This window comes from Pseudomonas sp. R2-7-07, assembly GCF_003852355.1.
In the GTDB taxonomy this organism is placed as follows: Bacteria; Pseudomonadota; Gammaproteobacteria; order Pseudomonadales; family Pseudomonadaceae; genus Aquipseudomonas.
This window is the reverse complement of the sequence record NZ_CP027759.1, coordinates 4,919,868-5,034,335: the sequence shown is the minus strand read 5'-3', so window position 1 is coordinate 5,034,335 and position 114,468 is coordinate 4,919,868. Positions and strand designations below refer to the sequence as shown.

Annotated in this window: 101 protein-coding genes and 1 other RNA gene (2 of these 102 running past the window's edge); 46 read left to right on the top strand and 56 right to left on the bottom strand. The window is 59.4% G+C overall.

Annotated elements, in window-relative coordinates; genetic code table 11:
• Positions 1-603, bottom strand: partial view of a tRNA (N6-isopentenyl adenosine(37)-C2)-methylthiotransferase MiaB gene (miaB, locus tag C4J86_RS23045; protein WP_124371962.1) — the beginning only. 726 nt of this gene lie to the left of the window's left edge; the window shows 603 of its 1,329 coding nt (coding positions 1-603); the start codon lies at positions 601-603; its stop codon lies off the left edge, out of view.
• Between the two features lie 132 nt (positions 604-735).
• On the opposite strand from miaB, the gene C4J86_RS23040 reads away from it, so the two are divergent.
• On the top strand, positions 736-1,062 hold the full coding sequence (locus C4J86_RS23040; RefSeq protein ID WP_003194436.1) for a DUF1820 family protein: 327 nt from the start codon (positions 736-738) through the stop codon (positions 1,060-1,062).
• A gap of 12 nt (positions 1,063-1,074) precedes the next feature.
• On the opposite strand, the gene C4J86_RS23035 is transcribed toward C4J86_RS23040, so the two are convergent.
• From C4J86_RS23035 to C4J86_RS23020, 4 genes are all read right to left on the bottom strand, one after another.
• Complete coding sequence (locus C4J86_RS23035) at positions 1,075-1,629, bottom strand: tetratricopeptide repeat protein (RefSeq protein WP_065886862.1); 555 nt, start codon at positions 1,627-1,629, stop codon at positions 1,075-1,077.
• Between the two features lie 226 nt (positions 1,630-1,855).
• Positions 1,856-3,139 carry a glutamate-1-semialdehyde 2,1-aminomutase gene (hemL, locus tag C4J86_RS23030; RefSeq protein WP_124364539.1) on the bottom strand — a complete coding sequence of 428 codons (1,284 nt, stop codon included), beginning with the start codon at positions 3,137-3,139 and terminating at the stop codon, positions 1,856-1,858.
• Between the two features lie 11 nt (positions 3,140-3,150).
• Complete coding sequence (gene thiE, locus C4J86_RS23025) at positions 3,151-3,780, bottom strand: thiamine phosphate synthase (protein ID WP_124364538.1); 630 nt, start codon at positions 3,778-3,780, stop codon at positions 3,151-3,153.
• A gap of 49 nt (positions 3,781-3,829) precedes the next feature.
• Entirely contained in the window at positions 3,830-4,627 is a 798-nt protein-coding gene (locus tag C4J86_RS23020) for a hydroxymethylpyrimidine/phosphomethylpyrimidine kinase (protein ID WP_124368463.1), read from the bottom strand.
• A gap of 277 nt (positions 4,628-4,904) precedes the next feature.
• Here C4J86_RS23020 and C4J86_RS23015 point away from each other — a divergent pair, with 277 nt between their 5' ends.
• The 4 genes from C4J86_RS23015 to C4J86_RS23000 all read left to right on the top strand — a co-directional run bounded on the left by C4J86_RS23015 (position 4,905) and on the right by C4J86_RS23000 (position 11,390).
• On the top strand, positions 4,905-7,304 hold the full coding sequence (locus C4J86_RS23015) for a hybrid sensor histidine kinase/response regulator (RefSeq protein WP_124371961.1): 2,400 nt from the start codon (positions 4,905-4,907) through the stop codon (positions 7,302-7,304).
• Between the two features lie 68 nt (positions 7,305-7,372).
• The gene (locus tag C4J86_RS23010; RefSeq protein WP_124371960.1) at positions 7,373-9,025 is read left to right on the top strand and encodes an acyl-CoA dehydrogenase family protein; all 1,653 of its coding nucleotides are present in this window, start codon (positions 7,373-7,375) and stop codon (positions 9,023-9,025) included.
• Between the two features lie 185 nt (positions 9,026-9,210).
• Positions 9,211-10,683: an AMP nucleosidase gene (gene amn, locus C4J86_RS23005; protein WP_164484569.1), complete on the top strand. Its 1,473-nt coding sequence runs from the start codon at positions 9,211-9,213 to the stop codon at positions 10,681-10,683.
• Positions 10,684-10,823: 140 nt separating this feature from the next.
• Entirely contained in the window at positions 10,824-11,390 is a 567-nt protein-coding gene (locus C4J86_RS23000; protein WP_164485301.1) for a pseudouridine synthase, read from the top strand.
• On the opposite strand, the gene C4J86_RS22995 is transcribed toward C4J86_RS23000, so the two are convergent.
• Both C4J86_RS22995 and C4J86_RS22990 read right to left on the bottom strand, forming a co-directional pair.
• The gene (locus tag C4J86_RS22995) at positions 11,385-11,594 is read right to left on the bottom strand and encodes a DUF2788 domain-containing protein (protein WP_025999909.1); all 210 of its coding nucleotides are present in this window, start codon (positions 11,592-11,594) and stop codon (positions 11,385-11,387) included. The two genes, C4J86_RS23000 and C4J86_RS22995, sit on opposite strands and share 6 nt — an antisense overlap.
• 197 nt (positions 11,595-11,791) lie before the next feature.
• Complete coding sequence (locus C4J86_RS22990) at positions 11,792-12,271, bottom strand: Lrp/AsnC family transcriptional regulator (RefSeq protein WP_003194418.1); 480 nt, start codon at positions 12,269-12,271, stop codon at positions 11,792-11,794.
• 417 nt (positions 12,272-12,688) lie between these two features.
• On the opposite strand from C4J86_RS22990, the gene C4J86_RS22985 reads away from it, so the two are divergent.
• Positions 12,689-13,711 carry a DUF6515 family protein gene (locus tag C4J86_RS22985; RefSeq protein ID WP_124371958.1) on the top strand — a complete coding sequence of 341 codons (1,023 nt, stop codon included), beginning with the start codon at positions 12,689-12,691 and terminating at the stop codon, positions 13,709-13,711.
• Here the strand turns inward: C4J86_RS22985 and C4J86_RS22980 are convergent.
• Positions 13,708-14,601 (bottom strand): cation diffusion facilitator family transporter, encoded by an 894-nt coding sequence (locus C4J86_RS22980; RefSeq protein ID WP_124371957.1) that lies wholly within the window; start codon positions 14,599-14,601, stop codon positions 13,708-13,710. The genes C4J86_RS22985 and C4J86_RS22980 overlap by 4 nt on opposite strands.
• Positions 14,602-14,611: 10 nt before the next feature.
• A complete protein-coding gene (locus C4J86_RS22975) occupies positions 14,612-15,031 on the bottom strand; it encodes a polyribonucleotide nucleotidyltransferase (RefSeq protein ID WP_124368458.1) in 420 nt (139 codons plus the stop codon).
• A gap of 245 nt (positions 15,032-15,276) precedes the next feature.
• Here C4J86_RS22975 and hrpB point away from each other — a divergent pair, with 245 nt between their 5' ends.
• Positions 15,277-17,787 carry an ATP-dependent helicase HrpB gene (gene hrpB / locus C4J86_RS22965; protein WP_124371955.1) on the top strand — a complete coding sequence of 837 codons (2,511 nt, stop codon included), beginning with the start codon at positions 15,277-15,279 and terminating at the stop codon, positions 17,785-17,787.
• An 81-nt stretch (positions 17,788-17,868) separates the two neighbouring features.
• On the opposite strand, the gene C4J86_RS27145 is transcribed toward hrpB, so the two are convergent.
• From C4J86_RS27145 to C4J86_RS22955, 3 genes are all read right to left on the bottom strand, one after another.
• Positions 17,869-18,156, bottom strand: a complete 288-nt coding sequence (locus tag C4J86_RS27145; RefSeq protein ID WP_256660108.1) for a hypothetical protein — start codon at positions 18,154-18,156, stop codon at positions 17,869-17,871.
• Complete coding sequence (locus C4J86_RS27140) at positions 18,156-18,437, bottom strand: hypothetical protein (protein WP_256660107.1); 282 nt, start codon at positions 18,435-18,437, stop codon at positions 18,156-18,158. The genes C4J86_RS27145 and C4J86_RS27140 overlap by 1 nt, the downstream gene beginning before the upstream one ends.
• A 164-nt stretch (positions 18,438-18,601) precedes the next feature.
• A complete protein-coding gene (locus C4J86_RS22955; RefSeq protein ID WP_124371954.1) occupies positions 18,602-19,504 on the bottom strand; it encodes a GntR family transcriptional regulator in 903 nt (300 codons plus the stop codon).
• 189 nt (positions 19,505-19,693) lie between these two features.
• On the opposite strand from C4J86_RS22955, the gene C4J86_RS22950 reads away from it, so the two are divergent.
• Complete coding sequence (locus C4J86_RS22950; protein ID WP_124371953.1) at positions 19,694-20,446, top strand: hydroxypyruvate isomerase family protein; 753 nt, start codon at positions 19,694-19,696, stop codon at positions 20,444-20,446.
• A gap of 18 nt (positions 20,447-20,464) precedes the next feature.
• Here the strand turns inward: C4J86_RS22950 and C4J86_RS22945 are convergent, their stop codons facing one another.
• Both C4J86_RS22945 and C4J86_RS22940 read right to left on the bottom strand, forming a co-directional pair.
• Positions 20,465-21,553, bottom strand: a complete 1,089-nt coding sequence (locus C4J86_RS22945) for an endonuclease/exonuclease/phosphatase family protein (protein WP_124371952.1) — start codon at positions 21,551-21,553, stop codon at positions 20,465-20,467.
• Positions 21,554-21,594: 41 nt separating this feature from the next.
• On the bottom strand, positions 21,595-22,254 hold the full coding sequence (locus C4J86_RS22940) for a YciC family protein (protein ID WP_124371951.1): 660 nt from the start codon (positions 22,252-22,254) through the stop codon (positions 21,595-21,597).
• Between the two features lie 180 nt (positions 22,255-22,434).
• Here C4J86_RS22940 and C4J86_RS22935 point away from each other — a divergent pair, with 180 nt between their 5' ends.
• The 3 genes from C4J86_RS22935 to C4J86_RS22925 all read left to right on the top strand — a co-directional run bounded on the left by C4J86_RS22935 (position 22,435) and on the right by C4J86_RS22925 (position 24,415).
• Positions 22,435-23,166, top strand: a complete 732-nt coding sequence (locus tag C4J86_RS22935; protein WP_124368451.1) for a DUF2076 domain-containing protein — start codon at positions 22,435-22,437, stop codon at positions 23,164-23,166.
• 118 nt (positions 23,167-23,284) lie between these two features.
• Complete coding sequence (locus C4J86_RS22930; RefSeq protein WP_124364522.1) at positions 23,285-23,761, top strand: NYN domain-containing protein; 477 nt, start codon at positions 23,285-23,287, stop codon at positions 23,759-23,761.
• Between the two features lie 42 nt (positions 23,762-23,803).
• Positions 23,804-24,415 (top strand): PolC-type DNA polymerase III, encoded by a 612-nt coding sequence (locus tag C4J86_RS22925; protein ID WP_124371950.1) that lies wholly within the window; start codon positions 23,804-23,806, stop codon positions 24,413-24,415.
• Positions 24,416-24,538: 123 nt separating this feature from the next.
• Here the strand turns inward: C4J86_RS22925 and C4J86_RS22920 are convergent, their stop codons facing one another.
• A complete protein-coding gene (locus C4J86_RS22920; protein ID WP_124371949.1) occupies positions 24,539-24,847 on the bottom strand; it encodes a DUF3077 domain-containing protein in 309 nt (102 codons plus the stop codon).
• A gap of 505 nt (positions 24,848-25,352) precedes the next feature.
• Here C4J86_RS22920 and yedA point away from each other — a divergent pair.
• Both yedA and C4J86_RS22910 read left to right on the top strand, forming a co-directional pair.
• Positions 25,353-26,249 (top strand): drug/metabolite exporter YedA, encoded by an 897-nt coding sequence (gene yedA / locus C4J86_RS22915; protein ID WP_124371948.1) that lies wholly within the window; start codon positions 25,353-25,355, stop codon positions 26,247-26,249.
• A 48-nt stretch (positions 26,250-26,297) separates the two neighbouring features.
• The gene (locus C4J86_RS22910; RefSeq protein WP_124371947.1) at positions 26,298-27,632 is read left to right on the top strand and encodes a DEAD/DEAH box helicase; all 1,335 of its coding nucleotides are present in this window, start codon (positions 26,298-26,300) and stop codon (positions 27,630-27,632) included.
• Positions 27,633-27,753: 121 nt separating this feature from the next.
• Here the strand turns inward: C4J86_RS22910 and C4J86_RS22905 are convergent, their stop codons facing one another.
• Positions 27,754-28,980, bottom strand: coding sequence for a TIGR03862 family flavoprotein (locus C4J86_RS22905; protein WP_124371946.1), 1,227 nt, complete (start codon positions 28,978-28,980; stop codon positions 27,754-27,756).
• Positions 28,981-29,151: 171 nt separating this feature from the next.
• Positions 29,152-30,072 carry a histone deacetylase gene (locus C4J86_RS22900; protein WP_124371945.1) on the bottom strand — a complete coding sequence of 307 codons (921 nt, stop codon included), beginning with the start codon at positions 30,070-30,072 and terminating at the stop codon, positions 29,152-29,154.
• 75 nt (positions 30,073-30,147) lie between these two features.
• On the opposite strand from C4J86_RS22900, the gene C4J86_RS22895 reads away from it, so the two are divergent.
• From C4J86_RS22895 to C4J86_RS22885, 3 genes are read left to right on the top strand one after another with little or no spacing between them, the layout of a single operon-like run.
• On the top strand, positions 30,148-30,717 hold the full coding sequence (locus tag C4J86_RS22895; protein WP_124371944.1) for a GNAT family N-acetyltransferase: 570 nt from the start codon (positions 30,148-30,150) through the stop codon (positions 30,715-30,717).
• Between the two features lie 38 nt (positions 30,718-30,755).
• Entirely contained in the window at positions 30,756-31,625 is an 870-nt protein-coding gene (gene tesB, locus C4J86_RS22890; protein WP_124364513.1) for an acyl-CoA thioesterase II, read from the top strand.
• Entirely contained in the window at positions 31,622-32,221 is a 600-nt protein-coding gene (locus C4J86_RS22885) for an HAD family hydrolase (protein WP_124371943.1), read from the top strand. Before tesB ends, C4J86_RS22885 begins: the two co-directional genes overlap by 4 nt.
• Positions 32,222-32,338: 117 nt before the next feature.
• Here the strand turns inward: C4J86_RS22885 and C4J86_RS22880 are convergent, their stop codons facing one another.
• Genes C4J86_RS22880 through C4J86_RS22870 form a run of 3 tightly spaced genes read right to left on the bottom strand, consistent with a single transcriptional unit; the run spans position 32,339 to position 34,673 of the window.
• On the bottom strand, positions 32,339-33,313 hold the full coding sequence (locus tag C4J86_RS22880) for an alpha/beta hydrolase (protein ID WP_124371942.1): 975 nt from the start codon (positions 33,311-33,313) through the stop codon (positions 32,339-32,341).
• The gene (locus tag C4J86_RS22875; protein ID WP_124368442.1) at positions 33,314-34,204 is read right to left on the bottom strand and encodes a neutral zinc metallopeptidase; all 891 of its coding nucleotides are present in this window, start codon (positions 34,202-34,204) and stop codon (positions 33,314-33,316) included.
• A gap of 55 nt (positions 34,205-34,259) precedes the next feature.
• On the bottom strand, positions 34,260-34,673 hold the full coding sequence (locus C4J86_RS22870) for a lipoprotein (protein ID WP_124371941.1): 414 nt from the start codon (positions 34,671-34,673) through the stop codon (positions 34,260-34,262).
• Positions 34,674-34,859: 186 nt separating this feature from the next.
• Between C4J86_RS22870 and C4J86_RS22865 the strand changes: the two genes are divergently transcribed.
• On the top strand, positions 34,860-35,738 hold the full coding sequence (locus C4J86_RS22865) for a DMT family transporter (protein WP_065935812.1): 879 nt from the start codon (positions 34,860-34,862) through the stop codon (positions 35,736-35,738).
• Here the strand turns inward: C4J86_RS22865 and C4J86_RS22860 are convergent, their stop codons facing one another.
• A complete protein-coding gene (locus tag C4J86_RS22860) occupies positions 35,739-37,073 on the bottom strand; it encodes an MFS transporter (RefSeq protein WP_124371940.1) in 1,335 nt (444 codons plus the stop codon).
• Between the two features lie 210 nt (positions 37,074-37,283).
• Here C4J86_RS22860 and quiC point away from each other — a divergent pair, with 210 nt between their 5' ends.
• Positions 37,284-39,182 carry a 3-dehydroshikimate dehydratase QuiC gene (quiC, locus tag C4J86_RS22855; RefSeq protein WP_124371939.1) on the top strand — a complete coding sequence of 633 codons (1,899 nt, stop codon included), beginning with the start codon at positions 37,284-37,286 and terminating at the stop codon, positions 39,180-39,182.
• A 74-nt stretch (positions 39,183-39,256) separates the two neighbouring features.
• Positions 39,257-39,922: a TetR/AcrR family transcriptional regulator gene (locus tag C4J86_RS22850; RefSeq protein WP_124371938.1), complete on the top strand. Its 666-nt coding sequence runs from the start codon at positions 39,257-39,259 to the stop codon at positions 39,920-39,922.
• A gap of 125 nt (positions 39,923-40,047) precedes the next feature.
• Here C4J86_RS22850 and C4J86_RS22845 read toward each other — a convergent pair whose 3' ends face one another.
• From C4J86_RS22845 to C4J86_RS22830, 4 genes are all read right to left on the bottom strand, one after another.
• On the bottom strand, positions 40,048-40,905 hold the full coding sequence (locus tag C4J86_RS22845) for a shikimate dehydrogenase (protein ID WP_164487804.1): 858 nt from the start codon (positions 40,903-40,905) through the stop codon (positions 40,048-40,050).
• Entirely contained in the window at positions 40,902-41,348 is a 447-nt protein-coding gene (gene aroQ, locus C4J86_RS22840) for a type II 3-dehydroquinate dehydratase (RefSeq protein ID WP_124364504.1), read from the bottom strand. The genes C4J86_RS22845 and aroQ overlap by 4 nt, the downstream gene beginning before the upstream one ends.
• A gap of 174 nt (positions 41,349-41,522) precedes the next feature.
• The gene (trmA, locus tag C4J86_RS22835) at positions 41,523-42,602 is read right to left on the bottom strand and encodes a tRNA (uridine(54)-C5)-methyltransferase TrmA (protein ID WP_124371936.1); all 1,080 of its coding nucleotides are present in this window, start codon (positions 42,600-42,602) and stop codon (positions 41,523-41,525) included.
• Positions 42,599-43,894: an NCS2 family permease gene (locus C4J86_RS22830; protein ID WP_124364502.1), complete on the bottom strand. Its 1,296-nt coding sequence runs from the start codon at positions 43,892-43,894 to the stop codon at positions 42,599-42,601. Before C4J86_RS22830 ends, trmA begins: the two co-directional genes overlap by 4 nt.
• Positions 43,895-44,082: 188 nt before the next feature.
• Here C4J86_RS22830 and C4J86_RS22825 point away from each other — a divergent pair, with 188 nt between their 5' ends.
• The 4 genes from C4J86_RS22825 (at position 44,083) to C4J86_RS22810 (ending at position 48,316) form a co-directional block, all read left to right on the top strand.
• Positions 44,083-44,529: a DUF4879 domain-containing protein gene (locus tag C4J86_RS22825; protein ID WP_124371935.1), complete on the top strand. Its 447-nt coding sequence runs from the start codon at positions 44,083-44,085 to the stop codon at positions 44,527-44,529.
• A 96-nt stretch (positions 44,530-44,625) separates the two neighbouring features.
• Positions 44,626-45,150 carry a (2Fe-2S)-binding protein gene (locus C4J86_RS22820; RefSeq protein WP_124371934.1) on the top strand — a complete coding sequence of 175 codons (525 nt, stop codon included), beginning with the start codon at positions 44,626-44,628 and terminating at the stop codon, positions 45,148-45,150.
• A complete protein-coding gene (locus C4J86_RS22815; protein ID WP_124371933.1) occupies positions 45,147-46,136 on the top strand; it encodes a xanthine dehydrogenase family protein subunit M in 990 nt (329 codons plus the stop codon). Before C4J86_RS22820 ends, C4J86_RS22815 begins: the two co-directional genes overlap by 4 nt.
• Positions 46,133-48,316, top strand: a complete 2,184-nt coding sequence (locus tag C4J86_RS22810; RefSeq protein WP_124371932.1) for a xanthine dehydrogenase family protein molybdopterin-binding subunit — start codon at positions 46,133-46,135, stop codon at positions 48,314-48,316. The genes C4J86_RS22815 and C4J86_RS22810 overlap by 4 nt, the downstream gene beginning before the upstream one ends.
• Before the next feature lie 129 nt (positions 48,317-48,445).
• Here the strand turns inward: C4J86_RS22810 and C4J86_RS22805 are convergent, their stop codons facing one another.
• A complete protein-coding gene (locus C4J86_RS22805) occupies positions 48,446-49,696 on the bottom strand; it encodes an MFS transporter (protein WP_124364497.1) in 1,251 nt (416 codons plus the stop codon).
• Positions 49,697-50,014: 318 nt separating this feature from the next.
• On the opposite strand from C4J86_RS22805, the gene C4J86_RS22800 reads away from it, so the two are divergent.
• From C4J86_RS22800 to C4J86_RS22790, 3 genes are read left to right on the top strand one after another with little or no spacing between them, the layout of a single operon-like run.
• Positions 50,015-51,457: a cytochrome ubiquinol oxidase subunit I gene (locus C4J86_RS22800; RefSeq protein ID WP_124368431.1), complete on the top strand. Its 1,443-nt coding sequence runs from the start codon at positions 50,015-50,017 to the stop codon at positions 51,455-51,457.
• Position 51,458: 1 nt separating this feature from the next.
• Positions 51,459-52,466, top strand: coding sequence for a cytochrome d ubiquinol oxidase subunit II (cydB, locus tag C4J86_RS22795; RefSeq protein WP_124364495.1), 1,008 nt, complete (start codon positions 51,459-51,461; stop codon positions 52,464-52,466).
• A 12-nt stretch (positions 52,467-52,478) separates the two neighbouring features.
• Positions 52,479-52,646: a DUF2474 domain-containing protein gene (locus C4J86_RS22790; RefSeq protein ID WP_065886906.1), complete on the top strand. Its 168-nt coding sequence runs from the start codon at positions 52,479-52,481 to the stop codon at positions 52,644-52,646.
• A 67-nt stretch (positions 52,647-52,713) separates the two neighbouring features.
• On the opposite strand, the gene C4J86_RS22785 is transcribed toward C4J86_RS22790, so the two are convergent.
• Positions 52,714-53,838, bottom strand: a complete 1,125-nt coding sequence (locus tag C4J86_RS22785; protein ID WP_124371931.1) for a class I SAM-dependent methyltransferase — start codon at positions 53,836-53,838, stop codon at positions 52,714-52,716.
• 142 nt (positions 53,839-53,980) lie between these two features.
• Positions 53,981-54,691 (bottom strand): LuxR family transcriptional regulator, encoded by a 711-nt coding sequence (locus C4J86_RS22780; RefSeq protein WP_124371930.1) that lies wholly within the window; start codon positions 54,689-54,691, stop codon positions 53,981-53,983.
• 428 nt (positions 54,692-55,119) lie between these two features.
• On the opposite strand from C4J86_RS22780, the gene C4J86_RS22775 reads away from it, so the two are divergent.
• On the top strand, positions 55,120-55,896 hold the full coding sequence (locus C4J86_RS22775) for a ferredoxin--NADP reductase (RefSeq protein ID WP_124371929.1): 777 nt from the start codon (positions 55,120-55,122) through the stop codon (positions 55,894-55,896).
• Between the two features lie 43 nt (positions 55,897-55,939).
• Here C4J86_RS22775 and mscL read toward each other — a convergent pair whose 3' ends face one another.
• Positions 55,940-56,356, bottom strand: a complete 417-nt coding sequence (gene mscL, locus C4J86_RS22770; protein WP_124368428.1) for a large-conductance mechanosensitive channel protein MscL — start codon at positions 56,354-56,356, stop codon at positions 55,940-55,942.
• A 287-nt stretch (positions 56,357-56,643) separates the two neighbouring features.
• Here mscL and katB point away from each other — a divergent pair, with 287 nt between their 5' ends.
• From katB to C4J86_RS22735, 7 genes are all read left to right on the top strand, one after another.
• A complete protein-coding gene (gene katB, locus C4J86_RS22765; protein ID WP_124371928.1) occupies positions 56,644-58,185 on the top strand; it encodes a catalase KatB in 1,542 nt (513 codons plus the stop codon).
• Positions 58,186-58,323: 138 nt separating this feature from the next.
• Positions 58,324-58,872, top strand: coding sequence for an ankyrin repeat domain-containing protein (locus C4J86_RS22760; RefSeq protein WP_124371927.1), 549 nt, complete (start codon positions 58,324-58,326; stop codon positions 58,870-58,872).
• 35 nt (positions 58,873-58,907) lie between these two features.
• Entirely contained in the window at positions 58,908-60,275 is a 1,368-nt protein-coding gene (gene radA, locus C4J86_RS22755) for a DNA repair protein RadA (RefSeq protein ID WP_124368425.1), read from the top strand.
• A 218-nt stretch (positions 60,276-60,493) separates the two neighbouring features.
• Positions 60,494-62,560, top strand: coding sequence for a carbon starvation CstA family protein (locus C4J86_RS22750; protein ID WP_124364489.1), 2,067 nt, complete (start codon positions 60,494-60,496; stop codon positions 62,558-62,560).
• Positions 62,561-62,575: 15 nt separating this feature from the next.
• A complete protein-coding gene (locus C4J86_RS22745; protein WP_003176208.1) occupies positions 62,576-62,773 on the top strand; it encodes a YbdD/YjiX family protein in 198 nt (65 codons plus the stop codon).
• Positions 62,774-62,911: 138 nt separating this feature from the next.
• Positions 62,912-63,871, top strand: coding sequence for a GTPase (gene yjiA, locus C4J86_RS22740; RefSeq protein ID WP_124371926.1), 960 nt, complete (start codon positions 62,912-62,914; stop codon positions 63,869-63,871).
• A 449-nt stretch (positions 63,872-64,320) separates the two neighbouring features.
• Positions 64,321-65,466 (top strand): colicin-like pore-forming protein, encoded by a 1,146-nt coding sequence (locus C4J86_RS22735; protein WP_124371925.1) that lies wholly within the window; start codon positions 64,321-64,323, stop codon positions 65,464-65,466.
• 817 nt (positions 65,467-66,283) lie between these two features.
• On the opposite strand, the gene glyA is transcribed toward C4J86_RS22735, so the two are convergent.
• The 3 genes from glyA to C4J86_RS22720 form a co-directional block, all read right to left on the bottom strand.
• On the bottom strand, positions 66,284-67,537 hold the full coding sequence (glyA, locus tag C4J86_RS22730) for a serine hydroxymethyltransferase (protein ID WP_124371924.1): 1,254 nt from the start codon (positions 67,535-67,537) through the stop codon (positions 66,284-66,286).
• 220 nt (positions 67,538-67,757) lie between these two features.
• Positions 67,758-71,609, bottom strand: coding sequence for a bifunctional diguanylate cyclase/phosphodiesterase (locus tag C4J86_RS22725; RefSeq protein WP_124371923.1), 3,852 nt, complete (start codon positions 71,607-71,609; stop codon positions 67,758-67,760).
• 115 nt (positions 71,610-71,724) lie between these two features.
• Positions 71,725-72,336, bottom strand: coding sequence for a LysE family translocator (locus C4J86_RS22720; protein WP_124371922.1), 612 nt, complete (start codon positions 72,334-72,336; stop codon positions 71,725-71,727).
• Between the two features lie 159 nt (positions 72,337-72,495).
• Between C4J86_RS22720 and ettA the strand changes: the two genes are divergently transcribed.
• Entirely contained in the window at positions 72,496-74,160 is a 1,665-nt protein-coding gene (gene ettA, locus C4J86_RS22715) for an energy-dependent translational throttle protein EttA (RefSeq protein WP_124368420.1), read from the top strand.
• 87 nt (positions 74,161-74,247) lie between these two features.
• Here ettA and C4J86_RS22710 read toward each other — a convergent pair whose 3' ends face one another.
• Complete coding sequence (locus C4J86_RS22710; RefSeq protein WP_124371921.1) at positions 74,248-75,168, bottom strand: LysR family transcriptional regulator; 921 nt, start codon at positions 75,166-75,168, stop codon at positions 74,248-74,250.
• A 94-nt stretch (positions 75,169-75,262) separates the two neighbouring features.
• Here C4J86_RS22710 and C4J86_RS22705 point away from each other — a divergent pair, with 94 nt between their 5' ends.
• From C4J86_RS22705 to gdhA, 4 genes are all read left to right on the top strand, one after another.
• Complete coding sequence (locus C4J86_RS22705) at positions 75,263-76,456, top strand: MFS transporter (protein ID WP_124371920.1); 1,194 nt, start codon at positions 75,263-75,265, stop codon at positions 76,454-76,456.
• 94 nt (positions 76,457-76,550) lie between these two features.
• Positions 76,551-77,780 carry an MFS transporter gene (locus tag C4J86_RS22700; protein ID WP_124371919.1) on the top strand — a complete coding sequence of 410 codons (1,230 nt, stop codon included), beginning with the start codon at positions 76,551-76,553 and terminating at the stop codon, positions 77,778-77,780.
• Positions 77,781-77,819: 39 nt separating this feature from the next.
• Positions 77,820-78,416 (top strand): pyridoxal phosphate-dependent aminotransferase, encoded by a 597-nt coding sequence (locus C4J86_RS22695; RefSeq protein ID WP_256681711.1) that lies wholly within the window; start codon positions 77,820-77,822, stop codon positions 78,414-78,416.
• A 91-nt stretch (positions 78,417-78,507) separates the two neighbouring features.
• Positions 78,508-79,845 (top strand): NADP-specific glutamate dehydrogenase, encoded by a 1,338-nt coding sequence (gdhA, locus tag C4J86_RS22690; protein WP_124371918.1) that lies wholly within the window; start codon positions 78,508-78,510, stop codon positions 79,843-79,845.
• On the opposite strand, the gene C4J86_RS22685 is transcribed toward gdhA, so the two are convergent.
• The 4 genes from C4J86_RS22685 to C4J86_RS22670 all read right to left on the bottom strand — a co-directional run bounded on the left by C4J86_RS22685 (position 79,842) and on the right by C4J86_RS22670 (position 83,532).
• Positions 79,842-80,339: a GreA/GreB family elongation factor gene (locus C4J86_RS22685; RefSeq protein WP_124371917.1), complete on the bottom strand. Its 498-nt coding sequence runs from the start codon at positions 80,337-80,339 to the stop codon at positions 79,842-79,844. The genes gdhA and C4J86_RS22685 overlap by 4 nt on opposite strands.
• 81 nt (positions 80,340-80,420) lie before the next feature.
• On the bottom strand, positions 80,421-80,777 hold the full coding sequence (locus C4J86_RS22680) for a hypothetical protein (protein ID WP_124371916.1): 357 nt from the start codon (positions 80,775-80,777) through the stop codon (positions 80,421-80,423).
• 320 nt (positions 80,778-81,097) lie between these two features.
• Positions 81,098-82,951, bottom strand: a complete 1,854-nt coding sequence (locus C4J86_RS22675; protein WP_124371915.1) for a DUF4105 domain-containing protein — start codon at positions 82,949-82,951, stop codon at positions 81,098-81,100.
• A gap of 92 nt (positions 82,952-83,043) precedes the next feature.
• Entirely contained in the window at positions 83,044-83,532 is a 489-nt protein-coding gene (locus tag C4J86_RS22670) for a DUF3015 domain-containing protein (RefSeq protein WP_124364474.1), read from the bottom strand.
• A 266-nt stretch (positions 83,533-83,798) separates the two neighbouring features.
• Between C4J86_RS22670 and C4J86_RS22665 the strand changes: the two genes are divergently transcribed.
• Together C4J86_RS22665 and C4J86_RS22660 are read left to right on the top strand one after the other, a co-directional pair.
• The gene (locus C4J86_RS22665) at positions 83,799-86,237 is read left to right on the top strand and encodes a Lon protease family protein (RefSeq protein ID WP_124371914.1); all 2,439 of its coding nucleotides are present in this window, start codon (positions 83,799-83,801) and stop codon (positions 86,235-86,237) included.
• 446 nt (positions 86,238-86,683) lie between these two features.
• A complete protein-coding gene (locus tag C4J86_RS22660) occupies positions 86,684-87,001 on the top strand; it encodes a hypothetical protein (protein ID WP_124371913.1) in 318 nt (105 codons plus the stop codon).
• A 5-nt stretch (positions 87,002-87,006) separates the two neighbouring features.
• Here C4J86_RS22660 and C4J86_RS22655 read toward each other — a convergent pair whose 3' ends face one another.
• Complete coding sequence (locus tag C4J86_RS22655; RefSeq protein WP_124371912.1) at positions 87,007-88,830, bottom strand: hypothetical protein; 1,824 nt, start codon at positions 88,828-88,830, stop codon at positions 87,007-87,009.
• 163 nt (positions 88,831-88,993) lie between these two features.
• Between C4J86_RS22655 and C4J86_RS22650 the strand changes: the two genes are divergently transcribed.
• Positions 88,994-89,482, top strand: a complete 489-nt coding sequence (locus C4J86_RS22650; RefSeq protein ID WP_016976786.1) for a TIGR00645 family protein — start codon at positions 88,994-88,996, stop codon at positions 89,480-89,482.
• 15 nt (positions 89,483-89,497) lie between these two features.
• Here C4J86_RS22650 and C4J86_RS22645 read toward each other — a convergent pair whose 3' ends face one another.
• From C4J86_RS22645 to C4J86_RS22595, 11 genes are all read right to left on the bottom strand, one after another.
• A complete protein-coding gene (locus C4J86_RS22645) occupies positions 89,498-90,937 on the bottom strand; it encodes a glycosyltransferase family 39 protein (RefSeq protein ID WP_124371911.1) in 1,440 nt (479 codons plus the stop codon).
• A 119-nt stretch (positions 90,938-91,056) separates the two neighbouring features.
• Positions 91,057-91,464 carry a hypothetical protein gene (locus C4J86_RS22640; protein ID WP_124371910.1) on the bottom strand — a complete coding sequence of 136 codons (408 nt, stop codon included), beginning with the start codon at positions 91,462-91,464 and terminating at the stop codon, positions 91,057-91,059.
• Positions 91,461-92,150, bottom strand: a complete 690-nt coding sequence (locus tag C4J86_RS22635) for a helix-turn-helix domain-containing protein (RefSeq protein WP_124371909.1) — start codon at positions 92,148-92,150, stop codon at positions 91,461-91,463. The genes C4J86_RS22640 and C4J86_RS22635 overlap by 4 nt, the downstream gene beginning before the upstream one ends.
• A 204-nt stretch (positions 92,151-92,354) precedes the next feature.
• The gene (locus C4J86_RS22630; RefSeq protein WP_124364466.1) at positions 92,355-93,251 is read right to left on the bottom strand and encodes a LysR family transcriptional regulator; all 897 of its coding nucleotides are present in this window, start codon (positions 93,249-93,251) and stop codon (positions 92,355-92,357) included.
• Positions 93,252-93,383: 132 nt separating this feature from the next.
• Positions 93,384-94,283, bottom strand: coding sequence for a bestrophin family protein (locus C4J86_RS22625; RefSeq protein WP_124371908.1), 900 nt, complete (start codon positions 94,281-94,283; stop codon positions 93,384-93,386).
• Positions 94,284-94,320: 37 nt separating this feature from the next.
• Positions 94,321-95,301, bottom strand: a complete 981-nt coding sequence (moaA, locus tag C4J86_RS22620; RefSeq protein WP_372239271.1) for a GTP 3',8-cyclase MoaA — start codon at positions 95,299-95,301, stop codon at positions 94,321-94,323.
• A gap of 265 nt (positions 95,302-95,566) precedes the next feature.
• Positions 95,567-95,827, bottom strand: coding sequence for a DUF6124 family protein (locus C4J86_RS22615; protein WP_124371906.1), 261 nt, complete (start codon positions 95,825-95,827; stop codon positions 95,567-95,569).
• A 936-nt stretch (positions 95,828-96,763) separates the two neighbouring features.
• Positions 96,764-97,222, bottom strand: a complete 459-nt coding sequence (locus C4J86_RS22610; protein ID WP_124371905.1) for a hypothetical protein — start codon at positions 97,220-97,222, stop codon at positions 96,764-96,766.
• On the bottom strand, positions 97,212-98,456 hold the full coding sequence (locus C4J86_RS22605) for a hypothetical protein (protein ID WP_124371904.1): 1,245 nt from the start codon (positions 98,454-98,456) through the stop codon (positions 97,212-97,214). Before C4J86_RS22605 ends, C4J86_RS22610 begins: the two co-directional genes overlap by 11 nt.
• A 2-nt stretch (positions 98,457-98,458) precedes the next feature.
• Positions 98,459-98,944, bottom strand: coding sequence for a response regulator (locus C4J86_RS22600; RefSeq protein WP_124371903.1), 486 nt, complete (start codon positions 98,942-98,944; stop codon positions 98,459-98,461).
• Entirely contained in the window at positions 98,944-102,408 is a 3,465-nt protein-coding gene (locus C4J86_RS22595; protein WP_124371902.1) for a hypothetical protein, read from the bottom strand. The genes C4J86_RS22600 and C4J86_RS22595 overlap by 1 nt, the downstream gene beginning before the upstream one ends.
• Before the next feature lie 1,091 nt (positions 102,409-103,499).
• Here C4J86_RS22595 and C4J86_RS22590 point away from each other — a divergent pair.
• On the top strand, positions 103,500-104,537 hold the full coding sequence (locus C4J86_RS22590; protein ID WP_124371901.1) for a hypothetical protein: 1,038 nt from the start codon (positions 103,500-103,502) through the stop codon (positions 104,535-104,537).
• Positions 104,538-104,981: 444 nt separating this feature from the next.
• Here the strand turns inward: C4J86_RS22590 and C4J86_RS22580 are convergent, their stop codons facing one another.
• The 5 genes from C4J86_RS22580 to C4J86_RS22560 form a co-directional block, all read right to left on the bottom strand.
• Positions 104,982-105,965, bottom strand: a complete 984-nt coding sequence (locus C4J86_RS22580) for an integrase arm-type DNA-binding domain-containing protein (protein ID WP_256660104.1) — start codon at positions 105,963-105,965, stop codon at positions 104,982-104,984.
• Between the two features lie 174 nt (positions 105,966-106,139).
• Positions 106,140-106,536, bottom strand: a transfer-messenger RNA (tmRNA) gene (gene ssrA, locus C4J86_RS22575).
• A 93-nt stretch (positions 106,537-106,629) separates the two neighbouring features.
• Positions 106,630-106,908 carry a hypothetical protein gene (locus tag C4J86_RS22570; RefSeq protein ID WP_124371900.1) on the bottom strand — a complete coding sequence of 93 codons (279 nt, stop codon included), beginning with the start codon at positions 106,906-106,908 and terminating at the stop codon, positions 106,630-106,632.
• A gap of 134 nt (positions 106,909-107,042) precedes the next feature.
• On the bottom strand, positions 107,043-109,853 hold the full coding sequence (locus C4J86_RS22565; RefSeq protein ID WP_124371899.1) for an FAD-binding and (Fe-S)-binding domain-containing protein: 2,811 nt from the start codon (positions 109,851-109,853) through the stop codon (positions 107,043-107,045).
• Positions 109,854-109,923: 70 nt separating this feature from the next.
• Entirely contained in the window at positions 109,924-111,618 is a 1,695-nt protein-coding gene (locus C4J86_RS22560; protein WP_124371898.1) for a lactate permease LctP family transporter, read from the bottom strand.
• A 250-nt stretch (positions 111,619-111,868) separates the two neighbouring features.
• Here C4J86_RS22560 and C4J86_RS22555 point away from each other — a divergent pair, with 250 nt between their 5' ends.
• Complete coding sequence (locus C4J86_RS22555; protein WP_124364453.1) at positions 111,869-112,636, top strand: GntR family transcriptional regulator; 768 nt, start codon at positions 111,869-111,871, stop codon at positions 112,634-112,636.
• Positions 112,637-112,673: 37 nt separating this feature from the next.
• Here the strand turns inward: C4J86_RS22555 and smpB are convergent, their stop codons facing one another.
• The gene (gene smpB, locus C4J86_RS22550; protein ID WP_003176160.1) at positions 112,674-113,156 is read right to left on the bottom strand and encodes an SsrA-binding protein SmpB; all 483 of its coding nucleotides are present in this window, start codon (positions 113,154-113,156) and stop codon (positions 112,674-112,676) included.
• A gap of 169 nt (positions 113,157-113,325) precedes the next feature.
• Here smpB and C4J86_RS22545 point away from each other — a divergent pair, with 169 nt between their 5' ends.
• Together C4J86_RS22545 and C4J86_RS22540 are read left to right on the top strand one after the other, a co-directional pair.
• The gene (locus tag C4J86_RS22545) at positions 113,326-113,760 is read left to right on the top strand and encodes a type II toxin-antitoxin system RatA family toxin (protein WP_124368388.1); all 435 of its coding nucleotides are present in this window, start codon (positions 113,326-113,328) and stop codon (positions 113,758-113,760) included.
• The gene (locus tag C4J86_RS22540) at positions 113,753-114,055 is read left to right on the top strand and encodes an RnfH family protein (protein ID WP_124371897.1); all 303 of its coding nucleotides are present in this window, start codon (positions 113,753-113,755) and stop codon (positions 114,053-114,055) included. The genes C4J86_RS22545 and C4J86_RS22540 overlap by 8 nt, the downstream gene beginning before the upstream one ends.
• A 55-nt stretch (positions 114,056-114,110) precedes the next feature.
• Here the strand turns inward: C4J86_RS22540 and C4J86_RS22535 are convergent, their stop codons facing one another.
• Positions 114,111-114,468: the 3' portion of an outer membrane protein assembly factor BamE gene (locus C4J86_RS22535; protein WP_124371896.1), read on the bottom strand. Its footprint extends 170 nt past the window's final position; only the last 358 of its 528 coding nucleotides appear in the window; the start codon falls outside the window, past its right edge; the stop codon is at positions 114,111-114,113.

Below are 114,468 nucleotides of genomic sequence, written 5' to 3'. Positions count from 1 at the left end.
CTGGCCCAGCAGGGTCACTTCGCGCACGCCGTTTTCGGCCAGGTGGATGATTTCCGCCAGCACGTCGTCAAACGGCCGGCTGACTTCTTCGCCACGGGTGTAGGGCACTACACAGAAGGTGCAGTACTTGCTGCAGCCTTCCATCACCGATACATAGGCGCTTGGCCCGTCGATGCGCGGCTCGGGCAGATGGTCGAATTTTTCGATTTCGGGGAACGACACGTCCACTTGCGGCAGCTTGGTGGCGCGTGCGGCATCGATCATTTCCGGCAGGCGGTGCAGGGTCTGCGGGCCGAAGACCACATCGACATAGGGCGCGCGGTCACGAATGGCCGCACCTTCCTGGCTGGCCACGCAACCGCCGACGGCGATCACCATGTCCGGGTTGGCCAGTTTCAATTCGCGCCAGCGACCCAGCTGCGAGTAGACCCGGTCTTGGGCCCGTTCGCGGATCGAGCAGGTATTGAGCAGGATCACGTCGGCATCTTCGGCGCGAGCCGTGACTTCCAGGGCCTGATGCTCACCCAGCAGATCGACCATGCGCGAGCTGTCGTACTCGTTCATCTGGCAACCGTGGGTTTCAATGTAAAGCTTCTTGGCCATGGGAATCGTCAACTGGTGGTAAAGAACCGCGCATTATAGGGGGCATGTCCATTGGTTCCTAGCACTGTGCATCGGGTGCCATGCTATAGTTCGCGCCCTCATTTATATCCGCCGATGTGCTGCCCGCCCCCCATGACCAAACGTGAAGCTCCAATCTACAAGGTGATTTTCCTTAACCAGGGCCAGGTGTTCGAAATGTACGCCAAGCAGATCTATCAAAGTGATCTGTGGGGCTTCCTGGAAGTGGAAGAGTTCGTCTTTGGCGAGCGCACGCAGCTGGTCGTCGATCCAGGCGAGGAAAAGCTCAAGGCCCAGTTCGAAGGCGTGGTGCGCAGTTTTGTGCCGATGCATTCGATTGTGCGCATCGACGAAGTCGAGCGCCTGGGCACGCCGAAGATCAGCGAGGCGCGGGGCACCAGCAATGTGATGCCGTTTCCGATGCCAATGCCTGAGAAGTAAGGCAACGCTGAATCAGGGAAGGGGTGAAAAGGGCGAACGCCCATCGGCGCTCTGCAATTCCTGCAGGTAATTGCGGAAAATCTGCCCCAGCACCTGGGTCGCTACTTCCAGTTCATCACGCTGCATGTGCTCGGCCACTTCGTCGGCGGTGTCCAGCGCGTCTTCGGCGCCGTTGACCGCCGCCATTTTCAGCACGATGTAGGCCTGGACGTTATTGGCCGGTACACCTTCGCCACGGAAAAACATGTTGCCCAGCTGGAATTGCGCCTGGGCGTGGCCCTGTAGCGAAGCCTTCTCGAAATAGCTCAAGGCTTTGTTGAGGTCGACGGCCGGGTTCTTGCTGTCGTGGAAGTACTCGCCCAACTCGTATTGCGCTTGCGCATCCCCTTCATCAGCCTGTTTCTGGCACGCGCTCAGGGCTTCGGCCTGGGTGTCGGGCTGGGTATTGAGGGTGCAACGACCCATCGCTGGGATTAACAACGAGTTGCCGCCTGCTTGTGCATGTGCCAGCAGCGGCTGAAGGAGCAACAGGCAGCCCAGAACCAGGGTGCGGCCGGTGCGTTTCATGGGAATCGACTTACCTCTGACGGGGCGCGCGGACCCTCGCGGGGTCCAATAAGCGCGCATTATGAAATAAGCAGGCCTCTGCTTACAAAGTCTTTACTCGTTTTTCTGCTGCTTGGGCAAGTTATCTGCCGGATTGCAGGGCAATTCTCGAAAAAAGCGAGAAATGTCTGTAAGCAAGGTAGCAAATCTGACGTTGGCACGGGCAAACGTCAGAGGATGCCGTCACTTATTTCAGGGCCGCAAAGGCGCGCTCGGCAGCGTCCAGGGTCAGCTTCAACTCGGCATCGCCGTGGGCGATCGAGGTGAAGCCGGCTTCAAACGCACTGGGCGCCAGGTACACACCGCCTTCGAGCATCAGGTGGAAGAAGCGCTTGAACAAGTCGGCGTCGCTGCCCATCACGTCATCGAAGGTGACGATGTCGTCGGCGCCGCTGAAGTACAGGCCAAACATGCCGCCGGCCTGGGTGGTGACAAACGGGATGCCGGCAGCGTCGGCCCGCACTTGCAGGCCGTCCAGCAGGCGGGTGGTGTAGTCGGTCAGCTCGGCGTGGAAGCCAGGGCGGCTGATCAGGCGCAGGGTGGTCAGGCCGGCGGCCATCGCCAGCGGGTTACCGGACAGCGTGCCGGCCTGGTAGACCGGGCCCAGTGGGGCGATGTGCTGCATGATCTCGCGCTTGCCGCCGAAGCAGCCCACTGGCATGCCGCCACCGATGATCTTGCCGAAGGTGCTCAGGTCCGGTGTAACGCCGTAATGGGCCTGGGCGCCACCGAGGGCGACACGGAAGCCGGTCATCACTTCGTCAAAAATCAGCACCACGCCGTGTTTGTCGCACTGTTCGCGCAGGCCTTCGAGGAAGCCTGGGGCCGGTGGTACGCAGTTCATGTTGCCGGCGACCGGCTCGACGATGATGCACGCCACGTCCTGGCCGACTTCACCGAGCATCTGCTCGACCGCGGCGATGTCGTTGAATGGCAGGGTCAGGGTGTGTTTGGCGAACGCCGCCGGTACGCCGGCCGAACTCGGTACGCCCTGGGTCAGCGCGCCGGAACCGGCTTTTACCAGCAGGCTGTCGGAATGGCCGTGGTAGCAACCTTCGAATTTGATGATGCTGTCGCGACCGGTGAAACCACGGGCCAGGCGGATTGCGCTCATGGTGGCTTCGGTGCCGGAGCTGACCATGCGCACCATTTCCATCGACGGCACGATCGAGCAGACCAGGTCGGCCATCTCGGTTTCCATCGCGGTTGGAGCACCGTAGGACAAACCATGCTGCAACTGCTGGCGTACGGCGTCCAGCACGTCCGGGTGGCTGTGACCGAGGATCATCGGGCCCCAGGAGCCGACGTAATCGACGTAGCGCTTGTCATCTTCGTCGGTGACATAGGCGCCTTCGGCATGCTTGAAGAACAACGGCGTGCCGCCCACGCTCTTGAACGCCCGCACGGGGGAGTTCACACCGCCGGGGATGTGTTTCTGGGCATTGGCAAACAGGGTTTCGGAACGGGACATGATCGGGCTCTCTACACTGAAGATTTAAGAAGATCGTTGAACGCACGGGCGCGGCGCGTGACTTCCTGGGTGCTGTCGGCGCCGAACAGGCCGTGCACCACGGCGAGCAGGTCGGCGCCGTGGGCTACCAGTGGCTCGGCATTTTCCAGGGTGACGCCGCCGATCACGCAGATCGGCAGGTGCAGGCGTTGGCGCGCCTCGGCCAGCATTTCAAGGCTGGCGGCCGGTGCGCCGGGCTTGGTGGTGGAATTGAAGAAGCGGCCAAAGGCGACATAACTGGCGCCCTCCCGGGCGGCCTGTTCGGCCAGCTCAATCTGGCTGTGGCACGTTGCGCCAATGATCGCCTTGGAGCCGAGCAGCGCCCGCGCCGGGGTCAGCGGGCCGTCGGTCTGGCCCAGGTGCACGCCCACGCCCAGGCGCGCGGCCAGTTCGGCGTCATCGTTGATGATCAGGTGGGTCTTGTAGCGCGAGCACAGCTCCCGCAGTTTCTCGGCTTCACGCAGGCGGCGCGCTTCGTCGCTGCTTTTGTCGCGGTACTGCAGCAATGTCACGCCGCCGTCCAACGCCGCTTCGACGTAGGCGAGGAATTTGCCGGCCAACAGTTGGCTGTCGGTAATGGCGTAAAGGCCACGTAGTTTCATCGGGCAAGCCCCTTGCTGTGACGAGCGGTAAGTGGTGATGAAAGGTGAACTACGAGCAGAAATCCAGTGGCAACCGACGCGGTACGAACTGGCCCTGGCCGAGTCGTTCGGCATCGCGCAGGGTGCGCCAGGTGTAGTTGAGCGCCGACTGCACGGCGCTGACCAGGCCTTCGCCCTGGGCGAGCCGCCCCGTAAGCGCACTGGCCAGCGTGCACCCCGAGCCGTGATAACTGCCGGGTAAACGCTGGCACGTGTAGGTATGGCGGCTGCCATCGCGGCTGTACAGGCGATTGTGCACTTCGTGCTCGTCGCCGTGGCCGCCTGTGATCAGCAGATGCTTGATGTAGGGCAACAGCTTCTCGGCGCATTCGTCGGCGCTGCCGTCAGGCAATTCGGCCAGGATGCGGGCTTCGGGCAGGTTGGGTGTGGCGATCAGCGCCAGGGGCAGCAGCCGCTCGCGCATCGCATAACCGACTTCATCCTTGCCCAGGCTGCCACCGCCTCCGGCGCGCAGCACCGGGTCGCACACCACCGGCAGGTGCGGGTGCGCCTGCAGTAGTTCGACCACCGTGTCGACCATCGCGGTAGAACCGAGCATGCCCAGCTTGACCGCCGCGACTTCGGAATCGCTGAGCACCGCATTGGCCTGGGCCAGCACCCACTCGCGGTCGAGCACGCGAAAGTCACTGACGTTGACAGTGTTTTGCACGGTCAGCGCGGTGACGGCCGCAGCGGCGTGGCAGCCCTGGGCGAGCAGGGCTTCGATATCGGCCTGCAGGCCGGCGCCACCACTGGGATCATGGCCGGAGAGACAGAGAACAACGGGGCGAGAGCTGTAGATATTCATGGTGCGCGAGCTTACCACCAAACGCTTTTTGCGTGGCCGTCCGGCGATGAGGGAATGTTGCCCTGGGATGAGCCTTTTGTGGTGGCTGAACATCTTCTGCAAATACGCTGAAAGCCTCGTCCTAGGGCCATCTGAAAAATAGTTACCATGGTGTCCAATGGCCTTTACCGGCTATGCTAAAGTGGATCCAAACAACTTACTGTATCGCCGGTGTACGTCTTCTCAAAAGGAACGGGGGAGCTTTTTGCCATAACCGGACAGGCCACGCTGGGGCTCTATGCGCTATTTGCTGATTTTATTATTGTGCGGGCTGCCGCTGCTGGCCGGCGCCGCCGAGTTCAATCAGAGCACCCGAAGCCTGCCACTGGGCCGGGTCATGCAAGTGCTCGAAGACCCGACCGGCACCCTCACCATCGCCGACGTCAGTTCCCCTGCCTACGCCGCTCAATTCAAACCCCATGACACACCCACCCTCAATGCCGGTTATTCGCATTCGGTGTTCTGGTTGAAGGTCAACCTGCATTACACCGCTGTTGACCCCCGCTCCCCGCGGACCTGGTTTGTGGAGCTGGCTTACCCGCCACTCAATCGCCTCGAGCTGTACCAGAACGACGGCACCGGCACCTATCGACTCACCACTCGCACCGGCAGCGCGTTACCGTTTTCCAGCCGTGAAGTGCGCCAGGCCAACTACCTGTTCAAGCTCAATTTCCTGCCCGGCCAGCAGCAGACGATCTACCTGCGCCTGCAGAGCCAAGGCTCGATCCAGGCGCCGTTGACCCTCTGGGCAGGCACGGCCTATATGGAAGAACAGCCGCTGCGCTTGTATGTGCTGGGCGCCATCTACGGCGTGTTGCTGGGTATGCTGGTATACAACCTGTTCATTTATTTGAGCGTCCGCGACACCAGCTACCTCTATTACATCCTCTACATAGCCTCGTTCGGCCTGTACCAGCTGTCGGTCAATGGCGTGGCCGTGGAGTACTTCTGGCCGAACAACCCGTGGTGGGCGAACGCGGCGGTGCCGTTTCTGATCGGCTCGGCCGCCTTGTTCGGCAGCCTGTTCGCGCGCAGCTTCCTGCACACCGCGCAACACAGCCGCTGGCTCGACCGTATCCTGCTGGGGCTGGCGGCCTGTGGCGGGGTGGTCATGGCGCTGGCGCTGTTGACCAGCTACGCGGTGGCCCTACGCCTGGCCACCGGCCTGGCACTGGTGTTTACCGTGACCATCTTCGTGGCTGCGATCAAGGCCTGGTATTGCGGCCAGCGCATGGCGCGCTATTTCATCATTGCCTGGTCGGCGTTTTTACTCGGCGGGGTAGTCAATACGCTGATGGTGCTGGGCTACTTGCCCAACGTATTCCTCACGATGTATGCCAGCCAGATCGGCTCGGCCATTGAAGTCGCGCTGCTGTCCCTGGCCCTGGCCGACCGCATCAACGGCATGCGCGAGCAGCAGGCGCAGATCCTGTTCGACGCCAGCCAGAAACTCGAAGTGCTCAACCAGCAATTGGCCCGCAGCAATCGGCTCAAGGATGAATTCCTTGCCACCTTGACCCATGAATTACGCACGCCGATGAACGGCGTGATCGGCTCCTTGGAACTGATGCAAACCGTGTCCCTGGACGATGACCTGGCGCAGTACCAGCAAACCGCCGCCGGTTCGGCGCGGGACATGATGCGCATGGTCAACGGCATTCTCACCCTGACCGAGTTGCAGGCTGGCCGCCTGGCTGCCCGCCCGCAGGTGTTCGGCCTGCGCGGCGTGCTGGAAACCGTGCGTCAACAGTTCGCGGCCAGCGCCCAGGCCAAGGGCCTGGCGTTTTCCATTGACGTCGCCGATGCCGTGCCGGACCGCGTGATCGGTGACGCCGACAAACTGATCCAGTGCCTGGATTGCCTGCTGGACAACGCATTCAAATTCACCCACGACGGTGCGGTGCGCATACGCGTGGTGGGCGTCCCCCAGGCGGATGGCGGATTGCGCCTGAGCTTTATCGTGACCGATACCGGTATCGGCTTCGCCTTTCTCGACGAGGCCACGCTGTACCAGCGCTTCTTCCAGCTCGATGGTTCGATGACCCGCGAATACGGCGGCCTGGGTATTGGCCTGGCGATTTGCCGGCAGCTGATCGAGCTGATGGGCGGCCGCCTCACCCATCATTCAGAGCCGCGCAGGGGCAGTCGCTTCCAGCTGGAAATGGACGTCAAGCCGGTGCCGCCCGAGCCCAAGCCCACCGCACAGTTGCGGCCTGCACAACGAGCGCCGCAGGATTGCACGGTGTTGTTGGTGGACGACAACAGCGTGGCGCAATTGGCGGTGCGCGGCATGCTGCTCAAGCTGGGTTATCGGGTCAAGGCCGTGGATGGCGGCCCGGCGGCATTGGCGGCGTTGCAGGAGCACAGGTTCGACGCAGTAGTGCTGGATGTGCCTGAGGGCGGCTTCTCATTGTGCTGTCAGATCCGTGCCTTACCGGGATGCGGTGAGTTACCGGTGATCGGCCTGAGCAGCGCGCTCAATGTTGCGGACCGTGAGCGCTGCCATGGCATCGGCATGAGCGATCACTTGGCCAAGCCAGTACGTTTCGAGGCTTTGCAGGCGACGCTGGAGCGGCTCGTGCTGTGTCCACCAGAGGGCGAAAGCGCCGAACATTCGGCGCGTATGCCACTTTTTTAAGGCCTGGGACGGTGCTTAACTGAAATCAAGGCCTCGATGTCACGTGGCCTGTTTCCAAGAGGCCCGTCATGAACCTGCACCGGTTTGCCGAAACCCACGACGTCACCAACCAGCCACCGTCTTTGGACGGTACCAACCTGTACCGCATCGACCTGCCCCTGCAAGAGTGGGCGCGTCGCTTTGGCGCCGGCTGGGCCGAGTCGCGCATCGATGCCTATGGTGCCCTGGCCGGCGGGCCGTTGATGGAGGCCGGGTTCCTGGCCAACCAGCACAAGCCGGTGTTCAGCAGCCATGACCGTTATGGTCATCGAATTGACTTGGTGGAGTTTCACCCCGCCTACCACGAACTGATGCGCACCGCCGTCGAGCACGGCCTGCCGTCGCTGCCGTGGGCCCATCCGCAATCCGGCGCCCACGTCGCACGTGCGGCGATGACTTACCTGCACAGCCAGGCCGAAGCGGGCACCGGTTGCCCGCTGACCATGACCTTCGCCTGCGTCCCGGCCCTGCGCTTGCAACCGGAACTGGCGGACCTCTGGCTGCCGAAGATCCTCAGTACCCAATACGACCCGCGCAACGTCGGCATCGTCCACAAGGCCGGTGCGACAATCGGCATGGCCATGACCGAAAAACAGGGTGGCACCGACGTGCGCGCCAACACCACCCGCGCCTACGCGGTGGGCGCGGGTGGGCCGGGCCAGGCCTACGAACTGGTCGGGCACAAATGGTTCTGCTCCGCGCCGATGTGCGACGCCTTCCTCACCCTGGCCCAGACCGACAAGGGCCTGACCTGTTTCCTGCTGCCCCGGCATCGCCCGGATGACACGCGCAATGAGTTCTACATCCAGCGGTTGAAGAACAAACTCGGCAACTGCTCCAACGCCTCCAGCGAGGTGGAGTTCCGTGGCGCCCTGGCCTGGATGATCGGTGAAGAGGGGCGCGGCGTGCCGACCATCATTGAGATGGTCGCCATGACCCGCTTCGATTGCATGGTCGGTTCCAGCGCGCTGATGCGCCAGGCCTTGACCCAGGCAAGCCACCACTGCGCCCATCGCTCGGTCGGCGGTCGCGTGCTGAGCGAACAACCGCTGATGCAGAACGTGATCGCCGACCTGGCCCTGGAAAGCGAAGCGGCCTTGGCCTTGAGCCTGCGCATGGGCCGGGCGCTGGATCACCTGGGGGATGAACAGGAAGCCAAATTCGCCCGGCTGGTCACGGCGGTGGGCAAGTATTGGATCTGCAAACGGGCGCCGGCCATGATCAACGAAGCCGCCGAATGCATGGGCGGCGCCGGGTATGTCGAGGACAGCATCCTGCCGCGTCTGTACCGTGAGGCGCCGGTGAATTCAACGTGGGAAGGTTCCGGCAACGTGCAATGCCTGGACGTGCTGCGGGCATTGTCCAAGGAACCGGGTGTGCTGGAGGCGTTGTTTGTCGAACTGGGCGATGGGCATGGCGACCCCCGGCTGGCGCGGCATATCGAGGGGTTGAAGTCAGCGTTCATGGACACCCAGGATATCCAATACCGCGCCCGTCAACTGACCGAGGACATTGCCCTGGCGTTGCAGGCCAAGTTGTTGCTGGAGGCGGGGAATGCGGCGGTCAGCGATGGGTTTGTGGCCAGTCGGTTGGGTGAGTCGTCGGGGCGGACGTACGGCGCCTTGCCGCGCGGGGTGGATGTGCAGGCCCTTGTCGCCCGTTCAACCCCGCTATCTCCTTGAATAAATGCGGTCAAGTGTGGGAGGGGGCTTGCTCCCGATAGCGGTATGTCAGCCAAGAATCCAGTGACTGTCACACCGCTATCGGGAGCAAGCCCCCTCCCACATTTTAAAGGGCATTCCAACTCTGGTGTTTCAGTGAGGCAGGGATACAGGCAAGATAAAGGCCTGCAAGTCCAGAACACAGGATGCTTACCGTGACCGAAGCTTTTGTTGTCGTTCAAACCGCTGAAGAGGCCGTGGATCGGCTGGCGGCCCTGCATGAGCGTGCGACTGGCGCGCTCAACCAAGCCCTCAAGCAATACCTCAAGGACCGCGTCGAACCCGACGCCGCACAACGTGCGCTGTTTCGCTATCCGGAGCTGCGCCTGACTTACCACTGCCACGGCGAAGTCCCACAGACCACCCGGGCGTATGCCAAGGTGCAGCTGCCGGGAACCTACAGCGTCACCGTCACCCATCCGGCGGCCTTCCGTAAGTACCTGCTGGAGCAGCTGGTGCCACTGATGCACGACTTCACCGTGACGGTGGAAGTGGGCGTCAGCCAGCAGAACATTCCGTACCCGTACGTGGTGGAGCAGGGCGATGAGCTGGCCGGTTCCGGCGTGACCGCCGCGACCCTGGCCCGCGTGTTCCCCAGCACCGACTTGTCCGCCGCCACCGATGGCATCGCCGACGGCCTCTATGACTGGGAAAACACCGACCCGCTGCCCCTGGCCCTGTTCGACGCGGCCCGTGTGGACTTTTCCCTGCGCCGCCTGGTGCACTACACCGGCAGCGACTGGCGCCATGTGCAGCCGTGGATTCTGCTGACCAACTACCATCGCTACGTTGACCAGTTCATCGTGCATGGCCTGGAGCAACTGCGCAGCGACCCGCGTTTTATCCGTATGGTGCTGCCGGGCAACGTGGTGATCGACAAGAGCATGGACCACGGCGAAGCGTCGGCGATTGCCGCAGGCGTGGTGTGGCACCGCTACCAGATGCCGGCCTATCACCTGCAGGCCACTGACGGCCACGGCGTGACCCTGGTGAATATCGGCGTGGGCCCGTCCAACGCCAAGAACATCACCGACCACCTGGCCGTGCTGCGCCCGCATTGCTGGCTGATGATCGGGCACTGCGGCGGCCTGCGCCAATCCCAGACCATCGGCGACTATGTATTGGCCCACGCCTATATGCGTCGCGACGGGATTCTCGACCGTGTGGTCCCGCCGAACATCCCGATCCCGGCCCTGGCCGAGGTGCAGCTGGCGCTTCAGCAAGCGGCGGCCAACGTCACCGGCGAAAAAGGCGAAGAGCTGAAAAAACGCCTGCGCACCGGCACCGTGTTGACCTACGACGACCGCAACTGGGAGCTGCGCTGGGCCCAGGAGCGACCGCTGATCAACCTGTCTCGCGCGGTGGCGGTGGACATGGAAAGCGGCACCATTGCCGCCCAGGGTTACCGTTTGCGTGTGCCGTACGGCACGTTGTTGTGTGTGTCGGACAAACCGCTGCACAGTGAGATCAAATTGCCGGGTTCGGCCAACGCGTTCTATGAGCGGGCCGTAAGCCAGCACTTGAAGATCGGCATCGAAGCTGTCGACCTGCTGCGCACCGAACTCAATGCGCTGCACTCGCGCAAACTGCGCAGTTTCGACGAGCCGCCGTTCCGCTAAGCGGTGGGGATGGTCATTTAGCGGTCAGGCCACTAGCATTGTCGGTCCTGACCGTTAGATGTTCCTTCGCCATGTCCCGTCCTACCCGTCCCGATTCGCGCCGCCCTGGTGTGAAACCCCCGCATGCGGGCTCGCGCCGTATCGCCAAGGCGCCGCCGGCCGAGCCGAAGTTGATCCTGTTCAACAAGCCGTTCGATGTGCTGACCCAGTTCAGTGACGAAGGCGGGCGCGCGACCCTCAAGGACTTTATCGATATTCCCGGCATCTACCCGGCAGGCCGCCTGGACCGTGACAGCGAAGGCCTGTTGCTGCTGACCAACGACGGCCAGCTACAAGCGCGCATTGCCGACCCCCGGCACAAGCTGGCGAAAACCTACTGGGTGCAGGTCGAAGGCGAACCCACCGAAGCACAGCTGCAATGTCTGCGCGACGGCGTGGAGCTTAATGACGGCATGACCCTGCCCGCCGAGGCCCGCCGGTTGGAGGAGCCTGATCTATGGCCACGCAACCCGCCCGTGCGCTTTCGCAAAAGCGTACCCACCCATTGGCTGGAGCTGGTGATTCGTGAAGGGCGTAACCGCCAGGTACGGCGCATGACCGCCGCGGTGGGCTTGCCAACGTTGCGCCTGGTGCGTGTGCGCATTGGCGACTGGTCTATCGAAGGCCTCGATCAGGGCCAGTGGAAGGCGGTACCGCCACGTTTATAAGGCACCGGACTCGATCAGGCCGATCACTACGCTCTTGATGATGAACGCGGCCACGCCCAGGCCCAGCACGAAAAACAGAATGAACGAGCCAAAGCGCCCGGCCTTGGATTTTTTCGCCAGGTCCCAGACGATAAAGCCCATGAAGATAATCAGGATCGTGACCAGACCGGTCATCATCCATTCTTCGAACAGGGCGGGGTCGATGTTGTTCATGGGGCTTCCTACTAAGGCAGGCGGCAAGTATAAGGCAGCATCACAGGCACAACATTGACCTGGATCGAAGTGCAATCAAACTGTGGGAGGGGGCTTGCTCCCGATAGCAGAGTGTCAGTCAGTATATTTATCAACTGATCCACCGCTATCGGGAGCAAGCCCCCTCCCACATTTGGATCTCAGTGTTCTCAGGTGCGCAGGTGGGTCAGGGGCAGTTCGGTGCTATTCAAGACTTGGTTCAGCACAAAGCTGGAACGCACACTGGTCACGCCTTCAATCCGGGTCAGATGCCCCAGCAGCAGTTTCTGATAGTGATCCATATCCGGCACCACCACTTTCAGCTGATAGTCGGCGTCCATCCCGGTCACCAGGCTGCATTCCAGCACTTGGGGCAAGGTGCGGATGGCCGCTTCGAAATTTTCGAAACGTTCCGGGGTATGCCGGTCCATGCCGATCAACACGTAGGCGGTCAGGCTCAGGCCGAGCATCTTGCGATCGAGCAACGCGACCTGACGGGCGATGTAGCCGTCGTCTTCCAATTGCTTGACCCGGCGCGAGCAGGGCGAAGGCGACAGGCCGATGCGCTCGGCCAACTCCTGGTTGGAGATCCGTGCGTCACGCTGCAATTCCGCCAAAATACTCAGGTCGTATCGGTCAAGCTTGCTCATTGGGTTGGCCTTTGTCGTAACTATTGCGGTGAATTATCCATGAAGGGTTAAAAATTGCGCAAGCACTGTTTATTGACGCAATCTTCGCAATCATCCACCGGGCACGCGCCTGTATCTTTATCAACAGAATCACCGCCTGGACAACAGTCCACTCACAGCGAGCCCAATCAGGCCCGCTGCGGCCGCCACCCGAGCAGGGTTGAGCCGGCCTCCAGGCTGCACACTGTCCACAAGACGGCGTGAGGTGAGCCAACGTCAAAAGCGTTGAGCCAGGACGAAATTCTCAAGGGGTGGCCGACGGGTCACCCCTTTTCTTTGCGTTCAAGAAAATAGTTCTCGTGACTGATAACCTGTCTCAGAACCGGCCGAGGCTTTTCCAGTCTCATGATCGAGCCCTAATCCGCAGTGAGGAAAAGCATGAAGCGCATCTGGCGTATGGCAGGTGTTGGTTTGCTGGTGGCCAGCGTTGGCGCCCAGGCGGTGGCCGACGAACGCGATAACTCACCGGGCCAGGGGCAGCGCCCACAGGGCGGCGGCGGTCAGCATGAGCGCGGGCCGGAAGGCGGCGGGCGCCCGGAGAACAACCAGCCACGCCCGCAGAATCCGCATATTGATCGCGGCGGCCAGAATGGCGGCGGTCAATGGCAGGGGCGCCCGCAGGCGAATGAACAGGGGCGGCCGCAACCGCAGCCGCAGCCACAGCCGTCGAACAACCTGCCGATCCAGGGGCGGCCCGATACCGTGCGCCAGACCCAGGAGCCGCGCCAGGGCTATTACCGCGATATCCCACGGCGTAACGACGACAACCGACATTGGGAGGCGGGCGGTCCAGGTTCGCGGCCTGGAGACCATAGCCGTCCCGGCGACAACCGCTGGCCGGGACGTCCCGATGGGCACGGCAACGGTTGGGGGGCGGGCCCGCAATATCGTCCAGGCTATATCGTCGACCGGTTCCCCGACCGCAATTACCGCGTGCCGTACCGTGGCCAGGACTACTTCTACTCCGGCGGCTACTGGTATCGCCCGCAAGGCCCGCGCTATGTGGTGGTGAGGCCACCGTATGGCATCCGGGTGCAGTATCTGCCGGACTACGCGCGTGAAGTGTGGGTGGGCGGTTCGCTATTGTTCCTGGCGGCCGGTGCCTATTACACCTACGAAAGCAGCACTCAACAGTATGTGGTGGTGCAACCGCCGACGGCCGTGCCTGCACCGCAACCGGCGCCTCAGGGCAACGGTTACGACGTGGTGGCGTACCCCGCCAACGGCCAGTCACCGGCCCAGGTGCAACAGGACGGTTATGACTGCTATCGCTGGGCCGTGCAGCAGAGTGGTTTCGATCCCCGGACCGCCACCTACGCCCCTGACCCGGCGGTGGTGCAAACCTACCGCCAGGCCCAGGGCAACTGCCTGAGCAGTCGCGGCTATCAGGTCCAGTATTAAGCGCTGGCGCCGGTGACCACTTCCTGCGGGTCGGCGTGCACCAGCACCTCGGCCTTCGGGTAGGCCTGATGAATGGCATCGGCGGCTTGGTCGCTGATGCCGTGGGCCACCGACAGCGTCAGTTCTCCCGGCAATTCCAGATGCAACTGCACGAACCAGTGGTTGCCGGAAACCCGCGTGCGCAAGTCATGGGCGCCCAGCACGCCCGGTACGCTACGGGCCAGGTCGAGCATGTGCTGGCTGATATCCGCCGGCAGTTCTTCGTCCATCAATACGGCAAAGCTTTCCCGGGCGATCTGGATGGAGCTCCACAAGATGTAGGCGGCGATGCCCAGGCCGAACCAGGCGTCCACCTGATGGAAACCGAAACCCGGGAGCACCAGCGCCACCAGGATGCTGCCGTTGAGCATCAGGTCGGAGCGGTAATGCAGCGAATCGGCGCGCACCGCGTTGGAGCCGGTTTCGCGGATCACCCGGTGTTGCAGCATCAACAACGCCACGGTCAGCGCCAGTGAAAACACGATTACGCCTATGCTCAACCAGGGCGCGCCTACAGGCTCCGGGTGTTGCAAGCGTTGATAGGCCTGGAAGGCGATCAACGCTGCGCTGCCGCCGATAAACAGCGCCTGGGCCATGCCCGACAGCGACTCCGCCTTGCCGTGACCGTAACGGTGATCGTCATCGGCGGGGCGCAGGGCGTAGTGCACCGCCAGCAGATTGAGCAGCGAGGTCACGCCGTCGAGCAGCGAGTCGGTCAACCCGGCGAGCATGGCCACCGAGCCACTGAACCACCAGGCGATGGCCTTGGTGATGATCAACGCACTGGCCACGCCCACCGAGGCGCGGGTAGCCAGGCGCAGGAGCCTGGCGTGTTCGGGACTGCTGGTCATGGCGCTGTCCTTATGCAGCAGGCTGCAGGCCCAGGGACGCCAGTTGTTGCACGCTGCCCTTGAATTGGATCAGGCGTGGATCGTCCAGCGGCAGGGTGTGCCCGGTTTCCTTCTGGATGATGCCTTGCAGCTTGGCGTTGTCGACCGTGCCGTCGGCGCCGATGGCTTCGTGCAGTTTTTCCGGCGCGACCTGGGCGGTCTTGCCCGGTTCGAAGTAGATCGCCCCCGTGGCGAAGTCGACGCCGAACGCGATCAGGCCGGGGATCACATAGAACAGCAAGCCGACCGCATCGAGCACGGCAATCGCCGGGTCGATCTTGCCGTCGATCTGGCCACGGCGATCCGGGTAGAAAATCGAACCGCAGGCGGTGAGTTGGCTCAGCAGGGTGACGGCCAAGACGCCGCCAATGACACGGGAAGCGATACGCATAAAACTCTCCTGAACACTATTGATAAATGACTATATCGCACTGCCTGATCGTTCCCACGCTCTGCGTGGGAATGCATGCCGTGACGCTTTGCGTCAACTTGCGCAGGTATTGGAACGCGGAGCGTTCCGGGCGGTATTCCCACGCAGAGCGTGGGAACGATCTCAGTATGGGAGCGATGTTATTCAGACCCGCGCAAGCATCCGGCAGTTCGCCGTTATACTCGCCGCTCTGCTTTGGAGCCAGTATGAATTCGCTGCCGATTGATGATGTTTTACCCGCCCTGCGTGACGCCTTGGCGATTCGCCATGAAGCCGTGCTGGAAGCGCCCCCCGGCGCCGGTAAAACCACCCGCGTGCCCCTGGCCTTGTTGAATGAGCCGTGGCTCGCCGGGCAAACCATCCTGATGCTCGAACCCCGGCGCCTCGCCGCGCGGGCCGCTGCCGAGCGCCTGGCCAGCGAGTTGGGCGAGAAGGTCGGTGAAACGGTCGGCTACCGCATTCGCCTCGACAGCAAGGTCGGCCCCACTACCCGCATAGAAGTGGTCACCGAAGGCATCCTCACCCGGCGCCTGCAGGACGACCCGGCGCTGGACGGCGTGGGCCTGCTGATCTTTGACGAATTCCACGAGCGCAGCCTCGACGCCGACCTGGCGCTGGCCCTGAGCCTCAACGGCCGCGAGCTGTTTCGCGACGACCAACCGCTGAAAATCCTGCTGATGTCCGCCACCCTTGAAGGCGAGCGCCTGGCCGAGCTGCTGGATAATGCGCCGATCCTGCGCAGCGAAGGGCGCATGTTCCCGGTGCAGATGCGCTGGGGGCGGCCGTATCAGGCCGGGGAATTTATCGAGCCGCGCGTGGTGCAGACAATCCTTGAGGCCCTGCATGACGAGACCGGCAGCGTGCTGGTGTTTCTGCCGGGGCAGGCGGAGATTCGCCGGGTGCATCAACAACTGGCCGACGCCTTGGGGGATCACCCCACCGTTTTGCTGTGCCCGCTGCACGGCGAGCTCGACCTCAACGCCCAGCGCGCCGCCATCGACCCGGCGCCGGCCGATCAACGCAAAGTGGTACTGGCCACTAACATTGCCGAGACCAGCCTGACCATCAACGGCGTGCGCGTGGTCATCGACGCCGGGCTGGCGCGGGTGCCACGCTTCGACCCCGGCAGCGGCATGACGCGCCTCGACACCCAGCGCATCTCCCGCGCCAGCGCCACCCAGCGTGCCGGCCGGGCAGGGCGGTTGGAACCGGGGGTGTGTTATCGCCTGTGGTCCGAGGACCAGCATGAAGGGCTGGCCGCCTATGGCAGCGCGGAAATTCTCGCCGCCGACCTCGCCGGCCTGGCCTTGCAACTGGCGCGCTGGGGCGTCACGCCCGCGCAGTTAGTGTGGCTGGACCGGCCACCGACCGCCGCCTACGCCCAGGCCCAGGATTTACTCGTGCGCCTCGGCGCCTTGAATGACGAAACACTCACCGCCCATGGCCAGAAAATGGCCGAGTTGCCGGCCCATCCGCGTATCGCCCACTTGCTGCTGCGCGGACAGAACCTGGGCCTCGCCGCGATGGCCTGTGATGTCGCGGCGTTGTTGGGTGAGCGCGATATCCTGCGCGGCGCCGGTGCCGACTTGCACAGCCGCCTGGCGCTGTTGTCCGGCGAAGAGCGCGCCCGTGGTACCCAGGGTGGTGTGCAACGGGCCAAGCAGTTGGCCCGCCAATATCGCGGCTATTTAAGAGGCAAGGCCAACCAACCGGTGGCCGATCCTGATCATCCGCGTTGGCTTGGCGCCTTGCTGGCGTTGGCTTACCCGGACCGCGTCGCCCAACAGCGTCGCCCCGGTGGCGCCGAATACCGTTTGGCCAATGGGCGCGCCGCACTGTTTGCCGAAGCCGACAGTTTGATGAAACACGCCTGGCTGGTGATCGCCGACCTGGGCAGCCGCCAGGGCCAGCGTGAAGAACGCATCTACCTGGCGACGGCCTTCGACCCGGCGCTGTTCGACACGGTGCTGGCCGAGCAAGTGCGCAACGTCGACCAGCTCGACTGGGACGAGCGCGAAGGCGTATTGCGCGCCGAACGCCAGCGCAAGGTCGGTGAGCTGGTCCTCAGTCGTGAAGCGCTCACCGGCCTCGACGAGGCCACACGCAGCCAGGCCCTGGTTGATCTGGTCCGGCGCAAGGGCCTGGAGCTGTTGCCCTGGACACCGGAGCTGCGCCAATGGCAGGCACGCGTCCTGCTGCTGCGCCAGCTCGATGCCGGCAAAACCAGCGAATGGCCCGACGTCAGCGACAGCGCTTTGCTCGCGGGCCTGGAACACTGGCTGATGCCCTACCTGGGCAAAGTCTCGCGCTTGAGCCATTTCGCCCACCTGGATATTTCCAGCTACCTGCACAACCTGCTGCCCTGGCCACTGCCCCAGCGCCTCGACGAACTGGCGCCGCAGCATGTGAAAGTGCCCTCAGGCTCATCAGTACGCCTGGACTACAGCGAACACCCGCCGATCCTGGCGGTACGCCTGCAGGAGCTGTTCGGGCTGGCGGATACGCCACGGATTGCCGGCGGGCGCCAGGTGGTGAAATTGCACCTGTTGTCGCCTGCGCGGCGGCCGGTGCAGGTGACGCAGGACCTGGCGAACTTCTGGCGCAGTACCTATGCCGAGGTGAAGAAGGATTTGAAGGGGCGATACCCCAAGCATTACTGGCCGGATGATCCGTTGGTGGCCGAAGCGACGGCGCGGATCAAACCTAGAAAGCCTTGAGTGTAAGTAACTCCCCAGTCTTTTTGATGACTGGGGTGTTTACCTGAAAGTGTGGAATCACAGCAGGGGGGCTTGAAGGACTTAAAGCTCTTCAGGCGTGCTATCAAATTCCTTATGCGCGTTTAGCAACGACTTGCTCGATAGGGCGTGGATGCCGCAGGTGTACTCGATAAAAGAATGCTCGGCGGTTTCAGACTGAGCAATATTGTAGTTCTCAAAGGGCTGCATGGCCCTGCGCACTGGGGACTGATCCAGGATATTTTTGAATGTGGTGCTTGCGTCATCAGCGATCCACAGCCTTCTTGTTTTTCTCTGCTGGTTGCCATCGATGAATTTATGCCGGGCATGCAGGACCCGCAGGTTATCCATTACCAGAATGTCCCATCGGTATGCGGGAAAAAATCGCTCGACAGTTCGCCGTGATAATCATCCTTGAAACGTTGCCAGTCCTTGTTGATTGGCTCTCCACCGCCCACCACACCATGTTTATCGGACTTGGTATGAAACTGAATCAGCCCGAACTTGCCGGCGGTCTCCCTAAAGGCTTCCAGAGAGTGGTCTTGAGGCTTGATGACGCAATATCCATGCTCTTTCAGAAACGTACCATCCCTGTGCGATTCGATACGGATCCGTGTCCGAGCGGCGCGCATGATTGCCTATTGTTGTAATGAAATACAATATGCGGTGAAAAAATTAACTGTTTGGTGATTTTTTGTATTCTGTTTTGAGAGGAAACAATTGTGTTAGGCTGCTTGGCCCGTTATTGGACGAGGTAATGGCGAAGCTACGGCACTGATGGGCAGTCAATGATGCTCTAGATTTGGCTATCTTCTGGCATGACGCGCTGATCAGTCTTGAGTCGGCCGACTTGATCCAGGTGGCGCCAGAGAAACTGTGCGGCTTCTTCACGCCGGTCAGACTCGATGAGGTCGAGCAAATGGATGTGTTCCTGGCATTGCGCCTTCAGACGCGTGCGATCGATATTGGCTTTGTAGCCCATAAAGCGCCTGAGCTGATTCTGGTGGCGTATGGCGTCGATGAAAAACACATTGCCGGAACACTGCACGATCATTTCGTGAAACTGGGCGCCCACCTGGAACAATTGCGCGCGGGACAAAGTCTGGATCTCGCCGTCGATCAGGGCTTGTTGCTGTTGCCTGGCCTGGGCAAACGCGGCGTGATTGATCTGGTAACCGGGCTCAAGCAGCGCCGCCGGTTCGATGGCCATTCGGAAACGGTAGCTTTGAATGTGCGCCTGCGTGTTATGCACGAAGTCCTTGAGGCCCCACCCTTGGCCCGGCTTACGCTCCACCATGGCTTCGCTGGCCAGCCTGTTCAGCACCTTGAGCAACTGCCCCCGGGGCACCTCGTAACGCCGCAACAACTGCGCTTCGAAAAAGTGCGCAGGTATTTCCCCGCTCAGGATGTCGTCGACCACACGCAGGTAAAAGTCCTCGAAAGGATCGCTGGCGCAAGGGACTGCGGCTTCCTGAATCTGCCCGGCACCTTGTTTGAGGAAGTAGCCACGATTAGGCTCCTGAATGGCAAGGTCCCATTCGGCGAGCAAGGCAAACACCCGCCGGATAGGCGAGCGCGATACCCCGAGCGCTTGCGCAAATGTCTGCTCGCGCAAGGGCTCACCGGCTTTCATCGAACGGGCGCGAACCATGTCGATGACGCGTGGGGCCAATTGCAGGGCGAGGTCTTTCTTGATCACAGGTTTTATTCCGAATGGTTAGCTTCAGTCCGTTCCCGTCGGGGCAGATGCCCCCACCGCACTGGAGTGGGAAAATACCATACGAAGAGCATGAGTATTTGCACTGACCACTTTCGATAGCGTGGCGCTGGAGCCGCGAAGGAGGCTCCAGGCTGATGATTTGTTTATTCCCAGGATGGATATTTACCCATGCTCAAATTCAATGCTCACCTCGGTTTTCAATTTAACGAATTGCCTTTTCTGCAACGCATCGAAGCCGCTGCCGCTGCCGGTTTCAGTGCGGTGGAGTTCCCGTCACCCTATGAATTCGACGCAAGCCTGCTCGCCGACCACCTGGCCCAATACAACCTGCCGTTGATTCAGTTCGCGGCACCGGCTGGTGTTACCAAGGGCATCGCAGCCTTGCAGGGCAAGGAGCAGGAATTTCGCGATGGGCTGCGCGAGGCGGCCCGCTATGCGAAGGCGCTGAACTGCCCGGATGTGCACATCATGTCTGGCGTGACCACGCCCCAGGATGAGAGCGCGCCTGCCTATGCAAGTAACTTGGAATACGCGGTCAAGTACCTCGAAGATCAGGGTTTGCGAACGCTGATTGAAGTGATCAGCCCGCAGGCGATGCCAGGCTATTACATGTCCGACTTCAGCAAGGCCCAACAGGTGCTGGAAACCTTTACGAGTGTCGGACTGATTCTGGATCTTTACCATGCCCAGCTGTTGACCGGCGACGCAGCCGGGGTGCTGGCGCAGTTTTACGACAGGACCGTCCATGTACAAATCGCCGACAACCCGGGGCGTCATGAGCCGGGCACCGGGACCATGGACTTTGCCGCCTTGTTCGCGGCGCTGGAGCAGCGTGGCTACCCAGGGTGGATTGGCTGTGAATACCGTCCATCCGGCACCACGGTTACCAGCCTTGAGTGGCTTAAGCCGCTGCGTGCCTAAGTGTTGAAAGGCTAGGGGTCATTGCGCGGCAGGCAGCAGGAACCGGCCAATCACCGGCAAATGGTTGGAAATACGCAACGTGTCTTCCTGCCTTACCTTGGCCGCCACCCGCTTGATCCGCGAGCTGTAGAACAGGTAATCCAGCGTACGATCAGGCCCGTCGAGGCTTGGGTCATTGGGGAAGTGCGTCAGCCATTTCTCTCGGTCGATCCCGCTGGATTCACTGTTGCTCGGGATCATCGGGTATTTGTCCCACAGCAGGTGCAGCTCACTGTCCGGCGAATACTGGCCGCGTTTTTGCGCATCCAGGCGCAGGAATTGGCCCAGCGGCAGCGCATTGAAATCCCCGCCAATCACCCAGGGCGTGCCACGGCCTTCCAGTTTGTCCAGCAGCTTTACGGTCGCCTGTACTTGCTCCTGCACGGCACTGCGTCCAGGCATGCCGCCGTCCAGCCGCGTGTTGAGCACCGCCAGTTGGCCACCGTCGCTCAGGGGCAGGTAAGTCAACAGCAGGGCAGGCTTGGGCTGGAACTGGCGGCTGATGAACTTGGCCTGCGGGGTCGGCAATTGCAGGCGCTCGGCGTGTTCGATCTGGTAGCGGCTCAGGGTCGCCAATTTGCGGCCGACGCTGCCGAAGATATGCAGGTCGGGCACAAAGTCAGCTTTCCAGTCGAAGGCCTGGGCGCTGCAGGGGTAGAGGTCGACCAGGCGCTCCTGCAACAGGGCCAGCTGGTCTTGATAATGGGAGGGCTTGGCGCCTTCGTCGATTTCCTGCAACAGCAGGATGTCGGGCTGTTCGTCGCGGATCACCCGTGCCACTTCGTCAAGGCTGAAGGCCATGTCTTCAACCGTGGGGCGCTCGTCCGGGCCGCTGCCGTCGGCGGTGTCGTACCAGAACACGTAGTTCTTGCCGGCCAGGTATTGCACGTTCCAGGTCATCACCTTGAGTGCCTGCCCCGGCAGCAGGGTCGGCGCACGCGGCGCGACGCAGCTGACGGGCAGGGTTTCCTTGGCGACGGGGCGCCAGGTCAGGCTGTAGACCAGGGCCGTCAGCAGGCCCGCAATCAGCAGCAGGCTCAACAGGGTGATGCGCAATAAACGGGTCATCGGCTCGGCTTATGTGCGTTTCAGGATGGGCACGGAGCATATCACCGCACGTCGGCGTCGCCACCGATCAACATGAATAAACGGAACAGCACCACACTGGTGAACAGCTGCAGGAAACTGTGGGCGCTGTCCATCAACAGCCCCAGCAATGGCGCGGGTTCGGGATAGGCCGCCACGCTCGCGCCCTTGAGCAGCCACAGCGGGGTCATCACGCACAGCAGGCACACCAGGATGCGCCAGAAGTGCCCACGGGTCAGGCGCAGGCTTTCCTTCATCGCTTCAAGCGCCGACATGCCGCGCAAAACCAGCAGGTACTCGGCAAACGCCAGCACCACCATCAGCCACAGGCCCGGCAGTAAATACAGCGACAGCCCGAGCAGAATCAGCAGCGTGCTCATGGCGGTCAGCAGGGCGAAGCGCGGCCACATCGCCAATGCCATGGCCCATACGTCCTTGGTGCGTGGCGACTCGCCACGGGTGCGCGCGTCGAGAAACAGGATCAGCGCGCCGGTGTACAACGGGTACACCAGCAGCCCCACCACCACGCTGTAACCGCTGAAGGCATCCGGGCCCAGCGTGTGGTCGAGCACTTGTTGCAGCAGGGCTTCGAGGATTACCAGCGGCAGGCACAGCTGGACGATGGCGCCCAGGTTGCGTTGGGTGAAGCGGAAGGAGTCGCGCAGCACGTCTAGCGGATTCATCAGAGTCATCACAGGCCGAAAAAGCAGGGGCACACTTTAACCGATAGCGGGCCTGGGCAAGCAAACGTAAACCTTGCGTAAAGACCATTGAAACAATTGGTAACAGCCCCATAACTAGGGCGTACCTTGCCTGACGCCAGGCGGGACCCTGATTTTTACCGGCAATCTAACGAGGTCGCCATGAACAGCGAAGAACAAACCCTGATCGACGGACTGTTTTCACGGTTGCAGCAAGCCGAAACGGACTCAGCCCCCCGCGACGCCCAGGCCGAAGCGCGGATCAAGGAACACATGACTCGCCAACCGGCCGCCGGCTACTACATGACCCAGTCGCTGCTGGTGCAGGAACACGCGCTGCAGAGCCTCGATGCGCAAAACAAGCAGCAGGCCCAGCAGATCCAGCAATTGCAGGAAGAGCTGCAGCGCGCCAAGTCCGCGCCAGCGGCCCCGGCGAGCGGCGGCGGGTTTCTCTCGAGCATCTTTGGCGGCGGCGGCTCGCGCGATGCGCAGCCTGCGCCGAGCAACGCGGGCGGCGGTTGGCGTGAACCGGCGCGGCCAGCCTTCAACCAGCCGGCACCGCAACAGAATTATCAACAGCCGCAACCAGCGGCCGCCGCCGCGCCTGCGGGCAGCGGTTTCCTCGGTGGCGCGATGAAAACCGCCGCCGGCGTGGCCGGTGGTGTATTGCTCGCCGAAGGCATCAGCAGCCTGTTCCACCACAACCAGCAGCCGCAGGTGGTGGAAGAGATCATCGAGCAACCGGCGCCTGCCAGTGACCAGGGTGGCTGGGGCAATGATGACCAGAAGTTCGCGGGTAATGACAGCTGGGGCAGCAACAACGCGGACAGCTTCGCCGACAGCGATTATTCCGACGATTCCTCCTCCTTTGGCGATGACGATTCCTTCGTCTGACACACCCGGCCGGGGCGCTGCGGCGCTCCGGTCTGATTTTTTCCCGGAAACCTTCCCTTGGCTGGCATACTGGCAGCCTTTCCGGGCGCTGGCGCCTGGCTGTCATTGAGGAAGTGCGGTGAAGAAAATTGCAGTGTTCGCCGATGTGCAAAACCTCTATTACACCGTTCGCCAGGCCTATGGCTGCCACTTCAACTACGCGGCGCTGTGGGCGGATATCAGTGCCCATGGGCAGATCGTGGAGGCGTACGCCTACGCCATCGACCGTGGCGACAGCAAACAGCAGCAGTTCCAGCAGATCCTGCGCAACCTCGGCTTTACCGTGAAGCTCAAGCCTTATATCCAGCGCAGTGACGGCTCGGCCAAGGGCGACTGGGACGTCGGCATCACCATCGACATCATGGACGCCGCCGCGAACGTCGACGAAGTGGTGCTGGCCTCCGGCGATGGCGATTTCGACATGCTGCTCGACCGCATCATCCACAAGCATGGCGTGCAGGCCGTGGCCTACGGCGTGCCGGGGCTGACGGCCAACTCACTGATACGCGCCGCCAGCCGCTACGTGCCGATCGAAGGCGCGTTGCTGCTTAAATAAGCGCTGTGGCTCACTCAATTGTCAGACGGAGTTGGAACAGGTTTGGAACGTATAGCGGTCATCGACTTTGAAACCACCGGCATCACCCCGAGCAACCACTGCCGGGCCACGGAAATTGGCGTGGTCATCCTTGAGCGCGGGCAAATCGTCGACCGCTACCAGAGCCTGATGAATGCCGGCGTACGCGTGCCGGGCTTTATCGAACAACTCACCGGCATCAGCAACGCCATGCTGCGCAGCGCACCGCCGGCCGAGCGGGTGATGAACGAGGTCAACGAGTTCGTCGGCACCACGCCGTTGATGGCGCACAACGCCGCGTTCGACCAGAAGTTCTGGGACTTTGAGCTGAGCCTGATCCGCCGCACCCGCCTGCAGAAATTCGCCTGTTCTTTATTGCTGGCTCGTCGGTTGATGCCTTCGGCGCCGAATCACAAGCTCGGCACCCTCAACACCTACGCCCAACTGCCCCACACCGGCAAGGCTCACCGGGCGCTGGCGGATGCAGAAATGGCCGCCAACCTCACCGCGCACCTGGCCCAAGAACTGCGCCAGACCCATGGCCTGCGTGAGCTGTCACACGATTTGCTGTGCACCTTGCAGAAAGTCCCGGCGGCGAAGATCAATGAGCACCTGAAGAAACATCGCGGGTTCTAAAAACACTGCAGTTCCCAATGTGGGAGGGGGCTTGCCCCCGATAGCTAAGTGTCAGTCGCCAGATGTACTGGCTGACCCACTGCCATCGGGAGCAAGCCCCCTCCCACATTAGTTATGTGTTGTTCATCGAGGCTGTGTGCACGCTAACGCCTGGTCCACCACCCCCTTCGCCATCTCCACCAAATGCATCACCGCCCGCTGCGGCGCCTTCATCACCTCTCCCGAGGCATGTGCCGTCTCCACCGCGCAATGCAACAGATCCGCCGCATGGGCCAGGGCATCTTCGAAGCTCAGGTTGTCATTCAGGATAAAAGTGGGCGCATCCGGGGCGGACGCTTTGAGGTAGTAGTCGATGGCGCGACGGTGGAGCAGGGCGTCTTCGCTGAGGAAGTCGGCTTTGGACCTGGGTGGATCGGGGGTGACTTTGATCATGGTGAAACTTCTCCGTCAGGTAAGAAGCTGCACCCGTTCGCTTGCACACGAATTAGGGTGGCAGCAGTACGCAGGTGTGCAAGACCGAGACGGAGTCCGGTAGATCCGAAGATCTCCCGCGTACAGCTGCCATGACACTTAGCGCCTGAGATAAACCCAGGCGTAGAGAGTAAAGGCTATGCGTATTACCGTCGTCGGACTTGCACGTCCGGTCACCGAACATTCGATGACAGGGCGAGACTAGCTACCGAATCCGACGGAAACAAGGCCGTGGGATTCTCTCGGAAACGTCCCGCAAATGAAAGGGATGGGTCTTGCTGGCCACTGAAATACCGGTGTTTTCAGCTCGTTCCCACGCTCTGCGTGGGAATGCATCTTGCGACGCTCCGCGTTGCGATCAGCTCAACGACCAAGTGTACGGGCGGTTTAAACGGGTTTTGTAACTTATGTTTATCCCTCTGCCTTTCTAGAATAAGCCTCCCATCTCCTGCCATAGAGCCGCCCAATGCCTGGCCCACGTCGCTTTCCCTTACCGTTGATCGCCGCCTTTTTTGCGTTGTATGTGATCTGGGGTTCCACTTACCTGGTGATTCGCATCGGCGTTGAGTACTGGCCGCCGTTGTTGCTGGCGGGGATTCGGTTTTGCACGGCGGGCGCGTTGATGTATGGCTACCTCAGGTGGCGTGGCGCGCCCGCGCCGACGTGGGCGCAGTGGAAGGCTGCCGGGATGATCGGCATTTTGCTGCTCACCGTGGGCAATGGCGGCGTCAGCGTGGCCGAACATATGGGCGTGTCGTCCGGCGTGGCCGCGTTGGCGGTGGCGACGGTGCCGTTGTTTACCTTGTTGTTCGGTTTTTTCTGGGGCGCGCGTAATACGCGGCTGGAATGGGCCGGGGTGATTCTGGGGATTATCGGCATCGCCATGCTCAATATGGGCAGCACTCTGCAATCGAGCCCGATGGGCGCGGTGTTGCTGTTGATGGCGGCGGCTTCCTGGGCGTTCGGTTCGGTGTGGAGCCGCCACTTGCCGCTGCCCCAGGGCGCGATGGCGAGCGCTGCGGAGATGCTGGTGGCTGGCGTGGCGTTGCTGATTGTCAGCGCGGCGTCAGGTGAGCAGTTGCAGGCGATGCCGCCATTGGAGGGCTGGCTGGCCCTGGCCTATCTGACGGTGTTCGGCTCGATCATCGCCTTCAACGCCTACATGTACCTGCTCAAGCATGTGCGCCCGGCGGCGGCCACCAGCTATGCCTATGTGAACCCCGCCGTGGCGGTGTTGCTGGGGATTGTTTTCGTCGGCGAGTCCATCGGCCTGGAAGAAGCCTTGGCGATGTTGGTGATCATCAGCGCCGTATTGCTGATCAGCCTGCCGCAGTGGCGCAAGCCAAAGGCGGAAATAAGGTAAACTGCCGCGCATTACGCCCTTGCGCTGAATTTTTCCTACGGTAAACACATGACTTTCGCCTCCCTTGGCCTGATCGAACCCTTGCTGCGCGCCCTTGAGACGCTTGGCTACCAGACCCCGACGCCGGTGCAGGCGCAAGCCATTCCGGCGGTGCTGGCCGGTCGTGACCTGATGGCTGCGGCCCAGACCGGCACCGGCAAGACCGCCGGCTTTGCCTTGCCGCTGCTGCAGCTGCTGACAATGGAAGGGCCGAAAGTCGCCGCCAATTCGGCGCGTGCGCTGATCCTGTGTCCCACCCGCGAACTGGCCGAGCAGGTTCACGCCAGCGTTGCCGAGTACGCCCAACACCTGCCATTGACCACTTACGCGGTATATGGCGGCGTGAGCATCAACCCGCAGATGATGAAGCTGCGCAAGGGCGTGGACATCCTGGTTGCCACGCCCGGTCGCCTGATCGACCTGTTCCGCCAGAACGCGCTGAAACTCAATCAGCTGCAAACCCTGGTGCTGGACGAAGCCGACCGCATGCTCGACCTGGGCTTCTCCGAAGAGCTTGCCAACATTTATCGCATGCTGCCGAAAAAGCGCCAGACCCTGCTGTTCTCCGCGACCTTCTCCGATGACATCCGCCTGCTGGCCGGGCAGATGCTCAATGACCCGCTGAGCATCGAAGTCAGCCCGCGCAACGTCGCCGCCAACACCGTGAAACAGTGGGTGGTGCCGGTGGATAAAAAGCGCAAGGCGGAGTTGTTCGTGCACCTGATGCGCAAGGGCCGCTGGAAGCAGGTGCTGGTGTTTGCCAAAACCCGCAACGGCGTGGATGCGCTGGTGGATAAGTTGCAGGGGCTGGGCATCAACGCCGACGGCATCCATGGCGACAAACCCCAAGCCACCCGCCAGCGTGCGCTGGACCGCTTCAAGGCCAGCGACGTGCAGATCCTGGTCGCCACCGACGTGGCGGCCCGTGGCCTGGACATCGAAGACTTGCCGCTGGTGGTCAATTTCGACCTGCCAATCGTCGCGGAAGACTACATCCACCGCATCGGCCGCACCGGTCGCGCGGGCAACACCGGCGAGGCGATTTCGCTGGTATGTGCCGATGAAGTGAACATGCTCTCGGCGATCGAGATGCTGACCCGCCAGACCCTGACCCGCAACATGGAACCGGACTTCGAGCCGGAACACCGCGTGCCGGATACCGACGCCAGCGGGCAGGTGGTAAAGAAGCCGAAAAAGCCGAAGAAGCCCAAGACGTCGGGTGGCGGTGGTAAGCGCAATTTGGGCAAGTGGGTGGACAGCGGCGACGTGGCGCCGGCGGAGCCTTCGATCAAGCCGGTGCGCAAAGTGCCGGTTTTCAACACCGGGCCGCGTAAGAAGAAGTGATTTTGCGGTGTGGCTGATGGCCTCATCGGGGGCAAGCCCCCTCCCACACTTGACTGTATTCACAAATCAAAATGTGGGAGGGGGCTTGCCCCCGATGGCGGCTTTGATTCCACCACACAGCTCAGCTATTAAGCCATTCCAACAGCCCAAGCCCAGCCGCCCGGCCACTGGCAAAACACCCCGTCAGCAAATACCCCCCGGTCGGCGCCTCCCAGTCCAGCATCTCTCCGGCACAAAACACGCCCGGCATTTGCTTGAGCATCAGCCGCTCATCCAACGCTTCGAACGGCACACCGCCGGCCGTGCTGATGGCTTCATCCAGTGGCCGAGTCTTGACCAATGTCAGCGGCAACGCCTTGATATCCACCGCCAACTGCGTCGGGTCATTGAAGTGCTCAGCAGGAGCCAGCTCACGCAACAGCGCCGCCTTGACCCCATCCAGGCCCAGTTGACTGTGCAAATGCTTGCTCATCGACCGCGACCCGCGCGGCTTTGCCAGTGCCGCCTGCACCTTGTGCAACGGCTTGCTCGGCAGCAGATCGATATGCACGGTGGCGGCGCCGTCGCGGTTGATCGTTTCCCGAATCGGCGCCGACAGCGCATAGATCAGGCTGCCTTCGATACCGGTGGCGGTCACTACGCATTCGCCCAGGCGAGGTTTAGCATCCCCCAGCCCAATGGCGACGTTTTTCAACGGCGCCCCGGCGAATTTGCTGACCATCAAGTCGCTCCACGCCGACACCTCGAAACCGCAGTTGCTCGGCTGCAGGCGCACATAAGGCACGCCACGCTCTTCGAATAAATTGAGCCAGGCGCCATCGGAGCCCAGGCGCGACCAGCTGCCGCCGCCCAAGGCCAGGAGCACCGCAGCGCTGCGCACGGTTTTCTCGCCCTCCGGGCTGTGGATAAGTAAGTCACCTTCGGCATTCCACCCCAGCCAACGATGCCGGGTGTGGATAACCACACCTTGTTCACGCAGGCGCTTGAGCCAGGCACGCAGCAGCGGCGCGGCTTTCATGTCCGTAGGAAATACGCGGCCGGAGGTGCCGATAAAGGTTTCGATGCCCAGGCTGTGAATCCACTCGCACAATGCTTCGGCACCGAAGCTGCGCAGCAACGGCGCCATGTGCGGCGCGCGTTCGGCATAGCGCGAGAGGAACGCCGGGTAGGCTTCGGAATGGGTGATATTCATGCCGCCCACGCCGGCCAGCAGGAACTTGCGCCCCACTGAAGGCATGCCGTCGTACAGTTCCACGCGCACGCCCGCCCGGCTCAGGACTTCTGCAGCCATCAGCCCGGCAGGGCCGCCGCCGATGATGGAGACAGGGTGAGGAGAAGTCTGAGGCATGGGCAGGGCTACGGTGCGGTGAATAGGCCGAGCATTCTACCCGACGAAGGCGTAGCTGCCTGATCAAAAAACGTACACTTTCCTACAAGCCATACGGCTAACCGCTTTCAGACCGTTACGCTCAAGTTATCCACAGCTGGTTCCACAGGCATTGTGGGTAACGTCCACAGTTCAATGACAACCTGATGACGTCCACACGCGCTGCGCGCTGTGGTGCAGGATGCCGTGGCGGCGGGCCAGGGCAGGGCGGTCCTTGCTGTAGCCGCCACCGATCACGCCCATCAGCGGAATGTCGCGGCCTAGGCAGTGACGCATCACGCTTTCATCACGGGCGGCGACGCCGGCATCGGTCAGCTTGAGGTAACCGAGTGCGTCGTCCTTATGCACGTCCACGCCGGCGTCGTACAGCACCAGGTCCGGCTGATAGAGCGGCAGCAGGTAGTTGAGCGCGTCATCGACCACCTTGAGGTAGTCGGCATCGCCCATGCCCATCGGCAACGGAATGTCCCAGTCGCTCTGCGCCTTGCGCGCCGGAAAGTTTTTTTCGCAGTGCAGCGATACAGTGATGGCGTCCGGCGTGTCATGCAGGATGCGCGCGGTGCCGTCGCCCTGGTGTACGTCGCAGTCGAAGATCAGCACACGGTTGACCCGGCCGCTGGCCAGCAGGTAATGGCTGATCACGGCCAGGTCATTGAAGATGCAAAAGCCCGCCGGGTAATCGTAGTGGGCGTGATGGGTGCCCCCGGCGAGGTGACAGGCCAGGCCGTGTTCCAGCGCCTGTTCAGCCGCGAGGATCGAGCCGCCCACCGCACGCACGGTGCGTCGCGCCAGGGCTTCGCTCCACGGCAGGCCGAGGCGCCGTTGGTCCTCGCGAGACAACTCGCCGCTCATATAGCGTTCGATATACCCAGGTTCATGGGCCAGGCCCAGAATTTCTGCCGGGCACAGCTGCGGTCGCAGCAAACGGCTGTCCTCGGTCAGGCCGCTGTCCACCAGGTGATCGCGCAACAGGCGAAACTTGTCCATGGGGAAGCGGTGGTCCGCCGGGAACTCGGGGCTGTAGTCATCGTGGTAGATCAATGGCAAGGGCATGGGATTTTCTGACTGGAATCTGCGTCGGATCTTACCAGCGCTGTACACTCACGCACATGGCAAGGGAGGGGACCCATGGAGCCGATACTGGAATTGGAAAGCGCACGCCTGATCATGCGCCAATGGCGTGACAGCGACCTGCAGGCCTTTGCGCAGATGTGCGCCGACCCGCAGGTGATGCGTTATTTCCCGGCTAAATTGAGCCACCTGGAAAGCGCTGCACTGATTGGCCGGATCCGCGGCCACTTCGCCGAATATGGTTTTGGCTTTTGGGCTTTGCAGCGTAAGGACACCGGTGAATTCATCGGCCTCACCGGGCTGCAGAACGTCAGTTTTGAAGCGAATTTTACCCCGGCGGTGGAAATCGGCTGGCGTCTGGCCCGCGAGCACTGGGGCCTGGGTTACGCCAGCGAGGCGGCCTGGACCGCATTGCGTTGTGGTTTCGATCGCTTGAGCCTGGATGAGGTCGTCGCCTTCACCACCGAAGCCAATCTGCCATCACAAAAAGTCATGCAGGCCATCGGTATGCATTACGATCCGCAGGCAGATTTCGAACACCCCAAAGTCGCAGCCGATGACCCGCTGCGTCCGCATGTTTTATACCGCATCACCCGCGCCCAATGGTTGGACACGCTGCACGGATAAGCAGCCCGGAATGCCCTATCGAGTTTAGGAGTTGCTCTATGAGCCAAGTATTGGAAGATCTGGTGGACTTGCTGACCCTGGAGCCGATCGAGGAAAACCTCTTTCGCGGCCGCAGCCAGGACCTGGGTTTTCGCCAATTGTTCGGTGGCCAGGTGCTTGGCCAGTCACTGTCGGCGGCCAGCCAGACCGTCGAAGAGGCGCGCCACGTACATTCGCTGCACGGTTATTTCCTGCGTCCAGGGGACGCGGCATTGCCGGTGGTGTATTCGGTGGACCGCGTGCGCGACGGCGGCAGTTTCAGCACGCGCCGCGTCACGGCGATCCAGAAGGGCCACCCGATTTTCACCTGCACCACTTCGTTCCAGTACGACGAAGCAGGTTTCGAACACCAGACCACCATGCCCGTGGTGGTCGGCCCGGAGAACCTGCCGTCGGAGCTGGAACTGACTCAGCAGCGTGCGCACCTGATCCCGGAGCACATGCGCGACAAGCTGCTGTGCCCCAAGCCCATCGAAGTGCGGCCTGTTACCGAAAAAGACCCGTTCAACCCGCAGCCGTCCGACCCGGTCAAGTACGTGTGGTTTCGTGCCGACGGCGCCCTGGCCGATGCGCCGGCGTTGCATAAATACCTATTGGCCTACGCCTCGGACTTCGGCCTGTTGACCACCTCGCTGCTGCCCCATGGCAAGACCGTGTGGCACAAAGATATGCAGGTCGCCAGCCTCGACCACGCGCTGTGGTTCCACGCTGATCTGCGCGCCGATGATTGGTTGCTGTATGCCATGGACAGCCCATGGGCTGGCAATTCCAGGGGCTTTTCCCGGGGCAGCGTGTACAACCGCGCCGGGCAACTGGTGGCGTCGGTGACCCAGGAAGGCTTGATTCGCCATCGCAAGGACTGGGCATGAGCCTGGCCGACGTCCGGCATTGGGTGTTTGATATGGACGGCACCCTCACGGTGGCCGTGCATGATTTTGCGGCCATCCGGGTTGCGCTGGAGATTCCTGCTGAAGACGATATTCTCACGCACCTTGCCGCATTGCCGGCGGATATCGCGGCGGCCAAGCATGCCTGGTTGCTGGAACACGAGCGCGAACTGGCGCTGGGTTCGGTCGCCGCCGAGGGCGCGGTGGAACTGGTGCGCGAGCTGGCCGCACGCGGTTATCGCCTGGGCATTTTGACGCGCAATGCGCAGGAACTGGCGCATGTCACCCTGCAAGCGATTGGCCTGGCGGACTGTTTTGCCGCCGAGGACGTGCTGGGGCGGGAGGACGCACCGCCCAAGCCGGATCCGGGCGGCTTGTTGAAGCTGGCGGCGGCCTGGGATGTCACACCGAGCGAGATGGTGATGGTTGGCGATTACCGCTTCGACCTGGATTGCGGCCGGGCGGCCGGGACGCGGACGGTGCTGGTTAATTTGCCGCAGAACCCGTGGCCGGAGTTGGCGGATTGGCATGCCGAGGATTGTGCGGTATTGCGCCAGATGATCCAGTCCAGCCAATAGAGATCAAATGTGGGAGGGGGCTTGCCCCCGATGGCGGTCTGTCACTTAAAGGATTGCTGACAGTTACACCGCTATCGGGGGCAAGCCCCCTCCCACATTTTTATCCGGCTTCGTCAGTTATTGCGCGAACAGGGCTCTCTGGCCCTCGGGCGAGGTAAACATTTTATCCCCGTCATGCCCCACTCCCGGTACTTCTACCAGCCTGTGACCCAACTGCGGATGCCGCTGCTTGAGGGCGTCAAAATAGTTGTGCCCGCGAATCAGCCGATACGCACCCTGGGTTTCGGCTTCGCAGCTTTTGTCCAGCGCCGGGTGGTTGGGGTCGGTGTCTTGTTGGCCCAGCAGGTACGTGACATCGCGTGAAACATAAGCCTGCTCCAGTTGCTCGGCGCCCTGGCCCTTGGCGTAGTCCGGTACACCTTGCATGCCGTACTTCCAGTCGTTGAAATCAGGGCAACCGGCCGTTTCGAACTTCACCGGGCGTTGTGGGCTGAAGTAGGCGTAGGACGATGGGTTGGCCACCACATACCGCAGGCGGATGCCTTCGGTCTGCAGCATTGGGTGAGCGTGGCCGGTGACCGCGAAGCGCTGTACCACCTGGCCGCCACCGGAATGCCCGGCGACGACGATTTCTTTCAGATGCGGGAACAGTGCGCGGTTGCCCAGGTGTTGGATGATCTGGTCGAGGGCGCCAAAAGAGCTGACCGGGCCCGGACCGATGGACGGCGCGCCGGCCATCCAGTCATTGCCCTTCCAGCGCAGCACCTGGTCATCCAGGTGGTGACGTTCAACGTCCGACTGGTTGAGAAACTGCGGCGCAATCACCAGCACGGTACCGCCAGCCCCGGCATGGGCCGCGGCATCGATCCCGCTTTTCAGATAGGTCTGCGCATTGCGCAGGCGGCCGTGCACGATAATCAGCGCGCGGGTGACCTCCGGCAGCGGCTGGCGCCAATCCTGGCTCAAGCCCAGGCTGAGCTCGCCCGCATCCACATGAAAACGCTCAGGGCTGACCAGGTTGACGCCGTGTTCGGCAGCCAACGCTGAACAGGACATCAACCACGCCAGCAGCCAGCCCACGCGTTTATGCATTTAAAGACTCTTGGCCGTAAAGGTGTCGCATTGGGAGATTTGGCCCTGAGCGAAGCCGGTCTTGAACCAGCGCACGCGCTGAGCCGACGTGCCGTGGGTAAACGAGTCCGGCACCACGCGCCCTTGGCCCTGTTGCTGCAGGCGGTCGTCGCCAATGGCGTTGGCGGCATTCAGTGCTTCTTCGATATCGCCAGGTTCCAGCCAGTTCAGGCGTTTTTGCGCGCGGTTGGCCCAGACGCCGGCAAAGCAGTCGGCTTGCAACTCCTGGCGCACCAGCAGGCCACCGTCGCCTTGCATCGGCCGGCCCTGTTGGCGTGCGGCCTGGATCTTGGACGAGATGCCTAGCAGGGTTTGTACGTGGTGCCCGACTTCGTGGGCGATCACATACGCCTGGGCGAAATCGCCGGCGGCCTGGAAGCGTTGCGACATTTCACGGAAGAAATCCAGGTCCAGGTACACCTGCTGGTCAGCAGGGCAATAGAACGGGCCGCTGGCCGAGGTGGCGCCACCGCAGGCGGAGTTCACCCGGCCACGGAACAGGATCAGTTTCGGGTTCTTATAAGCCAGGCCGTTCTCCTGGAACACCTGGCCCCAGGTGTCTTCGGTATCGCCTAGCACCGCGCGCACGAAGTCGGCCTGCTCGTCGTTGGCCGGCGGAGCCTGACGCGATTGCGTGCTGACCGACGGCGCCTGCTCCATCTGGCCGGTCAATTGGCCGAGGATCTGCATCGGGTCCTGGCCGGTGAGCCAGCCGATGCCGACGATCAGCACGATAGCGGTCAGGCTCAGGCCCTTGCCGCCACCGAAGCGCATCCCGCCACCGCCGCCACCGCCGCTGTCATCGCGGGCATCCACCACGTTGTCGCTGCGTCGGCCTTTTTTCCATAGCATGGGGCAATCCTCTCGTTAACGGTCCGGCAAAAATATGGATGGAGTATGGTCGTAGTTAGCGGCAATAGCCTTCGCCGCTGGCGACAATCAGGCAGTCTTTTTTATCGGCCAGCCATTTCAAGCCAGTGGCTGCGCCATCCCCGGCGCGCAGCACCTGCGGGCCGTCCGGGCGGGTGAAGGCGATGCCATCATCGGTTGCCTGGCCCTTGAACGTGCCGGATGCATCGGCATCCAGGCCATATTGCATGGTCAGGATGTAATGACCGCGGCCGATGCTGTCGTCCTTGGCGATGCTCAGGTTCAAGCCTTCGACGCCGATCCACTTGCCCACCCATTTATCGGTGGGTGGCGTTTCGGGTACCAGGGTCGCCTGCACGGACGCGGGGGCGGGCTTGGGGGCTTCTTTCGGCGTTTTATCGCAGGCAGAGAGCAGGGCGAGGGCAGACAGGGCAAACAGGATTTTTTTCATAGCGGCAGGGCCTTGATTAAAAAGTGTGCAACGCCGGGGCGCGCGTGCTGGGTTGGACTCAAATCCACTGATTTAGTGCGCTGTTCGCCCGGTGTTTGGTTATGCTCTTGGGGCAGACGCATGCCCGGCTGCTAGATTACTTCGGTTGAGTGCCACCGTGTTCAGCTCGCCACACAAGAGAATTCAATGACTGTCAGTACCCCGCTTTCCGGCGTCAACCATCCCTTCAAAGGCATCCTGCTGATTGTGCTGGCGACGTTCCTGTTCTCCAGCCACGACGCCCTGTCCAAATACCTGGCCGGGTTCTACCCGATCGTGATGGTGGTGTGGGCGCGGTACATGGTGCACACGCTGCTGATGGCCGGGATCTTCCTGCCGCAATCGGGCCTGCGCGTGCTGCGCAGCAAACGGCCGGGGATGCAGGTGGTGCGGGCGTTGTGCTTGTTGGGCACCAGCCTGTTTTTCACCACGGCGCTGCATTACATCCCGTTGGCGGAAGCCACGGCGGTGAACTTCCTTGCGCCGATCCTGGTGACGGCGCTCTCGGTGCCCCTGCTCGGCGAGCACGTCACGCGTGGCCAATGGCTGGCGGTGATCTGCGGGTTTGTCGGCGTGGTGATCATTATCCATCCGGGCGGTGAGCTGTTCACCCCGGCGGTGCTGTTGCCACTGTGCTCGGCGCTGTTCTTCTGCTTCTACCAACTGCTCACGCGCATCCTCAGCCAATACGACAGCCCCACCACCAGCAACTTCTTCGCCGGCCTGTGCAACACCCTGGTGATGAGTGCGATGGTGCCGTTCTTCTGGCAGGTACCGACCCTGTGGCATGGGGTGATGATGCTGGCGCTGGGCACCTGCGGGATGACTGCGCACTTGATGCTCACCCAGGCGTTCCGCTTCGCGGCGCCGGCCTTGCTGGCGCCGTTCGGCTATTGCCAGATCGTGTTTGCGGGGTTGTTGGGTTGGCTGGTGTTCAGTCATACCCCCGACATGACCACGGTGGTCGGTATCGGGGTGATCTGCATGAGCGGCTTGGCCGCTGCCTGGCAGCAGCGGCGGCGTTGATTACACCTCTACCGTAGGAATCTTGCGCGGCGCCATGAAGTACATCCACACCAGTGCGATGAAATACATCGCCGGAATCAGGGTGAACAACAGCGTGTAGTTGTTGTTGGTCACGGTCAGGATATGGCCGACGATCTGGGTCATGAACATGCCGCCGATGGCCGCGCACATGCCGCCGAAGCCGAACACCGTGCTCATCATGTGCTTGGGCGTGTAGTCCATCACCAGGCTCCAGATGTTGGCGGTCCAGGCCTGGTGCGCGCCGATGGCCAGGGAGATGGCGAACACCGCGACCCACAATTGGCTGGAGCCGGCCGCCATGATCACGCCGACGATGCAGCAGGCGAACAAGAGCATCGACAGCAGCCGCGCCTTGATCGAGTTCATCCCGCGACCGATCAGGAACGAGGACAGAATGCCGCCGCCCACGCTGCCGAAGTCGGCGGTGAGGTAGATGATGATCAGCGGGATGCCCATCTGCGTCACGTTGATGCCCAGGTTGTATTGCTGGTTCAGGAATGGCGGCAGCCAGTACAGGTAGAACCAGAACACCGGGGCGGTCAGCGAGTACGCCAGGGCGAAGGCCCAGGTGCCGCGCATGCGCAGGATGCGGCTGAACGGTACGCGGGGTTGTTCCGGCTCGACTTCCTGTTGCACGTAGTCCAATTCGGATTGTTTAACGGTGGGATGCTCTTCCGGGTTGTAGTACTTCAAGCCCCACAACACCAGCCAGATACCACCTAGCGCCGACATGCACAGGAACGCCGCCTGCCAGCCCCACACGTGCAGGATCAACGGCAGCAGCATGGGCGTCATCATCGCGCCGACGTTGGTGCCGGCGTTGAAGATACCGGTCGCCACCGCGCGCTCGCCGGCCGGGAACCACAGGCGCGTGGTTTTCACGCACGCCGGGTAGTTGGCGGCCTCGGTCAGCCCGAGGATAAACCGGCAGACCATGAAGCCGACTGCCGAGGTAGCCAGGCCGTGGGCGCCGGTGGCCAGGCTCCACAGCAGCACCGCGCAGAAAAACACGCGCTTGACGCCTACCCGGTCGATCAAGCGGCCCTGCAGCACAAAGCCGATGGCGTAGCCGACCTGGAACCAGAAGTTGATGTTGGCGTAGTCCATCGCCGTCCAGCTCATCTCCTTGGCCAGAATCGGTTGCATCACGCCCAGGGCGGCGCGATCAATGTAGTTGAGGGTGGTGGCGAAGAACACCAGGGCCAGCATGCCCCAGCGGGTTTTACCCACGGCCAGGGCGCCGCGGATCTTGTCGCCGATGCCGGCGTGCGGGGTGCCGGGGCGCGCGGCCAGGGCGGAGTTTTGCAGAGGCATGAGGTCGTACCCGTTTTTGAAATTTTTATGGTGTGTTCTGGGTCTTGATGCAGGTTCGATGGTGCGCAGTGGTTAAAAAGTCGTCAATTCGCCAAAGGGGCATAGTGTTCGATAATCGCACCAAAAACTAACCGGTTCGTACATTTTAATTGCCGCGTGTAGGCTGTGGGCGAATAATTTGCCATAAACAACAATTGCCGGGAGTGACCCATGCAACGTTCCATCGCTACCGTGTCGTTGAGCGGCACCCTGCCGGAAAAGCTCGAAGCCATTGCCGCCGCCGGGTTTGATGGCGTTGAGATTTTTGAAAACGACCTGCTGTACTACGACGGCAGCCCCCGTGAAGTCAGGCAGATGTGCGCCGACTTGGGCATTGCCATCACCCTGTTCCAGCCATTTCGAGACTTCGAGGGCTGCCGCCGTGATCGTCTGGCGCGCAACCTTGAGCGCGCCGAGCGCAAATTCGATCTGATGCAGGAGCTGGGCACCGACTTGGTGCTGGTATGCAGTAATGCCTCGGCCGATTGCGTGGGCGATGAGCGCATCCTGCTGGACGACCTCAGCCTGCTGGCCGAACACGCGGGCCGTCGTGGCTTGCGAATTGGCTATGAAGCGCTGGCCTGGGGCAAGCATGTGAACACCTGGCAGCAGGTATGGAACCTGGTGCGCCAGGTGGATCATCCCAGCCTGGGTGTGCTGCTCGACAGCTTCCACACCTTGTCGCTCAAGGGCGACCCGAGCGCCATCGCCGAAATCCCCGGCGACAAAATCTTCTTCGTGCAAATGGCCGACGCGCCGATCCTGGCCATGGATGTGCTGGAGTGGAGCCGGCATTTTCGCTGCTTCCCCGGCCAGGGTGAGTTCGACCTGGCTGGGTTTCTCGCGCCGATCATCAAGAGTGGCTACACCGGGCCGTTGTCCCTGGAGATTTTCAACGACGGCTTTCGCGCCGCACCGACCCGGGCCAACGCGGCGGATGGTTTGCGCTCGTTGCTGTATCTGGAAGAGAAAACCCGCCAGCGCCTGGCGGCGGAACAACCCGCCGCGCCCGTGGATATCCTGTTCGAGACCCCGGCGGCCAGCGAGTACGACGGCATCGAATTCCTCGAATTTGCGGTGGATGAAAGCCTCGGCGCCAAGCTGACCCATTGGTTGGAACGCCTGGGCTTCGCCAAGGCCGGCCAGCATCGTTCCAAGAACGTGAGCCTGTTGCGCCAGGGCGATATCAACCTGATCCTCAATTGCGAACCTTATTCCTTTGCCCACAACTTTTTCGAGGCCCATGGCCCGTCGCTGTGCGCCACGGCGATGCGGGTCAAGGACAGCGCCAAGGCGTTGGAACGGGCAGTGGCCTACAAGGGCCAGCCCTATCGCGGCCTGGTCGGGCCCAACGAACTGGAGTTGGCGGCCGTACGGGCGCCGGATGGCAGCTTGATTTACCTGGTGGATCAAAGCGAAGGCGGGCTATACGACACCGATTTCAACCTGCAACCCGTCACCGCCAGCGGCGGCTTGCTGCGCATCGACCATATGGCCATGGCCCTGCCGGCCGACAGCCTCGACAGCTGGGTGCTGTTCTACAAAAGCTTGCTGGATTTTGAAGCCGATGACGAAGTGGTGCTGCCCGACCCTTACGGGCTGGTCAAAAGCCGCGCACTGCGCAGCCGCTGCAGTTCGATTCGCCTGCCGCTGAATATTTCCGAGAACCGCAATACGGCGATTTCCCACGCGCTTTCGAGCTATCGCGGCTCGGGCGTGCACCACATTGCCTTCGATTGCGCGGATATTTTCGCCGAGGTGCGCCGGGCCAAGGAGGCTGGGGTGCCGCTGTTGGATATCCCGCTCAACTACTACGATGACTTGGCTGCACGCTTTGATTTCGACGATGAGTTCCTCAGCGAACTGGCGTACTACAACGTGCTGTACGACCGTGACGCCCAGGGCGGTGAGCTGTTTCATGTCTACACCGAAGCCTTCGAGGGCCGGTTTTTCTTCGAGATCATCCAGCGCAAGAACGGCTATGCCGGTTATGGCGCGGCCAATGTGGCGGTGCGTTTGGCGGCAATGGCCAAGTCGCGCAGCGGTGCGGTGCGTCAGGCGCGTTTATAACGGTGGGGAGGTGCTTCCTTCGGGGAGCGCCTCGGCCCATAATCGGGCCTGCATAAAAACGCCGTGAGCGCACCATGACCCTGACTCCCGACCTCCCTGCCGTGTCAGACGCACCGCGCAAGAGTCGCAAGAACAATCCGGAAAAGACCCGCGAGAATATTCTCCAGGAAGCCATTGTCGAGTTCGTTCAGCAGGGCCTGTCCGGCGCCCGCGTGGACGCCATCGCCGAACGCATCCACACCTCCAAGCGCATGATCTATTACTACTTCGGCAGCAAGGAGCAGCTCTACGTCGAGGTGCTGGAGAAGCTCTACGGCGATATTCGCAACACCGAAACGCGCATGAACCTCACGGCCCTGGAACCGCGCGAAGCGATCCGCCGGCTGGTGGAGTTCACCTTCGACCACCATGACCAGAACGTGGATTTCGTGCGCATTGTCAGCATCGAAAATATCCACAACGCCGAGTACGTAAAGCGCACCAGTACGATCAAGGACATGAACAGCAAAATTCTCGAGGGGCTCGGTGAGACCCTGCGTCGCGGCGCTGAAATGGGGCTGTTTCGCGAAGGGTTGGAGCCGCTGGATGTGCATCTGTTGATCAACTCATTCAGTTTTTACCGTGTCTCCAACCGGCATACCTTCAGTGAGATCTTTCAGATTGAACTGTCGGATGAGGCGATCAAGCAGCGGCATCGGGAGATGATCTGCGAGTCGGTGTTGCGTTATCTGCAAGCTTGAGAACTGGCTGTACGCGGTCAATGTGGGAGGGGGCTTGCTCCCGATAGCGGTGTGTCAGCCACCCCATGTTGCGCTGACAGACCGCTATCGGGAGCAAGCCCCCTCCCACATTTTCGGCCCGGTTTCTACTGCTGGCTGTTCATGCTCTGAAAGTGCGCCAACATCCTGCCAGCATCCGCCGCCTCACCACTGAACAACTCAAACGCCTTCACCGCCTGAAACACCGCCATATTGCCGCCATCCAACGTGCGGCAACCCAAGGCGCGTGCGTCGCGCAGCAACTCGGTTTCCAATGGGAAATACACGATTTCCGCCACCCATAACCCTGCATGTAATAACGCGGCGGGCACCGGTGTGCCGGGCAGCTTGGCCATGCCCATTGGTGTGGTGTTGACCAGGCCGTCCGCCTGCGCCATGGCGTTGGTCAAGTCGCTGCCGACCTGGGCGCGACCGGTGCCAAAACGCCGGGCGAGGTTATCCACAAGCTCGCGGGCGCGGAGGCTGTCCAAGTCAAAAATGCTCAGCTGTTCAACGCCCTCGGCCAGCAGCGCGTGCGCCACCGCCGCGCCTGCACCGCCGGCGCCCATCTGCACCACGCGCTGGCGTGGCACATCATTCAAGTTGCGTCGGAAACCCTCGGCGAACCCCAGGCAATCGGTGTTATGGCCGATGCGCTTGCCGTCCTTGAATACCACGGTGTTGACCGCGCCAATGCCCTTTGCCTCGTCGGACAATTCATCGAGCAACGGCAGGATCGCTTGCTTGCACGGGTAGGTAATGTTCAAACCGGTGAAGTGCATCTGCTCGGCGGCACGCAGCAGTTCGGGAAGGGCGTGGCTGTTCAGGCGCAGCGCTTCCAGGTCGATCAGGCGATACAGGTAGCGCAGGCCCTGGGCGTCACCTTCCTGTTCATGCAGGGCGGGCGTGCGGGAAGCCTGGATGCCGGCGCCGATCAGGCCGGCGAGAACGCGGGGTTTCATCAGGCGCATCCTTTCAACGAGTGGCTGAAATGTTCCAGGGCCAAGTGGTAGCCATGGCTGCCAAACCCGGCCAGCACCGCCTTGGCGATGGGCGAGACAAAGGAGTGATGACGAAACGCCTCACGGGCGTGCACGTTGGACAAATGCACCTCGATCACCGGCACTTCGCTGGCCACCAGCGCATCACGAATCGCCACCGAGGTATGAGTCCAGGCCGCCGGGTTAATCACGATCCCGGCGCAACGGGCGCGGGCGGCGTGGATCCAGTCGAGCAGTTCGCCCTCGTGGTTGGTCTGGCGAAACTCGATGGTCAGCCCGAGTTTTTCCGCGCTGCGCCCGCACAGGGCGGCAATGTCGGCCAAGGTTTCGTGGCCATAGGTGGCAGGCTCGCGGGTACCGAGCAGGTTGAGATTGGGGCCATTGAGCACCAGCACGATGGGTGGCATAGAAGGTCTCCGCAGTTCTTCTTGGTTATGCGGATAAAATGTACTGGTTGGTTAATTTGGTCAATGAACGACGGCGGTTGTGTTCGATTATCGAACTTTTAATTCATTGCGCAGGGAGGATCGCGTGTGGGAGGCGGCGAGAGCCGCCCCACACCGGTAACAGCGCGCGGCAGATTATCGACGGGTCAGCAACACACCCGATTCCATATGGTGCGTCCACGGGAACTGGTCAAACATCGCGCATTGAGTAATGCGGTGCGTGTCGTGCAGCTGTGCGATGTTCGCCGCCAACGTCTCCGGGTTGCAGGAGATGTACAGGATGTTGTCGAAGCGCCGGGTCAGTTCGCAGGTGTCCGGGTCCATGCCGGCGCGGGGCGGGTCGACGAAGACGCTGCCGAATTCGTAGCTTTTCAGGTCGATGCCATGCAGACGGCGGAACGGGCGCACTTCATTCAGGGCCGCGGTGAGTTCTTCGGCGGAGAGGCGCACCAGGGTGACGTTATCCACGGCATTTTCATCGAGGTTGCTCAGGGCCGCATTCACCGAGGTCTTGCTGATTTCGGTGGCCAGCACGTTACGCACGCGGGTCGCCAGCGGCAGGGTGAAATTGCCGTTGCCGCAGTACAGCTCCAGCAAGTCGTCCGGGCGATCACCCAGGGCGTCGTAAGCCCAGTTGAGCATCTTCTGGTTCACCGTGCCGTTGGGCTGGGTGAAGGCGCCTTCGGGTTGGCGGTAGCTGAAGGTGCGGCCACCGACCTCGAGTTTTTCCACCACGTAGTCGCGGCCGATCACATCGCGCTTGCCCTTGGAGCGGCCAATGATGCTCACGTTCAGCTCAGCCGCCAGCTTGTTCGCTGCGGTGTGCCAGTGTTCATCCAGCGGGCGGTGATAGCACAGGGTGATCATCGCGTCGCCGGCCAGGGTGGTGAGGAATTCCACCTGGAACAGTTTGTGGCTCAGGGCGGCGCTGGCTTGCCAGGCGGCCTTGAGCTGCGGCATCAACTGGTTGATGCGCTGGCTGGCGATGGGAAACGCTTCGATCAGGATCGGCGTGCGCTTGTCGTCCTGGGCGAACATCGCGTAGTGGCGCTCGCCGCCTTCGCGCCACAGGCGAAACTCCGCGCGCAGGCGGAAGTGCTGCAGCGGCGAGTCGAAGACCTGCGGCTCGGGGGCGTCGAACGGTGCCAGCAGGTCACGCAGGCGCGTGACCTTGTCTTGCAGTTGAGCGGTGTAGTGTGCGGCGTCGAAAGTCATGCGTTGAACCAGCCCAGCTTGATCACGAACAGAATCGACAGAATCACCAGGGCCGGGTTCAGCTCACGGTAGCGGCCCGAAAGCAGCTTGATGGCGGTCCAGGCGATGAAACCGAAGGCGATGCCGTTGGCGATGGAGTAAGTGAAGGGCATCGCCAGGGCGGTGATTACCACCGGCGCGGCCACAGTAATGTCATCCCAGTCGATTTCGGCCAGGCCGGACGTCATCAAGACGGCCACGAACAGCAGCGCCGGCGCGGTGGCGAAGGCCGGTACGCTGGCCGCCAGCGGTGAGAAGAACAGCGCCAGCAGGAACAGGATCGCGACCACGATGGCGGTCAAGCCGGTACGGCCACCGGCGCTCACGCCAGCGGCAGATTCGATGTAGCTGGTGGTGGTCGAAGTACCCAGCAGCGAGCCGGCCATGGCCGCCGTACTGTCGGCGATCAGCGCACGGCCCATTTTCGGCATGTGGCCGTCCTTGCCCATCAGGCCGGCGCGCTTGGCGACGCCGATCAGGGTGCCGGAGTTGTCGAACAGGTCGACGAACAGGAACGCGAAGATCACGCTGACCAGGCCGATGTCCAGCGCGCCCTTGATATCCAGTTGCAGGAAGGTCGGGGCCAGGGACGGTGGCATCGAGGTCACGCCGCCGAACGGGGTGAAGCCCATCACAATGGACACGATGGTCACCGCCAGGATGCCGATCAGAACCGCACCACGCACGGCCAGGGCTTCCAGGGCCACGATCAGCACAAAACCGAGGGTGGCCAGGATCGGCGCCGGTTGTTTCAGGTCGCCCAGGCCCACCAGCGTGGCCGGATTGGCGACCACGATACCGGCGTTGTGCAAGGCGATCAGCGCCAGGAACAGGCCGATACCGGCGGCAATCGCCGAGCGCAGGGGCAGGGGAATGCTGTTGATGATCCACTCACGGATACGGAAGATCGACAGCAGGAAGAACAGCACCGCCGAAATGAACACCGCGCCCAATGCCACCTGCCAAGTGTGGCCCATGTGCAGGACCACGGTGTAGGTGAAGAAGGCATTGAGGCCCATGCCCGGCGCGAGGGCGATCGGGTAGTTGGCGATCAGGCCCATCACGGTCGAACCGATGGCCGCCGCCAGGCAGGTCGCGACAAACACCGCGCCCTTGTCCATGCCGGTTTCGCCGAGGATGCTCGGGTTCACGAACAGGATGTAGGCCATGGCCAGGAATGTCGTGATACCCGCGAGAATCTCGGTGCGCACGTTGGTGTTGTGGGCTTTGAGTTGAAACAGCTTTTCCAGCATGCCGGCTCCCTGTGACGCTATCTTGCGTCGTGATTTGTTGACCTCTAAGTCAAAGCACAAACTGCGCCAAGCGCTTGTGGCTTCAGAGAGGATCGGAAAAAGCGGCGCATCATACCAGCAGCCGAGGCTGTGTGGCGCATGGCCTTGAGGCATACTGCGCCGACGTTCAACAGCAGGTCATCGACAGCATGAAAAAAGCCAACGCGTGGAGTCTAGCTCTGATCCCTTGTCTGAGCCTGTGGCTCGGCGCGGCACCGGTGTGGGGCGCGGCTGCACCGGCCTTGAGCGAGGTGCGGGTGTTCAAGGTCGAATCGGCGAAGTGCAGCGAGACCATTCCGGACCGTGTGCAGACCACCCAGATGTGCGAGCACCGTGGGCCGACGAAGGTCTCGGTAATGGAAGTCGGCCTGGGCAACAGCCCGATGGGCCGCTTCAATGGCGCCGAGTTGAACGGGCAGCGCACGGCGGTGTGCCAGGTGGGCAACATCAGTGAGGCCTGTAACGGCGTGGGCACGCTGATGGGCTACATCTATGTGTTTGACCTCAACGTGCAAGCCCAGGGTTGGTTCGAATTCACCAACACCTCGATCAATCCTCCGCAAAACACCCTGAAAGCCCAGCTCAATATCCGCTGATCAATTGGCTTGAACGCTCAAAACCCTGGGAAGTCGTACCCCTGAGACGGCGATTTCCCTGAACGCCGCGGATGTACATCAACCCGTGAGGTGTTTATGAGCGCGACCCCCAATGGCGCGGCGGCCCAGCCGTTCGTCGCCCACCCGATACGCTTGACCTTGAATGGCCAGGATCGCCAATTGAGTGTGTTGCCCTGGACCACCTTGCTGGACCTGCTGCGCGAACAATTGGACCTGATCGGCAGCAAAAAAGGCTGCGACCACGGCCAGTGCGGCGCGTGCACCGTCTTGCGTGACGGCAAGCGCGTAAACGCCTGCCTGACCCTGGCCGTGATGTGCGACGGCGCCGAGCTGACCACTATCGAAGGCCTGGCCGACGGCGATCAGTTGCACCCGATGCAGCAAGCCTTCATCAAGCACGATGCCTTCCAATGCGGCTACTGCACCCCCGGCCAGATTTGCTCGGCGGTCGGCCTGGCCAACGAAGGCCGCGCCCACGACAGTGCCCAGGTGCAGGAATTGATGAGCGGCAATCTGTGCCGCTGCGGTGCCTACAGCAATATCCGCGCGGCCATCGAAGAGGCGCTGCCGGCGTGCGGCAACCGGGGAGGTGAGCAATGAACCCCTTCCATTACAGCAAACCGGCCGACGTGCACGAGGCGGTGCACCTGAGCAGCGCGGCATCGCGCTTCATTGCCGGGGGCACCAACCTGCTGGACCTGATGAAAGAGAACATCAGCCGCCCCGAACACTTGATCGATATCACCGGGCTGCCGCTCAATGCCATCGAAGAAACCGCCGACGGCGGCCTGCGCATCGGCGCGCTGGTCAGTAATGCCGATCTGGCCTGGCACCCGCTGATTGAGCAGCGTTACCCATTGCTGTCCCAAGCCATTCTTGCCGGGGCCTCGCCGCAACTGCGCAACATGGCCAGTACCGGTGGCAACCTGCTGCAGCGCACCCGTTGCTACTATTTCTATGACGCCACGGTGCCGTGCAACAAGCGTGAGCCCGGCAGCGGCTGCCCGGCGCGCACCGGCTTGAACCGCATCCATGCGATCCTCGGCGCCAGCGAGCAGTGCGTCGCCACCCACCCTTCGGACATGTGCGTGGCCCTGGCGGCGCTGGAGGCGCGGGTGCATGTCGAAGGGCGCGGCGGGGCGCGGGTCATCGAGTTCGCCGACTTCCACCGCCTGCCCGGCGATGCACCGCAACGCGACAACCAATTGGCCGACGATGAACTGATCACCGCCATTGAATTGCCTGCCGATAACCTGGCCCGCCACAGCCACTACCTGAAAATCCGCGACCGTGCGTCCTACGCGTTCGCGCTGGTGTCGGTTGCCGCCGCGTTGGAATTGAACGGCGACGAGATCATCGACGCCCGCCTGGCCCTTGGCGGTGTGGCGCACAAACCCTGGCGCGACCGCGCGGTAGAGGCGTCGCTGATAGGCCGCCGCGTCAGCCGCGAAACCTTCAGTAACGCTGCCGATGCCCTGCTGCAGGATGCCGAGCCGCTGCAACACAACGGCTTCAAGATCAAGCTGGCGCGCCGCGCAATCATTCGTGCACTGAGCGACGCTGCGGTCGCAGGAGAACAGCCATGAGCGCCATCGGCAAACCCCTGGACCGTGTCGACGGTCTGCTCAAGGTCACCGGCAAAGCGCGTTATGCCGGTGAATTTCCCGAGGACGGCCTGCTGCATGGCAGCGTGGTGTCGAGCACGATCGCCAAAGGCCGTGTCCTGCGCATCGATGCCTCAAGGGCCCTGGCACTGCCGGGTGTGGCGGAGGTCATCCATCACCTCAATCGCCCGAAAATTGCCAGCTACGACGATGCGTTCGCCGATGCAGATGCCGCCGATGGCTCGCCATTTCGCCCGCTGTATAACGACCGCGTGCTCTACAGCGGCCAGCCCCTGGCCCTGGTGATCGCCGATAACCTGGAGCTGGCGCGGCATGCCGGCTCGCTGGTCGACATCGAATACGCGGCGGAAGATTTCGAAACCGACCTGATCGCTCAGCAGCAATCGGCTCACCCTTCGCCCCAGACACCGCCCGGGCCGCGTGGCAACTTCCAGGCCGAATGGGCGGGTGCCGCCATCAGCCTCGATCTGCACTACAGCACGCCCATCGAACACCATAACCCCATGGAACCCCACGCCAGCACCGTGCTGTACCAGCCCGACGGCACCCTGCATATCCACGACAAAACCCAGGGCCCGCAGAACTGCCAGGCGTATGTGCAAAAAGTCTTTGGCCTGGATAAGAGCCAGGTACGCATCTTCGCCGCGTTCGTCGGTGGCGCCTTTGGTTCGGGCCTGCGCCCGCAGTACCAATTGCCGCTGGCGGTGATGGCATCGCTGGCGCTCAAGCGCTCGGTGCGCGTGACCCTGACCCGTCAACAGATGTTCACCTTCGGCTACCGCCCGCGCACCTTGCAGCGCTTGCAGATGGGCGCCGCCGCCAACGGGCGCTTGCTGGCCCTGGGGCATACCGCGATTGGGCAGACTTCGCGCTTCGAGGATTTCAGCGAACACGTGGTGGAATGGAGCGGCATGCTCTACCACTGCGATAACGTGCAATTGACCTACAAGCTGGTGCCGCTGGACGTCTTCACCCCACTGGACATGCGCGCTCCCGGTGCCGCCCTGGGCGTGATCGGCCTGGAATGCGCCATGGACGAACTGGCCTGCGCCCTGGCCATCGACCCGGTGCAACTGCGCCTGATCAACTACGCCGAACGTAACCAAAATGAAGACAAGCCCTGGTCGAGCAAGGCCCTGCGCGAGTGTTACAGCGAAGGTGCCGAGCGTTTTGGCTGGAGCCAGCGCAACCCCGAACCGCGCAGCATGCGCGACGGCCGCCAGTTGATCGGCTGGGGCATGGCCGGTGGTGTATGGGAAGCCATGCAGATGAAAGCCAGCGCCAAGGCGCGCCTCGATACGAGCGGCAAACTCACCGTCAGCAGCGCCACCACCGATATCGGCACGGGCACCTACACCGTGATGACCCAGATCGCGGCGCAGGCCAGCGGTGTGGCGGTGGAGGACGTGGTGTTTTTGCTCGGTGATTCCTCACTGCCTACCGCGCCGCTGCAAGGTGGTTCGTTTACCGTGTCGTCCGTCGGCACCGCCGTGCAGCAAGCCTGCGAGGCCTTGACCGCCAAACTGCTGGCCGTTGCCCGGCAGACTTACCCGGTGTTCCAGGATGCCGAGTCCGTGCGCTTTGAAGACGGCCAACTGCACACCGGCGACGTGAGTGTGTCGTTGGCCCAACTGGTCAAGGACAGCGGCGAGGACGCGCTTGAGGTGCAGGTCGACAGCGAGCCCGACAAGAAGCGCGAGGGCTATGCCACGGCCACCCATTCGGCGGTGTTCGTCGAAGTACGGGTAGATGAAGACTTGGGCACCATCAAGGTCAGCCGCGTAGTCAGCGCGATTGCGGCCGGGCGCGTGGTCAATCCGAAAATGGCGCGCAGCCAGATCCTCGGCGGGGTGGTGTGGGGCATCGGCATGGCGCTGCACGAAGAGACTCAGGTCGACCATCAGCTGGGTCGCTACATGAACCACAGCCTGGCCGAGTACCACATCCCGGTGAATGCCGATATCGGTGAGATTGACGTGGTGTTTGTCGAAGAGCACGACCAGATCGTCAATGCGCTCGGGTCCAAGGGCGTGGGCGAAATCGGCATTGTCGGGGTGGCGGCGGCGGTGGCGAATGCGATCTATCACGCCACTGGCAAGCGGGTCCGGGAGTTTCCGATCACCCTGGACAAAGTGCTCTAAAACACACCGCGTAACTCATGTGGGAGGGGGCTTGCTCCCGATGACGGAGTATCAGTCGAGGATGATGTGACTGATCTACCGCTATCGGGGGCAAGCCCCCTCCCACATTTATCTTGTTCAAGGCTCAGGTTATGCGGTGGGCTTCAGCCCGGGCTCTTCCACCGGCACATGCATCCGGTCCCGATTGGCCAGGGTCGGGAACAGCTTGATCCACACCCCGGTCACTACCAGCGTACCAATCCCGCCCATGACGACGGCGGGCACGGTGCCGAACCAATGGGCGGTGATCCCTGATTCGAACTCACCCAATTGATTGGATGCACCGATAAACAGGCCGTTGACTGCGCTCACCCGGCCGCGCATCTCATCCGGCGTTTCCAACTGCACGAACGAAGCCCGGATCACCATGCTGATCATATCCGCCGCGCCCAGCACCACCAGCACCCCCAGGGAAAACCAGAACGAGGTCGACAGCCCGAACGCGATGGTTGCCACGCCGAACACCCCGACTGCGGTGAACATCACGCGGCCGACCTTGCGGTCCACCGAGAAACGCGCCAGCCACAACGACATCAACAGCGCCCCCACCGCCGGTGCCGAGCGCAACAGGCCCAGGCCCCAGGGGCCTGTCAGCAGGATGTCCTTGGCGAACACCGGCAACAACGCGGTGGCGCCGCCCAGCAGCACGGCAAACAGGTCCAGGGAAATGGCGCCGAGGATGTCCGGGCGGCTGCGGATAAAGCGAATCCCGGCCAGCAGCGAATCCAGGGTGGCCTTGCCTTTGTTCAGCGGCGTCTGGCGCGCAGGCAGGTTCAGGGTCAAGCCGCAGGCGATCAGGTACAGCACCACCGTCGGGCCGTACACCCAAACGCTGCCGAACGCATAGAGCAAACCACCGAGGGCCGGGGCGACGATCGTCGCCAATTGCTGGGCCGATTGCGACGAGGCCACGGCCCGGGGGAACAGCGCGCTGGGCACGATACTCGGCAGCAGCGCCTGGGTGGTGGGCATTTCGAATGAACGCGCGGCGCCCAGCAGGAAAGCGAGGATGAAGATCATCTCGCGGGTCACGTTGCCGGTCAGGCCGCCGATGGCCAGGGACAGGGCAATCAGCGCCTGTACGGTCTGGCAGATGGCGGCGACTTTGCGTCGCTCATAGCGATCGGCCACATGCCCGGTGTGCAGCATGAACAGCACGCGCGGCACGAACTCCACCAGGCCGACCAGCCCCAGGTCCAGCACATTGCCAGTCAGTTGGTAGAGGTTCCAGCCGATCGCCACGGTCAGCATCTGGAAGCCGCTGGCGGTAAAGATCCGCGCCAGCCAGAACGCGATGAAGGGGCGGTGGTGACGTAACAGCAACGCAGGTTCACTAGGCATTGGGAGTACAGGTCGAGACCGAAAGGAATGGCGAGATTAGCATTGTGTTGTAACAAATAGTTGCAATAACCCTGGTGAGGCAAGCTGTCACGCGGCAAAAGACCACACAACCGGGCAGCGCAAATGGGACTACTCTTTCAACGATGCTTGATCCAGATCAACACCCGCACCGGGATTGTTCTGGCGGCCGAAAGGCCAGATTCCCTACGTGACGGGTAAAAAAAGAAACGAATTGAAATTCGTCACACTCCATATCCGTGGGGGCAGTGGGTGCAGGCTCCGAGCCCGCAGCCGGTATTACCTGACAGAGGAAGACTTATGTTCGGTTTGGAGGCGCTAGATCTCGCCCGAATTCAATTTGCGTTCACCATCTCGTTTCACATCCTGTTCCCGGCGATCACCATCGGCCTGGCCAGTTACCTTGCGGTGCTGGAGGGTTTGTGGCTCAAGACCCGTAACGACACCTACCGCGACCTCTACCATTTCTGGTCGAAGATCTTTGCCGTCAACTTCGGCATGGGCGTGGTCTCCGGCCTGGTCATGGCGTATCAGTTCGGCACCAACTGGAGCCGCTTCTCCGACTTCGCCGGCGCCGTCACCGGGCCGCTGCTGACGTACGAAGTGCTCACCGCCTTCTTCCTCGAGGCGGGTTTCCTCGGCGTGATGCTGTTCGGCTGGAACAAGGTGGGGCGCAACCTGCACTTCTTCTCCACCGTGATGGTGGCTATCGGTACGCTGATCTCGACCTTCTGGATCCTCTCATCCAACAGCTGGATGCAGACGCCCCAAGGCTTTGAAATCGTTGATGGCCGCGTGATCCCCACCGATTGGTTCGCCGTGGTCTTCAACCCATCGTTCCCCTATCGCCTGGCGCACATGGCTACTGCGGCCTTCGTGGCCACGGCGTTCTTCGTCGGCTCGTCGGCGGCCTGGCACCTGCTGCGCGGCAAGGACAACCCGGCGATCCGCAAGATGCTCTCGATGGCGATGTGGATGGCCCTGATCGTTGCGCCTATCCAGGCGGTGATCGGCGACTTCCACGGCCTCAACACCTTGAAGCACCAGCCGGCAAAAATTGCCGCAATTGAAGGCCACTGGGAAAACATCGGCAATGAACCCACGCCGCTGATCCTGTTCGGCTGGCCGGACATGAAGGCCGAAAAAACCAAATACGCGGTGGAAATTCCCTACCTGGGCAGCCTGATCCTGACCCACTCGTTGGATAAGCAGGTGCCGGCACTCAAGGAATTCCCGCCTGAAGACCGTCCTAATTCGACCGTGGTGTTTTGGTCGTTCCGGGTCATGGTCGGCCTGGGTTTCCTGATGATCTTCACCGGCTTGTTCAGCTTGTGGCTGCGCCGGGGCGACAAGATGTATACGTCCAAGCCGTTCCTGTACCTGGCCTTGTGGATGGGCCCGTCCGGCCTGATCGCGATTCTCGCCGGCTGGTTCACCACCGAAATCGGTCGCCAACCGTGGGTGGTCTACGGGCTGATGCGCACGGCGGATGCGTCCTCCGGGCATAGCCTGGCGCAGATGACCATCACCCTGGTGCTGTTCGTGGTGGTGTACTTCGCGCTGTTCGGCGCGGGCCTGGGTTACATGATGCGTCTGGTGCGCAAAGGGCCTGTGATTCAAGAAGAAGTCACCGAGCCGACCCATGGTGGTCCTGGCCAGAAACGTACACCGGCCCGTCCGCTGTCCGCTGCCGATGATGGCACCGACAACGACCACGACGACATCCAGCACAAGGGGAATTGAGATGGGCATTGATCTGCCGCTGATCTGGGCTGTGATCATCATTTTCGGGATCATGATGTACGTGGTCATGGACGGTTTCGACCTGGGGATCGGCATCCTGTTTCCGTTCGTACCGGGCAAGACCGACCGCGACGTCATGATGAACACCGTGGCACCGGTATGGGATGGCAATGAAACCTGGCTGGTATTGGGCGGCGCGGGACTGTTTGGTGCGTTCCCGCTGGCCTATTCGGTGGTGTTGTCGGCGTTGTACCTGCCGCTGATCCTGATGCTGATCGGGCTGATCTTTCGTGGCGTGGCCTTTGAGTTCCGCTTCAAGGCCAAGGACCACAAGCGTCACCTGTGGGACAAGGCGTTTATCGGCGGTTCGCTGACGGCCACGTTCTTCCAGGGCGTGGCGCTGGGGGCGTTTATCGATGGGATTCCGGTGGTCAACCGCCAGTTCGCCGGAGGCTCGCTGGACTGGCTCACGCCGTTCACGATGTTCTGTGGCGTGGCATTGATCGTGGCGTATGCGCTGCTCGGCTGCACCTGGCTGATCATGAAGACCGAAGGCAAGTTGCAGGAACAGATGCACAACCTGGCGCGGCCGCTGGCCTTCGTGGTGCTGGCCGTGATCGGTATCGTCAGTATCTGGACACCGCTGACCCACCCGGAAATCGCCTCGCGCTGGTTCACCCTGCCGAACCTGTTCTGGTTCCTGCCGGTACCGGTGCTGGTACTGGTGACCATGTACGGGCTGATCCGCGCCGTAGCACGCAATGCGCACTACACGCCGTTCCTGCTGACGCTGGTATTGATTTTCCTGGGTTATAGCGGCCTGGGGATCAGCCTGTGGCCGAACATCATCCCACCGTCGGTATCGATCTGGGACGCCGCCGCACCGCCGCAAAGCCAGGGCTTCATGCTGGTAGGCACCCTGTTCATTATCCCGTTCATCCTGGGCTACACCTTCTGGAGCTACTACGTGTTCCGGGGCAAGGTCACCCACGAAGACGGTTATCACTAGGAGGGTCGCGACATGGCGGGCAAACCCTCGTTGCACGACATCGAACAGGCCGAGAAACAGCCGCTGTGGCGGCGCCTTGGGTGGTTGGCGATGATCTGGACCGGCAGTGTGCTGGCCCTGTTCATCGTCGCCAGCCTGATGCGCATGTTTATGAATGCAGCGGGCCTTACCACGCACTGACATCCCGATCCGGGCCGTGCGGCCCGGCTCTTTCGGCCCTGTTCTTCTATAGAAGGCAGGGCTTTTTTTATTTGCGCGCCTTGAGAATGACGAACTTGGGCGTGGCCGCCACCTGTTCGACGCCGCGGAACAGGCGCGCCAGCTTGCTGTGATAACCCAGGTGACGGTTACCCACGATATACAACGCGCCGCCCACCACCAGGGCTTCCCGCGCCTGCTGGAACATGCGCCAGGCGAGGAAATCGCCCACCACCTGCTGCTGGTGGAACGGCGGGTTGCACAGCACCACGTCCAACGACTGCGCTTGCTGGCCGGCCAGGCCGTCGTCGGCACGCACGATCACGTTGCGTTCACCCAGGGCGGCCTGCCAATTTTCGGTGGCGGACTGCACCGCCATGAACGACTCATCCACCAAGGTGTAGTGCGCGTCGGGGTTGTGCAGCGCGCTGGCAATCGCCAATACGCCGTTGCCGCAGCCCAGGTCCGCCACGCGGGCGCTGCCCAGGTTGTTCGGCAGGTGCGGCAGAAAAGCGCGCGTGCCGATGTCCAGACCTTCGCGGCAGAACACGTTGGCGTGGTTGAGCAGTTCGATGGCCGGCGTATCCAGCGTGTAGCGGGTAGGGTAGGGCGATACTGCCGCAGGGCGATCGGCAACCGTGGCGATCAGCAGCCGTGCCTTTTTGACCGCAAGCGTGGCGTGCATCGGCCCGATATAACGTTCCAACAACTCACCGGCGGCGCGTGGCAGGTGTTTGAGCATAGCCCCGGCGATCACTTCGGCGCCCGGCGCCAACTGCCCCTGCAGCCGAATCAACTGTTCTTCCAGCAGCGCCAGGGTTTTTGGCACACGCAGCAGCACCCGATCAAAAGGCCCGACTGGTACCTGGCTGGACGGCACGAACGCCACTGCATCAAACGCTTTGCCGTTGCGCACCAGGTTTTTCTCAAGGCCCTGGGCGGCGAGAAACGAGTCCCCGCTGGAGGTCACCTGCACCCGGCCTTCAAGGCTGGCCGCAAGCGCGCCGAAGCTGTCATTGAGCACCAGCACACGGGTCGCCGCGTTGGGTTGCTGGCTGGCGAGGTGGCTGAGCAGGTACTCATCGGCGGCATCGAAGGCTTGCAGCGGGTCATTGGATTGCTCGGGCTGACGAATCAAATCGAGTTGAGCGAAGGGGCTGTCAAGCAGGGGCATGGCGGGGGAGGCTCTGGGTAATCGACGGAACCGTCTGAGTGAACAGCGAAGCAACCTCTGAAAGGGCAGCATCAACACTCAGAATTGGCCGTAAATGTTACTTTTTTTTGACCGCGATGACATGCGGTGTTTCTGGTCAGGGCTAAAACAGTCCTGCTTTAGAGGCGCTGAGCACGGCCTGGATCTTATTGTGAACCCCTAACTTCTTGAAAGTGCTGCTGATATGAAAGCCCACCGTGCGCTCGGACAGGCAGAGAATCGCGGCGATCTCGGAAGCGGTCTTGCCCATGGCGGACCACTTGAGCACTTCCGTTTCGCGTGCGGTTAACTTGCTGGGCGCGTTGACATGGGTTTCGTCGGCGTATTTTTTTGCCACGACCGCATGCATTGCATGGCAGAGCCACAACACCCGCCCGGCTTTTTCGTAAAGCTCTTCAGGGCTGACCTCGTCTTTGCCACGCGCCAGGGTCAGCATGCTGAACACGCCCTGAAAGTCATGGACCGCTTGGGTCCAGCCTAAGTGAACGCCAAACGACTGAGCCAATTCCCACAACTGAGGCGCCTGACTGAAGGTCTTTTCGTTCCAGACAAGGGGCAGCACACTATTTTTACAATGGGATACAACGGGATCGATATCGAAGAAGTGCGCTTGTTGGTAAAGACTCCTCCATTCATTTGGATGATTACTAAGATGAATGGGCTCTGTTTGATTGCTTTGGGCCTGGGTACTCATCGTAAATGAGCAATATTCAAATCCCAGTTCGTAGGTGTGATTGACGACCATTTCAAACACGCTGGTGATTTCGCTCTCGCCTTCCAGCTTGGGCAGCCGTGTATTGCGCCATCTGACCATCGGTAACTCTCCACAGGTTTCCATGTGCCTTGGGTACGTCCAGATCCCAGTGCTGCTCGAAACCAAGTGTAGGAGAGGTCCCACAAATGAGCCTTAAAATATTTTTATTTGTTGGCTTGTTTTAGGCCTTCAACGCTGAACACGGAGTCAGCTTTTGTAGGCTTCAGTGGGGGAGGGCTTGTTTTTTCAAGAGCTTGTAAATGCTATCAAAATGGCATCTCTTGCAGGCTCGGCTTCAACTTTTGGTGTACTGCAAGTGCGTTAATAGCAAAATGTTTAGTTCGTTGTAGGGCGCTGCAGATCTGCCACTTTTTCATAATGCTGAAACAGCGTCGCCGTTGGGATGGCGGTAATGCCAGTACAAATCAACGGTGTTTGCGCGGCCTGCTTTGAGGGACACTAAGGCCCTGTGCAAAACGGAGCCTCCCATGACGGCCAGTGCTGAGAAATTTACCCGCCAGACCTTGCTCGACGTGCAATCGCTGACCCCCAGCCTCTTCACCCTGCGTACCACGCGCGACGCCGGTTTTCGGTTTGCCGCCGGCCAGTTCGTGCGCCTGGGCGTCACCAAGGCGGATGGCAGTACCGTATGGCGCGCTTACTCCATCGTGTCTTCGCCGTTTGACGAACACCTCGATTTTTTTTCCATTGTCGTTCCGGGGGGCGAGTTCACCAGTGAGTTAAGCCGCCTTAAGGTGGGCGATACCTTGCTGGTGGAGCGCCAGGCCACCGGCTTCCTGACCTTGAACCGCTTTGTAGACGGGCGTGATCTGTGGCTGTTAGGCACCGGTACCGGTGTGGCGCCGTTCCTGTCGATCCTGCAGGATTTCGAGGTATGGGAGAAATTCGAGCGTATCGTCCTGGTGTACAGCGCTCGGGAGGCCAAGGAGCTGGCGTACCAATCGCTGATCACTGAACTGGGCGCGCGTGACTACCTGGCCGACTATGCCCACAAGCTCATCTACATCCCTATCGTCACCCGTGAACGGCATCCGGGCGCGTTGAATGGGCGCATCACCACGTTGATCGAGAACGGCGAACTGGAGCGCGCGGCCGGCGTCGCGCTGACCCCGGAACACTCCCGCGTGCTGATTTGCGGCAACCCGCAGATGGTCGATGACACTCGCCAGTTGCTCAAGCAGCGCGACATGCAACTGAGTCTGAGCCGACGCCCGGGCCAGGTGGCGGTGGAAAACTACTGGTAAAAAAAAGGCGCCTCACGAGGCGCCTTTTACGTTGAACCGCAGCTCAGAGCGGTTTGTCATGCTGTGCCTTGAGCAGATCGCGGATCTCGCCCAGCAGCACTTCTTCCTTGGTCGGCGTCGGCGGCAAGCTCGGGGCTACGGCCTCTTCGCGCTTGAGGCGGTTGATGGCCTTTACACCCATGAAGATGGCGAAGGCGACGATCAAAAAGTCGACCACGCTCTGGATGAATTTGCCGTACGCCAGCACCACGGCGGGTACATCGCCTTGCGCGGCTTTAAGCGTGATTGCCAGGTCGCCGAAGTCCACGCCACCGATCAACAGGCCGAGCGGCGGCATCACCACGTCCCCTACAAATGAGGAAACAATTTTGCCGAACGCGGCGCCGATGATGATACCGACGGCCATGTCGACCACATTACCTTTGACCGCAAAGGCCTTGAACTCACTGATCACGCCCATAAGTTATTCCTTGTTACAGATGAGAAGGGTGGAGGTCAGTGTAAGTCAGTCGTAGCGGGCTCGCGCGACACAACCGTTAACACTGTTGGTTTTTATCGACACATTAAATCGCAATTAGTTTGCAAAGTGCCACTAATCGCGCGCGAAATACGCCGTATTTCAGCGGGTTACCATATTTTTTTCTCAATCGGCCCTGTGGTGTTTTTCTATTTATCTTCTGACCCGCAGGTCACTAGCCTCTGGCAAGCACAACTGAATGTGCACTAAAAAAACCAGAGGAAACCTTGATGAACATTTCAATCAACCGCAGGCCCGTATCCGCGCGCCATGCGCTGGCGTTGGTGACCGCCAGCCTGCTGACCCTCTCCGTACAAGCCGCCAACCTGACCCGCGATAACGGCGCCAACGTTGGGGATAACCAGAATTCGCAGACCGCCGGCGCCAATGGCCCTGTGCTGCTGCAGGATGTCCAACTGATTCAGAAGCTGCAGCGCTTCGACCGCGAACGCATCCCCGAGCGCGTGGTTCACGCTCGTGGTACGGGCGCCCATGGCACGTTCACCGTCACCGACAACCTCAGCGACCTGACCAAGGCCAAGGTGTTCGCCGCCGGTGAAGCCACGCCGGTATTCGTGCGCTTCTCGGCCGTGGTCCACGGTAACCATTCCCCCGAAACCCTGCGCGACCCACGGGGCTTCGCGACCAAGTTCTACACGGCAGAAGGCAACTGGGACCTGGTCGGCAATAACTTCCCGACCTTCTTCATTCGCGATGCCATCAAGTTCCCGGACATGGTCCACGCATTCAAACCGGACCCGCGCACTAACCTGGACGACGACTCGCGTCGTTTCGACTTCTTCTCCCATGTTCCAGAATCCACTCGTACACTGACCGAGCTGTACTCGGACTCCGGCACACCGGCCAGTTATCGGGAAATGGACGGCAATGGCGTACATGCCTACAAGTTGATCAACGCCAAGGGCGAAGTGCACTACGTCAAGTTCCACTGGAAGAGCCTGCAAGGCATCAAGAATCTTGATCCCAAGCAAGTCACCGAAGTGCAAGGGCGTGACTACAGCCACATGACCAATGACCTGGTCACCCACATCAACAAGGGCGACTTCCCCAAGTGGGACTTGTATGTGCAGGTGTTGAAACCTGAAGACTTGGCCAAGTTCGATTTCGACCCGCTGGACGCCACCAAGATCTGGCCGAATGTGCCGGAGCGCAAAGTCGGGCAAATGGTGCTCAACCGCAACCCGGCCAATGTGTTCCAGGAGACCGAACAAGTGGCGATGGCCCCGGCCAACCTGGTGCCGGGTATCGAACCGTCGGAAGACCGCCTGTTGCAAGGGCGGGTGTTCTCCTACGCCGACACGCAAATGTACCGCCTGGGCGCCAACGCCCTGCAACTGCCGATCAACGCGCCACGAGTGACCGTCAACAACGGTAACCAGGACGGCGCGCTGAATTTCGGCAAGACCACCACCGGCGTGAACTACCAGCCAAGCCGCCTGCTGCCACGGGAAGAGCCGCAGACTGCGCGCTACAGCCAGTCGCCGCTGTCGGGCAGCACCCAGCAGGCGAAGATCCAGCGTGAGCAGAACTTCAAACAGGCCGGTGACTTGTATCGCTCCTACAGCAAGAAAGAGCGTCAGGACCTGATCGACAACTTCGGCGGCTCGCTGGCGACCACGGACGATGAGAGCAAGCACATCATTCTCTCGTTCCTCTACAAGGCCGATCCGGAATACGGCACCGGCGTGGCCAAGGTGGCCAAGGGCGACCTGGCTCGTGTGAAAGCACTGGCTGAAAAACTGAGCGACTAACCGCGCCCTCCTGTAGGAGCGAGCTTGCTCGCGAAGAACTCAAAGGCAACGCATTTATCCAAGATGCACGCGTTATCGTTGACGTTTTTCGCGAGCAAGCTCGCTCCTACAAGGGGATATTTCTCAAGGATCTTGATCATGCGTACGTTCATATGGGCACTGCTGGCCTGCTGTTCGTTCAGTGTGCTGGCCGAACAACCCCCATCCAATGACCCTGGTGCGCTCAAGGCGCAGCTTCAGGACTACTATTTCGACGCCGCCCGTCGTGGCGATCTCGACATGCTCAACACTTTCATTGAATCGGGCTACGCCCTGAATACTCAGGACGACAGGGGCTACACTGCCCTGATCCTGGCCGCCTATCACGGCGAAGGTGCCTACGTGGAGCGTTTGCTCGCCGCCGGCGCCGACGCGTGCGTGCAGGACAAACGCGGCAACACTGCGCTCATGGGAGCCATCTTCAAAGGCGAGCTGAGCATCGCCCAGCGCTTGCTGGCAACCGACTGTAACCCTGACCAACGCAATGGCGCGGGGCAGACCGCCGCCATGTACGCCGGGCTGTTCAAGCGGGTCGAATTGCTGGGCGAATTGAAGGCCAAAGGCGCCGATCTCAACGCCGAAGACCCCATCGGTAACACGGCTTCACGCTTGGCCAACGGCGAAATCCGGACCCCGGCGCCGCGCTGAGCTATCATCGCGGTTTTTCGGTTGGAGGTTCTCGAATGGCCAAGGCCAAGCGCATGTACGGCTGCACGGAGTGCGGCGCGACCTTTCCCAAATGGGCGGGCCAGTGCGGCGAGTGCGGTGCGTGGAACACCCTGACTGAAACCATGATTGAAAGCGGCGGCGCTGCGGCCCCTGCCGGGCGCACCGGCTGGACCGGGCAACAAGCGCAGATCAAGACCTTGGCCGAAGTCAGCGTCGAAGAGGTGCCGCGCTTCTCCACGGCCTCCGGTGAGCTGGACCGGGTATTGGGCGGTGGCCTGGTGGACGGCTCCGTCGTGTTGATCGGCGGCGACCCGGGCATCGGTAAATCCACAATCCTGCTGCAAACGCTGTGCAGCATCGCCAGCCGCATGCCGGCGCTGTACGTCACCGGCGAGGAATCCCAGCAACAAGTGGCGATGCGCGCCCGTCGCCTGGGCTTGCCCCAGGACCAACTGCGGGTCATGACCGAAACCTGCATCGAAACCATCATCGCCACGGCGCGGATCGAGAAGCCAAAGGTCATGGTGATCGACTCGATCCAGACGATTTTCACCGAGCAACTGCAATCTGCCCCTGGCGGCGTCTCCCAGGTGCGTGAAAGTGCGGCGCTGTTGGTGCGCTACGCCAAGCAGAGCGGTACGGCGATCTTCCTGGTTGGCCACGTGACCAAGGAAGGCGCGCTGGCCGGGCCGCGCGTGCTGGAACACATGGTGGATACCGTGCTGTATTTCGAAGGTGAATCCGATGGCCGCCTACGGTTGCTGCGGGCGGTGAAAAACCGCTTTGGCGCGGTGAACGAGTTGGGTGTGTTCGCCATGACTGACCGGGGGCTGAAAGAAGTCTCCAATCCGTCGGCGATTTTTCTTACCCGCGCCCAGGAAGAAGTCCCCGGCAGCGTGGTGATGGCGACGTGGGAAGGCACCCGGCCGATGCTGGTGGAGGTCCAGGCGCTGGTGGATGACAGCCATCTGGCCAACCCGCGCCGGGTCACCCTTGGGCTGGATCAAAACCGCCTGGCGATGCTGCTGGCAGTGTTGCACCGCCATGGGGGTATTCCGACCCACGACCAGGACGTGTTCCTTAACGTGGTCGGCGGGGTCAAGGTGTTGGAGACCGCGTCTGATCTGGCGTTGATGGCGGCAGTGATGTCCAGCCTGCGTAACCGGCCCTTGCCCCATGATTTGCTGGTGTTTGGTGAAGTGGGCCTGTCGGGCGAAGTGCGCCCGGTGCCCAGCGGCCAGGAGCGCTTGAAGGAAGCGGCCAAGCACGGCTTCAAACGCGCGATCGTGCCCAAGGGCAATGCACCAAAGGAGATGCCGCCGGGGTTGCAGGTGATTGGGGTCACGCGCCTGGAGCAAGCCTTGGATGCCTTGTTCGAATAACTCAGCAACACTGCAAAACCAATGTGGGAGGGGTTGGCTTCTAGCTTTCCAGCAATGCCGAATAGGCAAATTGTAGCCCTACGCCATCATTCGGCGTTTATTTCTGCTTTTTTTGCGCCGGCAAGGCTCTAGACCAACGTAGGGGGGTGGCCTTTAAGGCCAACAGCGCTAAACTCGGGCTGGCTGTCCTTTCTGTCCACCCTGGCTGGAATATAAAAATGAAAAATAATAATAGCCTGCTACGCCATCTACCCTGGCTGGTGCTGGCAATCGTAGGAGCGTGCGCCCTTGGCGTAGTGGCCTTGCGCCGCGGCGAGGCGATCAACGCCTTGTGGATTGTGGTCGCTGCAGTGGCCATCTACCTGGTTGCGTACCGTTACTACAGTCTGTTCATCGCCAATAACGTGATGCAACTGGACCCACGGCGGGCCACCCCCGCAGTGATCAACAACGATGGTCTGGACTATGTGCCGACCAACAAACACATCCTTTTCGGTCACCACTTTGCGGCGATTGCCGGCGCAGGCCCTCTGGTCGGCCCGGTATTGGCAGCGCAAATGGGTTACCTGCCCGGCACCCTGTGGCTGATCGCCGGCGTGGTGCTGGCCGGTGCGGTGCAGGATTTCATGATCCTGTTCCTGTCCACCCGGCGTAACGGCCGTTCCCTGGGCGACATGGTCCGCGAAGAAATGGGCCGCGTGCCGGGGACCATTGCGCTGTTTGGCTGCTTCCTGATCATGATCATCATCCTCGCGGTGCTGGCGCTGATCGTGGTCAAGGCCCTGGCCGAGAGCCCGTGGGGCATCTTCACGGTGATGGCGACCATCCCGATCGCGATGTTCATGGGCATCTACATGCGCTACATCCGCCCTGGTCGCATCGGTGAAATCTCGATCATCGGCGTGCTGTTGCTGCTCGGTTCGATCTGGCTGGGCGGGCAGATTGCCGCTGACCCGGTCTGGGCCAAGGCCTTCACCTTCACCGGGATCCAGATCACCTGGATGCTGATCGGCTATGGTTTCGTCGCGGCAGTGTTGCCGGTGTGGCTGATCCTGGCACCGCGTGACTACCTGTCGACCTTCCTGAAGATCGGCACCATCATCGCCCTGGCGATTGGCATCCTGGTCACCATGCCCGACCTGAAAATGCCGGCGCTCACTCAGTTCATCGACGGCACGGGACCGGTGTGGAAGGGCGGCCTGTTCCCGTTCCTGTTTATCACCATCGCCTGTGGCGCGGTCTCCGGCTTCCATGCGCTGATCTCCTCGGGCACCACGCCCAAGCTGCTGGCCAATGAAGGCCACGCCCGTTACATCGGTTACGGCGGCATGCTGATGGAGTCATTCGTGGCCATCATGGCGATGGTTGCCGCGTCGGTGATCGAGCCTGGCGTGTACTTCGCCATGAACAGCCCGGCGGCAATCGTCGGCAGCGACGTCGTTACCGTGGCACAGACCGTCAGCAGCTGGGGCTTTGCAATTACCCCCGAGGCGCTGTCGGCCGTTGCCCACGACATCGGTGAAACCACCATCCTGGCGCGTGCCGGCGGTGCGCCGACGCTGGCGGTCGGTATCGCGCAGATCCTGCACAGTGTGCTGCCGGGTGAAAACACCATGGCGTTCTGGTACCACTTTGCGATCCTGTTCGAAGCGCTGTTCATCCTGACGGCGGTCGATGCCGGTACCCGTGCCGGTCGCTTCATGCTGCAGGACCTGCTCGGCTCCTTTGTGCCGTCGCTCAAACGCACCGAATCCTGGACCGCCAACCTGATCGCCACCGCCGGTTGTGTGGCGATGTGGGGTTACCTGCTGTATCAGGGCGTGATCGACCCACTGGGTGGCATCAACACCTTGTGGCCGCTGTTCGGTATCTCCAACCAGATGCTGGCGGGTATCGCGTTGATGCTGGCCACGGTTGTGCTGATCAAAATGAAGCGCCAGCGCTACATTTGGGTGACCTTGCTGCCGGCGGTCTGGCTGCTGATCTGCACCACCACCGCAGGCTTCATCAAGCTGTTCGACGCCAACCCGGCGATCGGCTTCCTGTCGCTGGCGAAGAAATACAGCGATGCCCTGGCCAACGGCCAGATCCTGGCCCCGGCCAAGAGCATCGATCAGATGCAGCATGTGATCTATAACGCCTATACCAACGCAACGCTGACGGCGCTGTTCCTGTTCGTGGTGTTCAGCATCCTGTTCTATGCGCTCAAGGTCGGCATTGCCGCCTGGGGTAACAAAGAGCGTACGGATAAAGAAGCCCCGTTCCAGGCTGTACCGGACGCATAATCGAGGATTGCACCCATGTTCAATGACATCAGTCGCCTCGGTAAATACCTCGGTCAGGCTGCGCGCCTGATGGTCGGCATGCCCGACTACGACACTTACGTCGAGCATATGCAAACCAAACACCCGGACAAGCCGATGATGGACTACAAGGCGTTCTTCCGGGAACGCCAGGAAGCCCGTTACGGCGGCAAGGGTGGGCCCAAGTGCTGCTGAATTAAAGTAGCACCCCTTGTGGGAGGGGGCTTGCTCCCGATAGCGGTGTATCAGTGCCACATAAGTGCCTGACACACTGCTATCGGGAGCAAGCCCCCTCCCACATTTGTTTCTGTGTTTCTTCAAGGAGAATTTCTTTTGTCCTCTCCCATTCCCGTCACCGTTCTCAGTGGCTTCCTCGGCGCCGGCAAGACTACCTTGCTGCGCCACCTGCTCAAGGCCGAACACGGCTTGAAGATCGCCGTGATCGAAAACGAATTCAGTGACGCCGGCATCGATACCCAACTGCTGGGCGCCGAGCCGGTGCAAGTCATGACCCTGTCCAACGGCTGCGTGTGCTGCACCATCCACACCGACCTGACCAAAGCCCTCTACCTGCTGCTTGAGCGCCTGGACAGCGGCGAGATCGCCTTCGACCGCCTGGTGATCGAATGCACCGGCCTGGCGGACCCCGCGCCTGTGGCGCAGACGTTCTTCATCGACGAGGAACTGCGCGACCGCTACATCCTCGACGGCATCATTACGCTGGTGGACGCCGCCCACGCCGAGCAACACCTGGCCCAGACCATCGCCCAGGCACAGATCGGCTTTGCCGACCGCCTGCTGGTGAGCAAGCGCGACCTGGTAGACGATGCCACCTTCGACGCCCTCAGCGAACGCCTGACCCGCATCAACCGCCGCGCACCGATCCGGGTGGTGGACCATGGCGCCATCGACCTGGCCGAACTGCTCGACGTGCGAGGCTTCAACCTCAACGCCGGCATGAGCCTGCGCCCCGTCAGCGCAGCGCTGTCCATCGACCGCATCTCCAGCCTGGTGCTGCGCACCGACCAGCCGCTGGATATCGACCGCCTCAGTGAGTTCATGAACGAATTGCTGGAAGACCACGGCAAGCAATTGCTGCGTTACAAGGGCGTGCTGAACATTGCCGGGGAAGAGCGGCGCATGGTGTTTCAGGGCGTGCTGAAGCTCTATGGCTTCGACTGGGACACCGAATGGGCCGAAGGCGAGGCACGGGAGAGCGTGATTGTGTTTATTGCCGATGAATTGCCGGAGGACAAAATTCGCGAAGGCTTCGAGCGCGTCTACCAATCCTGACTTGACCTGAAATACAGTCAAAATGTGGGAGGGGGCTCGCCCCGGTGCAGGGTGTCAGGCGCTTATATGCCTCTGATACGCTGCTGTTGGGGCAAGCCGACTCCATAAGTATGGCGTTTGGCGATTACGGGACAGGCCTGAACGCTTCCAATAAAAGGTGGAAAGCACTTCGAAGGGCGTGACGGCGCCCCACTTGCTCAACAGCCATTAGGGTTGATCGCACGCAGACATTTTTAAAACCAAGTGTGCAAAGACGGGCTCGATATAACCAAATGCGAATGGTTTATTCTTTCATTTGTAACAAATCATGCATTTATGCATAGATTCCATTGACTTAGAGTGCTGTGCGTTTATACAGTTGTTGCGCGTAGGGCTTACGGCATTCGCCCTATGAGCAACGGGAATTGATCCGAAAAAACCAAGATACTCTAAGGAATGGAGAACATTTTATGCCAAAAATTGGAGATACAATCTATCTTCCCCCTATCGAAATTAATGCGGTCAATGATTTCAAACCCCCGGAATTTGGCGGTGATGGAAGTATTGGTAACAGTCGCCTAGGGGCTTTAATTAGCGCGGCAACTCGTACGCATATCCTCAACACTTTTCCGGCCAGAATTCAACAGGATGTTAAGAGTCAAGAGAACATGTTACTGGCTAAGATTAAAGCAATGCCGGAAACTCTCGATGCAAGCGTTTCATCTATGTTGACGCAGAACCCTGGTGGCCCAGATGCAGATGATGCCGCTCAGATCGAAAGCTATATTGCCATGAGCAATATTCTTGTTGCACAGAAAGCGCAAGCTTACAATCAGCAAAAAACTATCGCCGACAAATATTATTATGGGCGAGACTTTTTCAGCTATCACCCCAATCAGCTCATTACAAATGCTATCAGCAATGGCATGGTTAATATGAGCCCTGATGTGCATTATAAAAAATGGTTTGACTCTCTTGAGGGGGCTTATTCGGCAAAATACATCAATAGTGAAATAGACTATTTAAACAAGCAAAACGTTTGGCTAAAAAGTGAAGTCGATGCCTACAAAGATGCGACTGCTTTCCTATCCTCTGTCAACGCAGATGTTCTTAAAAAGTATGGAGCGCACGTGGACCAAGTTTCTCGAGATATCCAATCAGGTATCTCTGGGAAAAGGGTTCGTAGCTATGCGCAGGCATTGGCGACTTTCGAGAAGGTAAATGCTAGTCCTGGGTTGAAACTGAATACCCAAGACAGGCAAGCAGTGGTCAATGCTCTGAATGCGTTGGACAAGGCGACTCTTGCCGATAATATTAAGCGCTTGGGGAGGGCGTTTGGTGTCACTGGTACGATTGTACAAGTCGATACTGTTCGAGAGAAAGCGATTTCAGGCTATCAAACGGGGGACTGGAAACCACTTATGCTGGAGCTTGAAGCAATGGCTGTTGGCAAGCTAGCAGCAGTAGCGGCCGGTGCGGTACTCGCTTCAATTTTAGCGCTGGTGAGTGCGCCCGCGACGTTCGCAGTACCGGCGGTGGCTGTGCTGATAGCCATTGTCTCAGCTCTTGTTGACGCAGATGCCGCAGATAAGTTAAATAATTTGTTTGCTAGTTGATATTTATAGCTTTTGATTTAAGGGTGTGTATGACGCCCTTAAATTGACTGGAGAATCAAATGAGTCGACAAGGCTTAAAATTTAGAAAAATGGTAGTGCCGTATTTTTTTATGATTGCTACTTGGATTCCGCTATTTTTAATTGCTTTCGCGGTGCCCGACCACGTAGATAAATTTTTATTGTCGGAGGTTGAGGGATTTATAGATGCTTATCTTTTTTCTGATGTGGGATCATGGTCTCCTCATTTTCCTGTTGTTTCAAAGTTAACTATTAATTACATATGTCTATTCTCTCCGTTTTTTTCAATTATTTTTTGTTATTTGACTTTAAGAAAATCGGTTATGGAAAAGAGATCGTTTGACGATTTATCCCAGTTGAAAGCTTTTTTTTATTTTCTTGGGACCACCCTTGTGGTCGCTATCTTTCTATACGTTACCTACTTCGATTCTACCAATCTCGCAAATGCTCGAAAGCTCGCAATTTTAGCGCAATACAAAATACTGTATGCGTTCTACGCGGTCGCACAGATGTTCCTGTACTACGTTATTGTTCTGGTAGGTTACTTGATTTACCGGTATGTACCCCGCGCTCTAATAAAGAGTGAATGACGCAGCCGTAAACTTGGCAGCCAAGGACGCGCATGGAACGCCGTGAGCGAGTTGATAGGGGCATGAAAAAGCGTGTTCAGGTCGCTGAAACGGCCGAGTCGGAATGACCTGAGCCTGTAGCCCCGCCCATACATTGAATGCATTTCAAATTGAAATTGGTATAAAAAAGCCCGGCTCAGGAGCCGGGCTTCTTATTCAAACCACTGCTATCAAGCGCCGTACACCGGCAGCTTCTTGCAGATAGCCTTGACCTTCTCACGTACCGCGTCGATCACGGCTTCGTTGTTCAGGTCCGCCAGGATGTCGCAGATCCAGCCGGCCAGTTCCTTGCACTCTGCTTCCTTGAAGCCGCGAGTGGTCACAGCCGGGGTGCCGAAGCGCAGGCCGGAGGTGACGAATGGCGAGCGTGGGTCGTTCGGCACGGAGTTCTTGTTCACGGTGATGAAGGCTTTGCCCAGGGCAGCGTCAGCATCTTTACCGGAAATGTCCTGCTTGATCAGCGACAGCAGGAACAGATGGTTTTCAGTACCGCCGGACACCACGTCATAACCGCGTTCGATGAACACGCCGGCCATGGCCTTGGCGTTCTTGACCACTTGTTCCTGGTAAGCCTTGAACTCAGGCTGCAGCGCTTCCTTGAAGCAGATCGCCTTAGCGGCGATCACGTGCTCCAGCGGGCCACCCTGGGCGCCCGGGAATACCGCAGAGTTCAGCTTCTTCTCGATCTCGGCGTTGGCGCGCGCCAGGATCAGGCCGCCACGTGGGCCGCGCAGGGTCTTGTGGGTCGTGGTGGTGACCACGTCAGCGTAAGGCACCGGGTTCGGGTAGACGCCGGCAGCAACCAGACCGGCCACGTGGGCCATGTCGACGAACAGGTAGGCGCCGACCTTGTCCGCGATTTCACGGAAACGTGGGAAATCCAGGATCTGCGAGTAGGCAGAGAAACCGGCCACGATCATTTTTGGCTTGTGCTCGACTGCCAGGCGCTCGACTTCGTCGTAGTCGATCAGGCCGTTGGCATCGATGCCGTATTGAACGGCGTTGTACAACTTGCCCGAGGAAGAAACGCTGGCGCCGTGGGTCAGGTGACCGCCGTGGGCCAGGCTCATGCCCAGGATGGTGTCGCCACCTTGCAGCAGGGCCAGGTACACCGCGCTGTTGGCTTGGGAACCGGCGTGCGGCTGGACGTTGGCGTAATCGGCGCCGAACAGCTCTTTTGCACGGTCAATGGCCAGTTGCTCAACCACGTCGACGTACTCGCAACCACCGTAGTAGCGCTTGCCTGGGTAGCCTTCGGCGTACTTGTTGGTTAGAACCGAACCTTGAGCCTCCATCACCGCAGGGCTGGTGTAGTTTTCCGAAGCGATCAGCTCAATGTGCTCTTCCTGGCGCACGGCTTCTTGCTCCATGGCGGCGAAGAGATCGGCGTCGTACTTGGCAATAGTCAAATCACGGCTGAACATGGCGGTCCTCAAGGATCGGGGCAGAAAAGGAGGGCATTCTAACCCAATGGGTTTTAGATGGCATATGAAAGGACATCATGTCGCGGACAAGCGGGGCTCATCTGGAATCGTGAGTGAATGTGCCACCGCAATCGGGAGCAAGCCCCCTCCCACATTTGGAATGCATTTCAATGTGGGAGGGGGCTTGCCCCCGATGAGGCCATCAGCCCCACACAAAATCTCAGTCGAACATGAAGAGCGCATCATTGCTGAACTGCGCCTCGAACCGGTTCGCCGGCATCGGCCGGCCGAACAGGTAACCCTGCACCTCATCGCAGCCATGCTCGCGCAGGAAGTCCAACTGCTCGTGGGTCTCCACGCCCTCGGCGATGACCGCCAGGTTCAGGCTGTGGGCCATGGCGATGATGGCGCGGGCGATCTGCGCATCCTGCTCGCCGGAGGGCAGGCCATCGACGAACGTGCGGTCGATCTTCAGCACGTCGATAGGGAATTGCTTGAGGTAGTTGAGCGACGAATAACCGGTGCCGAAGTCATCGACTGCAATGCTCAGCCCCAGGTTTTTCAGGCTGGCGAGGATCTGCAGGGCTTCGTTGACTTCGCGCATCAGGATACTTTCGGTCAGCTCCAGCTCCAGGCACGCCGGCGGCAGGCCGGTGTCCTTGAGGATGGTGGCGATGCGCGTGCCCAGTTGCCCGTCGGAGAACTGCCGCGCCGAGATGTTGACCGAGACTTTCGGCACCCGCACTTTGTTCTGGTGCCAGGTCTTGAGCTGGCGACAGGCTTCGCTGATCACCCAGTCGCCCACGTCCACCACCAGCCCCAGCTCTTCCAGCACCGGAATGAAATCCCCCGGCGGTACCAGGCCCCGGCGCGGGTGGCGCCAGCGCAGCAGGGCTTCGGCGCCGGTCAGGCGTTTGCCGTCGCCGCTGAACTGCGGTTGGTAATAGAGCACGAATTCGTTCTGTTCCAGGGCATGGCGCAGGTCGCTTTCCAGCTCCAGGCGCTCCAGGGCGCTGGCGTTCATGTCGGCCTGGTAGAACTGGAAGTTGTTCTTGCCGCGCTCCTTGGCGTGATACATCGCCGTATCGGCGTTTTTCATCAACTGGCTCAGCTCGTTGCCGTCCTGGGGGCTGAGGGCGATGCCAATGCTGGCGGTCACAAAGAACTCGCGGCCCTCCAGCACGAACGGCTTCACCAGGCTGGCCAGAATTTGCTCGGCCACCGTGATCGCGCGGTTCAGCGCCAGTTCACGGCTGACGCGCGGTTGCAACAGCAAGGTGAACTCGTCGCCACCCATACGCGCCACGGTGTCGTCTTCGGCCACGCAACCAAGCAGGCGCGTGGCCATTTCCTTGAGCATACGGTCGCCGGCGGCGTGGCCCAGGGAGTCGTTGATCGGCTTGAAACGGTCGAGGTCGAGGAACATCAACACCACCCACGACTTTTGCCGCTCCGCCGACTGCAACGCGGTGTGCAGGCGGTCCTGGAACAAGGTGCGGTTGGGCAGGTGGGTCAGGGCGTCGTAATAGGCCAGGCGGTGGATGCGCTGTTCACTGGCCTTGCGCTCGCTGATATCGCTGAAGAAACACACGTAGCTGGCCAGGTCGCCTTCATCGTCGAACACTGCCGTGATGCCGACCCAGGCCGGGTAGTGCTCGCCATTGCGGCGCTTGAGCCACACTTCGCCTTCCCAGGTACTGTGCTGGTGCAGTTGCTTGAGCACGTAGCGCAGGTGGGCTTCTTGCTGTTCGTCGACGGTGAGCATGTTCGGCAGTTGGTCGAGTACATCGCTCACGGCGTAACCGCTGACCCGGCTGAAGGCCTCGTTGGCCTGCACGATGTAGCCGGCCGGGTCGGTGATCAGGATGGCCGAGGTGGAGTGTTCGAACACCGTGGCCGCCATGCGCAGGTCTTTTTCGGCGCGGCGCTGTTGGCTGATATCCCGGCCTACGCCGAGGATGCCTTCAAACGCGCCATGTTCGTCCCACACCAGCACCACGCGCAGCTCGATTGGCACTTTACGCCCATCGGCGCGCAGGCAGTCGAACAGGAACAGTTGGGTCTGCACCTCGTCGCGCAGGCTGTTCAGCGCTTCGGGATTGCCCACCGCGCGGCTGACCTGTTCCATCAGCCCATAAATACCGCTGAGCTGTTGCGGGTTGGCGATGATCGACTGCCAGCCATTCTTGAACACCCAGTCCACGTCATACCCCAGTACGGCGTTGACCGAGGGGCTGACGTAGTTGAGGGCCAGTTGGCTGTCGGTGGAACAGATCACGTCACTGATGCTTTCGGCCAGCATGCGGTAGCGCTGTTCGCTGTCGCGCAGGGATTCGCTGGCCTCGATCTGGTCGGTGATGTCCTTGGCCACGCCGATGATCCGTGTGACCACCGCCGACGTGTCCCTGGCCAGGGCCTGTTCGCGGATGTCGAAGCGCCGCCACTGGTTATTGCGGTGACGAAAGCGCAGCTGGCAGTGCAGTTGGGTGGTGTAGGCCACCTGGCGTTGCTGTTGACGCAAGTCGTGGTAATGCTCGGCGTCTTCGGGATGCAGCAGGATTTCCCAGAAGTACTCGCCCATTTTCTGCAGTTCGGCCTTGTCGTAGCCGAGGGTGTGGCCCAGGTGATGGTTGCTGAAAATCATGCGCTGGCTGATCACGTCCTGCACATACAGGTGGTCGGGCACGGTGCGTACCACATCCGACCAGAAACTCTCGCGCTCGACCAGCGACAGCTCGATCAGCTTGCGACTGGTGATATCGCTGATGCTGAGGATCACCGCCTTGACGTCATCCTGCTGTTCCGGCAAACGCATCACGAGCCACAGGTACTGGTCATTGCCCGCAATGTCGTTGAGCTGGATTTCCAGCTCCAGCTGTTTTTGCCGGGTCAGTACGGCTTCCAGCACTTGGTGGCCGATAGACGTGGCATTGCTCGGGCAATCGTCAATCAGGCGCTCCCAGGCTTGCTCGCAGGAGGCCACGTTCAACAGGCGCACCGCCATCTGGTTGACCTCGGTCACACGCAGCTCTTTGAGCAGTTTGCGCCGCTCAGCGGGGTTGGCCCGCAGCCAGGCGTGCAATTGTTCGCGGCCCTGCACCTGGGTCTTGTCGCAGAACGCCTTCAACCCCGAAAGGTCGAGTACGCACAGGGCCACGCCGGTGCCTTCGAAAATATCCTGATAACGCCGCCGGCCTTCGTGCACCTGGCGCTGACGGCGGCGCATGTTCAGCAGCACGATCACCGGGACCAGCGAAAAAGCCAGCCCCAGCAGGCATTTGCCGATAAACGCCGGCAGCAATTGTTCGAGCACCGCGCTGCGGTCGAACAGCCCGCGCAGTTGCCAGTCGCTCTTGCTCAACGGCGTGACCAGCACGCTTTTATTCAATTCGTCCGGGGTCAACGCACCGGCCCACGGCGCCGGCATGCCGTTGTCACGGCTGACCACGCGCTGGTTCAGGCGGTTCTCGATCGCCCACATCGGGCGCTGGCCCTGGGCATCCTGGCGAGTCAGGTTGGCCAGGTAGGTGGGCGCCAGGCGCAGCGCCCAGTACATCTTCGAGCCGCCGCTGGGCTGGTGCAGCAACAGATAAATGACGTTGCCGTCGTTGTCGTTGCTCAGGTAATAGGATTGGGCGTGGCTGCGCTTGACCAGTTCCTGGAGCAGGGCGCTGTCCTGGCTGTCGTTGGCGGTGTCGCTGATCAGGGCACCGCTGGGGGCGAGCAGGGCGACGCTGCGCAGTTCGGGCAATGAGCGCTGTAACGTGAGGATCAGGGCCTGGTGTTGTTCGGCGTTGCGCGGCGGCTCGACGATCGGCAGCAGATTCAGGGCAATCTGTGCGCTCAAGGCCATGTTCTGGCTGATCTGCTCGGCCAGGTCGGCGCTGTAGTCGATGGTGTATTGCTGCTGGTTTTTCTGGTTTTGCTGCAATTGATCAAGCAGTTGCCAGAACAATAACGCGAGCAACATCAGCACAAGCGTCGCCAATGCGCCTTTGAGGGTGCCATGCAGGGGCGCTCCCGGCGCTATATGAGCAGCGCGCAAGGGCGTGGGCGGCGTGACTTTGGACAAGCTGTGATCCTGCGGTTTGGCTGGATTGGCGCGCGACGTGCACTATAAGCCGGACGCCCGAAGGGCGGCTAGCATGCCTTGAGTTGTGGCAAAGTGCCAGTCCCGCCTGGCGGGACTAAAGTACAGCGTTGGCGTGGAACACGCTGTCCGCCAGCCGGGTCAGGATTGCAAGGGTGAACAGGCTGATAACCACAGAAGCCGTGCGGTTGATGATATGCGATGTCAACCAGGCGTACCCGCCCCGTTTGATGCGGGCGCCGAACAGCACCCACGTGCATCCCACCGGTATCACCACCAGTGTGAACTGAGCGACGAACTGCACGTACAAGGACAAATCAACAAACGTCTGGATCGGCACGATGAACGAAACGATCAGCAAACCCTTGGGGTTGATCAGCGTCAGCATAAAGAAATGCAGTTTGGACACACGTGCTTCAGGCGCGGATTTGAGTGTTTCGTCGGGATGGCGCCACAGCAGGTATGAAGTCCTGATCAAATAACAGACCGAGGCGAACTGCACCACTTTCAGCCCCCACGGCGCACTGTCGCCGATATGGCTGAACAGGTAGCCCCAAAAGGAGATTTGCGCCAAGTAGGCCAGGCATTCCAGCAGGCTCAGCGGCCAGGCACGCCTGAACCCCGTGAGTATCCCCGAGCGCAACAGCAATGTGTTGGTGGGCCCCGGCATTAATAGCAGCAATCCCAGTGCGGATATGGCACCAAGCATGGACGTGGTCTCCTGGAACCTGGTGGGCATGGCCGGCTAATCTAACAGATAGATTTCGATACGCTCGGTCAGTTAGGTTAACCTTGAGGATTACGAATGCTATGTACAGCGCCATGACGCTACGTAGGCCTGTTCTCACATTTCCACGAGGTCCACATTTTGGCTCAATACGTCTTCACCATGCATCGGCTGGGAAAAGTTGTTCCGCCGAAGCGGGAAATCCTGAAAAACATTTCACTGTCCTTTTTTCCGGGCGCCAAGATCGGCGTGCTCGGCCTTAACGGTTCGGGTAAATCCACGCTGCTGAAAATCATGGCCGGCGTCGACACCGAGTTCGAAGGCGAAGCCCGCCCGATGCCCGAACTGAACATCGGTTACCTGCCCCAGGAGCCGATCCTGGACCCGACCAAGACCGTACGTGAAGTGGTCGAGGAAGCGGTTGCCGTGATCAAGAACGCCCAGGCCCGCCTGGACGAGGTCTACGCCGCATACGCCGAGGAAGATGCCGACTTCGACAAGCTGGCTGCTGAACAGGCCAAGCTCGAGGCGATCCTGCAGGCCAGCGACGGTCACAACCTGGAGCGCCAGCTGGAAGTCGCCGCCGACGCGCTGCGCCTGCCGGCGTGGGACGCCAAGGTCGAATTCCTGTCCGGCGGTGAAAAACGCCGTGTGGCCCTGTGCCGCCTGCTGCTGTCGGCTCCCGACATGTTGCTGCTCGACGAACCGACCAACCACTTGGACGCCGATTCTGTCGCCTGGCTGGAACATTTCCTTCACGACTTCCCAGGCACCGTGGTTGCGATCACGCACGACCGCTACTTCCTGGACAACGTCGCCGGCTGGATCCTCGAGCTCGACCGTGGCGCCGGTATCCCTTACGAGGGTAACTACTCCGGTTGGCTGGAAGCCAAGTCCGACCGTCTGGCCGCCGAATCCAAGCAGCAGTCGGCCCATGAGAAAGCCATGAAGGAAGAACTGGAATGGGTGCGCAAAGGCGCCAAGGCCCGCCAGTCCAAATCCAAGGCCCGTCTGCAGCGCTTTGAAGAAATGCAGTCGCAGGAATTCCAGAAGCGCAGCGAAACCAACGAGATCTACATCCCCGCCGGCCCGCGCCTGGGTGACAAGGTCATCGAATTCAAGAACGTGAGCAAAGGCTACGGCGACCGTGTGTTGATCGACAATCTGTCGTTCTCCATGCCAAAAGGCGCAATCGTCGGCGTTATCGGCGGTAACGGTGCGGGTAAATCCACGCTGTTCCGCATGCTGATGGGCAAGGAAACCCCGGACTCCGGCAGCATCGAGATCGGCGAAACCGTGCAACTGGCCTGTGTGGACCAGAGCCGCGACGACCTCGACGGCAGCAAGACGGTGTTCCAGCAGATTTCCGACGGTTCCGACCAGATCCGTATCGGCAACTACGAAATCCCGTCGCGCACCTATGTCGGCCGCTTCAACTTCAAGGGCGGCGACCAGCAGAAGTTCGTCAAGGACCTGTCCGGTGGTGAGCGTGGTCGCTTGCACCTGGCGCTGACCTTGAAAGAAGGCGGCAACGTCTTGCTGCTCGACGAACCGTCCAACGACCTCGACGTTGAAACCCTGCGCTCCCTGGAAGAAGCCCTGCTGGACTTCCCGGGCGCCGCCATTGTGATCTCTCACGATCGGTGGTTCCTTGACCGCGTTGCCACCCATATCCTGGCTTACGAGGATGATTCGCAAGCGGTGTTCTTCGAAGGCAACTACACCGAGTATGAAGCCGACCGCAAGAAGCGTTTGGGCGACGCGGCGGCCCAGCCGCACCGCGTACGCCACAAGAAACTGGCCTGATTCGGCAACAGGCGCCGCCTCGGCAGCGCCTGTACGGAGCAGCCTGTAGAAAAATACCCCTCGCGCAGGGGTATTTTTTTGCCCGGATTATGCCAGCGGCGCCAGCGCCGGCCGGCCTTGCAGCAATTCACCGACCACCCCCATGAACGCCTCGACCAACAGCGAGCGTGACTGTGAGCGCGTGAGGATCAGCAGGTGAACCCAGGCTTCGGGGTCTGCCAACGGTCGGTAGACCACGCCTTGCCTGGCCAGGGTGCGAGTGCACTGGGGCACCAGCGAGACACCCTGGCCTGCCGCCACCAGGGCGATGATCGAGGTGATCTGGCGCCCCGCAGGGCCCGGGCGCAGCGCCAGGCCGTGGCGTTGATACAGGTGCTCGATGGAGCCGTTGAGGCCTGAACCGTAATCGCTGGGGAACAGAATCAACGGGAACTCGCTGAGCTGGGCGAGGGTGACTTCGGCCTGGCCAGCCAATGGGTTGTCGCTGCAAAGCGCCGCCACCAGGGGCTCTTGCCCCAACGACAACACCTCGACGTCGGTTTGCCCGGGCTCCGGCAGCAGGCGGCTCATGCCGATGTCGATGCGGCCGTCCAGCACATGCGCGTGCAGGCTGCCGGAAGCGCTTTCCACCAGGGTCAGTTGCACCTCGGGAAAACGCTGGGCGAAGGCTTGCAGGGTTTGGCTGAACAGCTCCGACAGCGCGATCGAGCTGGCAAACCCCACGACCAGTTGGCCGGTCGAGCCGGCGGCCAGCTTGGCGGCGATGTCCTGCGCAAGCCGGGCGTGCTCCAGCGCCGCGCGGGCATAGGGTAGAAAGTGCCGGCCCTGGGCGGTCAGCGTGACGGTGCGGCTGGTGCGGTCAAACAGGCGAAAGCCAAGCTCGGTTTCCAGGGCCGAGATCTGCCGGGTCAGGGGCGGCTGGGCAAGGTGCAGGCGCTGGGCCGCGCGACCGAAGTGCAGCTCTTCGGCGACCGTCAGGAAGTAACGTAACTTGCGTAGATCAAGCATTCTGTTTCCTGGGTATTGATCGGTCCGAATTCGGTATTGGTTTCGCCACGCTGCGCATTCTATAAAGATCCTCGACAATAAGACGAGAGGTCCCATGAACCCGCGCCTGCATCACGCCCGCTTTGCCGTGTTTCTGTGTGGCTGTGCGGCGTTTCTCAATCTCTACGCGACCCAGAGCATCCTGCCTGTGTTTGCCGAAAGCTTCCAGGTGAGCGCCCGGCAGGCCGGGTGGAGCATTACGGTGACCACCCTGGCAGTGGCTTTGGCTGCGCCTTTTGTCGGGCGCCTGACCGGACGTTTCGAGCAACGCAACGTGATTGTCGTGGCCGCGTTGCTGTTGGCGCTGCCGGCGCTGCTGACGGCCTATGTGGACAGTTTTGCCGAGCTGCTGGTGTGGCGGTTTATCGAGGGTATGTTGATCCCGGTGGTATTCGCCACCAGCGTGGCCTATATCGGCGACCGCTGGCGCGCAGCGACCGTCACCGAGATCACCAGTCTCTACGTCGCGGGTACGGTACTCGGCGGGTTTGCCGGGCGCTTTGTCTCGGGGGTCATGACCCAGTATGTCGGTTGGCGGGAAGCCTTCGAGCTGCTGGCGGTGATCAGCCTGGCGGTCGGCCTGCTGATCCTGTTGCTGCTGCCGGCCAATCCAGTGGCGCGTCCCGGCGTCGGGGGCGTGGGCGCGCGCGGGGTACGCTGGCTGCTGCGCAAGCCCTTGCTGGCGGCCTATGGCGTCGGTTTCTGCGTGCTGTTCTCACAAGTCGCGACCTTTACCTATGCCGGGCTGTATCTCAGCCAGGCACCGTTCAACCTGGGCGCAGCAGCCTTGGGGACACTGTATGCCGTGTTCCTGCTGGCGCTGGTGGTCATTCCCATTGCGGGTCGCTTGAGCAAATCGCGACCGCAATCGCAGCTACTGAGCGGCGCCGTGGCGCTCGGCCTCTGCGGTTCGGCCCTGACCTTGTTGCCGTCCCTGTGGCTGATCGTGCTGGGCCTGGCCCTGAGCTCGACCGGCGTATTCCTGGCCCAGGCCTGCGCCAATGCGTACATCGCCACCACGGCCGGGCAGGACAAGTCCGGCGCCGTGGGCCTGTACCTGACCGGCTATTACCTGGGCGGCAGCGCCGGTGCAGTGGCCCCGGCGCTGCTCTGGGAGCAGTGGGGCTGGCCGGGCTGCGTGGCATTGATCGCAGGCTTTCAACTGTTGTCGCTGGCAATCGCCCTGCTGGGCTGGAAACCGGTAGGCACCCAGGCGCTGATCGCCGGCCAACGCGGCAAACCGGCCTGATGTTCATCGACTATGAGAGGTGAACATGACTGACACCGTGATCAAGCGCAGTCAGTTGCTGAAGATACGTTTTGCCTGAGAGCCACTGACCCGGATGAACACCCTGAAGCAAACCGCAGTCCCGTCGTTGTCACCGCCTGACCAGGCAACTGTGCGCCGCCGCTCCCTGGTGGCCGGTTGTGGCGCGCATGCCGTGCACGACGGCCTGACCGATGTGATCTATGTGCTGTTGCCGATCTGGCAGGCGCAGTTCGGCCTCAGCTACGCCCAGGTCGGCCTGTTGCGCGGTGCCTATGCGGGCATGATGGCCGGCTTCCAGTTACTGGCCAGTCGCGCTGCGGCACGCTGGGGGCGCCAGCGCTTGCTGGTGGGCGGCACTGCGCTGGCGGGCTTGGCCTATCTGCTGGCGGGCCAGGCCGGTGGGCTGGCGGTGCTGCTGGTGGCGCTGCTGCTGGGCGGGCTGGGCGCAAGTACGCAGCACCCGCTGGCCTCGTCGTTGATCACCGATGCCTACGAGGCGGGCGGGGAGGCGGGCGGGGGCGTCAAGCAAGCGCTGTCGCAGTACAACTTCAGTGGAGATATCGGCAAAACCCTGATCCCCGGGTTGATCGGCCTGTTGCTGGCGGTCATCAGTTGGCGCGCCAGTGTCACCCTGCTGGGTGTACTCGGGCTGCTGGCGGCAGGCTTGTTGTGGTGGCTGATTCCGGCGCGCACCGAGGGTTTGGCGGCGCCGCCCAAAGCCACCCGTGCGGGCGGCGGCACCGGCTCCGTGAGCGGGCTGCGTGCGCTGATCCTGACCGGCACGCTGGACAGCGCGGTGCGCATGGGATTTCTCACGTTCCTGCCGTTTTTGCTCAAGGCCAAGGGGGCCGGGCCTGCGGGGATCGGTCTGGCGCTGACGATGCTGTTCGTGGGAGGCGCCTTCGGCAAACTGTTGTGCGGTTACCTCGGTGCGCGCATCGGCATGATGAAGACGGTGTGGGTCACTGAGTTCACCACGGCGCTGCTGATCGTCATGGCGGTATACCTGCCCTACGCCGGTTTGATGGTGATGTTGCCGCTGCTGGGGCTGGTGCTCAATGGCACGTCGTCGGTGCTCTACGGCGCGGTGCCGGACCTGGCGGGGCCGGGCAGGCGCGACCAGGCTTTTGCAGTGTTCTACACCGGCACCATCGGCGGCGGCGCATTGGCGCCGGTGCTGTTCGGCAGCCTGGGGGATGCCACCGGCGTGCCCCTGGCCGTTTTGCTGCTGGCCGCCACCTTGTTGCTCACCCTGCCGCTGTCCTGGCGGGTTCAACGAGGGCTGGAGGCTCAGGCCCGGTAGGGCGAACGAATTTTTCAGCGTGTTCTGGCAGGTATAACCATGAACAACAGTGAACCGTCTGCCGTGTCATTGCCGCTGTCCCGGCGTGCGCAACGTCTGCGCGCACCGGGCACGTCCAGCATGCGCAGCAAAGCCAATGCCTTGAAAGAAGCCAGCGTCAACGTGATCAATTTTGCCGCTGGGGAATTGTCCTTCGATGCCTGCCCGGCCATGAAAGCCGCCGTGAGCGATGCGCTGGCCAATGCACGCAACCGCTATACGCCGCCCATCGGCCTGCCCCAACTGCGCCAGGCGCTGGCGCAGCAGGTCACTCAGCGCTGCGGGGTGAATTACGCCGCCGATGAAGTGGCGGTGACTGCCGGTGCCAAGCAGGCGCTGTATAACGCCGCGATGGTGCTGCTCGATCCGGGGGATGAAGTCATCGTTGCGGTGCCGTACTGGGAAACCTTCCCCACCCAGATCCAGCTGGCCGGTAGCGTCCCGGTCTATGTCGATACCGCTGCGAATGACTACCGCCTCACCTGCGCGGGGCTGTCGTCCAGTCTTTCACTCATTGGTGCATATTTCGGGTTGGAATCCATGTTTCAGGGCGAAATACGCCAGTTATTTATAGAAATGCACCATTTAAATTCATAAAAGCGACATTTTGCCCTGTTACGGTGCGAAATGAATTGATAAAGTCCGGCTCAATCTCTGTTTAACAACAATCATTTTGCCGAGACTTTTCATGCACGAATCCGTCGAATCCTTCCTTGCCCACCTCAAGAAACGCGACCCCGACCAACCGGAATTCCACCAGGCCGTAGAAGAAGTCCTGCGCAGTCTGTGGCCGTTTCTTGAAACCAACCCCCACTATCTGACCTCGGGCATTCTGGAGCGCATCTGCGAGCCGGAACGTGCGATTAGCTTTCGGGTTTCGTGGGTGGACGATCAGGGCAAGGTCCAGGTCAATCGTGGTTTCCGTATCCAGATGAACAGTGCCATTGGCCCTTACAAGGGCGGTTTGCGCTTTCACCCTTCGGTGAACCTGGGCGTGCTGAAATTCCTCGCCTTCGAGCAAACCTTCAAGAACTCTCTTACCTCGCTGCCCATGGGCGGTGGTAAAGGCGGCTCGGACTTCGACCCCAAGGGCAAGAGCGACGCCGAAGTGATGCGTTTCTGCCAGGCGTTCATGAGCGAACTGTACCGCCATATCGGTGCCGACGTGGACGTACCAGCCGGTGATATCGGCGTGGGCGCCCGTGAAATCGGCTTCCTGTTCGGCCAGTACAAACGCCTGAGCAACCAGTTCACCTCGGTATTGACCGGCAAGGGCATGACCTACGGCGGCAGCCTGATCCGCCCGGAAGCCACGGGTTTTGGCTGTGTGTACTTCGCTGAAGAAATGCTCAAGCGCGACGGCCTGCGGGTCGAAGGCAAGCGCGTGGCCATCTCCGGTTCGGGCAACGTGGCGCAATACGCGGCGCGCAAAGTGATGGACCTGGGAGGCAAGGTGATTTCCCTGTCGGACTCCGAAGGCACGCTGTACGCCGAGAGCGGGTTGACCGAGGAGCAATGGTCAGCCCTGCTGGCGCTGAAAAACGTGCAACGCGGCCGCATCAGCGAACTGGCCGAGCGTTTCGGCCTGGAATTTCGCCAAGGCCAAAGCCCCTGGGCGCTGGCGTGCGATATCGCGCTGCCCTGCGCCACCCAGAACGAACTCGACGCCGACGCTGCCCGTGCCCTGTTGCGCAATGGCTGCATCTGCGTCGCCGAAGGCGCCAACATGCCGACTACCCTTGAAGCTGTGGATATCTTTATCGAGGCAGGCATTCTGTTCGCGCCGGGCAAGGCGTCGAATGCCGGCGGCGTGGCCGTGAGTGGCCTGGAGATGTCGCAGAATGCCATGCGCCTGCTGTGGACCGCCGGCGAGGTGGACAGCAAACTGCACAGCATCATGCAGTCGATCCACCACGCCTGTGTGCATTACGGCGAAGAAAATGGCCGGGTCAATTATGTGAAGGGCGCGAACATCGCAGGCTTCGTCAAAGTCGCCGATGCGATGCTGGCCCAGGGCATCGTCTAGACCTCGGGTTCGATACGCAACACTTCGATCAACTGATCGCCGACGGGGCGCTGCCACAGCACCTCGTCTCCCACCTGGGCGCCGAGCAACGCGCGCCCGAGGGGCGAACCCCAGTTGATCAAGCCTGCGTTGGCATCGGCCTGATCTTCGCCGACCAACTGGATGCGCTGCTGCTCGTCCTGCTCGTTGGCGAAGGTCACCCAGCTGCCGATCTGTACTTTATCGGTAGAAGTGGCCGGCGCCACAATCTGGGCGCTCTGTACCCGCTGGTTGAAGTAGCGCAAATCCCGCTCAAGGTCGGCCTGGCGTTGCTTGTCCGCCTTTTCGCCCTTGGCGGATTCGGTGCTGTATTCCTGCTGCAATTGCGCAACCTTGGCCTGCAACTGCGCCAACCCTTGCGCGGTCAAGCGATTGGGTTGCTCGCTGACTTGACGCTCCACCGGCTGATCAGCCTGGGCGGCGGCGTTATCTTCATTTACAAAAGCTCGGCTCATGACGTTCTCCCTCAATGGAGCTTGGGCCATGTTCACCGCGCGATCGTTCCCACGCTCTGCGTCCGCTTCTAACGCGACGCGCTATTGCGAGCGATAAGCCTTGGCCGCGTCGCGATCTTTCTCCTGCTGCCATTCGTGCTCGCGGTCATCCCTGCGGTTGTCCTGGTAGTCCCGCAGCTCCTCGTTCTCGCGCATGGCCTTGCACTGGCGGAAACCGTCTTCCCAGCCTTCGGCGTACTGCCGGTCTTTCAGATAGCGCGGCACGTTCTTGCGAAACTCCCCGGTAATCACCCCAGCGGCCTGGCGACCACTGCTGCAACCGTCGTCGAAGCCATCGGCAAAGGCCGGGGGATAACCCTTGGCCAGCAAATCCTGATGGGTTGTCTGGCAACCCGATAACCACACCACCGCACACAGCATTACCGCAGACCGCCACATGGCGTACTCCCTGCCGATTTACGGCTGATAGGGGGAAGTCTAGTCAGGGATTTGTCAGATGTGTGTGAAAGAGAAGTCGGCGGGATGTGGGCTGTGCAAAATGATCGTTCCCACGCTCTGCGTGGGAATGCCTCCTGGGTCGCTCCGCGTCCCGCCAAGCGCTGCACGTTTGGATTACTGCGCACAGGTGACGCGGAGCGTCACGGGCTGCATTCCCACGCGGGAGCGTGGGAACGATCTAACAGTCAGCTGATTTCTAGCTGACCCACCGCTATCGGGAGCAAGCCCCCTCCCACATTTTGATTTTTATTCGGCTTGAGTCAGTAGTGGTACCACTTCACTTCGAGCATCACTTCATTCACCGGTGTCGACAAGTGGCTGTACTCGCGCTGGGCGCTCAGGCGCAGGCCCAGGTTGCGCGACAATTCCCACTGTTGGTTGAGGCTGATGCTGCGGCGTACTTCGCCATTGGTGAAGAAATCCCCTTTGGCTTCCAGGCTCAGGTTGCCCAGCGGGTTCTTCCACAATAGGCCGGTGTTGAAGCCAGCGGCGGGGGAGATGGCTTCGCTGAAGTCATTGTTGTGTTCCACGCGCACCGTGCCGAGGGCGAAGCCGAGCATGTCGTCGTTCAACTGCCAGGTGCCGCCCGCGCCGCCGTTGACGTGGGCGACCAGGGTTTCATCGTCGTGTTTACCCGGTACGCGCTCCAGGCCACCGGTGACTTGCCATGACCAGGGTTGCAGCAAGGCGTTGCGTGGGGTCAGGGAGCGGATGGTGGCCAGGTCCAGTTGCTGCAACTGCCAGTGATTGCCTTCGTACTGGCGCAGTTTCATCTGCAGGATTTCGATTTGTGCGCCCAAGGGGAAGCCTTCGGCGTTGTCGTTGAGGTCGTGATAGGCCATACGCAGGCCGTATTCGCCGAAGGCTTTGTCGCCACGGGTGCCGATGCCGGCCTGCCAGGTGCGCGATTCGTGGCCGTTTTCGGGCAGGCCGGGCGGGGTGATCTTCAGGTCGGGCGCAGGGTTCTGGTTGATCGCACGCAGCAGTTCGAAGCTGCGCTGAGAGCGTGCGGTGTCGCGCTCCAGGCCGTTGGCGCGGTAGCGGCCGAGGCGATAGGCGGCATCGATGATCAGCGCCTGGCGCTCGCGGGGCAGGGCTTTGAAGGCCGGCGCCTGCAATTGCTGCTGGTCATCGCTGATGGTGAGTGCCCATTGTTGCTCATCGCCGTCCAGCGGTTTGGCACGTTCCAGCAGTTCGCGTTCACGGGAGGGGCGATAGTCGATCTTTTCCACCAGGCCCGCTTCCTTGACCGCCTTGACGGTGTCGGTGGGGATCGCCGTCAGCGGGAACTGCTCGGTCAGGCGCAGGCCTGGGCGCGCCACTTGCAGCAATTCCAGCAGGCGATAGGAGCAGTTTTCATCGAAGAAGAAGTAGTCGAACTGGATCTGCTTGAGTTCCCACACATGCTCGACCATGCGCTTGGTCTCGACTTCGGTGAGGTTCAGGCGGTATTCCCACAGGTCACGGTTTTCCAGGCTGCGGTATTCGGAGAGTTTTTCCTGGTAGGGCACCAGGGCGAACAGGCCGGGGTAGCCGCCCATCAGGCCTTTCCAGGCATACAGAATGCTGTTGTCCGAGCCTTCGATATAGGCGCCGAAGTTGATCGCGTAGCTGAGCAGGGCGGTGTTGTTGCTCTGCACGTCAGCCTGGTCGATGCGCAGCAGCGTATGGCCGAACATCGACGACGGGCTGTTGAGGTACGCCGCCGGGAAAATCATCACCGCGCTGTGGGGCGCGACGTCCGTGAACCATTGTTTGAATTCCTTGCAGTCCACGGCGGGCAGGTCGGTCAGTTGCAACTGGTCCTTGAGCCAGCGGGTGCGTGCGGGATAAACGCATTGGGCGTGTTTTTCACCCAGACTGGCCGGTGCATACAACGCCTCCACGGTGGCCTTGAGTTCGGCGTCCGGATGATGCGCCCCGTCGGCGGCGAGAAAGAATTTCTTGTCGCTGACATAGCTGCGCCAGCCATTGATCTTGCCGGCTTCGTAATGGCCCAGCGACAGCCAGAACGGGTCATTGGCCAGTTGCTGCAAACGTTGATCGTCGAGGTGCGGTGCCGCATGCAGCGGGGCGCAGGCGAAGAGAGCCAGGCAAGCGAGGCGTTTGAGCATGGGGGCTACTTAAGTCGGACTGAAAAAAAGACCCAAGGGGGGCAGGTCGAAAAAACAAAACCCGCGCCTCGAAAGGCGCGGGTGGGTCGAGCTTAAGCCTGGGTAGCGTATTTCGCCAGACGGGCATCACTTTTCAGTACGGCAATGGTGTTGTTGTGCACGTCGTCAGCGGTCACGTCAGCCTTGCTGAAGATCTGCTGGAAGTGCTCGTGGGTCACGGCCGCGAAGTGCTCGCGATCTTCCGGCGCCACGCCCAGTACCACGGCGTAGGTAGTCAGCGCTTCGCCGTTACCCTTGGCCATGTCTTCGGACAGCTCGTTCATCATGCCATTCATGGCAATCCAGGACTTGCCGCCGTAGGTCAGGGAACTATTGGTGCTGCAACCGTTGGTGCCCGAGGTCATGCCGAAGGTGGCGTTACCTGAAGTGCCGTTGGTGGTGGAGGCCAGGAAGTGGGCCGGAGTACCGCGCTGGCCTTCGAACAACATGTTGCCCCAACCGCAGTTCGGGCCACCTGGTGCTTCTGCCATTGCATTGAGGGAGACGACGGTGAAGAGAGTACCAAGAAGGATCCGTTTCATAGCTTTGTTCTCTTTGTGTGCAAACCAATGGACAAGGGTTCAGGCGCTTCGCAGCACCCTAGGGGCCAGTTATTAGTCCAACCCGCGCAGTTTGGAGTTTAGGCACGTTCCAGGGGTTCCGTGATTTTTTATAAAACATTCAGTCTCGAACGTTTTTTTTCCACGCCGCGCGGGCTGTCTATGCTTTCCCAAAAGCGCGCCTTGCCAGAGCGCGCAACCGAGAGCCAGAATGCCCCCATCTGCCCCGCCTGATGTAAGGAAGCCCGATGCCTGATCCTGTTGCTGCCAGCTTGCGTCTAGCGCCCGAAGCGCTGACTCGCCCTTTTTCCGCTGAACAGTTCAGCTTCTCGACCACCAATGATCTGGAGCCCTTTCGCGGTGTGCTTGGCCAGGAACGTGCAGTTGAAGCATTGCAGTTCGGCGTGGCAATGCCACGTCCCGGTTACAACGTGTTTGTCATGGGCGAACCGGGTACCGGTCGCTTTTCATTCGTCAAACGTTACCTGAGGGCCGAAGGCAAGCGTCTGCAAACCCCGTCGGACTGGGTGTATGTAAATAATTTCGATGAGCCGCGCGAACCGCGTGCCCTGGAATTGCCAGGTGGCGCTGCGGCGGCGTTCATCGCCGATATCAACGGGTTGGTCGACAACCTGGTGGCGACCTTCCCGGCCGTCTTCGAACACCCGACGTATCAACAGCGCAAAAGCGCCATCGACCGGGCATTCAACCAGCGTTACGACAAGGCCCTGGACGTGATCGAACGCCTGGCCCTGGAAAAAGACGTGGCGCTGTACCGCGACAGCTCCAACATTGCCTTTACCCCGATGCTCGATGGCAAGGCCCTGGACGAGGCCGAGTTCTCGCAACTGCCGGAAATCGACCGCGAGCGTTTCCACACGGATATTTCCGAGCTGGAAGAGCGCCTCAACGAAGAGTTGGCGAGCCTGCCGCAATGGAAGCGTGAGTCGAACAATCAACTGCGCCAGTTCAACGAAGAAACCATCACCCTGGCCCTGCAGCCTTTGCTCGCACCGCTGTCGGAAAAGTACGCGGAAAACGCCGCCGTCTGCGGTTATCTGCAGGCCATGCAGGTGTATCTGCTCAAAACCGTGGTCGAGCAATTGGTCGACGACGCCAAGACCGACGCCCTGGCCCGCAAGCTGCTGGAAGAGCAGTACTGCCCAAGCCTGGTGGTGGGCCATCCGGTCAACGGCGGCGCGCCGGTGGTCTTCGAGCCGCACCCGACCTACGACAACCTGTTCGGCCGTATCGAATACAGCACCGACCAGGGCGCGCTTTACACCACTTATCGCCAACTGCGCCCAGGCGCGTTGCACCGTGCCAACGGTGGCTTCCTGATCCTGGAAGCGGAAAAAATGCTCAGCGAGCCGTTTGTGTGGGATGCGCTCAAGCGTTCCTTGCAATCGCGCAAATTGAAGATGGAGTCGCCGCTTGGCGAACTCGGGCGCCTGGCCACCGTCACGCTCAACCCGCAAATGATCCCGTTGCAGGTCAAGGTGATTATCATCGGCTCGCGCCAGCTGTACTACGCGTTGCAGGATGCCGATCCGGACTTCCAGGAAATGTTCCGGGTGCTGGTGGACTTCGACGAAGACATCCCGATGGTCGACGAAAGCCTGGAGCAGTTCGCCCAGTTGCTCAAAACCCGCACTTCGGAAGAAGGCATGGCGCCGCTGACGTCGGATGCGGTGGCGCGGCTGGCGACCTACAGCGCACGCCTGGCGGAGCATCAGGGCCGTTTGTCGGCGCGTATCGGCGATTTGTTCCAGTTGGTCAGCGAGGCGGACTTCATTCGCCACCTGGCAGGCGACGAAATGACCGATGCCGGGCATATCGAGCGCGCGCTCAAGGCCAAGGCCACGCGCACCGGGCGCGTGTCGGCGCGGATTCTCGACGACATGCTCGCCGGGGTGATCCTGATCGACACCGCCGGCGCCGCCGTGGGCAAGTGCAACGGGCTGACGGTGCTGGAAGTCGGTGATTCGGCGTTTGGCGTACCGGCGCGGATTTCCGCCACGGTGTACCCCGGCGGCAGTGGTATCGTCGACATCGAACGTGAGGTCAACCTCGGCCAGCCGATTCACTCCAAGGGCGTGATGATCCTCACCGGTTACCTGGGCAGCCGTTATGCGCAGGAATTCCCGCTGGCAATCTCGGCGAGTATCGCGCTGGAACAGTCCTACGGTTACGTGGATGGCGACAGCGCATCCCTGGGCGAAGCCTGCACCCTGATCTCGGCCTTGTCGAAAACGCCGCTCAAGCAGTGCTTTGCCATCACCGGCTCGATCAACCAGTTTGGTGAAGTGCAGGCCGTGGGTGGGGTTAACGAGAAGATCGAAGGCTTCTTCCGCCTGTGCGAAGCGCGCGGATTGACCGGTGAACAGGGCGCGATCATTCCCAAGGCCAACGTGGCCACGCTGATGCTCGACGAAAAGGTCTTGCAGGCCGTGCGCGACGGGCAATTCCATATTTATGCGGTACGCCAAGCAGATGAAGCGTTGAGCCTGCTGGTGGGCGAGGATGCCGGTGAACCGGACGCCGAGGGGCAGTTCCCGGAAGGTACGGTCAATGCCCGCGTGGTGGAACGTTTGCGCGCAATTGCGGAGATGATCAGCGAGGAAGACCTCAAGGAGGCGGAAAAGGAGCTGGCGCAGCAGGCGTTGGCAGAAGCCAAACCTACCTGATCCCTGAAGCTTGATGGGATCAAAAATGTGGGAGGGGGCTTGCTCCCGATAGCAGTGTGTCAGTCTCAGTATCTTTACGATCATTCCCACGCTCCCGCGTGGGAATGTACCCCGTGACGCTCTGCGTCACTTGTGCGCAATTACCGAAACTTGCAGCGGTGGCGGGACGCGGAGCGTCCCAAGAGGCATTTCCACGCAGAGCGTGGGAACGATCAAATTCTGAGGCTGACACACTGCCATCGGGGGCAAGCCCCCTCCCACATTTAGTTTTGTGGATGCCATTAAATTGACGAACCTCCGCAATCCAATGCCGTTGGTCCCTACCACCTTGGTCTGTCGCGTTTTTATTCTATTCTGAGGATTAGGGATATCCACAGGAGTCGCAGGATAGAAACAGCCTCGCCTTTGCGCTGGGGCTGAACGCCGATCTACCGAGGGTCGCCGCCATGCCGCGCAACCTTTGCCTTACCCGCCAGTGCCTGGGCCTGCAAACCCGTATCGAATGCTCTATTCGCCCCCTCGCCGGGGAAAACGGGTTGTGGACATTATTGTTCGCCGCCGGCATGTCGGGCGAACAGCCTTCCACGGTCAAGTCCCAAGGCCCGTTTCACGGGTCATTCGTGGCAGAAACCATGTTGGGCTCCATCGTCGACAACCTGACCCTGCATGGCTACGAGCAATTGGACGAGCCGCAGATCTGGTGCCTGCACCTGCAGGCCCATCTGCGCCAACTCAACGGCGGCCACGAGCAATTGGCCCTGTAATCGGGCTATTTGCTTTCCGGTTTGTCCAGCTTGACCTCGAAACCATATTGCACAGTGTCGAGGTCGGTGCGCTGGTAGCTTTCCAGGGTGGTCGGCTGGCCGTAGAAATAATGTACGTCAAACAGCGCCGTGCCGTACTCCTCGGCGCGGTGGCTCACGCCGAGAATTTCCTTGAGGTAGTTGCCGCTGCCGTCCTTGGCGTAGAAGCGCCAGCTGTCGGCGGGAAACGCGCGCTGGTCGACGATCAATGCGTTGTCCTTGAGCACCAGGCCTTTGGGCAGTTCGCTGGTGTCAATCGAGGCCTTCTCGATGGTGGCGAGGAACAAGGGCACCGAGCCGACCACAAACGCCGGGGTTTCCGGGAACAGGTTGAGGTCGTAGGTCAGCGTGCCACTTGCCGCATTCATCTCGAACGCCTCGGTGGGCAACTCGATGGGTTCGCCGCGCTCGCCTTTATCGTCGGCCGTGAAAAACGTGATCGGCGCGTCGCTGTTGTTGCGCTCGGCGCCGACCAGGTCGTCATTGAAGGTGAAAGGGTGGTCGAACACGATTTTCGCGGCACTGGCGTCGTCGGTGGACTGGCTGATGGTGACGCTGCTTTTCAATTGTTCTTCCGTCAGCGAGGCGTCTTTGAGCCAGCTGGCCGCAGCGTCGTCATACACCGTGACCGGCATCGGCAAGGGTTGCACGGTGTGTTGCAGGCTGTTTTTGTCGAAGCGCATCACGGGCAGGTCCAGCTCCTTGCGGGTTACCGTGGTCTTGGAAAAATCCAGCACATTGACCTGCAGGGTGTCGATCAATCCGTTGAAGTACACCTTGGCGTAATGGCTCTTCTGCGTGTGTTTGAAGGCTTTTTGCGCGTCGGTGAGTTGCTTTTCGAACGCCTCGGACCAGACCTTCTGCTTTTGCATCTCGGCCAGCTGCTTTTCGTAGAAGGCCACTTGCGCGGCATTTTCGTTGATCGAGCCTGAGCGGGTGAGAAATTGGCCGGTGCCGTCCCGGGCTTGTACCAGCAGCGGGTTTGGCGAGTCGTCGCCCAACTCGGCGGCCAGAGGCGCGCTGTTGGTCAGTTCGAGTTCGGCGTAATTCTTCTCAAGCGAGAGCAGGTTGAGGGTGATATTGCCCTCGGTGCGCGGGTGGCCGAGGTCTTTTTTCGACAGGTCGAAGGTCAGCACCTTGCCTGGCGCGGCAACCTCAATCGCACCTTTGAGGCTGACAGGCTGCGGCTGGCTCTTGTTTTCCGTCTCGATGCCCTCGATGAACGGGTAGGTCACCGTCAGGTCGTCGGGGTTGGTCAGGTTGGAGCTGCTCGGGCTGAGCTGGATGCCGGGGTCGGTTTCCGACCATTCCGGCTGGAAGGGAATGACTTTGTTGTTGCTCAAGGTCACCGACTGCCATTCCAGGCCATGGGGGAAGGGGAATTGGTCAGGGGCGTTGAAGGTGAACGGGAAGACCGGCTGCAAATCCGTCAGGTAGTCGGAATGGGACGCTCGGCGCAGTACGAACAGGCCGTTGATATAGGTGTCCACCAGGGCCTGGGGCGTGGGGTAATGCTTGAGCAGGGCCAATGTGTCTTCGCCGTATTCGGCTTCGATGGGCTTGGCGGCGAGCTTGAGGCGCGCGCGCTCCAGCAACAGCAGCGAGCCGCCGAGGTCGGCGATGGCGTCGCGCAGCTTGGGGTCCTGGATGCTGTCCAGGGACTGTTCGAACTGGCTGGTTTTCTCTTCGAGGGTGGCCTGCTTCTGCTCTTCCTTGGGGGAGCAGCCGCTGGTCATCAGCAACGCCGCGCACAGGCCGAGCGTGGCCAAAGGGGATCGCACATCCATCATCAGAGTCTTCCTGTCCGACATCATCGAGCCGAGTTGAGGGTCTCGACACTAGCAGAAAAACGCTCTTACAGATGCCACTTCAAGTCAGTTTTCTCGCGGTGACAGGTGCCCGGTAGCGGCTGGTATACTCGGCACCATTTTTAGCCAAGCTGTGTGAGATTCAATGGAACGTTTTATCGAAAATGCTATGTACGCCTCGCGCTGGTTGCTGGCGCCCATCTATTTCGGCTTGTCCCTGGGGTTGCTGGCGCTGGCGCTGAAATTCTTCCAGGAAGTGATTCACCTGCTGCCGAGCGTGTTCTCGATGGCCGAGTCCGAGCTGATCCTGGTGCTGCTGTCGTTGATCGACATGGCGCTGGTCGGCGGCTTGCTGGTGATGGTGATGATTTCCGGCTACGAGAACTTCGTCTCGCAGCTCGATATCGATGAAAGCAAGGAAAAGCTCAACTGGCTGGGCACCATGGATTCTTCGTCGCTGAAGATGAAAGTGGCGGCGTCCATCGTGGCGATTTCCTCCATCCACCTGCTGCGCATCTTCATGGACGCCAAGAACGTCGATCCGCAGCACCTGATGTGGTACGTGATCATCCACATGACCTTCGTGATCTCGGCGTTTGCCATGGGTTACCTGGACAAGGTCACCAAGCACTGATGACCCACGCTGGCCTTACTGCTCGACGAAGTAGTAGGGCTGGCGATTGATCACCATTTTCTTGGTCACGGTCACTTTCTCATTCAGCCGGTCCGTATGGTCCAGCAGCGCCACGTTGCCGGGTTTGGCGGCGAGAAATGCACGCAATTGGCGCTCGGTCTGCAAAATCGGCAGATAGGCCTGCAGATAGAACACGCTGGCGCCGGCGATCCGCTCATTGGGTTGGAACAGCGCCACCTCCCTGCCTTCGTCTTGCAGTGCCTGGACCTGACTGATCACGGGCACGAATGACTGACGCACATCGGCTTTGGGCGCGAACCAGAAGGCTGCGCTGAGGTAGCAGGCGATGGCCAGGGTGAACACTGCACCGATGATGCGTCGGTGGTAGCGGTAAAGCGCCGGCTTATGCGCTTTCACCCATTCCAGCAGTACCCGCGCATATTCGGCAGCCAGTACGGCGGCAGCCGGAGTCAGCGCCATCAAATAGACCGTGCGTTTGCTCGAGGCCAGTGTCAGCAGGGTGAACTGCGCCACCAGCCATACGCTGAAAAACAGGCGGTAGCGGTTGCGCGCCAGGCTTTTACGAAAGTGCCAGAGGCCCAGGTACACCAGGATGTTCCACGGCAGGAAGGCCTCGGGCAGTTTGGCCAGGTAGTAGTAGAACGGCTCGTAATGCCCGGCCTCGACAAATGAGCCGCTGAAGCGTCCGACGCTGTTGGTCCACAGCACCTCACCGACGGCCTGCATGCCGCCGCGCTGAAACAGAAACCCCAGCCAAATTAACAACGGCACCAAGGCCAGCAGCGTGAATAGCGCGGGCTTGAGCCAGTCGCCAAGGCGCAGGCGTTTATCCATCAGGCTGGTGCAGGCCAGGTAAACGAATATCACACTCCCCGGCATCGCCAGACCCAGCACGCCCTTGCTCAACGTCGCGATGACCATCCCTGCCGTAAACAATGACCATGCCCAGGCAGCGGAGCCCTGGCGTTCGGACGCGGGGCGCATCGCCTGGTAGAACCCCAACAAAGCTGCGGTCACGCCCAGGCTGAGCAACGAATCCTCACCCACCCCGCGCACATTGCCCCAATAGCTGGCCATGGTCGCCAGGATCAACGCAGCGCTGAACGCCAGCGTGGTTGGCCGCCCGAACCGGCGCAGCATCCCGTAGAGCAGCATCACACTGAACAATCCAGCAAAGGCTGACGCCAGGCGCACAGCCCCAGTGCTCGCGCCAAACAAGCGAATCGCCCCGGCATCCAGCCACAGACTCAACGGCGGTTTTTCCAGGAAAGGCTCGCGAAACAGACGCGGCACCACCCAGTCATTATCCAGGTGCATGGCCATGGCGATCCCGGAGACGCGGGCTTCGGTGGAACCTTGCAGTTCATGGTTATCCAGGGCGAAGAAGAACAGCAGCGCAACGAGCAGGAGCAGCAGGGGAACGGGACGCGTCATTAGGGTGGCTACCGGGCAGGAGACCGCTCGGAAGAGCGACCGTGGCTGCCCGCCAGTATAGGGATGGGTTTCTTAACGATTCGTGAACGAGTGTGGGGTTTTGTGCGGTTGGATGAGGCTTACAGTTTGATCTGATCGAATTTTCCCGGAGCAGAGAAACGCCAGGGAACACTGAAAGCCGCCCCTCCACATATCAGCTCCGCTTGTTTCAAGATGGCTGGCCACCAGCGCACGAGATTGTGCGCTTTACTCCAGTAGCTTTCACCACTCCAATGTTTTGCCAGACAGAAAATAGGCAGTGCGCAATCTCGAAAGGCTTTCTTCTCCGCATGCCCTTTCATAAATCGATCCTGAGAGATCACTACCCAGCCTCCCTCTTCACGCAGCGCTGATATCCACGCAATGTCGCTGGTATTTTGGGGGAATTTATCCCGGAGCGGGAACACGCCATGTTCATGAACTTTTGATAGTTCGTTCAAGGCGCGTGCCAGCGCGGGAGGAAGGTTATGATCCAGGAGAAAGTTCAAGCAGCATGCCTTTGCTCGAACTCGACAGCTGCTTTTACTGCAGCCGCTGGAACCTCGTAGAGCATGGCTACGCGCCTGGCGTCACGTCCTTCTGCTTCATACGCATTAAAAATGGCGGCGGTATCAATGCCGGCCCCGCTCAGCACGGGCTTACCAAAATTTCTGGCAGGGTCCAGCACTACCGCTTTGCTACGTTTGACCGGGTACCAGCGTTGCGCCGACCCCTTGCCGGTGTAATCGATCCCTTCATACAACGAGGGCTTGATGACTTGTTTGAACGCATATTGTTTTTTGATCAGGTCCAGCAGTGTCTCGTCACCCGTCTCATCCAGAACAGTGGCAAAAATACTACGGCCATCTGTTTGGAACCGCTTGCAGGTGAACGGATAGGGCTGGCCGAACAGTTCACTAGCCTGGCGTGAAGCGTTGCGTATGGCCTGCAAGCTCAGCCCATGCTGGCGAAATGCGTGCACGAAGCGAATTTCGAGCAGGTCATGGAAACCTAGAATGCAATCATTGATGCCTGTCAGTTCCGACTGCCAGAGTCCGGCATGCTGAACGCCATTGGCACTGTAGCCGAATAGCCAACGGCGTATGTCTGCGGCGGGGATGCCGGTATATAACGATGCCTCGCCAGGGGTATAGAGACCCACCCCGACAAGAGGGCTGGGCGAAGTCGTTTGCATGGATGGCCTCCTTGTCGTTGAGTCGGGCGATGAAGTCTGGTGGCTTATGTGATCTCGTTCAACCTTGGGGAGACGAGCTGTAGTCCAAAGCGTATCCGTACAATTCATTCCACGCCAGTTCACCTGATGCACGCCAACTTGTAGGAGCTTTCCGGTGATTTACTTAAAGGTATATCGCCTTATTGGGTACTGTGCTCCGACACGTTAAACCGCGTCTTTGGCAGCAAACAATCTCTTAGCCTCAGCAAAACACTTCTCAGCAATCGCCGAGCGCGGTTCGGTTTTGCGCATCACCATGCCCAGTGGCGCGAGCACGCTGGCGTCTGGCAGGTTGATAAACGCGAGGTTTTCGATCGGGCTTTCCAGGGCGCTGTCCAGCGGCATAATTGCGCAGCAAAAGCCTTCGTGGATTGCCTGGAACAGCTGATAGGTTGAATCGCTTTCGAGCATGGGCTGGGGGGCGAGGCCGCGGCTGCGGAAGCTCAGGTCAATGGACTTTCGATAGTGCATGCCCGTGCTGATCATCCCCAGGGGCAATTGGGCGGCGTCTTCCCAGCTCATTTCGGTGCCTTCGAAGTGGAAGTGGCGTGTGTCGTACAGCAGGCCGACGCGGGTTTCGCCCAGTTCGAAAAAATCCAGGTAGCTGGAGTTTACGTGGTCCAGGTAACACACCCCTAGGTCCAGCTGATTGGTGCCCAGCGCTTCGATGATCTTGTCCGAACTCATGGAGGTCAGGCTGAACTTGAGTTCCGGGAAGGTGTGGGACAGGCCCTGGATGTAGCTGATCGGGTTGAAACCGCTGAGCGGCACCAGGCCCAGGCGCAAGTTACCCACCAACTGGCCGCGACACGCCGCTGCTTCGGCGAACAGCCCATCATGGGCGGCGAGCAGGGTTCTGGCCCAGGCCAGCACACGCTCACCGGCCTCGGTGAACCCTTCGAAACGCTGGCCCCGGGTGACCAACTCCAGGCCCAGCTCATCCTCCAGATTGCGCAGGCGCATCGACAGCGTCGGCTGGGTGATATGGCAGCGCGCAGCCGCCTGGCCGAAATGACGGGTCTGCTCCAGCGCGATCAGGAATTTGAGTTGCTTTATGTCCATCAACACACCTGCCAGTCAGCCGTAACGATTAGGCAGCCATTGTTTAGGCGCTTGAGCCTCATGGCAATCGATTGATGGCGGCCTGCTGGAGAAAGACATGAGCGTAACGTCGGATGCGTTCTGTGTACTGCCTCAATTCAGTACACAGTCGACGGGTTCAAGGACAGGCGGCAGCTCTGTCGCACCGTTGGCGTGCAGCACTTCGCGTTCGATGGTGCGCACGATGGCATTGGTCGGCAGGTCATTTTCGTCGTAGCCGAAGGGGTCTTCCAACTCGTCGCCAATCGCGTCCAGGCCGAAGAACGTGTAGCTCACGATGGCAGTGAATACCGGCGTCAGCCAACCCAAGGGTTCGGCCATGGCGAAGGGCAGCAAGATGCAGAACATGTAGCTGGTGCGGTGCAACAGGAGCGTGTAGGGGAAGGGCAGCGGGGTGCTTTTGATGCGCTCGCAAATGGTCTGCGTGCGGGTCAGGCTGCTCAAGTGGCCAGCCATCAGCTGATAACGCCATTCGCTGAGGCTCCCGGATTCGACCAGCGCCGAACATTGTTGGGTGACGCGACCGACGATGCTTTCCGGGATATTCGGCGTATTGGCCGGCGGCGGCGTGTCGAGCCAGGGGGCTGCCGCGCCGGGCTCGTCTTCATGGCGCAGCCGGGCGTTCAAGGCATGGGCGAACCCGCACAGGTTGCGCAGGATGTCGCTGCGCTGGCGAGCGTCCTGGATCACCTGGGTTTCCCGGATCATGGCGCGCACATCCATCAGCATGGCGCCGAGCGCTTTGCGCCCCTCGTACCAGCGGTCATAGCAGGCGTTGTTGCGAAAACTCATGAAGATCGAAAGTGACAAGCCCAGCAGCGTGAACGGCGTGGCGTTGACCTTGGAGAAGTAGGCTGGATGAAGGGTTTCCACCAGCACAATCACCGAGGCCAGCAGTGTCACCAGCAGGCTGCGCAGTGCGATGCGCCGGGCCACGGAGCCCTTGAGCGACGTCAATACACCGATCAGGTTGGGTTTGGCTCTGACGATCATGGAAATAGCCTAGTGCAATGGGTTGAAACCGGGTCGGTCAGCCGCCCGTCATGTTCATGAAGCGCACCACCTGCACCTCATCGTCGAGGGAGAAGTTGTGCCGATAGGGCTTGAGTTTCATCGACTCCAAAATCGCGCGCTCCAAACGTTGCGGTTCGCCCGGATAGCGCCGCAGTACCGCCTTGAGGTCGACCGAATGCTCGTTGCCCAGGCACAGCAACAGCCGGCCTTCGACCGTCAACCGCACACGGTTGCAGGTGCCGCAAAAGTTGTGGCTGTGGGGTGAAATAAAGCCCAGGCGAATATGCGGCGCTTCGGCCAGGCGCCAATAGCGCGAAGGCCCCTGGGTGGATTCTGCAGAGTCGATCAGCGTGTAGCGTTCGGCGATACGCTCGCGTACCTGCGCACTGGAATAAAACGCCTCGGCACGGCTGTGCTCGCTGATCACGCCCAATGGCATTTCTTCGATAAACGAAATATCCAGGCCGCGATCGATGGCGAAGGCCACGAGGTCGTTGATCTCGTGATCGTTGCGACCTTTCATCACCACGCAATTAAGCTTGGTGCGCTGAAAACCCGCGGCATTCGCTGCATCGATACCCTCGATCACCTTGACCAAGTCACCGGTGCGCGTCAGTTCACGAAAGCGCTCGGGGTCAAGGCTGTCGAGGCTGATGTTCAAGCGCTTGAGCCCGGCATCGAACAACGGCGCGGCGAGTTTGCCCAGTTGCGAACCGTTGGTGGTCATGCACAACTCGCGCAGACCGGGGAGCGCGGCGATGCGCTTGCACAACTCCACCACGCCCTGCCGAACCAAGGGCTCACCGCCGGTCAGACGGATCTTGCGCGTGCCCAGCGCAACGAAACTCTGCGCCAATTGGTACAGCTCCTCCAGCGACAGAATCTGCTGGCGCGGCAGGAACTCCATGTCTTCGGCCATGCAATACACACAACGGAAATCGCAACGGTCGGTCACCGACATCCTGAGGTAGTCGACCCGGCGCGAAAAACTATCCATCAGGATTTGATCGGTCACTAAAAACCTCGGCGGCGACGTTGGGTATATACCCTGGCGCTTATATAGGCGGGTGATTCAGGCGAGGCTAACGGTGTTTTTTGCGGGCGTCTAATCACTCTTAGCGACTGGTTGATCGATGGGGTCTATGAGCGGTTGGTTGAAGCGGCACAGGAGGCGGCGAAGTGGTGGGGTTCAATAGCGTACCTGTGGCGAGGGAGCTTGCTCGCCATAGGTACGGGTTGGTCGTTCAACTGACGGGTATGTTTTATGGATTTTCGCCAAGTGGTTGCATGGTGAATAACTGAGCGTCCAGCATTCGCTCCAGCAGCAACTCACCCAGCACGATCAGTTGCTGAGCCCCCAGCAACTTTTGGCGGTGCGAGCCTTCCAGTTCAAAGGCCAGATCGGTGGTCATGGCGTTCAGCGAGGCGAGGGTTTCACTGGCTTGGACCAACAGGGTTTCGGCGGGGATGTCTGGGGCGAGGGTGAAGAGGGTTGTTGGGGGATTGGGGGTGATCTTTTTCATGATGAAGCTCCCACACTGTTCAAGGAGCTACCGCCCCCTGCTGTCAAACAGGATTGGGTGGCAGCTGTACGCGGGTTGACAGACCGGAAGTGTAGGAACCCGGCGCACCCGAAGATGCCCCACGCACAGCCACCATGAACGAGGCGGAATGCGTAGAGCATGCCGTCTTACCAAGGGGTGTGAAAGGTTACACTTTTTGGCCTGTCAAAGCCGGTCGCTGATGAGCAGCGACGTGGGAAAGGTAGCGTGATGGAGGGAGTTGTGCCAGTTCATCGAGGGCGTTGCATGTTGAAGGAAAATTCTGAAGGTCTGTCCGCCGGGCTTTTAAGCCCCAGAACAAAAAAACGCACTAGGCGGGTTTTGCCGATGCTTCGAATTGGTGGGCCGGGGTAATCTGAATCTATCCACTATCTTATTGATATGTTGGATTAATCTTAGTTTCTTTTTTTCCGTGGAATACCAAATGGAATACCTCATGAAATCACTCTCTACTTCGCCCTCGTTTATACTCGATGGGGCACTGAACCGATCAAAACTGACCTTGGCAGCGATACGCTCCAGCCAGTGACGACAGGCAGCAAGCGACGATTAGGCTGTCATTGGCGACTCAACTTCGTGGTGCCACACCCGACGACAAGTCGAAAGTTAAATGTATTGTGCGAATGCCGGCGTTAGTGATAACGAAGGCCTCTAAACTATCAGTTTCTTTTGGAAGTTAAATAACCGCAGCGTATAGAATATGGCCGATGCCGTTACCTTCGCGGACAAGTTCAGCCCACTGTGGTTTTCTTAACGAGCATCGTTTGTTAAAAATGAAAAATGGTTACGAAAACCTTACATTGAGAGCGGCGTTTCCGAATAGTGCTGTACTCCCTATTTAAAACAAACAGGAGAAAGGTCTTAAACCCTTCTCCGCTTGTTTTCTAGCATAGCCTTTTACTTTGCGGGAAAGTCTACCAAAAACGGAACTATTGCGAATATCAGTCCGGCTAACCCTACAGTGCTAAAAGACACTCTAAAACATCGGCCATACGTCCACGTGGAAAGAAATCCGTACGGTATTTTACGCTGCTCTAAGCTATCATCTACGAATAACGTCGCGTGCTTAATGCAGGATGCTTTTTCGAGCGCTGATAACGCTATTTCTGATCGTTTAATCATTGCCGAAACACGTTGATCTAACTTCCAAAAAATGAAAGAGATTGATGAGAGAAATACACCGAGTATAGAGGCCACAAAAACAAATTTACCACCTTGCTGTAGGCACACCCCACCCCCAGCAGCCACTGCTCCAGAAATAGCTAGATAAAAATTGAACACCGACATACGCTGCTGAGCATGAAGCTCAAAGTAACGCCATGCGTGATCCATCGACTGCTGAACATTAGCGCCCATTCGCATCTCCTAAACACCGAGTACCATATTCTTCAAAAAGTTTCTGGAGCACACGAGCGCTCGCAAAGGCAGCATAGCTTTGAGCTTTATCCACTTTGTCAGGATCCGCGTAATCACAGACACCTTTTAATGCAAAGAATTTAGGCTGAGGACTAGACGCCATTGCTGCAGCGTATAATCCATAAATTTCCATCTCAACACCGATTAACTCACGTTGCTGTTTTTTAATCTCTTTTATAGTGTCACCGTCTGCCAAAACTGCAGACCCTGAAGCTACCGGACCAATTTTAATCTTGGTGCGAAACTCGCAGTTTTTTTCAAAAATCTCCGGAAGACTTTGTAAGAAGTCTTGATTGGATCTAAGTTGTTCTATATGTGTGCGGACTGTATAATTTGCCGGAAGTTGGTGTGGTGCAAACGAGAATGTAACACTATCACTATCCTTTACCCGCTTTCCACTTTGAAAATCCCAAGCCGGATCTGCGAATAACACATCGCCTATTGATACCTGTTCCTTAACTCCGGCACATATACCGGTCATTGCGATTATTTTAGGGTTGAGTTTTGTAATAACAGCGAAGCTTTTTAGAGCTGTAGAAACCATGCCCATTTTTGATGAAAAGGCCGCTACAACCGTTATTTTTTTACCTTTCGACAACAGCCAACCGTCTCTCACAAAAACTAAATCATCAATTGGGCGAGCGGCATCCCAATTCCAAGGTAAATCCATAACTGCGTCAAACTCTGGACTCTCCAATGCGCAAATTATCGCCAAATCAACAAGTGAGGTGGCTGAAGTGCTGGCCGGTGTTGAATCGATTTTTTGCTTAATGTACTTTACACAGTTTACGGTTTTTCGAATCCATTCATTTTCAATTTGCGAGTAATTAATAATCGACCACGTACTTTCGGAAAAAACTTCACTTGCTGCTCCTGCCGCCTTGATGTCCGAGGTTATGCCCACAACTTTTCCAGGTTTGATAATTGTTAGGTCGTTATTAATTCGGTGTAGTATCGCGAGGGAGTTTTCATGCGAGACATCATCATCATAGTTGAATAGAGGTAACAAGATATCAAGAATGAGCAAATCAAAAAACTCGTGCTCTAACTTGGTTTGTGCATCATCGGAACTAATGGCATACACTATATTGGTTTTATCTATGCCGATTGCCTCAAGCTCCAAAACTAATGGTTTGTAGCGTATGGGATGATCGTCAGCGATTAGAATCCGCACAATTAAGAGTTCCCTTTCTCAGATTTGAATTTTTCAAACGCAGCTCTTAATTCGTTCTTCCAGATCTCATATGTAGAATTATAATGTAAAATTTTTTGTACAATTCTTGGAAATTCGATTTCAAGTTCTAATCCAAGTTGGGAAATGTCTAAGTCACCTCCTTCGCGCGGAAATGCTTCATAGCCGGTAACAACTATAGTAGGACAGCTTATCTCTGATAAGACCATGTATCGGAGAACCTCGATCCCCCCAAAGCCTTGAGGCCTCCCTCCACTTTCCCCGGCGCAGATATCCACATCAATAGTTGGTAAAGACATATCGAGTAACATTAGATCAGGTATTTCCTCATCTAGTAGATCTAGAGCTGAGTTAACGGACTTCGCATATCGTATATCCATCGGAATACAAAGCCCCCTAAGAAAGAGTTCAATCTGGGTGATTTTCGGAGTTTCATCCTCGACCAGTAGAATTTTGAGATTGGTTTCCATCAAGACGCCTCCTCTGCTTGTCTAGCTTGAACCAGAAAGTGATAGGTGACGGCGATTTCAAAATCACCAGAGGAGTTGAATCCAAATTCGATTGCTCCCATGGCAGACTGTTTTACCACTGCAGCAATTTTATATAGACCACTACCTCCTTCAGTCTTCGTTTTGGTGTCATATTCTCCACGTTCAATTTTTTCCCTGATCTCTGAAAGTTTCTTTTCCGCTCCGATACGAACACTCGGTTTAGCTTGGCATTGTGTGCGAATTACGAACTTTTCACCTTCGATGTCAGGTTCAACTTCTATTCGAACCTTCGGCATTTTAAGACCAGAGTGCACGCGAGCATTATCCAGCGATACAAATAGAACATCATGTAAGAATACAAGAGTACTAGGCATAACATCAATATCGGTAGAGATTGGTTCGATACTTATCACAGGCTCAAAGCTTCTTAAGCATTTTTTTGCGGCTTCGATGGATATAGATACAGCTTGGCTCGCATTGAATGTTCGGCGAAACGCATCAACATCATTGTTCTTTGAAAACCAGCTGCTTGCATCATCGAGCGCAATCTGAACTTGCACAGAGCTGTCCCCAATGGCACGTCCCAACTCATAATACTCTGCTCTCCCCTCAACTAGATTTTTAAGTTGAGCTCGAAACTCGTCAAACACAATTGTTAGGTTGGGTTTAAGTTCGCCGCCGATGTACTCCCGCACATCTCTAAGCGACTTGTCCAACAGTGCCCACATAAGTCCGACAGAGGTTTTGACGAAGCCAGGCATGTCACCATCTTGAAAAAGTATGCGGGCAACGGGGATAATTTGCGGGGTTATTTCAAATGTAACTAGTCCTTGCGGGTGTTCCTTTGATTTTATTTGAATTATTTTATCTTTAGTTTCAATCAAGGCTTCATCAAATGACGAAGAAAATTTATTGAATATTTTTTCTAATGCCGCGACTGTATCACGTCCACAGCTATTGAATTTATCTAACCATGCGTCATTTCTATTGTATCCAGAACTTCCAGTTTCTTTTGTTGTGATAATGTTCTGCAGTTCAAGCGGTCCACGAATCAAACCAACAAATGATTGATGTCTGATTCTTTTACTTAAATAGTAATCTAATCCAAAAAGCGAGTTATTGAGAAACTCAGAGGCCAGCTTAACTAACATAGAGTAAAGCACCGCATCTGCTTCATCGAAGTCGGAAAACTGTATAGGTATCTGATTTTCAAGTAGTATATCTCGCATTACCTCATCAAATTCCATTGCGGTGACTACTTTTGCCAGATCGCTGTACCGGTAAAAATCTTCTGAAAGCTCTCGAGTAGCCCAGCGAGTGAGCGCAGATACATCCACGTGAATTCTAGTCCGATCTACAATCCATTGCCCTGCGGTCATTATCTGGCGATTAGTTATTTCAAAAATTTCATCCTCATAATCACCTGCTCGGTCCGGGTCTAGCTCTCGGAGCACGCTGCAGGTATCCTGCCTTTGCTGAAGTATTTCTGTAGTTGTTTTAACAATTCTCGCTTGGTCTACGATATTTGGTACGCAAACTTCCCTGAGAAAATAAACAAGGATATGTAGATCCAGTGTTTCTTTGAATTCGTATAATGCTGCTGGAGCCTGGACATCTTTACGGCGGATTACTTGAGCAGTTTTAAATCGAAGGCTGGACCCAACTGTATCTTTTTCAGTCTTCTCCCAAAGCATATGTAGCGCAATAGGCGCAATTAAAAAATTGGTTATTCTGTTGTAATCTTGAACATAATAGTCGCCTATGGTGTTTTCAATTGGTATCAATTCAAGTCTGCTACTGTTTCGGGAACCTTCGTTAGCTATTAACTCTATGACATGCTGTCGCATATCTGCTGAATAATACGAATTTAGCAATAGTGGAATAGTTAGCGCTGGAAGGGCGTTTGGGAACAGAGTGCGATAACTAGTTAATGTGGTAATGGCGGGGTCATAATCACCTGCGCCAATTAGGCCGCACGCTTGAAATAAGGCGAGAGTACTGCTGCTGCGGTTAATAGGCGAGGTGCTTGGGTTGAATAATTGCGCCCAACAATCGGATAGATTTGGCGCATTGTATATGCGTGTTGGAGTTACATTGTCCTCAATCCCTATGGTCGGTGTATTCATGGATATTAAATCAAATCGCCACTTTTCATTCGGGCGTATTCTGTAAATTGTCGCTAGAAACGTTCGGATTGCGGCATAGCTTGGCAAACCGGCTAAATTCGTTGCTAACTTTAACAAATTAGCATAGGCGGTTGACGACTGCCCGTCTTGCCTTAACAGTTGCGCGATTAATAATGGAGTATTATTAATGGTTGTGCTTCTTGGGGCGGACTTGCCGAAACTAAAGGCCACTCCCGAGTAAATATAATTCCACGCATCTAATTTGTTACTTTTATTTCTCAAACAAAAACGAGATAATTTCGCCGCCAGCAAAATATCTCCTGAACAAAGAGCTTCAGGTAGTCTGCTGTCTCTGCATTCTAATGATTTACAACTCGAAGGTAATCCATACAATAAGCGAGCTTTTTCGAGTCTAAAATCTTCTATATTTTTTACTTGGAGTAAGGCGCTTTTCATTAGCGCTTTTACGCTAATGCTTACATCGTCGCGCAGCGAGTACTGCAATAAACTAATAAATGTCTCATAAACATCAATCAATGAGTGACTTTGCTCAACACGAAGCACGTCGGCGATTTTGTCGCTATCCGATGACCAATCACCTATTATTCGATGATGCATGTAGGTTTTTACAGAATCATCGTACTTGCTGTGATTGTCGATTCTCTGCTTAATATCCAATGAGTATTTCTGAATGCTTACTCGATCCTCATTTCTTACGCTAGTATTGTAAGCTATGAAATTTAATAGTCCGCTTCGATATATGGATCTAACTTCTGAAGTATATTTCTTTTGCCCTTCAAGTCCTCCAGCTATATTTTCTAGAGCAATTCTGAGCTGAACGGACCAAAAGCTCGCTCCGAGCATCAGTTCCAGCTGCTTTAAAAACTCTATGCCACCTAAGGCATCATCTTCGAGAATATATTGTTCGACATGCGTAGCTATCTTTCTGAATGTATTAATTACTGCACAGTCTTCATTTATTCTGGCGACTATCCAATAAACTTCCTGGTCAACTGAAACTATAGGTGCCTTTCTCGCTAAACCCTCTAGTTCATCATAGCCTGTCGGATAGCGGGATAATTCTGGGAGTTGATGCTTTACATGAAATGACGCCCATTGCAGATACTCAGAGTACATTGAGTAGTGCAAGGTTGATCTAGCTTCCAGCATTAATTCACGATAACCACTCCTAAATAGAAAGGAATGATCGAATCTTTTTTCTTTTACAAATTTCGTAGACTTAAAAGCTGAAACCAAACCCCTGAACTTATGCTGGCATTTCAAGAATGCTTTGGTGTAATCCCCTGTAATTTGCATATATTATCCTTAACTTTAAACCAATAGATCACACGCCTAACGTAAGTTTTCCAGTGACAGCTCAAAACTTAGCTTTCAGGTGTTTTTTGCTTCGCTTGAACTGGTACGGCTCAAGGTCTGACCATTCCGAAAGATAACGACACTCTCGTCATATCCTCGCGATCCCTAATCAGTCCTACGTGGATGCACAATGCCACTACTTTCAGTCAAAAATCAGGTTTCTTCAACGAAATTGTGTTTGTGGCGGTCAAGACGCTTGCCCAGTTCTGGTGGGACTCTGGAAGCAACGGAGCAGGCCGCGGTCAAGAATTAGCTAGAGAGCGGAGATCGTTTGCGATGGGAACTTTGATACTCATCCGCCATAGAGCAAGCCGTTGCACGATTCCCGTAGGCGTGCAGGTGAACACTGGCTACCTCTCTCTCCTTGCGTATGGGGCTCTACAGACGGGCTGTGAGGCTTGCGTCACATTTAGGGAGCTATCCAATATCATCGAAGCTTGAGTCCTGATCGGTCAGATATTCGTAGAGATAAGAGCGCGGCTTTGGGATAAGTTATCGTCTAAATTTACCTCTCGTGACGCTGCATACGGTGGTATCCCGAGCTAGACCTCACCCCTTTGGGCTCAAGCGCTAAGCACGACTCTCGCTCTGGGTGACGTGCTTTACCCAAGGTACCACCCATGGAGCAACTCAGTTTTTGCGAGTGAAATGCAAAGGCTTACTGAAATTTATTAGCCATATTCGGCTATGGCTGAATGAGAGCCTTGGCAAACGCAGGATTTGAGTTGGGCGGCAACGGTTAGCTTCCAACGTCACTATCGGGGGCAGGCTTTTTCCTGCTACGCCCCTTCCAGGGCGCCCCCGACCTCGATTTCTGATTATCGAGCGGTTCTATCAACCTAAGCATGACCACGAAGTTCGATTCCTGTCCGCTCTTCGTCTTGCGGATAACATCCGCGATGCTTTCGTTCTCCGTAGGGATTGAGTATCGTCTATGGTCGAGTCAGGGAAAATGGCTGGCACTTTAGTTCGATATACTACAGCTCTGGCGCATCTCGTTGATGCGGCAAAGGCAAAGCAAGGAAAAATATATGGTCCCGTCGGAGTTAGTCACTCGTATATTTGATCATGTCGAAAATGGTGATGTTGATAAGGCGGTACGCGCCAGTCTGCGGCTGTCTAGACATCTAAATGACCATATGAGTACGGCTCTTTTTTTGAGAGATCTCGTTGAAGATCGGGTGGAGGTGTCGCGCGTTCTATACGAGGACGTGTCGCATTTGAAAGAGGAGGCGTTCAGCTATTTGATGTCTCAGTCAGCAGAGAGATGGCTAGATTCCAGAACCTTGCCTTTTGGTCCAAATGGGGCAACGGCGGTAGGGGATGATACCAAGAGAGTGCTAATTGTTTCTGTTGGAGACTTTCCAGCTGAGCTTGACCAATGTGAAAAATCTATCAATGATTTAGCTCTCCCGGCTTCAATGGGAGAGTATGATAGCGCTGCCTTTACAGATAGGTATCAGTCCATAAAAAGTGAGTTTCGGCTGCGTATAAAATCGATAAATATAATTAAAACTCGTGTTCTGAACAAGTGCTTGAACTTCGCCATTCAGATGGAACGTCAACTGGCTATTCAGTCTACGACAAAAAGCTATCTGGAAAAAATGCAAAATGACGTGCTTAACTATTTTCGATCTAAATCAGGGGACGTTTATCAAAAAATCCACAAGGCGAATCAGCTAATAAGCTCTGATTCATCAGAGGATCTTTCATTGCTACTAACGCAAGTTCGGAGAGCGCTAAAATCTGTCGCGGATTACTTCTATCCAGCAAGTGAAAGCGTTGTTAGATGTAATGATGGTATTGAACGTAAGATGGGGGATGAACAGTATTTGAATCGGCTGCATGAGTTTGTTCATGTACAATTCAAGCGATCAACATCAACAGATCTCCTTCGTGCTGAATTAGATCACCTATTAACATTTGCAAAAAAGCTTAACGATATTGCGTCAAAAGGAGTTCACGCGGATGTGACGCTTGCTGAAGCTCAACAAGGATATTTAGGTCTTTACATGTTTTTGTTCAATGTAATACAGCGGCTTGATACCAAAGCTCTCGAACGTGCATAGCGTTTTCCTTCCGTACGCTAATCGTATTGATGGCGCTCCGTTTGCAATTTGGATCACCTGGATTACCTGCATCGCGCTCGGTGTGCTGAGACCTGCCTCGAAGGCTCATCACTACCGCTAAGGTGGGCGTTGTCGCAGAATCGAAAACGTCATCGTCCAGGGGACTTTCAGGAGGCATTCGAGGCCGGTTTTCTGCTGCGTTTGCAGCAGACTCTGCTCAACCTTCGTGAAGCTGCTGCATCCCGACCAACGAGTTTCAATGCTTGAGACGCTAATTAACGTTTGAGACTTTATTTTTCCCGCTAAACCCTCCGATCCAGCGATCTTTGATCGCGCCGATCGGAGGGTTCTCTCGCTCATTCTTGAAGCCACCTCGTTCCACCATTCCAATTTCAAATTTGATTAGCATCGCCGTCGTTTACCCGCCAATAACTACTGACGATCTTATCGAGCGCGGCGCAGTGCCTGTGTCAGAAAGCATCTTCTCGTGGGGCCGTGGCTATCTGAGGGGAATACGTACTCTCTGTTGCCGCTGAGTTGCTTGAGCGTCTCCAGTAACGAAAATGCCTGATCGGTAAGGGGGATTGTGTGCGGCCGACGCTTTTTCATGCGCTCTGGCGGAATGGTCCAAATGCGCTTGTCGAAGTCGATATCTGCCCATCGTGTGGTGGCTGCTTCGGCAGGGCGGGTCATCGTGTGCAACTGCCATTCGATCAGGCAGCGGGTCGTGCGCTTGATGCTGGCGTTCGCGATTTCCATCATGAGCTCGGGAAGCTCCTCAGGTGGTAGCGCAGCCATGTTCTCTTTCTTGGGTTTCTTGAACACCGCCCGAATTCCATTGAGAGGGTTCGCAAATATCAGCCCGGAGTTGACCCCGTAGGTCATGATCTCGTTGAATCGCTGGCTCAATCGTTTCACGGTTTCGAGGCTCCCTTTGGCCTCGATTGGGCGAAGGATCTTGATAACCATTGGAGCAGTGATTTGAGAGAGGGGCGTTGTTTTCATGCTTGGGAAAACATGCAGCGTCAGCGATCTCCAAATGTCTTCGGCGTAGGCTTTGGTTACGGAGTCTTTCTTCAGCTCGAGCCAGGCGGTGGCCACCTTCTCGAAAGTGTGTTCAGTCTCAGCAAGTTTGGCTTGCCTTGCCTCATCACGCTGGGTTTTGGGATCAGTACCCAAAGCGAGCAGTTCACGTGCCTCCGCAGCTTTCTTCCGGGCGTTGGCTAGCGAGAGGTCAGGGTATGGACCAAGCGTCATGTTGATACGGCTTCTGGTCAACGGCTCGCGGTAATTGAAATTCCACATCATCGAGCCGCTGGCGCGTACTCGAAGCTGCAAGCCATCGCCGTCGCTGAGGATGAAGTCTTTACCAGTTGCCTTGACCGCCTTGAGCTGGCGATCGGAGAGGCGGGTTGCGTTAGTAGGCATGGGGGCTACCTCCAGCACCGTTTTGGTATCCTGAAAATGACATTTGGTAGTCCGGGATACCAAAGCGCCTGGAACTCAGAAATTCTCCCAAGACCCCGAAGGCGCCGAAACCCCTGTATTCATTGGATTTCAGGCACAAAAAAAGACGTCCATGGACGTCTTTTTTCGTTGAAGTGGTGGAGCCGGGGGGATTTGAACCCCCGTCCGCCAGTACTCCGCTGTCGGTACTACATGCGTAGCCGTTTCTATTAAGTTAACCCTCAGCGACCCGAAGGGCAGGGTGCTTTGGGCGAGTTGTGTAAGTTTTAGCCGCTTCGTCCACAACGTACTGCACGGCGATTCTGTTCTATATGACAATCACTTTGGGTTTACAGACATCCCCTGGTGATTGCTGGACCCGAAGGTACCAGAAGCTCAGGGCTAAGGCTGCTTACGCAGCGAGAGCGAATTCCTGGCCGTAGTTTTCGTCATTGGCAACTATAAGAAGTTGCAACAGTGGATTTACGAGTTCTGTTACCAACTCGGCATGCACCTAAAGTTTCGCGACCGGCGTCGAATCCTAAACGGCCCCGTGCTTGTAACTCGTTGTTTCTAGTGAGTGACAAGCTTGTGTAGTGTACGCCAAACCTTCACGAAAGGCCAACCCGAAGGTCGGCCCTATCGCTTACTGACCGCCTTTGTCGCTGTTCTGCAGGTCTTGCAGGGCCTTGGAGGTGATTTCGATGCACTTCTTGTGATCGCCGGCGGCAGTGGCTGCTTTCGCTTGGGAGACGGCGGTGTCGATTTCGCCGCTTTTGCCACTGGTGTCGGTGGCGAGCAGCGCTTTACCGTTGTTGATTTTGTCCAGGTTGATCTGGCACAGGTCTTTATCACCGGCCGCAAAAGCAGGGGATGCCAGCATCGCAGCGGTAATGAACAAGCCAGCAAGAGCGGAACGCTTCATAGGGTATCTCCTTGCACAATTGGGCTCGACGCTGCCGGCGTTGGGGCCTGCCAGCGACATCACGGATGAGCCTCGTTTGCCGAGGCCTATGCAGATGACTACGCCGGCGCGCAGAGGTTCTGTTTTTTGCAGGCTTAATGGGCGCGGGCCTGGGTTACGCGGTCTACGAGGTACACCAGCCCGTGATAATCGATGCCGCCGTGCTGGCTCAGGCCGATCTCGCAGGTGCGGCTGGTGGAGATGCCTTCGCTGCACTGTTGCACCGCGTCCTTGAGGGTGCGCAGTGCGTGGGCGTTGAGTTCTGGGGTGGTAAAGCCTTTGTCGCCGGCAAAGCCGCAGCAGTGGATGCCTTCGGGAATGACCACGGTTTTGGCGCAGCGTCGGGCGAGGTCGATCAGCGCTTGGCTTTCACCCAGGTGCTGGGTGCTGCAGGTCACATGGACGGCAATCGGCGCTTCCTGCGGGGTGAAGTCGAGGCGGTCCATCAGGTGGGTGCGGATAAAGCGTACCGGGTCGTAGAGGTCCAGGCGTGTGTCGCCCAAGTCTTGCATCAGGCGCAGGGTGCACGGGCTGGTGTCGCAATAGATCGGGTCGAGGCCGCCACGGCTGGCGTGGAGCAGGGCGCCGAGCAGTTCCTGGCGCTTGTGTTCGGCCTGTTCGGCATAGCCTTTGGAGGCGAAGGGCTGGCCGCAGCAGAGGTTGTCTTGATTGTCGGGAAAGACCACCTGGTAACCGGCTTTTTCCAGCAGGCCACGGGTTTTGTCGTACAGCGACATTTGCTCTTTATCCCCCGCCGCCGGGCCCATGGCGCGTGAGACACAGGCCGCCAGGTAGACCACCCGCGGTCGTTCGTCGGTGACGGCCGGGCTGAAGCGAATGGCTTTTTCCGGTTGCGGCATGGCGTTGGTCCATTGTGGGATCTGGCCCTTGGACAGCCGGGTAACGGTGGCCGATAACTTCGCCAGGCGCGGCGCTCCCAGCAGCATGCGCGCGCCGTTGGCCACATGCAGGGTAAAGCGCGCACCTTGCAGCGCAGTGGCGAAATGGGTGGCGAGCCATTCGGCGGTTTTCGTACGGTCGGCGTCGCGGCTGCGCAGTTTTTTCACCAGGTCGCCGGTATTGATGCCCACAGGGCAGCGTTGGGCGCACAGCCCGGTGGCGGCGCAGGTGTCGATGCCTTGGTAGTGGTAGGCCGCTTCCAATTCGGTGGTGTCGACGCCGGCGCGTTGTTTGGCCTGGATATCGCGCCAGACCACAATGCGCTGACGCGGGCTCAAGGTCAGGCCTTTGGACGGGCACACCGGCTCGCAAAAGCCGCATTCGATGCACTTATCCACAAGCTCGTCGGCGGCGGGCAGGGGCTTGAGGTGCTTGAGATGAATCTGCGGGTCATCGCTGAGCACCACATCCGGGTTAAGGATGCCGTTGGGGTCGAGCAGGCGCTTGAGCTGCCACATCAGTTGATAGGCATCGCTGCCCCATTCCAGCTCGACAAACGGCGCCATGTTGCGACCAGTGCCGTGTTCGGCTTTCAGCGAGCCGCCGAATTCAACCGCCACCAGCTGTGCGACGTCGTCCATGAACGCCTGATAGCGTGCGATTTCTTCCGCGCTGTTGAAGCCTTGAGTGAAGACGAAATGCAGATTGCCTTCCAGCGCGTGTCCGAAAAGGATGGCTTCGTCGTAGTGATGCTTGTCGAACAGTTCGATCAAACGGTTAACGCCAATCGCCAGTTGTTCAACCGGGAAGGTGACGTCTTCGATGATGACGGTCGTGCCGGTTTTGCGTACGGCGCCCACGGCGGGAAAAGTGTCTTTGCGGATCGCCCAGAGCCGGGCGTTTTCCAGCGGGTCCTCGGTGAAGTCGACCTGTTTCTCCACTGGAAAGGCTGCCAGGGAGGCCATGATCAGCGCCATGTGTTCATGCAGTAATGAAGGAGAGGCGGCGCGGGATTCGATCAGCAGCGCGCAGGCATTGTCCGAGAGGTGCTGTACGAACGCCGGCATACCCGGTTTGTCCTGTACCGAGCGCAGGCTGCGCCGGTCCAGCAGCTCAACCGCCGAGACCGGTTGGGTTTTCAGCACGGTTACCGCGTTGCAGCAGGTCTCGACATCCGGGAACACGATCAGCGCCGAGGCTTTGTTCGGGTGATCGATCACCGTGTTGTAGGTCACCGCGCTGATAAACCCTAGCGTGCCCTCGGAGCCCACCAGCAGATGGCTGAGGATGTCCAACGGGTCATCGAAATCCACCAGGGCATTGAGCGACAGGCCAGTGGTATTTTTCAGACGGTATTTGTGGCGGATCTTTGCGGCCAGTTCGGCATTTGCCCGCGTTTCGCGGCCCAGTGTTGCCAGGCGTTCGAGCAGCGCGCCGTGGGTCTGGCGAAAGGTTTGGACGCTGGCAGAGTCTTCGGTGTCCAGGCGGCTGCCGTCGGCCAGCACCAGACGGATGCCGGCCAGGGTGTGGTAGGTGTTTTGTGCCGTACCGCAGCACATGCCACTGGCGTTGTTAGCGACGATGCCGCCAATTTTGCAGGCATTGATCGACGCCGGGTCCGGGCCGATCTTGCGCCCGAATGGCGCAAGCCAGGCGTTGGCCTGGGCGCCGATGACGCCCGGTTGCAGGCGGATCTGCGTGCCTTGCCCGCGTATTTCGCGGCCATTCCACTGATCCCCCAGCACGATCAGCACCGAGTCGCTGATGGCCTGGCCGGACAAGCTGGTGCCCGCCGCGCGGAAGGTTACGGGGACGCGGTCGCGCTGGGCCAGTTGTAGCAGCGTGACGACTTCGTCTTCCGACTCAACCCGAATCACCAGCTGTGGGATCAATCGGTAAAAGCTCGCATCGGTGCCGAAGGCGAGCGTGGAAAGTGGATCGTCGAAACGCCGATCCTTCGGAATCAGCTGTGCGACGTCGCTCAGGAATGCTGCAGGCAGGCTCATCGGTCCTCCAGAAATAGCTGACGCCGGAACCGGTGTCCGGCGTCGGTTTTTACCCTATTGCATGCAGGTCTCAGTGCACCAGCATACCGGTGAACCAATACGCCTGCGCCAAGGTGATCAACCCGACGAGGGTGGCAAAAAACAGGCTGTGCTTGAGGGTGAAGCGAAACAGATCGGATTCCTTGCCCACCAGGCCGGTCGCCGCACAGGCCACGGCGATCGATTGCGGCGAAATCATTTTGCCGGTCACGCCACCACTGGTATTGGCCGCTACCAGCAAGGTGTCGTTAACGCCGATCTGGTGCGCGGTGGTCGCTTGCAACGAGCTGAACAGTGCGTTGGACGAGGTGTCCGAGCCTGTCAGGAAAACCCCAAGCCAGCCGAGGAAAGGTGAGAAGAAGGGGAAGGCAGCGCCGGTGCCGGCCAGGACCAAGGCCATGGTGGAGGACATGCCCGAGTAGTTGGTGACAAAGGCGAAGGCCAGCACCATACCGATGGACAGAATTGGCCAGCGCAGTTCGTAGAAGGTTTCTTTTAAAGTGGTAAGACCAGTTTTGAAGTCTATTTTCAGGACTGCCATCGAGATCAGCGCCGAAAAGAAAATCGCGGTACCGGTTGCTGAGATCGGGTCCAGCTTGAATATGGCCGGGATGGCGGTGGGGTTCGTTACGATCGGTGCGACTTTGATCACCAGTTGGTCCAGGTGCGGGATCGCAACGTTGAAGACCCAGCCGTACATCGAGCCGCCTGCGGCGAACATCGCTTTGAACGGCTTGAGTGTCCAGATGGTGACCAGCACGGTGAGGATCAGGAACGGCGACCATGCCTTGAAAATCTGCCCCAGGCTGTACGGCGAAACAACGGTGTTGCGCGGCAAGCCGAAGCCGCCAGCGCTGGCGGTAACCGCTGTACTCGAGGTGGCGCCGGCGATCTGCGCGCCGGCGCTGCGCTTGGGCTGCCAGACTTTCAGGAATAGGGTCAGGGCGATCAGGCTGGCCAGTGCCGAGGTGATGTCCGGCAGTTCCGGGCCGATGAAGTTGGATGTGAAATATTGGGTGACGGCGAAGCTCAGGCCCGCCACCAGGGCTGCGGGCCAGGTTTCGCGAACGCCGCGCAGGCCGTCCATCATGAACACCAGCCAGAAGGGCACGAACAACGAGAGCAGCGGCAGTTGGCGGCCGGTCATGGCACCGATCTTGAACGCGTCGATGCCGGTGACTTGGCCTGCAACGATGATCGGGATGCCCAGCGCGCCAAAGGCGACTGGGGCGGTGTTGGCAATCAGGCACAGGCCGGCGGCGTAGAGCGGGTTGAAACCCAGGCCGACCAGTAATGCGGCGGTGATTGCCACGGGCGCACCGAAACCGGCCGCACCTTCGAGGAACGCGCCGAAGCAGAAACCGATCAGCAGTACCTGCAAACGTTGATCGTCGGTAATCGACAGGACCGAGCTGCGGATCACTTCGAACTGACCGCTCTTGACCGTCAACTTGTAGAGAAATACCGCCGCCACAATGATCCACGCAATCGGCCACAAACCATAGGCAAAGCCGTAACCGGCGGCGGCCAGGGCCATGTCGACCGGCATCTGGAAGGCAAAGATGGCGACCAGGATCGACAGCGCGAGGGTGATGCTGCCGGCCACGTGCCCTTTGAGACGGAATACGGCCAGGGCCAGGAAGAAAAACACGATGGGGATAAGGGCGGCCAGTGCGGATACACCGAGGCTGCCGAGAGGGCTGTAGAGCTGTTGCCAGGTTTGCATATGGGGTGGCCCCTGATTGTTGTTGTTTGTATGGCTTGGGTAATTGGTAATACCAATTTACAGTCGCTGTGGGCTAGATTAAGAGGCTTGTTGGGGGTGTGTCAATTTGCCGCCCGCGAAACTTTGGTCGTACAGCCGGGCGTGGCTGTTCTGATGGGGTGAATCGAAGGCGTTCTGATAGGTGCCGCGAGCGCGGCGATAGGCCAGAATAGAAGCCCCGGCGAGTGGTCGGGATGGCGGAGAGTGGGTTATGGGGTTTGATCAGGTGCGTCAGCGCCGTTTGTCGGACGATATCGTCGAGCAACTTGAGGGCATGATCCTTGAGGGCACGTTGAAGTCGGGCGAGCGCTTGCCGGCCGAACGTGCTTTGGCTGAGCAATTTGGCGTGTCACGGCCATCGCTGCGAGAAGCGATCCAGAAGCTGGCGGCCAAAGGGTTGTTGGTCAGCCGTCAGGGCGGTGGCAACTATGTCGTGGAATCCCTGGGGTCGACCTTTAGCGATCCTCTGTTGAATCTGTTGGAAAACAACCCTGAAGCTCAACGGGACCTGTTGGAGTTCCGCCAGACACTGGAAGCTTCCTGTGCGTATTACGCGGCATTACGAGCAACGGAAGTTGACCGTGAGCGGCTGACGGCGGCTTTCGAAGCGTTGCAGGATTGTTATGCCCGGGCCGATGAGGTGAGTCGAGTGGAGGAGGGCGCCGCAGATGCGCGGTTTCATCTGGCCATTGCCGAGGCCAGTCATAACGCCGTATTGCTGCATACCATTCGCGGGCTGTTCGATCTGCTCAAGCGTAACGTGGTGACCAACATTGGCGGCATGTATCAGCAGCGCACCGAGACCCGCGACATGCTGATCAGTCAGCATCGCGATCTGTATTTGGCAATTATCGAAGGGCGGGCCGAGCAGGCGCGCGAAATTTCAACACGTCACCTGCTATATGTGCAGGAAGTGCTGGAGGAGGTGCGTCAGGAAGTTCAGCGCGTGGCCCGGGCAGAGCGACGTAAAGGCATGTAGCCTCGGGCGAGTTGCCCGAGGCTACAGGGTCACAAGGTTATTCTTCCTTGCCCTTGTTGCGCACCGCGCGATGCAATTCGCGATTGGAGTCGCGCTCGCGTTCGGTATCGCGTTTGTCGTATTCCTTCTTGCCCTTGCCCAGCGCAATCTCGCACTTGACCAGGTGCTTGCTCCAGTACCAGGACAAGCAGATGCAGGCGTAGCCTTTCTGTTGCACTGCCGCAGCGAGTTTTTCCAGCTCGCGGGCGTTGAGCAACAGCTTGCGCGTGCGCACCGGGTCGGCAATCACGTGGGTGCTCGCGGTGGTCAGCGGGGTGATATGACTGCCAAGCAGCCATGCCTCGCCATCCTTGAGCAGCACATAGCTGTCGACCAGCTGCAGCTTGCTGGCACGCAGACTCTTTACTTCCCAGCCGGCCAGGACCAGACCAGCCTCGAACCGATGTTCGATGAAGTAATCGTGTCGCGCTTTTTTATTTTGCGCGATGGTCCCTGTGGGGTGTTTCTTTTGTTTAGCCATAGGGGCGGCATTATAGGGAGTTGCGAGCGAGTCGGCTACGGTCAACCTGCGTGCTTGAGCGTGTTCGATGAATCCCGGACAATGCCGGCAGTTCTTTGGTTTTTTTCTCTCGCGGATCTGGCTGTTCTTTCGCGATGTTTGCCCGCTCAGCTGTGGAAATAACGCTCACATGACGACGCATATTCAACGTTCGGCCCTGCTGCCCTATCCCGCGCAGGCGCTCTATGACCTGGTCAACGACGTGGCGCGTTACCCGGAATTCCTGCCGTGGTGTTCGACTGCCGAGGTGTTGGAGGGCGGTGATGAGTACATGGTGGCCAGCGTCGGCGTAGCCAAGGGTGGGCTTAGTCAGCATTTTGTTACACGCAATGTGCTGGTACCTGGAAAATCCATCGAGATGAATCTGCAGGAGGGGCCGTTCACCCAGTTGCATGGGGTATGGGTATTCAAGGCGCTGACGGACAAGGCCTGCAAGATCAGCCTGGATCTGTCGTTCGATTACGCCGGGCCTATTGTTCGGGCGACACTGGGACCCTTGTTCAATCAGGCGGCGAATACGCTGGTGGATGCGTTCTGCCAACGAGCCAAGCAGCTGCATGGTTGACATTGAAGTGGTGCATGCCGCCATTGAGCGCCAAGTGTTACTGGCGGTTGCGGTACCGGAGGGCACAAGCCTGAGGGCGGCGGTGCAAATGTCGGGGATTGCTGAGCAATTTCCGCAGCTGGTGCTAACTGAATGCCCGTTGGGAATCTTCGGTAAGGTGGTTGCCGACGCTGATACGCGTGCCGTGCAGCCAGGTGATCGAATTGAAATCTACCGGCCGTTGCTGGCAGATCCCAAGGAAGTGCGCAGGCAGCGTGCGGCCAAAGCGGCGAAGGCCAAACAGCAAGGCTCATAAATCAGCAAGCAACAAAAAGCCCGGCATGCCGGGCTTTTTGTTGAGTGTCGCCTTGTTACTGCGGGCTGGTGTCCAGAGGCTGTGGCGTCGGGACTGGCACGGTTTCCACGCCATCGACGTCTTTCTGGATCTGGTCCAATAAGGAGCCTGGTTTGGCCGGCACCTCGGATTTCGGCTTCTCGGCTTCCTGTGCAGGGGCGGTCACGCTGGTGCCGCTGTCCTTGCCCATCAGCGCTTCATCGCGGCTTACACCGGGCATGAAGTCACCGGACAGGCTGACAAGCTGGTCATTGCCATTAAAAATGACACTGACACGCTCCTGCTGGCGCTCACCGCCGCCAGGCTGGATGCTGTAGAGATAATCCCAGCGATCGGCATGGAAAGTGTCGGTCAGCAGGGGATTGCCCATGATA

Bases quoted from the DNA above. Each gene is read 5' to 3' on its own strand.
- C4J86_RS22615 (WP_124371906.1), bottom strand. From the start codon at position 95,827: ATGAAAAAGATCACCCCCAATCCCCCAACAACCCTCTTCACCCTCGCC.
- C4J86_RS22675 (WP_124371915.1), bottom strand. From the start codon at position 82,951: ATGCTCAAACGCCTCGCTTGCCTGGCTCTCTTCGCCTGCGCCCCGCTG.
- C4J86_RS22670 (WP_124364474.1), bottom strand. From the start codon at position 83,532: ATGAAACGGATCCTTCTTGGTACTCTCTTCACCGTCGTCTCCCTCAAT.
- C4J86_RS22710 (WP_124371921.1), bottom strand. From the start codon at position 75,168: ATGCTTGATCTACGCAAGTTACGTTACTTCCTGACGGTCGCCGAAGAG.
- C4J86_RS22595 (WP_124371902.1), bottom strand. From the start codon at position 102,408: ATGCAAATTACAGGGGATTACACCAAAGCATTCTTGAAATGCCAGCAT.
- C4J86_RS22920 (WP_124371949.1), bottom strand. From the start codon at position 24,847: ATGATCAAAGTCACCCCCGATCCACCCAGGTCCAAAGCCGACTTCCTC.
- C4J86_RS22950 (WP_124371953.1), top strand. From the start codon at position 19,694: ATGCTCAAATTCAATGCTCACCTCGGTTTTCAATTTAACGAATTGCCT.
- C4J86_RS22905 (WP_124371946.1), bottom strand. From the start codon at position 28,980: ATGCCTCAGACTTCTCCTCACCCTGTCTCCATCATCGGCGGCGGCCCT.
- yedA (WP_124371948.1), top strand. From the start codon at position 25,353: ATGCCTGGCCCACGTCGCTTTCCCTTACCGTTGATCGCCGCCTTTTTT.
- C4J86_RS22880 (WP_124371942.1), bottom strand. From the start codon at position 33,313: ATGCATAAACGCGTGGGCTGGCTGCTGGCGTGGTTGATGTCCTGTTCA.
- C4J86_RS23010 (WP_124371960.1), top strand. From the start codon at position 7,373: ATGAACCTGCACCGGTTTGCCGAAACCCACGACGTCACCAACCAGCCA.
- radA (WP_124368425.1), top strand. From the start codon at position 58,908: ATGGCCAAGGCCAAGCGCATGTACGGCTGCACGGAGTGCGGCGCGACC.
- C4J86_RS22645 (WP_124371911.1), bottom strand. From the start codon at position 90,937: ATGACGCGTCCCGTTCCCCTGCTGCTCCTGCTCGTTGCGCTGCTGTTC.
- tesB (WP_124364513.1), top strand. From the start codon at position 30,756: ATGAGCCAAGTATTGGAAGATCTGGTGGACTTGCTGACCCTGGAGCCG.
- C4J86_RS22600 (WP_124371903.1), bottom strand. From the start codon at position 98,944: ATGGAAACCAATCTCAAAATTCTACTGGTCGAGGATGAAACTCCGAAA.
- C4J86_RS22555 (WP_124364453.1), top strand. From the start codon at position 111,869: ATGGGGTTTGATCAGGTGCGTCAGCGCCGTTTGTCGGACGATATCGTC.
- C4J86_RS22785 (WP_124371931.1), bottom strand. From the start codon at position 53,838: ATGCCCCTGCTTGACAGCCCCTTCGCTCAACTCGATTTGATTCGTCAG.
- C4J86_RS22800 (WP_124368431.1), top strand. From the start codon at position 50,015: ATGTTCGGTTTGGAGGCGCTAGATCTCGCCCGAATTCAATTTGCGTTC.
- C4J86_RS22935 (WP_124368451.1), top strand. From the start codon at position 22,435: ATGAACAGCGAAGAACAAACCCTGATCGACGGACTGTTTTCACGGTTG.
- C4J86_RS22610 (WP_124371905.1), bottom strand. From the start codon at position 97,222: ATGGGCGCTAATGTTCAGCAGTCGATGGATCACGCATGGCGTTACTTT.
- C4J86_RS22790 (WP_065886906.1), top strand. From the start codon at position 52,479: ATGGCGGGCAAACCCTCGTTGCACGACATCGAACAGGCCGAGAAACAG.
- quiC (WP_124371939.1), top strand. From the start codon at position 37,284: ATGCAACGTTCCATCGCTACCGTGTCGTTGAGCGGCACCCTGCCGGAA.
- gdhA (WP_124371918.1), top strand. From the start codon at position 78,508: ATGCACGAATCCGTCGAATCCTTCCTTGCCCACCTCAAGAAACGCGAC.
- C4J86_RS22875 (WP_124368442.1), bottom strand. From the start codon at position 34,204: ATGCTATGGAAAAAAGGCCGACGCAGCGACAACGTGGTGGATGCCCGC.
- C4J86_RS22750 (WP_124364489.1), top strand. From the start codon at position 60,494: ATGAAAAATAATAATAGCCTGCTACGCCATCTACCCTGGCTGGTGCTG.
- C4J86_RS22810 (WP_124371932.1), top strand. From the start codon at position 46,133: ATGAGCGCCATCGGCAAACCCCTGGACCGTGTCGACGGTCTGCTCAAG.
- C4J86_RS22570 (WP_124371900.1), bottom strand. From the start codon at position 106,908: ATGAAGCGTTCCGCTCTTGCTGGCTTGTTCATTACCGCTGCGATGCTG.
- C4J86_RS22870 (WP_124371941.1), bottom strand. From the start codon at position 34,673: ATGAAAAAAATCCTGTTTGCCCTGTCTGCCCTCGCCCTGCTCTCTGCC.
- C4J86_RS22910 (WP_124371947.1), top strand. From the start codon at position 26,298: ATGACTTTCGCCTCCCTTGGCCTGATCGAACCCTTGCTGCGCGCCCTT.
- C4J86_RS22815 (WP_124371933.1), top strand. From the start codon at position 45,147: ATGAACCCCTTCCATTACAGCAAACCGGCCGACGTGCACGAGGCGGTG.
- C4J86_RS22625 (WP_124371908.1), bottom strand. From the start codon at position 94,283: ATGATCGTCAGAGCCAAACCCAACCTGATCGGTGTATTGACGTCGCTC.
- C4J86_RS23040 (WP_003194436.1), top strand. From the start codon at position 736: ATGACCAAACGTGAAGCTCCAATCTACAAGGTGATTTTCCTTAACCAG.
- C4J86_RS22805 (WP_124364497.1), bottom strand. From the start codon at position 49,696: ATGCCTAGTGAACCTGCGTTGCTGTTACGTCACCACCGCCCCTTCATC.
- aroQ (WP_124364504.1), bottom strand. From the start codon at position 41,348: ATGCCACCCATCGTGCTGGTGCTCAATGGCCCCAATCTCAACCTGCTC.
- C4J86_RS22885 (WP_124371943.1), top strand. From the start codon at position 31,622: ATGAGCCTGGCCGACGTCCGGCATTGGGTGTTTGATATGGACGGCACC.
- C4J86_RS22900 (WP_124371945.1), bottom strand. From the start codon at position 30,072: ATGCCCTTGCCATTGATCTACCACGATGACTACAGCCCCGAGTTCCCG.
- C4J86_RS22980 (WP_124371957.1), bottom strand. From the start codon at position 14,601: ATGACCAGCAGTCCCGAACACGCCAGGCTCCTGCGCCTGGCTACCCGC.
- C4J86_RS22775 (WP_124371929.1), top strand. From the start codon at position 55,120: ATGACGGCCAGTGCTGAGAAATTTACCCGCCAGACCTTGCTCGACGTG.
- C4J86_RS22940 (WP_124371951.1), bottom strand. From the start codon at position 22,254: ATGAATCCGCTAGACGTGCTGCGCGACTCCTTCCGCTTCACCCAACGC.
- C4J86_RS22985 (WP_124371958.1), top strand. From the start codon at position 12,689: ATGAAGCGCATCTGGCGTATGGCAGGTGTTGGTTTGCTGGTGGCCAGC.
- C4J86_RS22830 (WP_124364502.1), bottom strand. From the start codon at position 43,894: ATGCTGGAAAAGCTGTTTCAACTCAAAGCCCACAACACCAACGTGCGC.
- katB (WP_124371928.1), top strand. From the start codon at position 56,644: ATGAACATTTCAATCAACCGCAGGCCCGTATCCGCGCGCCATGCGCTG.
- C4J86_RS22820 (WP_124371934.1), top strand. From the start codon at position 44,626: ATGAGCGCGACCCCCAATGGCGCGGCGGCCCAGCCGTTCGTCGCCCAC.
- C4J86_RS22825 (WP_124371935.1), top strand. From the start codon at position 44,083: ATGAAAAAAGCCAACGCGTGGAGTCTAGCTCTGATCCCTTGTCTGAGC.
- C4J86_RS22850 (WP_124371938.1), top strand. From the start codon at position 39,257: ATGACCCTGACTCCCGACCTCCCTGCCGTGTCAGACGCACCGCGCAAG.
- hemL (WP_124364539.1), bottom strand. From the start codon at position 3,139: ATGTCCCGTTCCGAAACCCTGTTTGCCAATGCCCAGAAACACATCCCC.
- C4J86_RS23020 (WP_124368463.1), bottom strand. From the start codon at position 4,627: ATGAATATCTACAGCTCTCGCCCCGTTGTTCTCTGTCTCTCCGGCCAT.
- C4J86_RS23035 (WP_065886862.1), bottom strand. From the start codon at position 1,629: ATGAAACGCACCGGCCGCACCCTGGTTCTGGGCTGCCTGTTGCTCCTT.
- C4J86_RS22745 (WP_003176208.1), top strand. From the start codon at position 62,576: ATGTTCAATGACATCAGTCGCCTCGGTAAATACCTCGGTCAGGCTGCG.
- C4J86_RS22780 (WP_124371930.1), bottom strand. From the start codon at position 54,691: ATGGTCAGATGGCGCAATACACGGCTGCCCAAGCTGGAAGGCGAGAGC.
- C4J86_RS22700 (WP_124371919.1), top strand. From the start codon at position 76,551: ATGAACACCCTGAAGCAAACCGCAGTCCCGTCGTTGTCACCGCCTGAC.
- C4J86_RS22990 (WP_003194418.1), bottom strand. From the start codon at position 12,271: ATGAGCAAGCTTGACCGATACGACCTGAGTATTTTGGCGGAATTGCAG.
- C4J86_RS22545 (WP_124368388.1), top strand. From the start codon at position 113,326: ATGACGACGCATATTCAACGTTCGGCCCTGCTGCCCTATCCCGCGCAG.
- C4J86_RS22565 (WP_124371899.1), bottom strand. From the start codon at position 109,853: ATGAGCCTGCCTGCAGCATTCCTGAGCGACGTCGCACAGCTGATTCCG.
- mscL (WP_124368428.1), bottom strand. From the start codon at position 56,356: ATGGGCGTGATCAGTGAGTTCAAGGCCTTTGCGGTCAAAGGTAATGTG.
- C4J86_RS22760 (WP_124371927.1), top strand. From the start codon at position 58,324: ATGCGTACGTTCATATGGGCACTGCTGGCCTGCTGTTCGTTCAGTGTG.
- C4J86_RS22635 (WP_124371909.1), bottom strand. From the start codon at position 92,150: ATGCAAACGACTTCGCCCAGCCCTCTTGTCGGGGTGGGTCTCTATACC.
- C4J86_RS22590 (WP_124371901.1), top strand. From the start codon at position 103,500: ATGGTCCCGTCGGAGTTAGTCACTCGTATATTTGATCATGTCGAAAAT.
- moaA (WP_372239271.1), bottom strand. From the start codon at position 95,301: ATGGATAGTTTTTCGCGCCGGGTCGACTACCTCAGGATGTCGGTGACC.
- C4J86_RS22705 (WP_124371920.1), top strand. From the start codon at position 75,263: ATGAACCCGCGCCTGCATCACGCCCGCTTTGCCGTGTTTCTGTGTGGC.
- cydB (WP_124364495.1), top strand. From the start codon at position 51,459: ATGGGCATTGATCTGCCGCTGATCTGGGCTGTGATCATCATTTTCGGG.
- C4J86_RS22895 (WP_124371944.1), top strand. From the start codon at position 30,148: ATGGAGCCGATACTGGAATTGGAAAGCGCACGCCTGATCATGCGCCAA.
- C4J86_RS27140 (WP_256660107.1), bottom strand. From the start codon at position 18,437: ATGCGCGCCGCTCGGACACGGATCCGTATCGAATCGCACAGGGATGGT.
- thiE (WP_124364538.1), bottom strand. From the start codon at position 3,780: ATGAAACTACGTGGCCTTTACGCCATTACCGACAGCCAACTGTTGGCC.
- C4J86_RS22865 (WP_065935812.1), top strand. From the start codon at position 34,860: ATGACTGTCAGTACCCCGCTTTCCGGCGTCAACCATCCCTTCAAAGGC.
- C4J86_RS22695 (WP_256681711.1), top strand. From the start codon at position 77,820: ATGAACAACAGTGAACCGTCTGCCGTGTCATTGCCGCTGTCCCGGCGT.
- C4J86_RS22860 (WP_124371940.1), bottom strand. From the start codon at position 37,073: ATGCCTCTGCAAAACTCCGCCCTGGCCGCGCGCCCCGGCACCCCGCAC.
- C4J86_RS22720 (WP_124371922.1), bottom strand. From the start codon at position 72,336: ATGCTTGGTGCCATATCCGCACTGGGATTGCTGCTATTAATGCCGGGG.
- C4J86_RS22660 (WP_124371913.1), top strand. From the start codon at position 86,684: ATGCCGCGCAACCTTTGCCTTACCCGCCAGTGCCTGGGCCTGCAAACC.
- smpB (WP_003176160.1), bottom strand. From the start codon at position 113,156: ATGGCTAAACAAAAGAAACACCCCACAGGGACCATCGCGCAAAATAAA.
- trmA (WP_124371936.1), bottom strand. From the start codon at position 42,602: ATGACTTTCGACGCCGCACACTACACCGCTCAACTGCAAGACAAGGTC.
- C4J86_RS22680 (WP_124371916.1), bottom strand. From the start codon at position 80,777: ATGTGGCGGTCTGCGGTAATGCTGTGTGCGGTGGTGTGGTTATCGGGT.
- C4J86_RS22735 (WP_124371925.1), top strand. From the start codon at position 64,321: ATGCCAAAAATTGGAGATACAATCTATCTTCCCCCTATCGAAATTAAT.
- C4J86_RS22650 (WP_016976786.1), top strand. From the start codon at position 88,994: ATGGAACGTTTTATCGAAAATGCTATGTACGCCTCGCGCTGGTTGCTG.
- C4J86_RS27145 (WP_256660108.1), bottom strand. From the start codon at position 18,156: ATGGATAACCTGCGGGTCCTGCATGCCCGGCATAAATTCATCGATGGC.
- C4J86_RS22560 (WP_124371898.1), bottom strand. From the start codon at position 111,618: ATGCAAACCTGGCAACAGCTCTACAGCCCTCTCGGCAGCCTCGGTGTA.
- glyA (WP_124371924.1), bottom strand. From the start codon at position 67,537: ATGTTCAGCCGTGATTTGACTATTGCCAAGTACGACGCCGATCTCTTC.
- C4J86_RS22540 (WP_124371897.1), top strand. From the start codon at position 113,753: ATGGTTGACATTGAAGTGGTGCATGCCGCCATTGAGCGCCAAGTGTTA.
- C4J86_RS22665 (WP_124371914.1), top strand. From the start codon at position 83,799: ATGCCTGATCCTGTTGCTGCCAGCTTGCGTCTAGCGCCCGAAGCGCTG.
- hrpB (WP_124371955.1), top strand. From the start codon at position 15,277: ATGAATTCGCTGCCGATTGATGATGTTTTACCCGCCCTGCGTGACGCC.
- C4J86_RS22655 (WP_124371912.1), bottom strand. From the start codon at position 88,830: ATGATGGATGTGCGATCCCCTTTGGCCACGCTCGGCCTGTGCGCGGCG.
- C4J86_RS23015 (WP_124371961.1), top strand. From the start codon at position 4,905: ATGCGCTATTTGCTGATTTTATTATTGTGCGGGCTGCCGCTGCTGGCC.
- amn (WP_164484569.1), top strand. From the start codon at position 9,211: ATGCTTACCGTGACCGAAGCTTTTGTTGTCGTTCAAACCGCTGAAGAG.
- C4J86_RS22685 (WP_124371917.1), bottom strand. From the start codon at position 80,339: ATGAGCCGAGCTTTTGTAAATGAAGATAACGCCGCCGCCCAGGCTGAT.
- C4J86_RS22630 (WP_124364466.1), bottom strand. From the start codon at position 93,251: ATGGACATAAAGCAACTCAAATTCCTGATCGCGCTGGAGCAGACCCGT.
- C4J86_RS22580 (WP_256660104.1), bottom strand. From the start codon at position 105,965: ATGCCTACTAACGCAACCCGCCTCTCCGATCGCCAGCTCAAGGCGGTC.
- C4J86_RS22945 (WP_124371952.1), bottom strand. From the start codon at position 21,553: ATGACCCGTTTATTGCGCATCACCCTGTTGAGCCTGCTGCTGATTGCG.
- C4J86_RS22975 (WP_124368458.1), bottom strand. From the start codon at position 15,031: ATGCGTATCGCTTCCCGTGTCATTGGCGGCGTCTTGGCCGTCACCCTG.